The sequence below is a fragment of the uncultured Roseobacter sp. genome, assembly GCF_947493125.1.
GTDB lineage: Bacteria > Pseudomonadota > Alphaproteobacteria > Rhodobacterales > Rhodobacteraceae > Roseobacter.
The window spans coordinates 1-110,704 of the sequence record NZ_CANLQB010000009.1 but is presented as its reverse complement, the minus strand read 5'-3'; the positions used below and the strand labels follow the sequence as shown (position 1 = coordinate 110,704).

Here is a 110,704-nt window from a genome sequence, read left to right as displayed (position 1 = left end):
GGGTGAGGACGTAGATCGCCTGCCCTTCGTTCGGCAGGTCATAGACGAGGCGCTGCGGCTCTACCCTCCGGCCGGCGTGGTCTCGCGGACTGCGCAAAAGGCGGATGATCTGAATGGCGCCGACATCCGGCCCGGCGATACCGTGATGATCCCGATCTATGCGCTCGGGCGGCACGCGCTGCTCTGGGACGCGCCCGACAGCTTCCGGCCCGAGCGCTTTGCTGACCGCAAAGCGATTGACCGCTATGCCTACCTGCCGTTCGGAGACGGCCCGCGCATCTGCATTGGCGCATCCTTTGCCTTGCAGGAGGCGGTGATCATCCTGGCCACCCTTCTGTCCCGTTTCCGCTTTGTGCCGGTGCCCGGGCGCGATCCGAAACCCGTGATGATCCTGACCCTGCGGCCCGAAGGCGGCGTGTGGCTGATGGCCGAGCCAGTTTAGAGCAGCGATCAAAGTCATTGGACCAACCATGGCCGCTGGGCCGCCCGGCGGAACCCGCCGGGCAACGCCCGCCGCAGGGCTGGGTGCATGCACCCAGCCCTGCGGCGGGCGCCCCCTTATGGCAACCGTGGGCTCATCAGCGCCCTGCCCGCTCAGCTAGGTGAACCGGTTGTCGCGCGGGAAGCCGCGGGGCGCCATGCGCCCCGCGCTGGCGCGCTTACCGATCCATTCGGCGAGCGCGGTTTCGGTCCTGGTCCGGCCGGCCGGATCGAGCCAGCTCAGGCCCTCCGCCCGCGTGAAGGTCGTTGCATCCGACATCCCGCCATCTTTGTATCGCTGCAGCCGCACGCCCTTGCCGCGGCCCATCTCGGGCAACTCATCCAGACCGAAGACCAGAACCTTCCGGTTCTCGCCGACAACTGCCACGCTATCGCCGGTCACGGCTTTGCAGACGAGCGCGCGCGTGTCCCCGCGCACGTTCAACACCTGTTTGCCGCTGCGGGTCTGCGCCACGACGTCGTCCTCGGGCACCACAAACCCATCGCCCGCATCGGAGGCCACCAGCAATTTGCGCCCGGCCTGATGGCTGAAGATCGTCACGATCTCGGCCTCGTTGGGCAGATCGACCATCAGGCGCAGCGGCTCGCCCATACCGCGCCCGCCCGGCAGGTTCGAGGCCGAGACCGTGTAGAACCGCCCGTTCGATCCAAAGACCAGCAGCCGATCTGTCGTCTCTGCATGGAAGATGAAGCGTGGCCCGTCGCCATCCTTGAACTTGAGCTCGCGCGTGAGGTCGATATGCCCGGTCATGGCACGCACCCAGCCCATCTGCGAGCAGACGACCGTGATCGGCTCGCGGTCGATCATGGCCTCAATGGGCACCTCCTCGATCTCGGCGGCCTCTTCGATCAGGGTGCGCCGCGCGCCGCCCTCGTGATCCTTTCCGAACTGTTTCTTGGTCTCGCGCAGCTGGGTGGTGATTGTCTCCCACTGCAGGCCGGGGTTTTCGAGCAAGTCTTCCAGATGCGCCCGCTCCTCCATGAGATCCGATTGCTCGCGCAGAAGCTCCATCTCTTCGAGACGGCGCAGCGAGCGCAGGCGCATGTTGAGGATCGCTTCAGCCTGAACCTCGCTCAGCTCGCCTTCGCCGGGCGCTGGCGAGACATAGTCTTTCTCATCGGTGGCGCGCACATGTGTCTTGCCCCAATCCTCGCGCATCAGCGCCGCTTTGGGGTCGTCATCATAGCGGATGATGTCGATCACCCGGTCGAGGTTCAGGAAGGCGACGATGAAACCTTCGAGCACTTCGAGGCGGTGGTCGATCTTCTCCAGCCGGTGCCGCGCGCGGCGCAGCAGCACCTCCTGCCGGTGGTCGAGGAAGGCGCGCAGCACTTCCTTCATGGAGCAGACCTTGGGCGTAACCCCGTCGATCAGCACGTTCATGTTGAGCGAAAACCGCACCTCCAGATCGCAGGTGCGGAAGAGCATGCCCATCAGCACCTCGGCATCCACCGAGCGCGAGCGCGGCTCGATGATCATGCGCACATCCTCGGCGGATTCGTCACGCACATCGGCCAAAATCGGGATTTTTTTGGTCTGGATCAGTTCCGCGATCTTCTCGATCAGCTTGGATTTCTGCACCTGATAGGGGATCTCGGTGACGACGATCTGCCACTGCCCGCGGCCCAGATCCTCGACCTCCCACTTGCAGCGCAGCCGGAAGGAGCCGCGCCCGGTGCGATAGGCCGTCGCGATATTCTCAGGTGGTTCGACCAGCACGCCTCCGGTCGGAAAGTCCGGGCCCGGCACGTATTTCAGCAGCGTGTCGTCCCGCGCATCGGGGCTCTTGATCAGGTGAATGCAGGCGTCGCAGAGCTCGGCAATGTTGTGCGGCGGGATATTCGTCGCCATGCCCACGGCAATACCGCTGGAGCCATTGGCCAGCAGGTTGGGGAACTGCGCGGGCAGCACCACAGGTTCGGTCAGGGTGCCATCGTAGTTCTCGCGGAAATCGACGGCGTTTTCGTTGAGCCCCTCCAGCATCGCCTCGGCGACAGCGGTCATCCGCGCCTCGGTGTAGCGGCTGGCGGCGGGGTTATCGCCGTCGATGTTGCCGAAGTTTCCCTGCCCGTCCACGAGCGGGTAGCGCACGTTGAAATCCTGCGCGAGCCGGGCCATCGCATCGTAAATCGCCGCGTCCCCATGCGGATGATAGTTGCCCATCACATCGCCGGAGATCTTGGCGGACTTGCGGTAGCCTCCCGTGGAACTCAACCGCAGCTCACGCATCGCATAGAGGATGCGGCGGTGCACCGGTTTCAGACCGTCCCGCGCATCCGGCAACGCGCGGTGCATGATCGTGCTGAGCGCATAGGTCAGATAGCGCTCGCCCAGGGCCCGACGCAAAGGTTCGGACAGATCGGCGGGGGGCGTATCAGGAGTGTCGAGATCGTCGGCCATTGAGGCTGTGTAGCCTCCGGCGTGCAGCCGAACAAGCGCGATGTCGTGTCCGCCCGGCAACACGTAGCGATGACGCAGCCATAAGGAAATTCTCCCTGACGGAAACCAATTTCGATTGCTATGGACCCAAAAGGCGCCGAAATGTGTTAGACTGTTACCACGGGTAACGAGGGTATCGATATGAAGCGATTCATTGTGTTGAGTTTTGCATTTCTGGGGCTTGCCTTTTACGAGCTCAGCGGCGGGTCGGATTTCGACCCCATTGCGGCGCGCAATGAAGCGGTACTGGCGCGCAGCGGTGTCGATCTGAACGCCGGACCGTCAAATCCTGACGCAGGCGATACCATTGAATTTGTGCAAGCCGACGCACGGCCTGAGGTCACGCAGGTCTCGCTGAACCTGACATCACTTGGCGATGTGCTGGAGCGCCAGGACAGCACCACAGCGGAGCCGACGCCAACCATTGCGCCCCAACCCGAGGTCGCATCCGTAACGCCTGTCACCTTCACGCGCGACGAGGACGTGGTGCTGCCCAGCCTGATCTTCCCCGGAAGTACCGCGCGGGCCTCGTCCGATGCGGTCAACGCGGCAGCGGACCCCCGAGATCTCAGATCGGTGAGTGCGGACCGCGTGAACATGCGGGGTGGGCCCGGCACGCGGTTTGACGTGGTGACCCAGCTGCAACGCGACACCCGTGTCGAGGTTTTGCAGGACGATGGCTCCGGCTGGGTCAAGCTGCGCCCCGTCGATGGTGGCCCGGAAGGGTGGATCGCAGACTTCCTGCTGACCAGCGGATAGGCTTGCGCAGCGGGGTCTGCCTCGCCATTGCTGGTGCGGGCAGACGAGAGGCAGGCCATGGCAGACCGATCTATTCTTATTACCGGGTGCTCGTCGGGCATCGGGTACTGCGCGGCCGTGGGGATGCGCGCACGTGGGTGGCGGGTCTTTGCGGCCTGCCGCAAGCCCGACGACTGTGCGCGGTTGAAAGCCGAAGGGTTCGAGAGCCCGCTGATCGACTACACGGATGAGGCGACCATCAACGCCGGATTGGCCGAAGTTCTCGAGGCCACCGGAGGCACGCTGGACGCGCTATTCAACAACGGTGCGCATGGCACGCCCGGCGCTGTGGAGGATCTGCCCACCGACGCGCTGCGTGCGATCTTCGAGGCGAACTTCTTCGGCTGGCACCACCTGACACGCGCCGCGATCCCGGTGATGCGCCAGCAGGGGCACGGGCGGATCATCCAATGCTCCTCCGTTCTGGGGTTTATCACCCTGCCTTGGCGCGGTGCCTACAATGCGACAAAATACGCGCTTGAGGGGCTCACCGATACACTGCGGCTCGAGATGCGCGATACACCGATCCATGTCAGCCTGATCGAACCCGGCCCCGTCACCTCAAAGATCCGGCAAAACTCCATTCCGCATTTCGAGCGCTGGGTGGATTGGCGCGGCTCAGCGCGTCGTGCGGAGTATGAATCCGGCCTGAACACGCGCCTCTACGAAGACCGTGGACCGGACCGCTTCGAACTGCCTGCCACGGCCGTATTGGAAAAGCTGATCCACGCCTGTGAGGCGCCGCGCCCGCAACCGCGCTATTATGTGACGACACCGACCCACATCATGGGCGCGCTGCGCAGGGTGTTGCCGACCCGCGCGCTCGACTGGGTGTTGTCGCGCGGCTGAGTGCGCCGTGGTCTGGAAAACCGGTTCGCCTTTTGAGCGGACCCAGCTACATGTGCGGCTGACACAGAAAGGAATATTCCGTGGGTGACCCATTATTCGTGCTGATCATTCTGGCCTGTCTGGCCGTTGTCGTCGTTCTGATGCTGGGGCTGGGCGGCTTTGCCGGGGGCGGTGAGTTCAACAAGAAAAACTCCAACAAGCTGATGCGCTACCGGATCGCCGCGCAATTCGTCGCCGTCGTTCTCATCGTCCTGTATGTCTTCCTGCGTCAAAAGGGAGGCTGAGTACAATGGTCGTGCTGAACAAGATTTATACCAAGACCGGCGATGCGGGGGAGACCGCCCTTGGCAATGGTACGCGGGTCGCCAAACATGCGCTGCGCGTGTCGGCCTATGGCACATCCGATGAGTTGAATTCTTTCGTCGGTGTGGCGCGGCTGGAGGCGTCGGACGCAACCGATGAGGCGCTGAGCCGGATTCAGAATGACCTCTTTGACCTTGGCGCAGATCTCTGCCGCCCGGACATGGAGCAGGACGCGAACGCGGAGTATCCCCCGTTGCGGATGGTGAAGGAGCAGGTGGCGCGGCTGGAGGCGGAGATCGACGTCATGAATGCGGAGCTGGACCCGCTGCGCAGCTTCATTCTGCCTGGGGGTTCGGCGCTTGCCGCTCATCTGCACGTGTGCCGGACCGTCTCGCGCCGGGCAGAGCGGTTGTGCGTGGAACTGGCCACGATGGAAGCGATCAATCCGGCGGCGGTGAAATACCTCAACCGGTTGAGCGACTGGTTCTTCGTTGCCGCGCGCATGGCCAACAACAGCGGCAAAGACGACGTCTTGTGGGTTCCGGGCGCGAACCGCTGAAAGCGGCGGCATATACGGTAGGACCGTCGGCGACCTTACAGACGGCGACTACGGCCTGGCGAAGTCCTTATCACGGAACGAGTACGGCTCTGCGGGCATGCCGGACCGCCACCGGGACCGCCTCCCGGCATATGGATTACGACATAGCAGTCGTCGGCGGCATTGAGGTGGGATACGCCGCAGCCTATCGGAAATCTTTGCCCTGATCGGTGAAAATCGGCAAAAACGCGGCGTTCCTGCACGCAGGCGTGACGATTTTACACTGTTTCATGCGTGCCAGCTTGGGTAAACCACCGGTCAGAGAACGAAAGGCTCAACGGGAGTGTGAGTCGCATATCCAAGGAGAGAGACGCCAATGAAGGTTCTGGTACCTGTCAAACGCGTGATCGACTACAACGTGAAGGTGCGCGTGAAAGCGGACGGATCGGGGGTTGATCTCGCCAACGTGAAAATGTCGATGAACCCGTTTGACGAGATTTCCGTCGAACAGGCCATTCGGCTGAAGGAAGCGGGGCAGGCCGACGAGGTTGTCGTCGTCTCTATTGGCGTCAAGCAAAGCCAGGAAACCCTGCGCACTGCACTGGCGATGGGCGCCGACCGCGCCATTCTGGTTGTCGCTGCCGATGATGTGCATCAGGACATCGAACCGCTGACAGTGGCGAAAATCCTCAAGGCGATTGTCGACGAGGAGCAGCCGGGCCTCGTGCTCTGCGGCAAGCAGGCGATCGACAATGACATGAACGCCACCGGCCAGATGCTGTCGGCGCTGATGGGCTGGAGCCAGGCGACGTTCGCCTCCGAGATGGCCATTGAGGGCGATCACGCGGTGGTGAGCCGCGAAGTGGATGGCGGGATGCAAACCATCAAGGTCACGATGCCGACCGTCATCACGGTCGATTTGCGCCTGAATGAGCCGCGCTATGCCTCGCTGCCCAACATCATGAAGGCGAAGAAGAAGCCGCTCGACGAGAAAACAGCCGCCGACTACGGCGTTGACGTAACCCCGCGGCTGGAAATCGTGAAGACGGTGGAGCCGGAAGCCCGCGCCGCAGGGATCAAGGTGGGTTCTGTCGAGGAACTGGTTTCGAAACTCAAAGAAGCGGGGGCTGTGTAATGGCTGTTCTACTCCTTGCAGAAGTGACCGATGGCGAACTGTCCATGGACGCCACCTCGAAGGCGGTGACAGCCGCCAAGATGCTGGGCGATGTGACCGTGCTGGCGGCAGGCGGCTCTGCCGCAGCGGCGGGCGAAGCGGCCGCCAAGATCGACGGCGTGAGCAAAGTGCTGGTCGCCGAAGACGCGACCCTCGGCCACCGCCTTGCGGAATCCACGGCGGCACTGATCGTGTCGTTGTCAGGTGACTACGAGCACATCGTCGCCCCTGCGACCACGGACGCCAAGAACGTGATGCCGCGCGTTGCGGCCCTGCTTGACGTGATGGTGATCTCGGATGCCTCCGGCGTGGTCGATGGCAACACCTTCGAGCGCCCGATCTATGCGGGCAACGCGGTCCAGACCGTAAAGTCCGCCGATGCGAAAAAGGTCGTGACGTTCAGGACGTCGACGTTTGACGCCGCAGGCGAAGGCGGGGCGGCACCCGTTGAGACCATCTCGGCGGCCGACAACCCAGGCCTCAGCGAATGGGTCGAGGACAAGGTGGCCGAAAGCGACCGCCCCGAACTGACATCTGCGGGCGTGGTGGTCTCCGGTGGACGCGGCGTCGGCTCCGAAGACGATTTTGCGCTGATCGAGAAGCTGGCCGACAAGCTGGGTGCTGCTGTCGGCGCATCCCGTGCGGCGGTCGACTCAGGGTATGCGCCGAACGACTGGCAAGTGGGCCAGACCGGCAAGGTCGTTGCGCCCGATCTCTACGTCGCGGTGGGTATTTCCGGTGCGATCCAGCACCTGGCCGGCATGAAGGACAGCAAGATCATCGTCGCCATCAACAAGGATGAGGAAGCGCCGATCTTCCAGGTGGCGGACTACGGTCTGGTCGCGGATCTCTTCACCGCGGTGCCGGAGCTGATCGAGAAGCTCTGATCCCCGCTGCAGGATGAAACCGCCGGAAGGGCCGCGTGCTGCAACACGCGGCCCTTTCTCATACCAGGTCCTGTAAGATGGGGCCGAGTTTTTGCGACAGCTCCGCATGCGCCCTGGGCCCCAGCATCTCGGCCGCAGCCATGGCCTCCATCTGGCTGAACACCATGCCCTCCGTGCCCGCGGCCATTGCCTCGGGTGTCACGACAACCTCTGCATAGGCAGCGGCGTGGGAGACCAGATCATCGATCATCTCACGTGTGATGAACAGTGGCGACCGTGCGGTCGCTGGATCTATGCACTGCTTCTCCTCGGGCAAGGGCCCGTGATCGGCGAACCAGACCAGAACGACCTTGCCGGTGACTTTCTTCAGCAGCAGCTTCATCCGGGCAAGCCAGGCGGTCTGCACCTCATTGCGCACCGCCACAAAGCGCTCTTGCGACACATTGTAGAGCCGGCTCAACATATGCTTGTTGAAATGAAATTCGGCAAAGTCGACCTCCGGATAAATTGAGGTCAACAGGTTGGAGGCCGTCACGAAGCGATCATTCCGGCGTGGATGCACGGTGTAGAAGCGATTCGACAGGTTCTGCGCGCCGATGATCTGGACCACCGTGGCATCCGCCCGGCAACAGGCGTCGCAGAGAAAGCCGTCGTTCAGCAGGACATCCACACCCGCATTCGCGATGCCGAAGTTGATGCAGTTCACTCCCAGACCACTCTCAACAAGTGCGGGAAATGGATTTTTTATGAATTTTCCATAGGTTGCGGTGCCGCCCAAGAACGCCACATAGGGCGCATCGAGGCGCCGCTCCGGGCCACGGAACAGCAGTTTGGACCGGCCATATCGGCACGGCACATAGTCGAGAGCCCCCGCCCCCAGTACGTCATAGGTCATAAAACCCACCTTCAAAATCTCACCCGAAGACGAGTTTGCACGGGGTCCCCTTAGATTCCCTTAAACTGCCATTTTGAGCCGTATTTTAAACGACACCTGGCCTTGCAGCAGGCCCTCACTGCACCCTAAGGTGCCTCAAATCGAAAAGGGGTGACCGTTGGACATCAAGGCAATCGGGATTGTGGGCGCAGGGCAGATGGGCAACGGGATCGCGCATGTGATGTCGCTGGCCGGGTACGATGTGCTGCTCAATGACATCAGCGAGGACGCGCTCGACGCAGCGCTGCAGCTGATGGAAACGAACATGGCGCGGCAGGTCAGCCGCGGCAAGATCACGGAAGACGATCAGGCGGCGGCGCTGGGTCGGATCAAGACCACGCAAACGCTGACCGAGCTTGGCCAGGCCGATTTGATCATCGAAGCCGCAACCGAACGCGAAGCCGTCAAGCAGGCGATTTTCGAAGATCTCGTCCCGCATTTGCAGCCGCATACCATCCTGACCTCGAACACCTCGTCCATCTCCATCACCCGGTTGGCAAGCCGCACCGACCGGCCCGAAAAATTCATGGGGTTCCACTTCATGAACCCGGTGCCGGTGATGCAGTTGGTGGAACTGATCCGGGGGATTGCGACCGACGAGGCCACCTATACAGCCTGCAAGAACGTGGTGGATCGCCTTGGAAAGACAGCCGCATCCGCCGAGGATTTCCCCGCCTTCATCGTGAACCGGATCCTGATGCCGATGATCAATGAAGCGGTCTATACGCTCTATGAAGGGGTGGGCAGCGTGCAGTCCATCGACAGTTCCATGAAACTAGGGGCGAACCATCCGATGGGGCCGCTGGAGCTGGCAGACTTCATCGGGCTGGACACCTGCCTTGCGATCATGAACGTGCTGCACGACGGGCTGGCGGACACAAAATACCGGCCCTGCCCGCTGCTGACCAAGTATGTGGAAGCGGGCTGGCTGGGGCGCAAGACAGAGCGGGGGTTCTACGATTATCGCGGTGAAACGCCGGTGCCGACCCGCTAGTCCCTCAGTCTTTGAGCGCCAGGGTATGGTCGCGCAGCCACGCCATGAAACCCCGCGGATCGTCATCCCATTTGCGCACCTCGTCCATCTCCAGCGGATGTCCGACGATCGGGGCCTGGGATTTGTTCAGCGAATGCACGATCTCGTGCAGCAGCAACCCCTGTCGCAGGATCGGAGAGAGCTTGTTGGCGATCTGATAGGCGCGTGAATTCTGGCCCGGGAACTTGATCGGCACAACCGTCGCGCCGGAGCGGCGGATCAGTTTGGCGGTGAAGACATTCCACTCGCCCTCCACTGCGGGGCCGAAGAACGTCTCCGACGCCGCGACACCACCCGAGGGGAAGAGCGCGACCACGCCCCCGTCCTTCAGGTGCTGCATGGCCTTGGCGCGCATCTCGACACCCTTGCGCTGCGCATCGGGGTCATGCGGGAAAGGCACCGGGATCATGTAGGAGCCCGCCACCTCATCAATCACCGTGAGCAGCGAGCGCGTAAGGATGCGGTAGTCGGGCCGCACGCGACCGATCAGATCCGCGAAGATCATGCCATCGACCATTCCATGCGGATGGTTGGACACCACGATGACCGGGCCGGTCTTCGGGATGCGCGCGAGCTGGTGTTCGGGGGTCAGCAGGTCGATGCCCATCACATCCAGGGCCGCGCGCCAGAAGGCCTGCCCCTGCGGCGCACCGCGCCGTTCGAACTTGCGCACCAGCCGCAGGATCGTCAGCTTGCCGGTCAGCGCCTCGATGATACGGATGACGGTGGATTTCCAGGGGTCCTCGAAGGTCGAGGCGTAGGAGAGGCTGCGGCGGTCATATTTGGTGAAATTGACCGGTTCCGCCGCCCTCGTGGGCACGTCGATGTCTTGCGAGCTTTCTACCAAGACCTGTTATCCCGTTTTGCAGCTCTCTGACCGCGTCGTTTCTCTACTGGCCTTCGCCGAATTTGTTGGCCACCAGAGCCGTCAGCGCTTCCGCAAGCGCTTCAGCATCGGGTCCGGAGGTCCGAATGTCAATAAAGCTTCCCTTGGACGCTGCCAACATCAAAAGTCCCATAATACTGTCGCCCGAGGCGGACTGACCGTCTTTCGACACCTCCGCGCTGGCATCGAAACCTTCCACGACCTCGACGAGTTTGGCCGACGCGCGGGCGTGAAGCCCCTTCTCGTTCACGATCTCTAGGGTGCATTCAGTCATTGTGTTATCGGGTATCTTGCTCGGGACTTACGTTCTGGCTGTCGATGTACTTTTTTCCGGCTTCCAACGCCAGCCGCACCGCGTCCGGAACCGGCTTCTGCCGACTTTTCGCCAGTTTGATCAACATCGGCAGGTTCGCGCCATAGAGGATCCGGCGGTTGCCGGGGCGGCAGGCCAGCAGGCTGAGGTTGGAGGGCGATCCGCCATAGAGGTCGGTCACGACGACCACACCGCTGCCGGTATCGACCTCATTCGCGGCGTCGCAGATTTCACGCTCCTTGGCGGCACGGTCATGATCAGCGTCGATGGAGATGGCACGTATGCCGGGTTGCAGACCCACCACATGCTCGACTGCGGCCAAATACTCCCTGGCCAGCCCACCGTGGGCAACGATCACGATACCGATCACCGGCTCACGCCTCTTCCTTTTTACGCAGATCCAACTCCCGATGTCTTATTGACACCTGCCAGCCGTGCTCCGCAAGGCGCAAAGCATGCCTTTCAGCCATCACAACTGAGCGATGTTTGCCGCCCGTACACCCAAAGGCGATTGAGAGGTAAGACTTTCCCTCATCGCGATAAGCGGGCAGCAGCAGCACACAAAGATCGAGAACCTTGGTTTCGAAAGGCGCGAAGTTGGGATCTGCGGTGACGTGCTCGGCGACAGCCTCGGTCGTCCCGTCAAGTGCCCGCAGGTGGGGCACCCAGTAGGGATTGGCCAGGAACCGGCAGTCAAACACCATGTCGACACTGCGCGGCAGACCACGCTTGTAGGAAAAGGATTGAACCGAGACGGCCAGGCTCCGTTGACCGCCGAGCGCGAACCAATGTTCGACCTCCGCGCGCAATTGGTGCACGTTCAGATCGCTGGTGTCGATCAGGACATCCGCTCGGGACCGCAGAGGCTCGAGCATTTCAAGTTCGCGGATAATCCCATCGGAGGGCCGATCATCCGGTGCCAGCGGATGTCGGCGGCGGGTTTCGGAGAACCGGCGCAGCAGCACCTCGGTGCTGCAATCGAGATACAACAGCTCCGGCGCAAGTCCCGGAACTCCTGTGAGACGGCCCAGCACATCAATGATCGTATTGGTCGAGAAATCCCTGTTGCGGGGATCGATCCCAAGAGCAAGGGGGCGGTCCGCGCCCGGGTCCTCGAGCAGACCGGACAAGAGACGCAGCGGAAGGTTGTCCACCGCCTCGAACCCCGCGTCCTCCAGCACATTGAGCGCGCTGGACCGCCCTGCGCCGGACGGTCCGGTGACGAAAACAATCCTGCGCGCGGTCGGTTCGGGGTCGGTCATGACGGGTCTCTTCTTCCCGCCTTCAAGTATTGCAAAACCGCCGCAGGGAAACCGTTGCTGTCCACTTTGTGAAGACAGGGCAGGCTGACGCCTGCCACAATGCGGGTGTGACGCGTCGGGAGGCGGTCGGTTTCGAGGCGGTCCATGTCGATGACGAGGACGACCTGCGCGCGCGCGACCACGTCCGCATTCAAAAGACCGACGCCGCGCGCCTCGATGAGGCCGGAGATCGGGGCGGGCGCGCTGGCCCAGAGCGTGTCCCCATCCCGGGTCAGATGCGTGCGGTCATCAGAGACCAGCGCCGCTCCGAGAGCCATCATTTGCAAAGCCAGAGTCGATTTGCCCTGACCTGCCGCGCCGACAATCAAGGCCGCCTGCCCCTCCACCGCGACGGTTGTTGCGTGAAGGGTCGCCTCTGCTGGCGCCGATGCGCCGTCTGCCGGATTCCCCATCATGCTCTAGATCGGCAGGCCCACCACAAACCGCGCGCCGAGCGGGTCGGAGGTGATGTCCGCCTCGGTCGGTCGGATGTTCTCGGCCCAGATCACGCCGCCATGTGCCTCGACAATCTGCTTGGAGATCGCCAGCCCCAGGCCGGAGTTGTTTCCGAAGTGCTCGTCCGGGCGCTGGGAATAGAAGCGCCTGAAAATCTTGGCCAGGGCCTGATCCGGAATACCCGGGCCGGTGTCTTCCACAACGATCAAGACCCGGTTCTCCTTTTTGCGCGCCCAAAGGCGAATGGCATCACCCTCATCGCAGAAGGAGATCGCATTGGTGATCAGATTGACAAACACCTGCGCCAGACGGGCCTCGAGCCCATAGACGGTGATCGGCATGTTGGGCAGATCAGTGATAAAATCAATCCCCTTGGCACGTGCCTCTTCGCCCAGATACTGGCTGAGATTGGTCAGCGTGGCCAGCACATCGAACGGCTCTTCCTCTTCTTTCACCAGCTCGCTGTCGAGCCGCGAAGCATTCGAGATATCGCTGACCAGACGATCTAGCCGCCGGACATCGTGATCGATCACATCGAGCAGCTTGTTGCGCTGATCGTCGCGTTTGACCATGCGCAGCGTACCGACGGCAGAGCGCAGCGACGCCAGCGGGTTCTTGATCTCATGAGCGACATCAGCCGCAAATTGCTCGTTGCCGTCGATCCGGTTGTAGAGCGCCGAAATCATACCCCGCAGCGCGCCGCTCAACCGCCCGATCTCGTCCGGCCGCGCGGTCAGATCCGGGATCCGAATACGCCCCGAATTCATCTTGCGTGCGTTTTTGTCCCGACCGAGTTCCGCGGCGGCGGAGAGCTCTGCGAGCGGATTGGCGATGGTCGAGGCGAGCACGAGGCTCAAACCAACCGACACCAAGATGGCGATCACGAACATCTGCAAAACACGTTCGTGCCCAATGCGCACGAGGTGGTCGATCTCTCCGGCGGCAGTGGCCACCGCCACCACGCCGATCGCCTGACCGTTCTGCAGGATCGGCGTGATCACGGTGAAAAGCTTGCCGCCAACAATATCCAATTCGTTTCGGATCTGCGTGCCTTCGATGAGGCTGCTGTTGATCAACGGCTTCAGCTTTTCGCTCAACGGCGTCGTATCGGCGGGTCGTGGCTCGGCGAAGGGCGCGGAAATCGTCGTCCAAAGCCAGTTCAACCCGTCGGTCAGATAGGTCTTGTCGCCGAGGCCGCGGCCCTGTGGCCGGGTCGGCAGCTGACCCTCGATGTTTGCCACGAGCACTTCCGAACGGTCATAGACAAAGACATCGACACCGTTGCGAAGATCAAGCTCCGCCAGAGTGCTGGGCATGTCGATCCCATCGCCTGTTGCCAGGTTGACGGGGGCGCCGGTGGGCAGCTTCGCCTCGATCACGTCCGCGATCAGTTCCGCCTCGGACAGCAGCGAGGCCGCGCGCTGCAGGGCGAGACTGTCCCGCGACGAGTTGAGGTTGAGAATGCCTGTCACCAGCACACAGAGCGCGATGACATTGAACGTCACGATCTTTCTGGTGATCGGAGAGGCACGCAAGGACATGAGGCCCCGCCGCTCCCGAGGCGCGTGCTGGTCATCATCGGCCGTGTCGGGAGAGGCCGCGCGCTCGTCGCCCGCAGCGGTATCACCCTCCTGCGACGGCGGCGGGATCATATCCCGCACAAAGGTCCTCTCGGCCAGAGCCATCGCGTTACTCAATCTTCGTTGTATCGGTATCCTATGCCGTAGAGTGTCTCAATCGCCGAGAACTCTTCGTCAGCAGTCCGCATCTTCTTGCGCAACCGTTTGATATGGCTGTCGATTGTGCGGTCGTCCACGTAGACCTGATCGTCATAGGCAACGTCCATCAACTGATCGCGTGATTTGACGAAGCCCGGGCGCTGCGCCAGGGCCTGTAGCAACAGGAACTCGGTCACGGTCAACGAGACGTCCTTGCCTTTCCAGCTGACAGCGTGGCGCAGCGGATCCATGCGCAGATCGCCACGCTCCATCACCTTGGTCTCTTCGCTGTCGGCCACAACATCACCCGCCACTGCATCCTGACGGCGCAGGAGGGCCCTGATGCGCTCCACAAGAAGGCGCTGGGAGAAGGGTTTCTTGACGTAATCGTCCGCGCCCATGCGCAGCCCCAGAACTTCGTCGATCTCATCATCTTTCGACGTCAGGAAGATCACCGGCATGGCGGTTTTCTGACGCAGGCGCTGGAGCAGATCCATTCCGTCCATGCGGGGCATCTTGATGTCGAGGACCGCCATATCCGGCAGCTTCTTGTTGAAGGCGTCCAGTGCGGCTTGCCCGTCGTTATACGTTTCCACCTCGAAGCCCTCGGCTTCGAGCGTCATAGACACCGAGGTCAGGATGTTCCTGTCGTCATCCACCAATGCAATTTTAGACATGACCCGTTTCCTTGTACTGCCCTGCTCTGTGATTTTTCAGGTCCACGCCATTTGCGACCTTCCGAACCAATGCTCACGTGCGAATCAGCACAGCGCACCCGGACAGTTGGGTCACAATTTGATTACGAATGGCTAAATTGCTGCACGAAGTCGCCCTCATTTGGACAACAATGCTGTCCAACTCCGAGCGGTCGGCGGGCAGCCTAGACAAACTTTGCAATGGTGGCGCTAACTGCCGACAGGCGCCTGTTCAACAACAAAAACGTCATGCTATGTGGCGTCAGCGCCGAGATGCGCGGCGCCGAAACAGGAGACGACGGATGACACATGGACGGGTAAACCCGGACTTCACGCTCGAAGATCAAGGGATCAAGGGGGTGGGCACCGTCTACTACAACCTGATCGAGCCGGACCTCATCGAACAGGCGCTGACACGAGGCGAGGGCCGCCTCGGCAAGGGAGGTGCGTTCCTGGTATCGACCGGGAAATTCACCGGCCGCTCTCCCAAAGACAAGCATGTGGTCAAGACCGAGAGCGTGGCCGACACGATCTGGTGGGAGAACAATGCCGCGATGTCTCCCGAGGGCTTCGATGCGCTGCATGCGGATATGCTGGCGCATATGGAGGGCCGGGACTACTTCGTTCAGGATCTGACCGGCGGGGCTGACCCGAAGCACGCGATCAACGTCAGAATGGTGACCGAACTCGCCTGGCACGGGCTGTTCATCCGCCACATGCTCCGCCGTCCGGACCGCGAGGATCTGGACGATTTCATCGCCGATTTCACGGTAATCAATTGCCCGAGCTTTCAGGCGGACCCTGCCAAGCACAATTGCCGGTCGGAAACCGTGATCGCGATGAATTTCGACAAAAGACTGATCCTGATCGGTGGCACCGAGTACGCGGGCGAAAACAAGAAATCCGTCTTCACGCTGCTGAACTATCTGCTGCCCGAGAAGGGCGTGATGCCGATGCACTGCTCGGCCAATCACGCGACGGGCAATCCCGTCGATACAGCGGTGTTCTTCGGCTTGTCCGGGACCGGGAAGACGACCCTCTCAGCTGACCCGGCGCGCACGCTCATCGGCGATGACGAGCACGGCTGGTCCGACACCGGCACCTTCAATTTCGAGGGCGGCTGCTATGCCAAGACCATCAGCCTGAGCCCGGATGCCGAGCCGGAAATCTATGCCACGACAGAGAAATTCGGCACCGTCATCGAGAACATGATCTTTGATGACGAGACCCGAGAGCTGGATTTCGAGGATGACAGCCTGACCGCGAACATGCGCTGCGCCTACCCGCTGCACTATATCTCGAATGCCTCCACGTCGGCGCGCGGCGGGCATCCCAAGAACATCATCATGCTGACCTGTGACGCCTTTGGCGTGCTGCCGCCGATCTCGCGGCTGACACCGGCGCAGGCGATGTATCACTTCCTGTCGGGCTTTACCTCCAAGGTCGCTGGCACCGAGCGCGGCGTGACCGAGCCGGAGCCTACGTTCTCTACCTGCTTCGGCGCGCCCTTCATGCCGCGGCGGCCCGAAGTCTACGGCAACCTGTTGCGCGAGAAGATCGCGACCCATGGCGCGACCTGCTGGCTGGTGAACACAGGCTGGACTGGCGGCGCCTATGGCACCGGCTCGCGGATGCCGATCAAGGCCACCCGGGGGCTGCTCACCGCAGCACTGGACGGTTCGCTGGCCGATGCCACGTTCCGCAAGGATCCGAACTTCGGCTTTGACGTGCCGGTCGACGTGAAAGGCGTGCCGACCATCCTGCTCGACCCGCGACGCACCTGGGACGACGCCGAGGCCTACGACCGGCAGGCGGCGAAACTGGTGAAGATGTTCTCGGACAACTTCGAGCAGTATCTTCCGTTCATCGACGACGATGTGAAAGCAGCGGCGATCAGCTGATCGCCGCGTCGCGGGGCGTGATCAGGCGGCCTTCCGTTCGGGCTGTGGCACGTCGACGACGTCGATGATCGGCATCTCCAGCAGGTAACGGGTATCATCGTTGCTCAGATAGCTCAGGAAGCCCTCCAGCGGCCTGTCGGAGCCGTCGCGATACCAACGCAGCGCGCCCGGCTCGTTGTGCATGTACCCCATGCGCTCGGCAAAGCCCTTGAACGCGACGGTGCGCGCCATGAAGCCGAAGATGTAGTCGGGGTTCCACCGGCACATCGCCTCGTGGATGCCGTAGCGCGCGAGGACGGTCGACAGCCCCGTGCCGCGATATCGGCCGGTATCGCCCATCCAGACCTCGCCATGATAGACCACCTGCCCGGTGATGCGGTTCGCGCCGGGGCTCGCCCGAAACCGGGAGCGGCGCAGGTCGAGATCCGGTATCGCGGGCGGGAAGTCGCGGAACCGCTTGATCATGTACCCGCCCAGCGTCTTCTCCTGCAGGTCGATGAGCCGCGAGGCTTGCGTGTGCATCAGCATCCCCTCCGCATCGCGCGCGATGAGCCAGAAAGCGTTCGTCTCTGTGAGGTCGTGCACGTCGGGATCAAAGGGGGCACCAAGCACCTGCTGCGGACGCTCCTCCTTCAGCATCGTCCGGTACTTGAGGAAATTTGACCCAATCGTGACAGAAATGCGGTTTTGATGAAGAATATCGCGACTCGTCGCCACGAATTGTGTTCCCGCATTCAAACTTTGAAAAGACATGCCAAAACTCCTTTGCACGAGCATCCCCATGCAAAGGTTAGACTAAATATGCGCTTAACGCTCGAACTTTGCGTCAGCGGGGTCCAGTTTTACCATAATCTCGGCAGAAGGTTGCACAATCTTGCCATGATCGAGCCCAAATATCTCAATATCGGATGAAGGCTCGACAAGGGAATAGAGTGCCAGACTGCCGTCAGGGAATCGCCCTCCTAGCATTAGACGTTGATAGTTTACGGGTTTCAGGGTGCCGTCGGCCTCGGACGGGACCAGCGTGTACACATGGTCCAAGCGCAAACTTTGCGTCGTCTGGACCTCGTGAAAGGGCTCATCCAGCATCCGCGCGAAGTCGTCCCCACCCGGCATGCGCCCGAGCGACCGCCCCACGCTGCTGCGGGCCTTTGCCCATCCGAACCATTTCACAAAAAAGGAGTCCTCGCCGAACTCCACACAGATCCAACCGGCAATCGTGTGGCGGTAGACGATGAGATAGGGGCGCACGTGCTCCATGTGGGGCGATTCGATATCGCCGCCGGCCATCGCCCAGCTGCGCAAAGTCTCGCGTTGCAGACAGGAGGGCGAGTCCCAGACGCGCCCCAGCGAATGCTGTTGCTGCCAGAAGCACCACCCATCCGGCAGAACCGAACTGAAGAGCTGCAGGCCGTGGACATGGCCGACGTTGCTGTTGAGCCAGGCATTGCCACGGGCGAGGATTCCCAAGGCTTCGGGCAGCGCCCGCTCACCCGCTTCGGTGAGACGGTACTGCCGGTCCTCCACGGTAAAGAGCGCCTCGCCCTTCGCCTCTTCGAGCTGCGCGATATGGCGGCGCACGGTCTGCCGCGTACTTCCGAGTTCCTTGACCGCGTGGCTGAGATTGAGCGTCCGCGCCAGGGTCGTGAACGACCGGATCATCTCATGCAGCAGGCCATGAGAATCCGCGGACTTCTTGACCGCTTCGGAGGTATCGGACGGATCGACCATTCGGTTCATGCGACCGATGGTAAATTAATCACCCAGTAATGCAACATCTATCACCCATCACCTGAACATTTTTAGTCAAAAAAATGAAAAAGGTACTCAATTGAACGAGTCGGTGATTCCCGGAAAGAGTGTGAACAGTCACAACCAGAGGTGTTAAATAGTTATGTCCCATCCAGTTGATGTTCACGTTGGCCGCAAACTGAAGCAGATTCGCACGATGCGCCGCCTGTCCCAGACAGACGTCGCCCGTGAGTTGGATTTGTCGTTTCAGCAGATCCAGAAGTACGAAATCGGGTCGAATCGAATCGCCGCCAGCAGACTTTACGAGTTATCGCGCATCCTTGACGTTCCTACGTCTTACTTCTTCGAAGGTCTTGATACGGCGGCAGAAGCTTCTGACCGGCGGGATCCGAGCCTCGAGATCGTTACGGCGCTGGCTGCCATCCGAGACGATACCATCAAGACACGCATCGTGACCTTCATCGAAGATGTTTCGGGCGTGACAGTAGCACGTCAGGGCTGAGCCCCTGGTGACTGGCGCATCGGTAGGCAGCATAGCCTGCCTTCCGATGCGTCGCCGGTAATCCGAGAATCGTTAGTGAGTTTGTGACTGATCAGCGCCGCGCCAGCGGCGCTTTTTCTTGCTCAGGTTGCGGATTGGCCCGCATCAACAGAGTGTTTCCAAAGTCGCGCACAATCGAAGCCGCAAATGTGTGCGAAATTTTCGTCCAAATTGACGCATCCCTCCGCATTTATGTTGCGCTGCACCTGCGAAAGACTTACATCCTCCGGCAACCGATGAAGGATGCTATGATGCCGCATGATGGACAGACCCCGCCGCGCCAAACACCCGTGATCCTGGATGATCTGATCAGCCTGACAGCCGCCGCACTTGCCCCTGTGGACGCCCTGCTGCAAACCGCGGCCGCGCGGGTGAAATCGCTCGTGACCGAGGGCGATCGTGTCTCGGGCGCCCTGATTGAACAGCATCAAACCGCGGCCCATGGGCTCGCCTGGCTGGCGACCTATGCGCAAGCGCTTCGCCAGATGCAGGCCTGGGCCGAGAAGCTCTCCGCAGAAGGCAATTTCGGCGAGACGGAGCAATTGATCCAGCAGATCGCCTTCGGCGAATATCTCTGGCAAATGTACGGCGGGCTGCAGATGAACCAGGGCGAGATGCTGCGCCTCCAGGACCTCGGGCTCGACCAATCCGATATGCGCGCGATGATGGAACCGGCCATCATGACACTGACCCAGCAGAGCAACACGCAGGCGGCCCGCACACGCCTGGTAGAGCTGATGCAGGAACACTCCGCCAACATCATCACCGGCGCCTCGGGCCTCGATGACGAGTTGGAGATGATCCGCGAGCAGTTCCGCCGCTATGCGGTCGAAAAGGTCGAGCCCTTTGCGCACGACTGGCATCTCAACGACGAGCTGATCCCGCTGGAGGTGATCGAAGAGCTGGCTGAGATGGGCGTCTTCGGTCTGACCATCCCGGAGGAATACGGCGGCTTTGGTCTGTCGAAGGCCTCCATGTGCGTGGTCTCGGAAGAGCTGTCGCGCGGCTACATTGGTGTGGGCTCCTTGGGCACGCGGTCCGAGATTGCGGCTGAGCTCATCCTCGCGGGCGGCACGGATGCGCAGAAAGAGAAGTGGCTACCACAGTTGGCCAGCGCAGAAACGCTGCCCACCGCCGTCTTCACCGAGCCCAACACCGGGTCGGACCTCGGCTCCCTGCGCACCCGCGCTGTCAAGGAGGGTGAGGACTACAGGATTACCGGTAACAAGACCTGGATCACCCATGCCGCGCGCACCCATGTGATGACCTTGCTGGCGCGGACCGATCCGGAGACGACCGACTACAAAGGCCTGTCGATGTTCCTCGCGGAGAAAACACCCGGCACGGATGAGGCCCCCTTCCCCACCGAGGGCATGACCGGCGGCGAGATCGAGGTGCTGGGCTATCGCGGCATGAAGGAATACGAGCTCGCCTTCGACAACTTCCACGTCAAAGGCGAGAACCTGCTGGGCGGCGAAGAGGGCAAGGGGTTCAAGCAGCTCATGGAAACCTTCGAGAGCGCCCGCATCCAGACCGCCGCGCGCGCTGTTGGCGTCGGCCAGTCCGCCCTCGACATCTCGATGCAATACGCGCAGGACCGCAAGCAGTTCGGCAAACCGCTGATCGCTTTCCCGCGCGTGTCAGGCAAGCTGGCGATGATGGCGGTGGAGCTGACCATCGCGCGGCAGCTCACCTATTTCTCGGCCTTCGAAAAGGACGAGGGGCGCCGCTGTGACGTGGAAGCGGGCATGGCCAAGCTGCTGGGCGCGCGCGTCGCCTGGGCGGCAGCCGACAACGGGCTGCAAATCCACGGCGGTAACGGCTTTGCGCTGGAGTACAAGATCAGCCGCGTGCTCTGCGATGCGCGGATTCTCAACATCTTTGAAGGCGCTGCAGAAATCCAGGCCCAGGTGATCGCGCGGCGGCTGCTCGGCTGACCGCCTTTCAGGGTGCCGAACGGCGGGCATCCGCGCGATCCGGGGGCATTGATCAGAGGGCAAGCGCCGTTCAACGCCGTGTGGTCGCTTCGCACTTGCAGCATCACAACCACCTGCGTATGGCTGACCCATGGCGACACAGCGACTCACCCGGCAGAAGTGGATCGACGCAGGTCTGGATGCTCTCATTCTGAAGGGCCCGCCCGCCCTCGCGGCAGAGCCTCTTGCACGCGACCTGGGCGCCACCAAGGGCTCATTCTATTGGCATTTCAAGGATGTACCGGCGCTGCACGAGGCGGTGGTGAAGGACTGGCAATCGCGCGCCCTGTCGCAGATCGCAGAGGCGCTGGCCAAGGAGGGGAACTCCGAAAAACGGCTGCGCCGGTTCGGAGCCCAATTCGTTGCCGACAAGCAGGACCCGGCCTTCCGCGCCTGGGCGCACACGTCTCCGATGGTCGCGGACGCGCTGAGCGATGTGGATCAGGAGCGGCTGACCTATCTGGTCAACCTGCTCAATCACCTGGGCGTGCGCAATCCGGCCTTTGCGCAAAGCTGCCTCGGCGCGCTCATCGGCTTGCCGCAACTGCAGGGCCAGACCAAACCGACACAGGCCTTTGACACCATGGTGGACCTGGTGCTTGCCCTGAAATGATGCGCTACCGCGCCGCGGCGCTCGCCTTGCTGGTGCTCTGCGGAGCTCTGACAGCCTGCCGAGAGGACGAAACGCTGACCGCCTACGGCGCGGCGGAGAAGACCTGGCAGCTCACGGAACTGGATGGCGCCGCAATTTCCTACACCGCCAGCCTGCGCTTTCCCGAACCCGGTCGGATCGCGGGCACAGCGCCCTGCAACAGCTTCAATGGAGCCATGACCGTGCCCTACCCGTGGTTCGAGGCGCGTGACCTCGTCGTGACCCGGCGGGCCTGCCCGGCGCTCACCGAGGAGACCGCCTATCTCAGCGCGCTGACCGAGATGACCCTGTCCGAAGTGCTCGGCGATACGCTGATCCTGTCCACGCCGGAAGGCCGCAGCATGGTGTTCACAGCCGTCGAGTGAAGGCCGTGACAAACCGTGCCCGCGCCTCGGGCAGCGGCGCGTGGCCCAGATCCGTGGCCAGATGGGCCGTCAGGAAATGCCCTGTTGTCCGCAAGGCCTCGGCCACTTCGGCATCGCCGCCGGACCCGATACCGCGCAGCACATCCGGCAGCGGCAGCAGACGGTCCGCCCAATCGCCCGCTGCAGCCCGGGACACGGCCCGGCCTGACTTGGGCGAGACATAGGCCAGATCATCGCGCTGGCCGGTCACCGCACACACCTCCAGAGCGAGGCCATAGCCCATCTCTTCCAGCAGCAGAAGTTCCCAGCGCAGATAGGCCAAGGGCCATACCTCGGGCTGATCCAGAAGATCGAGCAGCTGCTCGGTCTGCAGATAGAGCCGGGGATGCGGCTCCCGATCCGGCAGGCAGAACCCCAGAAGTGCGGTGACGGCATTGAGCCCAGCCAGCGCCAAGCGATCTCCCAGGGCGGCGGCCGCGCGGCTGCGCACCGGCTCGACCACGAAGCTGCCGATGTGATCCTCCAACCGGGCCCGCCAGGTCAGATCAAGCTGGGCGCCGGGCTGCAGGATGGGGGCGATCTTGCGGCTGGTCCCGCCGCGCACCACTCCCGCGTGGCGCCCGTGATCAGGCGTGAAAACCTCAATAATTGCAGATGTTTCCCCGTGGCGGCGGCTGCTGAGCAAGATGCCTTCGTCGCGCCACTCCATCACGCAAGACCGGGCTGGTCCAACATGTGGCGGCCCGCACGGTCCTCCACCTCGACCACCCAGACATCGGGGTCATGACCGCGCTGGCGCGCGATCACGGCATCCACATCCGCTTCCTGCCCCTGTTCGAGGATCGCCCAGTTGCGGGTATCTTCCATCAGGTTATAGCTGCGCTGGTAGAGCGTCGCCTGCCCGTCCAGCCTGTTCAGCTTCACCAGCACGCTGCCCGCGTCGTCATCCCCATGCGCCACGATAAACGCAGGGATATCGAGCCCACGAAGCCGCATCAGATACGCATCAATCCAGAACCGCGCGGTCAGCCGGGTCATGCCGTGCTCTTCACCCGTCGCAAAATACCCAATCCCACCCCGCGGGGTCCCGCGCGCTCAACCGTTGCCATCCTTGAACTCCAGACCCATCTCCGAATAGCGCTCCGCCTCGTCCAGCCAGTTCGGACGCACCTTAACCTGCAGAAACAAATGAACTTTCCGGCCAAGAAAGGTCTCCAGCTCTTCCCGGGAGGCTCTCGAGACCGCCTTGATCGTCTCGCCCTTGTGGCCAAGCACGATGCCCTTGTGTCCGTCGCGCACCACATAGATCAGCTGGTCGATCTTGGCCGAGCCATCCTTGCGCTCCTCCCAGTTCTCCGTTTCGACGGTCAGCTGGTAGGGCAGTTCCTGATGCAGGCGCAGCGTCAGCTTCTCGCGGGTCATCTCGGCGGCGATCATGCGCATCGGCAGATCCGCGATCTGATCTTCGGGGTAGAGCCAGGGCCCCTCGGGCAGGTCCGCCGCAAGCCAGCCGCGCAGCGCATCGACACCATGGCCCTTCTCGGCCGAGATCATGAAGGTCTGTGCGAAGGGGTAGCGCTCGTTCAAGTCCTTGGTCAGGCTCAACAAAACCTCGGACTGCACGCGGTCGATCTTGTTGATGGCCAGCGCGACCCTGCGCCCCTCACCGACATCGGCGAGCCCTTCGAGGATCCGTTCCACACCTTCGGTGACGCCGCGCTGCGCTTCGATAAGCAGCACGATGATGTCCGCATCCGCCGCACCGCCCCAGGCGGCGGCGACCATGGCGCGGTCGAGCCGACGGCGCGGGCGGAACAGGCCGGGCGTGTCCACGAAGACGATCTGCGCCTGACCTTCCATCGCCACACCGCGAATGCGGGCGCGTGTGGTCTGCACCTTGTGGGTCACGATGGAGACCTTGGCGCCCACCATACGGTTGAGCAGGGTGGACTTGCCCGCGTTGGGCTCGCCAATGAGGGCGACGAAACCGGCGCGCGTGCTCATTCCGTTTTCTCCAGCTCTGACAGGAGGTTACCAGCTGCCGCCTGCTCGGCCTGGCGTTTGGACCCGGCCGTCGCCTGGGCCCGTGCGCCGGTTTCCAGCTCGGCGGCAATGGTGAAGACCGGCGCATGGTCGGGGCCCTCGCGCGCCACCTCCACATAGGAGGGCGGCGGCAGCCCTCGTGCCTGCGCCCATTCCTGCAGGGCAGTCTTGGCGTCGCGCGCGTCCTCTTCGACGTTGTGCAGCCGGTCGCCCCAGAGCCGCAGGATAAGCGCCTTGGCGGCATCGAAGCCCGCATCGAGATAGACCGCGGCGAGGACCGCCTCAATGGCATCGCCGAGCAACGCCTGCTTGCGCCGCCCGCCTGACAGCATCTCCGACCGGCCAAGCCGCAGAACGGCGCCGAGGTCGATCTGGCGGGCCACGTCAGCGCAGGTCTCCTTGCGGACCAAGGCATTGAAACGCGGGGCCAATTGCCCTTCGGTGGCGCCCTTGTCGAGGCTGAGCAGCGCTTCGGACATCACCAGGCCCAGCACCCGGTCACCGAGGAACTCCAGCCGCTGGTTGTCATCCCTGTTGGCCGAGGACATCGAGGCATGGGTGACGGCCTGCGCGAGCAATTCGGGACGCGTGAAGCTGTGCCCGAGCCGGTCCTGAAAGGACTTGAGTTCCGCCGAGAGCTTCACTCGACCGCCTTGAAGAACCTGTCACCGCGCCAGGTCCAGAAGAACAGCATCGACCGGCCCGCGGAGGAGAACATGATGCGATCCGCGCGCCCGATCAGGTTTTCGTAAGGCACAAAGCCCACGCCCCGCACCTGTTGGGCCAGGCGGCTGTCGGCGGAGTTGTCGCGGTTGTCGCCCATGAAGAAGTAGTGCCCCTCGGGCACCTGATAGACGCCGGTGCGGTCCGAGGCCTGGGGGTTGATGTCGAGGATCACGTGCTGGACCCCGCCGGGCAGCGTTTCGATCAGGCGGGTCTTCTGGCACACACCGCCGTCGCCCACGGGGCCGTTGCCGCAGCGCGGCCGCCGGCCTTCCGGACCCTGCGGCTCCATGATTTCTTCAAAGATTCCAGCAGGTTCCTGCGGCGCTGCCTGGCCGTTGATATAGACCACGCTGTTGCGCATCTGGACACTGTCGCCGGGCATGCCGATCAGCCGCTTGATGTAGTCGCGCCCCGAGACCGGGTGGCGGAAGACCACCACGTCGCCCCGCTCCGGCTCGCCGCCGAAGAGCCGCGTGTTGTCACCATCGAAGACACCGCAGATGTCCTTGGCGTCGATGTTGATGCCGAAGCGCGGCAGGATCAGGCTGGGACAGGAGGCGTAGGAATAGCCGTAGGCCATCTTGTTCACGAAGAGGAAGTCGCCGACCAGCAGGGTCTCCTTCATGGAGCCGGAGGGAATCCAGAAGGGCTGGAAAAAGATGGTGCGGAAGACACCGGCGATGAGCAGCGCGTAGACGATGGTCTTGATCGTCTCGACCATGGCATTCTGCTGCTTTTCTTCCTTGGCGGCCATCGGGCGCTCCCATGTCTTTGGTTTGCGCCTAAATGCGGGCCGGAGGGGGGCAAGTCAAGGCGGGCCCGCGCAACGTTCGGTGACCCCTTTGCGGCGATTTGCCCGAATCGGCTGTTAATCCCTGATTTGCAGGCAAAACCGACGTCGGTATTGCGTCGGTATCACGTCGGTATTGCGTCGGTGTCCTGTCGGTGCCGCGCCCGGTTAACAGGGCGCGCGGCGGGGTTCGTGACCAAAGCGTTAACGGCGGATCGGCAGCGCCTCAATGACCACGAAGGCCTGCGCCCAGGGGTGATCATCGGTCAGGGTGACGTGGATCACCGCCTCGTGGCCCTCGGGCGTCATTGCGTCGAGGCGGTCCTTGGCCCAGCCCGTCACATGCATCACCGGCTGGCCGGTCTTGAGGTTGCTCACGGACATGTCCTTCCAGGCGATGCCCATGGCCAGGCCGGTGCCGAGCGCCTTGGAACAGGCCTCCTTCGCGGCCCAGCGTTTGGCATAAGTGCCCGCCACGTCGCGGCGGCGTTCCGCCTTGCGCTGCTCCACCTCCGTGAAGACGCGGTTGCGGAAGCGGTCGCCGAAGCGGTCGAGCGTGCCTGCGATGCGCTCGATATTCGCAAGATCGGTGCCGATGCCGAGGATCATGGGATGCTGCCTTTCTATCCGCCCGCCGCGAAGAGCGGAAAACTGACGCCGAGGGCCCAGGCCAGAAGCAGGCCGAGACCGAGGCCTGCGCTCGTGGCGCCGCTGCGCTGTGCGACCCAGCGGCCCATCAGGCCAAAGACGATATAGAACAAAACGATCACCGGCGCGATCAGGATCAGGAAGAAGAGCCCGCTGAAATCGAGCGTCACCGCAAGGGCGAGCGAGCCCAGAAACGCGGCGCGGGCGGTCATCCGCTGCCAGAGCGGGCCGTGGCCCGCGCCCGAGAGCAGCGCGTCCGCCAGCATGAAGGGTACGGTGCCCACGCAGAGCGCCGCGATGATCCAGAGCCGGCCGCCGTTGGGCACGAAGTTCGCACCATAGCGGTCAAGCGCGAGGCCAAAGGCGCCGAGGCCCCAGACAAGGATCAACAGCAGCGCCGCCAGCGACAGCCCGCCCGGGCGCAGGCCGAACCGCCAGAGCAGCAGCAGTTGCAGCGCCCCCAGCAGGGCGAGGTGCAGCGCGAGGTAGTCGGCGACCAGCACGGGCAGCACGGCGATGTCCAGCGGCACGGCGATAAGCGGTGCTGCGATGGCGGGAAGCAGCGCCACCGCGAGGAACCGCACAGGGCGCAGCGGTGCTGCGGGCACGGCGTGGTGCGGCAGCGCGCGGGCCAGCGTCGGCGTCAGGGCGACGATGCCCGCCAGCAGGCCGATCAGCCCCCAGCCGGTCGCCGGGATCTGGGTGGGCGCCGCGCGGCCATAGCTGTCGTTCAGCCAGTCGACCGCCGCCTGCCGCGCCACGACGCTTTGCAGAATGCTGACGTGGTCGCTGCGCGGGGCGATGACGGCGGCGCGGCGGGTGTCGGACGCGGTGTCCGCCACCGTGCGGCGGGCGAAATCGGTGAGGCCCGGCTCCCAGGCGCCGGTGATCAGGATCAGATCGGGCGGCGCCTGCGGCGTGATCTCGCGCGAGAAGGCGGAGAGCAGGACAAGCGGGCCGGTGCCCTCGGTCTCGGCGGCGACGCGCACCAGCACATCGGTGGCCATGGAGTGCCCCAGCAGGGCCGTGGGCGTGTCGGTGCGGGTGGCCTCGATCACCGCCTTGGTCTGATCGACGAGGCGCCGGGTGGTGCCGTCCTCGGCGGTGACATCGCCGGACATCGGCCGGGTATGGGCGCCATGGCCGAGGAAGTCGAAGGTATAGGCGGTGTAGCCGGCGCGGGCGAGGTCGAGGGCATAGCCCTGCATCATCTCGCGCGACCCCGCAAAGCCGTGGGCGATGACGACAACGGGGCCGGGCGCAGCGCCGCTGTAGCGGGTCACCGGCGTGTCGCCGATCGCGAGGTGGGTCACGTCGATGCCGCGGCGCGCGCCCTCCAGCTGCCACAGGCTGAGCAGGATCAGCGCCAGGGCGGCGAGTGCGGTCAGCCTATGGCGCAGGGTGTCAGTCAGCCCGGGCCTCATCCATCAGGCGGCGCATCTCGTGGATCGCCGGCTCCAGCCCGAGGAAGATGCTTTCGCCAATGAGGAAGTGGCCGATGTTGAGCTCGCGCACCTCCGGGAAGGCGGCGATGGGCATGACGGTGTCATAGGTCAGCCCGTGGCCCGCGTGCACCTCGAGACCCAGCGAGTGGGCGAAGGCGGACATCTCGCGCAGCGCTTCGAGCTCTTCGTGGTGGGTGTCCAGTTCGCCATCGGCATAGGCGTCGCAATACGCGCCCGTATGCAGCTCGATCACCTCGGCGCCGATGCGGTGCGCCGCTTCGATCTGGCGTTTGTCGGCGGCGATGAAGATCGACACGCGGCAGCCCGCATCGCGCAGGGGGGCGATGAAATGCGCCAGGCGGTTTTCATCGCGGGCGACGTCGAGCCCGCCTTCGGTGGTTCGCTCCTCGCGCTTTTCGGGCACGATGCAGACCGCGTGCGGCTTGTGGCGCAGGGCGATCTGCTGCATCTCGTCGGTGGCGGCCATCTCGAAATTGAGCGGCACGCTGAGCACCTCCATCAGCCCTTCGATATCGGCATCCGAGATATGGCGGCGGTCCTCGCGCAGATGCGCGGTGATGCCGTCGGCGCCCGCCTTCTCCGCCAGCCGTGCGGCGCGCAGCGGGTCCGGGTAGGCGCCGCCGCGGGCGTTGCGCACGGTGGCGACGTGATCAATGTTGACGCCGAGGCGCAGGTGTTCGTGATTGGCCATGGCTGACCCCCCATTTGTCCGTGCTGCCGGCCGCAGCACCCATTAGTCCCCGGTTGGATGTTCCGCTTTGCGTTTTGCGTCTGCTTTTGCAGCAGCCTTGGCCTTGAGGGCGTCGAATTTGTTTTTGATCATACCCTTACGGCGCGTCTGGTAAACCCGAATGACGGGCACCGAGAGGTAATAGCACAAAGTCGCAAAGAAGATACCGGGCAGAATGCCGCCCACGAGATAGGGGAAGAAGATCTCGTCATAGAACACCGCAAGGCGCGTCCAGTCGGCGCGGGCGTCGGTGAAGATGGCGATGAAGTTGTCCTTCAGATCCGCCGCCGCATCGGCGAATTTGCCGACGAAGGAGCGGTGCATCCGCTCGTCCACGTGATCACCCAGCAGCCAGTGCCCGGTGGAGAGCGCGGCCACGCCGATGGGCACATATGTCAAAGGGTTGCCGAAGAAGGTGCCCATGAGCGAGGCGATCACGTTGCCGCGCAGCACGAAGGCGAGGCCCGCGGCGATGAAGAAGTGAAACCCGTAGAACGGCGTGAAGGCGGCGAAGACCCCGGCCCAGATGCCGCGCGCAATGCGTTCGGGGCTGTCTGGCAGCCGGCGCATGCGGTGCTTGACGTAGTGGAACGCACGCGCCCAGCCCCCGCGCGGCCAGAGAAACTCTGCCAGGGTGCGGGGCCAGCTTTTCGGATCGCGGCGTTTGAAGACCAACGGGCGGGGTTCCTTTTCCAGCGTAACGTCGGGGGTCCGCTCCCGCGCAGACCACCTCGAAAATGTGACCAATCAATGACCGGGACGCGGCGTCAGGCGGGTGTTTCCACGGACCCCTGCGCCAAGTTGCGGGCGCGCGTGATCGCGGCCACATCGCTTTCGGCTTCGAGGGTCAGCATCAACGAGTGCAAATGCGCGACGTCCCTGAGTTCGACATAGATCAGAAGACGGTAAAAGTCAGGTTTCCTATCAATAAATTGCAAGTCTGAAATATTTGCCCGGGTCTCCCCGATCAAGGTGCAAATGCGGCCCAGGGTGCCCGCGTCATTGTTGAGCGTGACATCCAGCGTGGTGCCGTAGACCGCTGAATGCGGCCCCTCGTGCCAGCGCAGGTCGAGCCAGCGGTCGGGCTGGTCTTCATAGGCGCTCATCCGGTCGCAGTCGATGGCGTGCACCACCACGCCGCGGCCCCGATGGGTGATGCCGACGATGCGTTCGCCCGGCAGCGGCTGGCAGCAGAAGGCGCGCTCGAAGGATTGCCCGGGGGTGAGGCCGATCACGGCGCGGCCCGCATCAACCTTGTCGCCGGATTTGGGTGTGAGGTCGGGGTAGACCGCCTGCACCACTTCGCGGCCGGTGATCTCGGCGCTGCCGAGGCGGGCGAGCAGGTCGTCGCGGTTCTTGAACCGCATGTGGCGCGCGGCGGTGCTGAGCGCCTTGTCGGTGGCCTTGCGGCCCATCTGTTCGAAGGCGGAGCGGGCGAGTTCGCGGCCCAGTTTCACAAAGCGCGCGCGGTCCTCGTCGCGCAGGGCGCGGCGGATGGCGGAGCGCGCCTTGCCGGTGGTGGCGATGTCGAGCCAGGTGGCCTGCGGGCTCTGCCCTTCGGCGGTGATGATCTCGACGTTCTGGCCGTTCTTCAGCCGCGTCCAGAGCGGCACGCGCATGTGATCGACCTTGGCGCCCACGCAGGCGGTGCCGATCCGGGTGTGGATGGCGAAGGCGAAATCAATAGGTGTGGCGCCCCGGGGCAGTTTGACCACCTCGCCCTTGGGCGTGAAGCAGAAGACCTGGTCGGAGTACATCTCGAGCTTGACCGCCTCGAGGAAATCCTCGTGGTCCTCTTCGGCATCGAATTGCTCGGAGAGTTGCGTGATCCACTTGGCAGGATCGACCGCAAAGGGGTTCTGGCTGCGCACCCCGTCGCGGTAGGACCAATGTGCCGCCACGCCGGTCTCGGCCACATCGTGCATCTGGGTGGTGCGGATCTGCACTTCGACGCGCTTGCCGTCGCGCCCCGACACGGTGGTGTGGATCGAGCGGTAGCCGTTGGACTTGGGCTGGCTGATGTAGTCCTTGAACCGGCCCGGCACCGCGCGCCAGCGCTGGTGGATCGCGCCCAGCGCGCGGTAGCAGTCTTCCTCGGTGTGGGTGATGATGCGAAACCCGTAGATGTCGGAGAGGCGCGAGAAGGTCTGCTCCTTCTCCTGCATCTTGCGCCAGATCGAATAGGGTTTCTTGGCGCGGCCAAAGACCTCCGCATCCACCCCGCCCTTGTCGAGCTCCAGCCGCATGTCACCGGTGATGCGCTGGATCACATCCCCGGTCTCGCGCTGCAGATTGATGAAGCGGCGGATGATGCTGGCGCGGCCTTCGGGGTTGAGCACGCGGAAGGCGAGGTCTTCCAGTTCCTCACGCATCCACTGCATCCCCATGCGGCCCGCGAGCGGTGCGAAGATTTCCATCGTCTCGCGCGCCTTCTGGGCCTGTTTCTCGGGGCGCATCGCCTTGATCGTGCGCATGTTGTGCAGCCGGTCGGAAAGCTTGACCAGGATCACGCGCAGATCCTTGGACATCGCCATGAAGAGCTTGCGGAAATTCTCGGCCTGTTTCGTCTCGGTCGAATTGAGCTGCAGGTTGGTGAGCTTGGTCACCCCGTCGACCAGTTCGGCCACCTCGACTCCGAAGCGGGTGGCGACCTCCTGATAGGAGGCCTTGGTGTCCTCGATGGTGTCATGCAGCAGGGCGGTGATGATCGTCGCATCGTCGAGCTGCTGCTCGGTCAGGATCGCGGCGACGGCGACGGGATGGCTGAAATAGGGCTCGCCCGAATGGCGGGTCTGGCCCTCGTGCATCGCGCGGCCATAGTCGTAGGCCGCGCGGATCAGGGCTTCGTTCGTCTTGGGGTTGTACTTGGTGACGAGGGTGACCAGATCGTCGGCGGTGATTTCGATCTGGTCCAGGGTGGTCGTCATTCCTCAGCCTCTCGGGCCGGGGCGAGCTGTGCTCAGCTCTGCCCTTGCGCTGCCATCAACTGCCGCAGGAGCATCTCTTCGGACATGCTGTCCTCTTCGGGCTTGTCCTGCTCGGCGCCCATGAGGAGGGCCATGGCGTCCTCTTCCGGCTCGTCGACCTCGATCTGGTTCTGGTTGCTCTCGATCAGACGCTCGCGCAGCTCATCCGCGCTCTGGGTCTCATCCGCGATTTCGCGCAGCGAGACGACCGGGTTCTTGTCGTTGTCGCGGTTCACGGTGATCGCAGCGCCCGAGGAGATTTCGCGCGCCCGATGCGCAGCGAGCATCACCAGTTCGAACCGGTTGGGAACTTTATCGACGCAATCTTCGACGGTGACGCGGGCCATGGAACACTCCATTGATCTGGGAATAGGTCAGAAGTGCCTTCATTAGGCCCCTTTGGCCTGATTTACAAGCGTCTATTGCGGGGTATCGGCTTTGCCGCGAGGGCCGGCAGATATCGCCCTGTGCCCCGCACGCCGGCGCCGGGCCGGAGGTGCGATCTGAACCCGACCTGCGAAATGCTGCGCCACCTGCGAATGTCCCCAAGTGCCATGAAAGCGGACAGGAGGCGGACTGGGGCGCCTCGAAGAACGTCACGGCACAAAACAACGGCTCGAAGGACGCAGCTGGGGGCGCGTTCCCTGTTTCAGAAGCCTTAGCAGGGTCAGGGTTGCCCGGTGAAGTTGGCATGAGCCATCTAGAGAATGCCAATTCCTTGATCCGAGAGGAGGACCGTTGAGGGATGCGGCACAGGGGAGCACCCACCTCTCTTCCGAGGGGCTCGGTTTGCAACGGGTGTTTGACAAAAGCGCTGCGTCAGCCCGGGATCCCCTTTGCAAGAGAGTTTATCGTTGGCGAGATCATGGTCCGTTCGAAATCTGTGGCCCTTGTCAGCTGGCTGTCGCCCACATCCTTCAAACCTGCGGCTTTTGATGTGCGCATCTATTCGCGCAGCAATTCCCTTTGCAAATGATGATCCGCCGCCTGAAGCAGCTCAAATGCGTCAAAGCGTGTTTGGTGCATTTTTGCGGTCCTCCCCCCGGTCGGCGTGAAACGCGCCTCGATCGAAGACATTTGTCCCATTGCTTCTGTGAGAGTGGCAAACTGCCGTGACGCGACAGCGCCGAGGATCGCTGCGCCAAGCAGCACGGGCTCAGCCGAGGTTGTGGACAGAATTGGAACGCCGCTGGCATCGGCGAGCATCTGTTTTATCGCCGCGCTGCGCCCCGCGCCGCCGCTGATCACGATGGCCTGAGGCCGGACGCCCTGGCCGGCCTGCGCCTGCATGATCTGGCGGAGGCCGTAGCCAATGCCCGTCACCCCGGCGACATAGGTGGCGATCAGATCGTCGACATCGGTGCGCAATGTGAGCCCCGCGATCACCGCGGTCGCCTCGGGGTTCGCAAATGGTGCGCGGTTGCCGAGGAAATCCGGGACGATCAGTTTGCGCCCGGCGAGTTTGACGGCGTCGCTCATGCGCGGGCTGCGGCGGGTCACCTCTTCCAACAGGTAGTCCTGCAAGGAGAGGCCCGCCTTGCTGGCCTGCGCCTGCGCAACGCCCTTGGCCGGGTGGGTGGAAATCAGATGTGCGATTGCCTCACCCGCCGCAGACTGTCCGCCCTCGGACAGCCACAGCCCCGGCACCATCGCCGAGTAATAGGGACCCCACACGCCCGGCACCTTGTGCGGTTCCTTGGAGCTTGCCATCGTGCAGGCCGAGGTGCCGAAGACGTAGGCCATGGTCGCCTCCGGCCCGGCCTCCGAATCAGCGCCGACCGTGCCGATCCCGCCTGCATGGGCGTCTATCAGGGCGGCGGCCACCGGAGTGCCGGGGATCAAGCCCATTTCGGTCGCGGCCCTGGCCGTCAGCCCGTTGTCCACTGCTGTCCCCGGCGGCACGATGTGTCGGCCGACGCGGGCAAACCCCTCTGCCGCGATGTCGCCCAGCCCGATCCGGCTGAAGTAGCTGTCATCCCACCGATCTTCATGCGCGAGGTAGGTCCATTTGCAGGTCACTGTGCAGGCCGAGCGGGTCAGCGAGCCGGTCGCCGCCCATGTCAGAAAGTCCGGCAGGTCGAAAAACTGCCCTGCCGCGTCGAAACTGTCGGGCAGATTCTCCTTGATCCATAGCAGTTTGGGCGTTTGCATCTCGGGCGAGATACGCCCGCCCACATAATCGAGCACGGGATGGCCCGTGGCGTTTATGCGCTCGGCCTGGCCCTTGGCGCGGTGATCCATCCAGACGATGACATTGCGTTCGGCCGCACCGGTGTCACTGATGCTCAGAGGGCGCATGTCACGGTCCACGACGACCATGGAACAGGCGGCATCAAAGCCAAGGCCCTTGATCTCCTCAGGCGCCAGACCCGCTTGGGCGACCGCCTCTTTTACGCACGTGCAAACAGCCGACCAGATATCATCGGAGGATTGTTCGGCGATCTCCCCGTCGCGCCACATCCGGATGTCCTGGGCGTGGCTGGCGAGCAGCGCACCGCTTGCATCAAACACACCGGCGCGCGCGCTGCCGGTGCCCACATCGACCCCAACGAAGGCCGTCATAGGTCCACTGCGTTCGGCAGGAGAACAAGGTCACGGATTGTGACATTGGAGGGTCGTGTGAGCATGAAGACGACGCAATCGGCGACCTCCTGGGGTTGCATCAGGCTGCCCTCAGCCAGGGCTTGTTCCATCTTTGCCTTGGGCCAGTCGTCCAGAAGCGCCGTCACCACAGGCCCGGGCAGAATTGCGCCAACCCGGACGCCGTGTGCCGACATCTGGCGCCGCACCGTGTGCGTAAACGCCTGCACCGCATGTTTCGAGGCGGTGTAGATCGGCTCCCAGACGACAGGTATCACACCCGCGATGGAACTGGTCAGGATCACGTCGCCCGAACCTTGTTTGGCCATGTGCGGCAGGACCGACTGGACCGAGCGAAAGGCGGCGTTGATGTTGAGGTTCAACATCTGGTCCCAGACGTCGGGGTCCGCCTCGAGCACATCACCGCCGACATATGCGCCCGCATTGGCGTGAAACACGTCGAGCCGCCCGGCCTTGTCGAGAATCGTGGGCAGCATCTGTGCGACGCTGTCTTTGTCCATCACATCGGTGACGATCGGCAGGGCTGCGTCGCCCAGATCAGCGCAGACCTGGTCAAGCGCCTCTTTGTCCCGGTCCACGAGAGCCACCCGTGCCTTTGCGTCGATGCAAGCGCGCGCACAGGCCAGTCCGATGCCCGATGCCGCGCCGGTGATGGCCACGACCTTGCCCGCCAAATCCGCCATACCTGGTCCCCCCTAGATCAAACCGTATTGCTCTGCCTTGCCGCGCAAAAAGGGCAGGCCCTCGCCCACAACCTGCTCGGCACTTTTCGCCACGGGGCGCCAGACCGAGAGGCCATGGGCGATCTCGGGTGGCATGTTGATGAAGCTTTCCATCGCCAGCCCCCCTTGGAACCCAATGGCGGCGAGTGCCACGAAGATCTCATCCCAATCGCAGGTGCCCGCGCCCGGCGTGCCGCGGTCGGACTCCGACAGGTGGATGTAGCGCAGGTGGTCGCGGCCTGCCAGGATCCCGTTGCCTGCGCCTTTCTCCTCGATATTCATGTGGTAGGTGTCGAGATGCAGAAACATGTTTTCCGCTCCGATCCGCTCGATCATCGCGACGCCTTGGGCGGCTGTGTTGATGAGATGGGTCTCGTAGCGGTTGACCGGCTCGATCCCGAAGGCGAGGCCCGCATCTGCTGCAATCCGTGCGGTCTGCTCAAGCGCCCGGGTCACGTTATCAAGCTCCGCGTCCGTCGGCGGCAGCCCGCTGCGCTCCCCTATGCCGCCATAGGTGACGCCCGTCAGTGCGGTCGCACCAAGACCGGCGGTTTTTTCGACCGCGAGCCGCAGGAACTCAACGGCACCGTCGGGGTTGCGGGAGGCCCAGACCGCCTCGGGCAGGCCAAGCGAGCAGACCGCGGGCAATTCCGCCTCTTCGAGCAGCCGCCGCCCAAGCGTGGCATCTGTCGAGGCGGGGTCGAGCAGTGCAATCTCGATGAAATCCATCCCTGAGGCCCTGGCAGCGGCAATCGCGCGCGCGGCGCCCTGCGCGTCCCACGACATGGTCCACATGCTGGTATGAACGCCGAACCCCTTCATATGCTGGAATATCCCCCCTCGATCATCATCACGGCCCCGTTGACAAGGTCAGAGGCCGGAGACGCAAGATAGAGCGCCATGTCCGCGATCTCGACCGGGTCGCCGAAGCGTCCCAAGGGGGTTTTTGCAATCATCGGATCACGTTTTTCGGGAGCGGACCAAAGCGCCTTGCCCATGTCGGTCAGCACCACCGTGGGGCAAATGGCGTTGACCTGCACGTTGTGCGGCGCGGCTTCGGTCATCAGGGATTTGGTCAGGGCGTTCAGCCCGCCCTTTGACGTTGCATAGGCTGCGTGATCTTCCAGCGCGATCACACCTGTCTGGGACGAAATGTTGATGATCTTGCCCGACCGCCGCGCCATCATGCCCGGAAGCAGGGCTTTGGACAGGACAAAGGGGGCTGTCAGGTTGACGGCCATGGTGCGCTGCCAATCGGCCAGGTCGTAGTCGACAACCGGACCGGTCAGCGCGATGCCCGCGGAGTTCACAAGGATGTCGATTTGTCCGAAGTCAGCCAGCGACCGTGCCGCCACGGCCTCCGTCTCGCCCGGATCCGCCAGATCACCGGTGATCGCCGCAAAGCGACGCCCGGATGCCTGCACCGTTTGACCAAGCGCCGCGAGCCGGCCCTTGTCGCGGCCATGCGCGGCAATATCCGCGCCCGCGTCGGCGAAGACCTCTGCGATGGCCGTGCCTATCCCCGACGACGCCCCGGTGATCAGCGCGGTCTTGCCCGCGAGACTGAACCGTTTTTCCCAGCCCATAGCTTACTCCAGATTGGTGTGTTTGGCGCGCATGACCTCGGGTGCGACCCCGAGATGGTCGCGCAGGTCGAGGACCAATACTTCGAAGAACAAGAACATGAGCGCTTCGTAAAGCGAGCCCATGGGCAAGATGGATGTGGCCTGCGCGTCCGAGGCCATGGTTTGCGCGGGCAGATGCACCGCAAGGTCCGCCAGCCTTGGGACCGCGCCATCTGGCTCCGCGGTGACGCAAATCACCCGTGCGCCAGCGCTCCGCGCCACGCCAGCAAGTGCTGCGATGGTCGAAAAATGACCCGGTCCGGCGCTCAGCAGGAGGACGTCGCCGGACCCGACGGCCGGTGTGGTCATATCGCCCACCACATGCGCATCACAACCGAGGTGATAGAGCCGCATGGCAAGCGCCTTCATCATCAGCCCTTCGCGCCCGACACCGTGGCAGACAATGCGTCCCGCTCCGGCGAGCGCCTCGATCAGCGCCGGTATCTGCGCCAGCACGTCCTCTGACAGGCCAGGCCGCAACTCTGACAGGATCTGATCCGCGCGGCTCATGTCAGCTTGATCTGGATTTTGACGTCCGTGGGGCGGGCTTCCACCGCACGGTCGAACGCTTCGATACTGTCCTCAAACGCAAAGGTCTCCGAGATCAGGGGTTTCAGATCCACCTTGCCCGAGGCCAGAAGCGCTATCGCGCGGTCATACATATTGGCGTAGCGAAAGACAGTCTCCATGCGGATTTCCTTGGATTGGGCCAGCACGATGTCGACGGGGACAGGGTCCACGGGCATCCCGACCCAGACGACGCAGCCCGCCGGTGCCACGACCTCGAGGGCCGTCTGGATCGACGCTGCGGCACCGGCGCATTCGAACACCACATCGGCCCCCCAGCCCTCGGTCGCCTCCCGCACAAGCGCCGCCGGGTCATCGCGCGAGATCAACACCGGTTCGATGTTGTCATAGCCGGCGGCGATGGCAAGCTTGGCCTCGACGAGGTCCGCGATGAACACCTTGGCACAGCCGCCCGCGAGGGCTGCCAACGCAACCATGATGCCGATGGGGCCGGCACCGGTGACAAAGGCCACATCACCGGGCCTGATCCCGGCGCGCGCCGCCGCTTGCATGCCTATGGCAAAGGGTTCGACCATCGCCCCTTCGGCAAAGCTGACGTGATCGGGGATTGCATAGGTGAAGGCTGCGGGGTGCACCACGGACGGCGTGAGGCAGCCGTGAACAGGCGGAGTGGCCCAGAACCGCACGTCCGGGTCCACGTTGTAGACCCCAAGCTTGGCGGCCTTTGAGGCGGCGTTGGGGATGCCCGGCTCCATACACACCCGATCCCCGACCTTCAGGTGGCGTACATCCGCACCGATCTCGGCCACGACGCCCGCGGCCTCATGCCCCAGAACCATGGGTTCGTTCACGACAAAGGGCCCGATCTTGCCATGGGTGTAATAGTGCACGTCGCTGCCACAGACCCCGACCGTGTCGACGGTTATTCTCACATCGCCCGGACCCATGTCTTCGGACAGGTCGATGTCGCGCAACGCCAGTTTGCGCGCCTCTTCAAGAACCAGTGCTTTTGCCATCGTGTCCTCCCAAACTAAACCGCCGGCTCGACCAGGGCGCGTGCGGTGTTTTCATCCGTCACCAAAGTGTTCACGAATCCGCGCTTTAGCGCCGCGCGGATGATCGGCACCTTGTGCAAGCCGCCCGCGGCGAGGATGACGTTTTTGATCTGCGCCATTTCTTCCAGCGTCAGGCCAATCACCTGCTCGTTGATCGGGTGGTCGATCAGGGCGCCGTCGGCATTCAGAACATGCCCGGTGATGTCGCCAACGCCGCCACGCGCGATCAACTCTGCCGGGTCCACGTCACGCGGCAGCGCATCCCGCACCAAAAGCGAGCTTTCAAGGTTGCCCGTTGCCAGCGCAATTGCATCGCAGGACGAGATCTTCCGAAGCATCTCGCGAATGACGTCTTGCTGCATGAACATCGCCTGACTGTCTCGGCTGCCTGCATAGAGCGGCGCGGGGAAGAGGCTGTGCTGGGCGTTGCAGAGGTCTGCAAGACGGGTGGTGATTTCGTACCCGTTCACGTCGGAGCCGCGCGAGATACCGCCCATAATCGAAACGATCTCGAGATCCGGGCGATCCAGCGACTGCATGTGGCGGGTCGCGAGATTGAGCGTATTGCCCCAAGACATGCCAAAGCGCATGATCTGCGGGTCCTGCAACAGCTCACCCAGATGCGCCCCAAGCCCCGCCGCCACAAGCGCCGTGACGGAGCTGTCCTTTTCCGGCGAGGGCACAACGACGGCGCGCGCCAGGCCGAACGCGGATTGCACCTCCCACTCAAGCTGGGCGGCGGCGGCGTAGACGGAATCAACGCTGACGCGAATGATCCCCCGCCGGCGGGCTTCGTTAAGGCCTTTGTTGACCCGAAGCCGAGTGATCCCAAACCGCTCCGCCGCATCCGCCTGGGTCATCCCCTCGACCTCGCACGCCCATGCCAATCGGACCAGCAACTGTTCCTCCGGGTCGATTTGTTCAAGTTTGACATAGCGCGACATCGGCAGGCCCTTCAGCGGTTCCAACCGTGGCGGGTAGGCCGTGAAAGACGCATCGGGCAAGCGTTCATTTCACGGCCCCCATGGTCAGCCCCCGGACCAATTGCTTCGATGCAATCAGCGCGAAAATCAGCACGGGGATCACTATCAGCGTCGAGGTGGCCATGATCTTGCCGTAGGGCAGATTGTAGCCCTCCATGAATGATACGGCCATCGCGGGGGCGGTCTTGGCCTCCGTGCGCGTCAGGATCAGCCCGAACATCAGCTCGTTCCATGAAAAAATGAAGGAAAAGATCGCCGAGACCGCGACGCCGGGCATCGCCAACGGCAGGCAGATCTTTCGCATGATCGTGAACTGCGACGCCCCTTCCAGACGGGCGGCCTCGTCCAGATCGTAGGGAATGCCGCGGAACTGATCTGTGACGATCCAGATCACGATGGGCAGGTTGAAGGTGAGGTAAATCAGGATCAGCGTGATGTGCTTGTCGAGCATCCCGAGATTGCGCGCGATCAGGAAGAACGGCAGGGCCAGCACGATGGGTGACACCATCCGGTTGGTGATGAACCAGAACCACAGGTCCTTCTTGCCCCGAAACTCGAACCGGGCCAGCGCGAAGGCGGCAGGCACGCCAAGGATCAGCGCGAGCAGTGTCGTACTGACCGCGACCACCAGCGAGTTGATCAGGGTGCGCAGCACGCCATCCTCGAACAACGCCTCGCGATAATTGTCGAGGGTCGGCTCAAACAGCCAGACCGGCGGGGCTTCGAGAGCCACGATCTGGGTTTTCAGCGATGTCGTGACCATCCAGTAGAACGGAAAGACACAGACGGTGATGATCACCCCAAGCAAGGCGATCTGCGTCCACATTGACCGGGTCGATGTCATGGCTCAGACCTCCTTGTAGAAGACGCGGATATAGATCTGCGCGAGGATGATGGTGATGATCAGCAGGATGATCGCCTGGGCCGAGGCGAGGCCCTGGTCAAAGCCGCGGAAACCGACCCGCTGGATCATCAGGGAGATAAATTCCGTTGAGGACCCCGGCCCGCCGCGTGTCAGCGTGAAGACCATGTCAAAGAGCTTCAACGTGTCGGCGGTGCGCAGGATCAGGACCGCCACGAGGCCCGGCAGCAGGAAGGGCAGCTGCACATAGCGCAGCACCGTCCACTTGGATTTTGTCTCCAGCCGCGCGGCCTCTTCGACTTCTCCGGGCACCATCGTGAGGCCTGCCAGCAGGACCAGCGCCACGAAGGGTGTCCATTGCCAGACGTCCCAGAAGATGATCATCGCAAAGGCGTTCTCGGGATCACCGATCCAGTTGATATCGGCGCCGCCCAGCAACTGGTTCACAACGCCGAATTTCTGGTTGAACATCACCTGCCCGAGCAGGCCCACAACGGCGTAGGTCGTGGCCATGGGCAGCACGAGTGACAGGCGGCACAGCGTCTTGATCAGCGTCAGGCCGGGCTGATGCAGCACAAGCGCAATGATCAGTCCAAGTGCGAGCTGCAACGGCAATGCGGTGCCAAGCAGAAAGAACGTGCGCCCCATCGCCTGCCAGAACACCTCATCCGTCAGAACGGTCCAGTAATTCTCAAGCCCGATGAATTCGACGCGCTTCAGTTTTGTCAGATTGTAGAAGTGCAGAGAGGTCCAAACCGCATAGAGCAATGGCGCGATGCCAACCAGCGCAAGGCCGATGACCGCAGGCCCAATAAACGCAAAAATGGTTTTGCGGGATACCTGTCCGCGCATGTCATGTCCTCCCTGCTCCCCAGGTTCGGGGTCCGGAGGCGGCGTTGCCCGCCCCCGGTGATCTTGGTGCTTTTATTGGGCGAGTGGTTTGTCGCCGGAGTAGTAGCCTGCGTCCTCCAGCACCTCTTCCATGCGGCTGCCGATTTCCTGCGCACCTTCCTCGGTGGTGACCTCACCCAACATCATCTTGGTGCCCCACTCCTGCACGATCTCGGTGATCTCGGGCCATTCGGCAAAGCGGGGGCGGAATTCCGGCACACCGTCCTGCCAGCTTTCGACCAAGGCGGGCACGAATTTGAAGTCTTCCAAACCATCCTGCTGGTAGACCGACTGACGGGCGGGAACGCCACCGCGCTCAAGATACTCGCGCGCGTTTGCCTTGGAGGTCGCCCATTGGATGAACAGATAGGCGGCTGCTTGTTCCGCATCGTCAGCCTGTGACGCCACAGCAAGGGAGAACCCGCCGAGCGCCGGCTTACGACCCGCCGGGCCCATCGGCTCGGGCGCGATCTCAACGCAATCGGCCACTTTCGAGGTCTCGGGCGAGACGACCGACGAGTAGAAGGCGGACCATTCGGTGATGATTGCCACGTCGCCCTGGCTGAAGGCGTTTACAGTTTCGGCATGGTCATACGCCACGATGCCATCGGGCATGTACTGCATGAGGTCCTGACGGAACTGAAGGCCCGCCTGGCTTTCGTCGCTCAACAGGTTCGATCGGAAGTTCTCATCCAGGAACGAACCGCCGAAGGGCCACAGGACGCGGGCGAAGCTGTCCGCAGACTGCGTTTCATTCCGCTTGGACTGCAGCGCGAAGGCGTATTTGCCGTCTTTGGTCAGGGCCGGTCCGTACACATCCTTGAGCTCCTCCCACGTGGATGGCGGGCCGTCAAAACCGGCGTCTTCCAGCATGCACCTGTTGTAGAACATCAGGCCGGAGTAATTGTCGAACGGCAGACCATAGATCGTGTCGTTCCAGCCGCCAAAGGCGTTCAGCACCAGCGGGAAGAAGTCGTCGATATCCAGATCGGGGTCGACGATATCAGGGAACTTTGCCTGCACGTCCGCCAAGGGCAGGATCCAGTCGTTTTCGGCAAAGTTGCCGATCCAGACGAGGTCGATCAGCGCCACATCAAGGTCGCCGCCCGCAACAAAGTCGCGGACCTGCTCGCCCAGCGCGTTTTCGTAAGGGTGCTTGATGATGTTGATCTTGATGCCCGTCTCTTCCTCAAAGGCAGGCAGCATCGCTTCGATCGCTTCGTAACCGGGACGCAGCAGGAAGACGACATCGACAGTTGTGCCTGCGTAAGGCTTCGCTGCCTCCGCAAGGCTCCAGCCATGGCCGTCCGCAAGGGCCCCGGTGGCCATCGCGCTCGTGATGGCGGTGGCGCCAAGTAGGTTCCGTAGAGTTTTCATAGGTGTCGTTCCTCCCAGTAGTGGATTGCGAGCTATTACCTTTGCATCGCTCATCATACAAAAGTAACTTTTGAACTTGAAAGTCAATACATTTGTTCGTACGAAGTTACAAACGTATCGAAGCCGTTGTTTTAGGCGGATTTGGGGAGGACGCCACGATGGCAGGAATAAAGATTGAAAATCTGAATAAATTTTATGGAAATGTGCAGGCCCTGTTCGACGTCGACCTGGAGATCGAGGATGGCGAATTCGTCGTCTTTGTTGGCCCGTCGGGCTGCGGGAAATCAACACTTCTGCGCACGCTCGCGGGCTTGGAAGGTGTCGATTCGGGTCAGATCATGATCGACGGTCGCGATGTCACCACCGCCGAACCGGCGGACCGGGACCTTGCGATGGTGTTCCAGTCCTATGCGCTCTATCCCCACATGTCGGTCCGCGAGAACATGGACTTTGGCATGAAGGTCAACGGCTTCGATCCGAAAAAACGCGATGACCGCATTGCGGAGGCGGCCCGGATCCTGCAGCTTGAAGATTACCTCGACCGCAAGCCGGGCCAGCTGTCCGGTGGCCAGCGACAGCGCGTCGCCATCGGACGCGCAATCGTGAAGAACCCGAAAGTGTTCCTCTTTGACGAACCCCTGTCCAATCTCGATGCAAAGCTGCGTGTGCAGATGCGAGTGGAGCTTGAGGGGCTGCACAAACAGCTTGCGGCGACCATGATCTACGTGACCCACGATCAAGTGGAAGCGATGACCATGGCCGATAAAATCGTCGTTTTGAATGCGGGTCGGGTCGAGCAGGTCGGCACGCCCATGGAGCTCTATCACAAACCGAACTCGCGGTTTGTTGCGGAGTTCATAGGATCACCCGCAATGAATGTGTTCGCGCCGGGCGCGGAGATGGCCACTCTCCCTCTGACCCGCGACGCGGCCTACGTGGGATGTCGACCCGAACATCTGGAGCTCCGCGCCAGCGGACAGGGGCACACGGACGCGACCGTGAAGGTCAAAGAGCAGCTTGGCGGCGAGAGTCTCCTGTACTTGGAGACAAGCAGCGGGCAGGAGATCATTGCGCGTGTACCCGGAGAGGATGAGACATCTGTCGGTGAGGCGGTGGGGTTGCACATCCCCGACAACCGTCTTCACCAGTTCGACGCCGCCGGTCACGCGATTTAAATGGTCAGTCCCGTGCATCCGCGTCGGGCCAACCTCTCGTCTGAGGATGCTGCGACGTTTGCCGGCATCGTCAGCGCAGCCAAACTCGTTATTTTCGACTTTGACGGCGTGATTGCGGATAGCGAGGTGATCTCTCTCTCGACGCTCAAAAGCGCACTTCATCAATTTGGAGTGAAATTGTCGCTTGAAGAGACGCGCAAGACCTTTCTGGGCACGTCACTGAAAACCATTACGAGCCATGTCGCCGAACATGGAACAGGGAATTCGGAGAATTTCCCTGACATATGGGAGAGCGAGCTTTTTGCACGGTTTGCCGGTGAGTTGCAGCCGGTCCCGCATGTTTTCGATCTGATCAGCCGGTTGGAGCAAAATCAGATGCCGTTCTGCATTGCCTCAAGCAGCACATTCAAGCGATTGAATGCTGCCTTGAAGGCCATGGACGTGGCCGACCGGTTTCACCACGTGTTCAGCGCAGAGCAGGTGTCCCGCGGCAAGCCGGCGCCTGACCTGTTCGAGTTCGCCGCGTCGAAAATGCAAGTCGATCCGGAAGATTGTCTTGTCATCGAGGACTCGCCTCATGGTATCCGAGCGGCAAGGTCCGCCAGGATGCGCGCCGTGGGATTTACCGGCGGCTGCCACCTGGACACCTTGCAAAACGAGCACGGCGATGTGCTGTGCAATGCGGGTGCCGAAATGGTTTTGCGCTCCTTCGGGGACTTTGCGAAGCTGGATATGATCGGGTGGCGGGCTGTATCGAATACGGCCGCCGGCAGTTAGGACGCACGGACGATGAGTTACCTCGGGATTGACCTCGGCACATCGGGCCTGCGGGCATTGCTCCTGTCTGAAGACGGCGCCGTCATCGGCGTGGCCGAGCAATCCTACACATCGCAACACGCCCGGCCCGGCTGGAGCGAACAGGACCCGGCGCAATGGACAGATGCGCTGGATGCAGCGGCGTCTGACCTGCGGTCGCGGTTTCCGGCCTTTGCAGACCTGAAGGGCGTCGGCGTCGCGGGCCACATGCATGGCGCAACGCTTATTGACCCTGCAGGCACGGTGATCCGCCCCTGTATTCTTTGGAACGACACACGGTCGCATGCCGAGGCAAAGTACTTGGACCAGTGCGACCACGTGCGCGCGATGTCATGCAATATCGTTTTTCCGGGCTTCACAGCCCCAAAACTTCTCTGGGTCAAACATCATGAACCCGAGAACTTTGCGCGGGTCGCCAAAGTCTTGCTGCCTGCCGCGTTTCTCGGCTTTTATCTCACGGGGGATTTTGTCGCCGATATGTCCGACAGCGCGGGAACGTCCTGGCTTGATGTACGGGCGCGCGACTGGTCGCCAGAGCTTCTCGCGGCAGGCGACATGCGCGCAGACCAGATGCCCAGACTGGTTGAGGGTTCGCACGCCGCTGGGACCCTGCGCCCTGAGATTGCTAAACGCTGGGGCGTCGGCGAGGACGCGATCGTTGCAGCGGGCGCAGGCGACAACGCGGCCGCCGCCTGCGGCATCGGCGCACTTAATGACGGCGAGGCGTTTCTGTCTCTCGGCACGTCGGGCGTGCTGCTGGCAGCGCGCGACACCTGCCGTCCGGCACCTGCTTCGGCGCTCCACACGTTTTGCCACGCCGTGCCGGATCGCTGGTACCAGATGGGGGTCATGCTATCGGCCACGGACAGCTTGAACTGGCTGGCCTCTATCACAGGATCATCGGCCCCCGCGTTGACGCAGGCGTTGGGAGACGACCTGCGCCCGCCAGGAGGCACGATGTTCCTGCCCTACCTTTCAGGTGAACGCACACCGCACAACGACGCCGACATCCGCGGGAGCTTCACGGGTCTGGCCGTTGGAACCGACGTCGCAGACTTGACCCGGGCGGTGCTTGAAGGCGTGGCCTTTGGCCTGCGCGACTCCTTGGAAGCATTCGAGGCAACAGGCACAGAGCTGACACGGCTGATTGCAATCGGCGGCGGAGCGCAATCAACCTATTGGCTGAAGCTGATCGCGACAGTCCTGAACGTGACCCTGGAGCGCCCCAGGGACGGAGAGTTCGGCGCAGCAATGGGGGCCGCGCGCCTTGCGGTCATGGCACGTACGGGAGCCGCATCGGAGGATGTGCTCGTCAAACCCGAAATCTCCGAGGCGATTGCGCCGGTTCAGGATGTGAAAGACCAATTCGACGCGGCCTACGAGACGTTCAAAGCCGCGTATCCAAAGATCAAATCAGCACAGAGCGCCAATCGCGGCACGACATAGCGGTGTCTTACACTTTTGTTCGCTGTTGCCAGCGGCTCCCGCCCTCTTCAGCTTGCTCCGCTCTGAGCCATCACGGTTTTCCACAGCTGCGCCTTCTCCGTCGTGCGAACGTTCCTACACGGGCAATAATTGGCTGCGGTCGCGAAACACGCAACGCCCACTTCCACGTCAGCCGTCTCAATGACCGCTTTCGTCCGGGGCGTGGGCGTGGCTGGAAGAGACATCTGCACGACCGCTCACGTGACGCGATTCCGGCTGTTGAGCGACCGCGCGGCGTTGACTGCCACTGGCTGCGCGATCAATCGGCGAGCGCGCGCACCTGAGCGACGCTCTCGCGGGGCAGCGCCGCCAGCATCTCTGTCACGCTCTGTCCCAGCGCGGGGTGCACCCAATCGGGCGCCACATCGGCCAGCGGGACAAGCACGAAGGCGCGCTCCTGCACGCGTGGATGCGGCAGGATGAGCTGGTCCGGAGCCGTCTCGATCTGCGCTTTGAGCGGCAACGCGCGCCATCTGGCATGGGTGTCCGGGTCCGGCAGCAGCAAATCGCCCATGCCGATCAGGTCGAGATCGAGGCTGCGGTCCGCCCACCTCTTGACACGGGTCCGGCCCATCTGCGCCTCGACCCGGTGCAGGGCCGCAATGACGTCGCCGGGCGGCAGATCGGTCTCCACGCTGATCGCCGCATTTACGTAGTCTGCACCATTTCCCGGCGGGAAGGCCGGGGTCCGGTACAAACGGCTGCGGGCGCGAATCACCCCGAGGCATTTTGCGGCCGCCTCAATGCCCTTTTGCACCACCACAGATGGGCTTCCCTGTTCCGTTGAGCGATTTGACCCTAGGGCAACCAGCGCAATTGTTCGGATTTGTGGCAGTTTTTTGCCTGTTTGGGGCGGGAGTGTCTCTTGCGGCAAGATCAAAAAACCCTATTTTTGAACTGATCGGTTCGCTCAATAAGTAATCAAATTGTTTCATGAGCACCAGCGACCGGCCCCATCGGAAGGACCCAAAATGTTTTACAAGGACGAACGGCTCGCGCTGTTCATCGACGGCTCGAATCTCTACGCCGCGGCGAAGTCTCTGGGATTTGACATAGACTACAAGCTGCTGCGTCAGGAGTTCATGCGTCGGGGCAAGCTGCTGCGTGCGTTCTACTACACGGCCCTTCTGGAGAACGACGAGTATTCGCCCATTCGCCCTCTGGTTGATTGGCTGAACTACAACGGCTTCACCATGGTGACCAAGCCCGCGAAGGAATACACCGACAGCATGGGCCGCCGGAAGGTCAAGGGAAACATGGATATCGAGCTTGCGGTGGACGCCATGGAATTGGCGCCGCGGGTCGATCACATTGTGCTGTTCTCGGGTGACGGCGATTTCCGCCCGCTGGTGGAGAGCCTGCAGCGACAAGGTGTTCGCGTCTCGGTTGTCTCGACGATCCGCAGTCAGCCGCCGATGATCTCCGACGATCTGCGCCGGCAGGCGGACAATTTCATCGAGTTGGACGAGCTGAAGGACGTGATCGGGCGCCCGCCCCGCGACGTGCCGGACGCGGCCAACGGCTGACCTGCTGCGACGTCGCTCTGGACGCTCGCCGCCCAAGGGCGTACCTCTGGTGACATGACCGGAGCGTGCAGATGACGAAACCCCCTTTGACCCTCTATCTCGCGGCCCCGCGCGGCTTTTGCGCGGGCGTGGACCGCGCCATCAAGATCGTGGAAATGGCGCTGGAAAAATGGGGCGCGCCGGTCTACGTGCGCCACGAAATCGTTCATAATAAATTTGTGGTTGACGGGCTGCGCGAAATGGGTGCGGTGTTTGTCGAGGAGCTGGATGAGTGCCCCGATGACCGGCCGGTGATCTTCTCCGCCCATGGGGTGCCGAAGGCAGTGCCCGCCGCCGCCGCCGCGCGCGAGATGATCTATGTGGATGCCACCTGCCCGCTGGTCAGCAAGGTGCATATCGAGGCGCAGCGGCATTCCGACAATGGATTGCAGATGATCATGATCGGCCACGCGGGCCATCCCGAGACCGTGGGCACCATGGGGCAGCTGCCGGAGGGCGAGGTTCTGCTGGTCGAGACGGTGGAGGATGTGGCCACCGTCTCGGTGCGCGACCCGGAGCGGCTGGCCTATGTGACCCAGACGACGCTGAGCGTGGATGACACCGCCGATATCGTTGCGGCACTGCAAGCACGCTTCCCGGCCATAGTGGGTCCACACAAGGAAGACATCTGTTACGCCACCACCAACCGGCAGGAAGCGGTGAAGGCGATGGCGCCGCATTGCGATGCGATGCTGGTGGTGGGCGCGCCGAATTCGTCGAACTCCAAGCGGCTGGTCGAGGTCGGCGCGCGCGCGGGCTGTGACTATGCCCAGCTGGTGCAGCGGGCGAGTGACATCGACTGGCGCGCTTTGGAGGGCATCCGCAGCATCGGGATCACCGCCGGGGCCTCGGCGCCCGAGGTTCTGATCAACGAGGTGATGGACGCCTTTTCCGAACATTATGACGTGACCCGCGAGGTGGTGGAGACCGCCGTTGAAAACGTCGAATTCAAGGTTCCACGTGTGCTGAGGGTGCCCGCATGATTTCGCTGCAATTTCTTCTGACCGCCATTGTTGTCGTGCTGGCCCCCGGGACGGGCGTGATCTACACGCTGGCGCTGGGGTTGGGCCAAGGCCGCGTGGCGGCGCTCTGGGCGGCTCTGGGCTGCACCTTCGGGATCGTGCCGCACCTTGCGGCGGCAACCTTGGGGCTGGCGGCGGTGCTGCATACCTCCGCCGTCCTGTTTACGGTCGTGAAGGTCGCGGGCGTGGCCTACCTGCTCTATCTTGCGTGGCAATCGCTGCGCTCGGGCGGGGCGCTGGCGATCTCGGCGGATCGCAAGGTCGAGAACGGCTGGCGCATCGCCCGGCGCGGTGCGCTGATCAACATCCTGAACCCGAAGCTGTCGATCTTCTTTTTGGCGCTCCTGCCCCCGTTCCTCTCCGGCAACCCGGCCACGGCCACGCTGGAAATGACCGTCCTGGGGGCGATCTTCATGGCGCTGACCTTCGCAGTCTTCGTGCTCTATGGCCTCTTTGCGGCGCAGGCACGCAGGTGGCTGCTGGGCTCGGAGGCGGTGATGCGCTGGCTCAACCGCTCCTTCGCGGCGATCTTTGCAGCGCTTGCGGGTCGTCTGGCGCTGGAGCGGGCGTGAGCGACTGGATCAGTTTTGACGCCGTGATCACTCCGATGGAATGGGGCAAGAACACCTACACCGTGTTGCGCCTGCCCGATGACGTGGCAGCGGCGCTGCAAGCGCGGGGCGCGCGCCGGGTGGAAGGCGAGTTGAACGATCACCCGGTGAACCTCGCGCTGACCAAATCGCCCGCCATCGACGGCGTGTTCCTCTACACCGGCAAGGCGCTGCTGCGCGAGACCGGCCTGGAACCCGGTGAGGTCTTTGAGGCGCGGTTGCGGCCCGCATCGCCCGATGAGGTCGAGGTGCCGGAGGATGTGATGGCTGCCCTGCGCGGTGCAGGGCGTGCCGCCGAGTGGGCCGCCCTGACGCCCGGCAAACAACGCGGGATGCTGCATCATGTGACGGCCGCGAAACGCCCCGAGACGCGGGCCAAGCGGATCGCCGGACTGGTGGACGGGTTATGAGCCGCATTCCCACCGCACCGCTGATCCTTGGGCTTGCCGGGCTCGTCCCCTTTGTCTGGGGCGCGGCGACCTACGTGAACGGCCCGCTCGCGGCCTGGGGCGCCGAGGCGCTGGGGCCGCGGTTCGTGGGGCCTTACGTACAGCTCTTCTACGGCTCGGTGATCCTGTCGTTCATGTCGGGCGTGCTCTGGGGCTTTGCCACCAAGACCTCCGGCGCGCGGGCGGCGACGGGCTATGCGCTCTCGGTCATCCCGGCGCTCTGGGCGTTCTTCATGACCGGCGGCGGGCCGACAACGGCGGCGATGAACCTGATCTTCGGGTTTCTGGGCCTGCTGGTGCTGGATTTCGCCTTCTCGCAATGGGGGCTGACGCCGCGCTGGTGGATGGCGCTGCGGGTTTTGCTGACCACCGTGGTGGTCGCGTGCCTCGTGGTCACGGTGATCTGATGAGTGATGCGGAAACCCTGAAGGTCTATGCGGAACGGGCGCAGGACTATGCGCGGCGGTTTTCGGGTGGCAGCGCACAGACCCCCCATTTGAGGGCCTTCATTGAGGCCCTGCCAGAGGGTGGCCATGCGCTGGATCTGGGCTGTGGACCGGGCAATTCTGCCGCTCAGATGGCTGCGGCGGGGTTGCAGGTGACAGCCTTCGATCCGGTGCCGGAGATGGTGGCGCTGGCCAACGCGCATTCGGGCGTGGACGCGCGGGTGGCGGGGTTTGACGATGTCATCGGCACCGATCTTTATGACGGCATCTGGGCGAATTTCTCGCTGCTGCATGCCCCGCGTGGCGACATGCCCCGGCATCTGACGGCGATTGCCGAAGCCTTGAGACCCGGGGGGCGTTTTCACATCGGCATGAAGACCGGGACAGGCGAAAAGCGCGATCCCATCGGGCGGCTTTACACCTATTACACCGATGCGGAGCTGACCGGGCTGCTGGCGGACGTGGGGCTGACAGTGACCGACCGGACAACGGGGCGCGAAAAGGGCCTTGACGGTGTCGAAGCCGACTGGATATGCCTCGCCGCTCATGGCTGAGCTTTTTGCATATACCGACGGCGCCTGTTCGGGCAATCCGGGCCCCGGCGGCTGGGGCGTGCTGCTGCGCGCCATGGAGGGCGAGGCTGTGGTGAAGGAGCGTGAGCTCAAGGGTGGCGAGCCAGAGACCACGAACAACCGCATGGAGCTGCTGGCGGCAATCCACGCGCTGGAGAGCCTGAGCCGCCGCAGCACGATCACCATCGTGACCGACAGCAACTACGTGAAGAATGGCATCACGGGCTGGATCTTTGGCTGGAAGAAGAACGGCTGGAAGAATGCCGCAAAGAAGCCTGTGGCCAATGCCGAGTTGTGGCAGCGGCTGGATGCGGCGAACGCGGCCCATGACGTGACCTGGAAATGGGTCAAGGGCCATGCGGGCCACCCGGAGAACGAGCGCGCGGACGAGCTGGCGCGCGCCGGCATGGCGCCCTTCAAGAAGGCTGCCGGTGCGTGAGGTCGCCTGCCCGGTCGCGCTGCATCTCGACGGGGTGCCGCGACGGATCGCGGCGTTTGAACACCCTCTCGCCGGGTTGCAGCTGGTGAAAGGCGGGATCGAACCGGGGGAACGGCCCGAGCGGGCCGCGGCGCGCGAGCTGTTCGAGGAAAGCGGGCTGGAGACGCGGGCGGCGATTTATCTCGGCGAGAGTACGGAGATCGACACGGGCGCGCGCTGGCATTTCAGCCTCTGCCGGTTGGCGGGGCCTCTGCGAGAGCGCTGGCAGCACCATTGCGCCGACGATGGCGGGCATCTCTTCCGCTTCTTCTGGCTGGAGCTGGACGCGCCCCTGCCGGAGCGGTTTGCGCCGCCCTTTCGGCGTGCCGCCCTTTGGATCAGGAGGGCGCTGTGAGCCTGATTGGGTTTCTGGATTACGCCTCGGTCTTTATCTTTGCGCTCACGGGCGCGCTGGTGGCGTCGCGCCAGCAGCTCGACATCGTGGGCTTCGCCTTTGTGGCCTGCCTGACGGCGGTGGGCGGCGGTACCGTGCGGGACGTGCTGCTCGACCGCAATCCGATCTTCTGGATCGCGCAGCCCGCCTATATCGGCGTGGCCTGTGCTGCGGCGTTGCTGGTCTTTCTGACCGCGCATCTCTTTGAGAGCCGGCTGAAGACGCTGATCTGGTTGGACAGCTTTGCATTGGCCGTGGCGGTGCCTGCGGGCACCGGCGTGGCGCTGGCGCTGGGGCAGCCGGTGCTGGTGGTGGTGCTGATGGGCACGATCACCGGCTGCATGGGCGGGCTGTTGAGGGACGTCGTGCTCGACGATGTGCCGCTGGTGCTGAAACAGGGGGAGCTTTACGTGACCGCGGCCTTTGCGGGTGCTGCGGTGGCGGCCTTTGCGCGGCCCTATTTCCCGGATGCGCTGGTGCCGCTGATGCTCTGCGCGGGGGTGACATGGGCGCTGCGGGCGGGCTCTCTGGCCTTCGGATGGCGCCTGCCGGTCTACAAGAGCCGTCCGCCGCGCAGCTAGGCAATGCCGGACGAGAGCGCCGGGCGCAGTGGTCGTGCGGTCAACCCGATCGCCTTGCATCAAATGAGATGTGAGGCAGAGGACCCCGAGACCACTGCGCTCCTGCCCGAGCATGCGGCGGGTCCGACGCGGGATGGAGCGCCGACGGATATCAGCGCAGGCGCGAGGACATGGGCGCGAACGCGTGCCGCAATCGCGCCGGTGAGGAGATAGGCCGCCCTGCGCTCGCCCGCTGACGGCGGCCCCCCTGTTCGAGGGCCGGCGGCCTGCGCACCTGCGAGAGTGCAGCCCGCTGTCAGAGCGCTTCGGCCTTGGCGAGAGAGTGCACGTCATCGACACGGGCGGCGTCGAGATCCGCCTCGGAGATGCCGAATTCCGTCTCCAGCAGATCTTCGACACCGCGCACCAGCGCCAGCGCGTCGAGCCCGTAGTACCGCATGAGATACGCGCGGGAGCCGCCATGCGCATAGGTGTCCTTGAGCCCCAGCCGGATCAGCCGCTTGCCGACGCCGGCATCGGCCATGGTCTCGGCCACGAGGCTGCCGATGCCGCCCTCGGTCACGTGGTTTTCCAGCGTGATCACGCCAGAGCGGACCGAGGCGATATGGTCGAGCAATGCCGCGTGATCGAAGGGTTTGATCGTGTGCAGATGCAGGTGCCGGATGCTGAGCCCCGCCTTGGTCAGCGCCGAGCGGGCGCGCAGGGCCTCTTCGGTGGTGATGCCGGAGGTCACGACGAGGATGTCGTCGCCCGGGGACAGCTCGCGCATCTCGCCCACGCGGATCGGGGTGTCGAAGAGCCGGGGCACGGTGCCGCGCAGAATGCGGCACCAGACCGGCCCGTCGATGCTGTCGGCGGCGGCGCAGATGCTTTCGACCTCGGTGGCATCGCCGGTCTCCAGGATGGTCATATTGGGGATCGAGCGCATGACGGCAATGTCCTCAATGGACTGATGCGTCATGCCGCCGGGCGTGGTGACACCGGGCAGGAACCCCATCAGCCGGACCTTGCGCCGGGGGTACGCGATGGAGGCCATCAGCTGATCGTAGGGTCGGCGGTACATGAAGACGCCGAAGGTGTGCACGAAGGGCCGGAACCCGGCGAGGCCTAGCCCGCCGGCGAAGCTCATCATGTTCTGTTCGGCCATGCCGAGGGAGAGGAACTGGTCCGGGTGGCGGTCGCGGAAGCCGTCGATTTCGCAGGAGGAGGTCAGATCCGCCGAGAGGCAGAGGATGTCCGGGTTGCCGGCGGCGAATGTCTCGAAGGCCCTGGCATAGGGGCGGTTGACCATCTCTACCATGATGCGGGACCTCTCACTGTGCGTAGTCGATGGGATCGACGCCGAGATCGGCAGCAATCGACACATTGAAGCGGGCGCGTTCCTCGTCGGATTTGAAGCGCACGTAGTGCAGGCGCGGAAAGCGTTCCTCCAGGATCGGCATACTGTGGAACGGGTTGGTGCGCGCGAGGATGATCAGCGGCTTGCCCGCGTGCGGTTCACGGACCGCATCGCGCATGGCGCCGAGGTCGTGGCCGTCGATCTCGATGCAGGCGGCGCCGAAGGTCTCGAACTTGGTGCGGATGTCGCCGACCTCCATCACCGAGGACATCGCGCCGTCGCATTGCTGGTCGTTCACATCCATGATCGCCTTGACCTCGATGCCGTGGAAGGCGCAGGCCTGCACCGCCTCCCAGGTCTGGCCCTCCTGCACTTCGCCGTCGGACATGAAGACCCAGGTGCGCCCCGGCTCACCGCGGCGTTTGCGGCCCCATGCGAGCCCTGCGGCGGTGGAGAGCCCGATCCCGAGCGTGCCGTTGTGCACCTCCATGCCGGGGCTGTGTTCGGCGCCGATCATCTCCACCGAGGAGCCGTCCTGATTGAACATCTCCAGCCCCTCGGGCGCCATCCGCCCGACCTCGATCAGCGTGGCGTAGGCGACGAGCGCGTAATGCGCCGGGGCGATGAACAGGCGGTCGAACTCGGGTGCTGCGGGCCCGTTGTAGCCCGCGCCGGTGTGATAGCCCGCGTTCTCCGCCGACGGCACGCCGCCGAAGGGTTCGGGGATCAGGGGCAGCGTGGGCGCGCCGAGCGTCAGCTCTTCATTGTAAAGCCAGGCCAGCTGTTCGGCCGCCGAACAGGCCTGGCTGAGATAGCCGCCATTGTTCCGGATCGAATGCTCAAATACTCTGCGCCGGATCCCGAGAGCGACGTCTTCGGTGGTTTTTTCATTCCGCATGGCGTCCTCGCGAATACTTTACAAAAGTCAGTATTTCTATCATATGTAAAAGTCAAGGACTCACGATGGCTGAGAAACGGTTTATGGCATACACCGCGTCCCACTGGGGCACCTATCGACTGGACGGCGCGGGGGGCCTCATACCGCTTGAGGACGATCCCAACCCCTCGCGCATCGGGCGCGGCTGGGTCTCGGCGGCGCGCGATCCCGGCAGCCGTGTGCAGGCGCCGGTGGTGCGGCGCGGCTGGCTGGAGGGCGACAGCGGTGAGGCGCGCGGCGCGGATGAGTTCATCACGCTGGACTGGGCGGAGGCCAGCCGCCTGGTGGCGCGGGAGATCACGCGGGTGCGTGACACCCACGGGAACGGCGCGATCTTCGGCGGCTCCTATGGCTGGGCGAGCACGGGGCGGTTTCACCACGCGCAAAGCCAGATGCGGCGCTTTCTCAACCTTGCGGGCGGGTATGTCAGCTCGCGCGAGACCTATTCGCACGCGGCGGCGGAGGTGCTCTTTCCGCATATCATCGGGCTGAGCAACCGCGCCTTTCAGGACGAGATGACTAGCCTGCGCCTGGTGGGGGACCACTGCGATCTGCTGCTGGCCTTCGGCGGGATCTCCGAGCGCACCGCGCAGATCTCCTCCTCCGGCGTGGCGCGGCACGACATCGGCCTGCCCCTGGCGCGGCTGCGGGAGCGCGGGGCGCGGGTGATCAATATCTCGCCGCGCGGGTCCGACATGCCGGGTGCCGAATGGCAGTCGATCCGGCCCGGCACGGACACGGCGCTGCTGCTGGCGCTGACCTATGAGGTGGTCGCGGCGGGTCAGGCGGATGAGGCATTCCTGCAGCGCTGCACCAGCGGCTGGCCGATCTGGCGCGCCTATCTGTTGGGGGAGGCGGATGGCGTGGCGAAATCAGCCGACTGGGCCGCGCCGCTCTGCGATATCCCGGCGGCGCGGATCCGGGAGATCGCCGCCGCGCTGGCCGAAAGCCGCAGCATGATTGCGGTGAACTGGGGCCTGCAGAGGGCCGATCACGGCGAACAGGTGCTCTGGGCGGCTCTTGGGCTGGTCTGCGTCCTGGGGCAGATCGGCCAGCCGGGCACGGGCTTTGCCTTCGGCTACGGCTCGACCACCCATGTGGGGCGGGCCGCGCGGCTGATCGACTGGCCGTCGCTGCCGCAGGGCCGGAACCCGGTGGATGAGTTCATTCCGGTCGCGCGCGTTGCCGATATGCTGCTCACCCCCGGCGGCGCCTACCGCTACAACGGGGCGACGCGGCGTTATCCGGACATCCGGCTGATCTACTGGTGCGGTGGCAATCCGTTCCACCACCATCAGGATCTGAACCGTCTGGAGACCGCGTGGCGGCGGCCCGAGACCATCGTTATCCAGGATCACAGCTGGACCGCCACGGCGCGGCGCGCGGACATCGTGCTGCCTGCCACGAGCCCGCTGGAGCGGCGCGATCTGATGATGAACCGGCGCGATCCGTCGCTGTTCTTCATGTCACCGGCCTTCGCACCGATGGGCGCGGCGTGGGATGACTATGATATTTTCCGCGGGATTGCCCGCGAGATGGGGCTGGAGGCGGCCTTCACCGAAGGGCGCGACAGCGACGGCTGGCTGCGCCATCTCTGGGGCGCGGCCCAGTGCGTGGCGCAGCAGGAGGGCATCGCGCTCCCCGGGTTCGACGGGTTTGCCGAGGCCGGGCGTTTCGATGTGCCGGACGCGGAGGAGGACCGGATCGCCTTTGCCGGGTTTGTCGCCGATCCGGAGGGCGCGCCGCTGGCCACGGAGAGCGGCAGGATCACCCTGCATAACGCGACGATTGACGGCTTCGCGCTGTCCGGCTGCCCCGGGCACCCAACCTGGATACCGCCGGTGGAGTCGCTTCTGGCCGCACAGAGCGACGAGCTGCATCTGATCTCCGGCCAGCCCGACACAAGGCTGCACGGGCAGAACGATCGCGGCAGCGAGGCGCTGGCGGATAAGATCGCGGGGCGGGAGCCTGCCTATCTGCACCCCGAGACCGCAGCAGCGCGGGGAGTGCAGGAAGGGGATATCCTGCGGCTCTGGACGGCGCGCGGAGCCTGTCTGGCTGGGCTGCGGCTGGACCCGCTGCTGCGCCGGGATTGCATCGCGCTAGCGACGGGGGCGTGGTTCGACCCGCAGATCATCGACGGCGCGCCGCTGGAGGTGCATGGGAACCCGAATGTGCTGACCATCGACCGCGGGTGTTCGGAGCTCAGCCAGGGCAACATGGCCCATACGGCGCTGGTGCGGGTGGAGAAGTGGACGCGCCCGCTGCCGCCGCTCACCATTGATCGGCCGCCGACGATCCGGCCGGCCGAGGGCGCGCCCGCGGAGGGCCGCATATGACGGCGCTGTGGGTGGGGCTGGATGTGGGCACCACGGCGGTGAAGGCCGCCGCCTATACGCCGGACGGCGCGCAGATCGCCCAGGCGGAGGCCCCCAATGCGGTGATCCAGCGCGCCGGGGGCGAGAGCGAGCAGGACATGGCGCAGGTCTGGCAGACGGTCTGCGCCGTGCTCTCCGATCTGGCCGGGAAAAGCGCCGGGGCGCAGTTCGCCGCGCTGGGGGTGGCGGCGCAGGGCGATGGGCTCTGGTGCGTGACCAAAGACGGCGCGCCCGTGGGCCCCGCGATGCTGTGGAACGACACGCGCACCGCGGAGGATCTGGCCGCGCTGACCGAGCGCGGTGCGACGGCGGCGATTGGCCGGGGCTGCCACACGTCGCTGTGGTCGGGCACCTCGGGCATGCTCTGGCGCTGGCTGCGCGACCAGCGCCCGGAGGTGGCCGCGCGGACCGCGCATGCGGTGACCTGTGCCGATTGGATCGGGCTTTGCCTGACCGGGCAGATCGCGACCGATGTCTCGGATGCGTCGATCCCCTTTCTCGACTTCGCCGCCCGCGGCTATTCCGAGGCGCAGATGGCGGCGCTGGACTGCGCGGACATCGCGCCGCGGCTGGTGGCGCCGCGCCGGGCGGATGAGACGCTGGGCGGGCTGACACCGGAGGCGGCGCGCGCGACCGGGTTACCGGAGGGGGTGCCGGTGGCCGTCGGCACGCTCGATCTGTCGGCGATGATCGTCGGCATGGGCATGGACCAGCCCGGCCAGACGATGATGATCCTGGGAACGACGGCGGTGGTGAACATCCTCACCGACCGGGTGACACCGGCAGATGCGCCGGTGGGCGCCAGTGTCCTGCACCCCACATCGGACGTGGTGATCCGGGTGCTGGCCCCCACCACCGGAGCGGCAGCCTTTGACTGGTTCGCGGGGCTGCATCCCAAGAGCCTGGGCGGCGCCTCGGTGGGCGACGTTGCCGCGCGGATGAATGCGCTGGTCGAGGCGGTGCCGCCCGGATCGAACGGGGTCACCTTCCTGCCCTATCTGAACGGTGAGCGCGCGCCCTTTGTCGCCCCGGACATGCGCGGCGCCTTTCATGGGCTGTCGGCGACCACCACGACGGGGGACATGGGCCGCGCGGTGATGGAGGGCGCCGCCCTCAGCCTGCGCCATTGCTTCGAGGCGGAAGGCGGGCTGCCGACGGCGCCCGTACAATTGACGGGGGGTGGCGCGCGCAACCCGGTCTGGAGCCAGATCATCGCCGATGTCATGGGCCAGCCGGTTCTGGTGAGTGCCGCTTCCGATCACGGGCTCTGGGGCGCGGCGGCGCTGGGGGCCGCGGCCGCCGGCCATGGCGAAGCCGTGGCGCTGGCCGCCCGACGCGCCGAGGCGCAGGAGACCTATACGCCGCGCGACCACGACCGCTATGGCCCGGTCTTCGCCCGCTATCACACCATCGCCCAGCATCATCGGATGCTGCAGGCGGAGCTTTCATCTCTGCGCAAGGAACAGCCATGACCCGAACCATGCAGGCCGCCGTCCAATACGCCATCGACGATATCCGGTTGGAAGAGCGCCCGGTGCCACAGATCGGACCGGGCGAGATGCTGATGAAGACGCTGGCCTGCGGGCTCTGCGGCGGCGAGACCATGGCCTGGTACAAGTCCGAGCCCAAGGTGCTGGGCCATGAGCCGGTGGGCGAGGTGGTCGAGGTGGGTGCCGGGGTCACGGAGTTCGCCGTGGGCGACCGGGTCTTCGTGAATCACCATGTGGGGCGGATCAATTCGCATCTGTCACGGCGCGGGCATTTCACCCGAGACCCCTTCTACAAGTCCATGACGCTCGACCCAGGCGGTGTCTGTGAATTCTACCGGGTGACGGCGCAGCATCTGGCGATGGATGCGCACAAGATCCCCGAGAGCCTCTCGACCGAGGCGGCGGTCACCATCGAGCCGTGGTCCTGCGTGCTCTCGGGGCTCAAGGTCTGCCACATCCAGCCGGGTGACACGGTGGCGGTCGTCGGCGCGGGGTTCATGGGGCAGGGTTTCGTGCATCTGGCGCCGCTCTTCGGGGCGGGTAAGGTCGTGGCGCTGGACTTCTCGGACTGGCGGCTGGCGCGCGCGCAAGAGTTCGGCGCGACCCACACGATCAACCCCAGGACCGAGGACGCGGCGGCGGCGCTGCGCGCGCTCAACGGCGGGCGGCTGGCCGATACGGTGATCGTGATAGCGCCTTTTGCGGAGGCCTGGGCGCAGGCGCTGGCGCTGGTGGAGGTGGGGGGCTGCCTGCATCTCGGCGCGCCGCTGCCGCCCGAGACCGACTGGGTGCGGGACGGCAATGCCGCCTATTTCGACCAGATCACCGTAACCTCGCGCTACTCCTCCGATCACACCGATACCTACAGCTATCTGCGGCTGCTGGAGGCGGGGCGGATCAAGGCCGATCAGGCGATCTCGCACCGCTTCGACATCGCACAGTCGGCGGAGGCCTTCCGCCTGCTGGTGGAGGCGGAGACCTCGCTGAAGATCGTCGTTTATCCGCATGGGGTGCCCCGAAACCAAAGGGAGGTGGCGTGATGCTGGAGGCGCTGAAGGAAGAGGTCTGCGAGCAGAACCACGAGCTGCCGCGCAACAGGCTGGTGGTGGGATCAGGCGGCAATGTCTCGGGCCGCGATCCCGAGACCGGGCTGGTGGTGATCAAGCCCTCGGGGGTGAAGTTCTCCAAGCTGACGCCGGAGACGATGGTGGTGGTCGATCTCGACGGGCGCATCGTGGAGGGGGAGATGAAGCCGTCGGTGGACACCGGCATTCACCTCTACATCTACCGGCACCGTGCGGATGTTCGCGGCATGTGCCACACCCATTCGCCCTATGCCACGAGCTTCGCCGCACGCGGCGCGCGCATTCCCGCGGTGCTGACGCCGATCACCCATATTCTGGGGCGCGACGTGCCCTGTTCACGCTATGCCACGCCGGGCGAGGTCGACACCGGTCAGGCGATTCTGGAGGCGGCGGACGGCGGCATGGCGGTGCTGGTCAAGGCGCATGGCGTCTTCACGATGGGCGCCTCGGCGACCGAGGCAACCTCGGTGGCGATGTATCTGGAAGAGGCCGCCATGACGACCCATCTGGCGATGCTGCACGGCACGGTGGAGGAGCTGCCGCAAAAGGAGATCGACCGATGCGCGGCCTGGTTCCGGCAGAACTATGGCCAGTCCGGGGAAAAGGACGTAAATTCCTGAGGATGGACAGGCCCGTATCCTCGCACCGCCCGAGCGGAGACAAAGAAGCACTGCTGTCGAATGTGGCGTTGCTCTACTATGGCGAGGGGCTGACCCAGGGCGAGATCGCCAAGCGGATGAAGGTCAGCCGGGCGACCATCGTGAACATGCTGCGCGACAGCCGCGATCTGGGCATCGTCGACATCCGCGTCGACGGGCGGCACCTCTCGGGCTCCAGCCTCGCGCGGGATCTGCGCGAGGCCTACGGGCTGGAGGATGTCTATATCGCCCATGCGGAGGCGGATCAGACGTTGAGCCGGGCCGAGACGCTGGCGCAGCTGGGCCGGGTCGCCTGCAGCGCGCTGCTGGACGTGGCGAGCCCCGGCGACCGGATCGGCGTGGCCTGGGGCGAGACCGTGATGGCGGTGGCCGATGCGATGCCGCTGAACCCGGTGGCGGATGTGGAAGTCTGCCAACTGATCGGGTCGATGATCTCCGAGCGGGTTCCAGCCTCGGAGAATTGCACCATCCAGATCGCCACCAAACTGGGAGCACAGTGCTTTACCCTGCATGCGCCGGGGCTGATTTCGAACGCGGATCTGGCCGAGCGGATGCGGGCGGAGCCCACGATCAAGGCGCAGCTGGAGCGGCTCGGCGCGCTGGATCTGGCGGTCTACTCGATCGGCAACGTGCAACCCGATACGCATCTGGTGGCGGCGGGCATGGCCAGCGGTGCCGAGCTGACCGCCGCGCGGGAGGCCGGCGCGGTTGGCATCGTGTGCTGCCGTTATCTGGACGCGCAGGGCGCCGAGATCGACCTGCCGCCGCGGGCGCGGCTGATCGCGGCCCAGATCGCCGATCTGCGCGCCGCGCGCAAACGCCTGCTGATCGTCTGTGGTGCCGACCGCAGTGCCGCGGCGCTGGCGGCGATCCGCGGCGGGCTGGTCACGCATCTCTGCGTCGACTCAGCGCTTGGCACCGCCCTGCTTAATGGCTGAGCCGCCCTGCTGTGCGCCCGCCGCGCGGCGCGGCGCCGGCAGATACAGCTGTCCGGACTATGCCCCGCGCCGGAGCGTTGCGGATTATCCCACCGTGGAGATCCCGGGCGGTCCGGCGCTGCTGGGCACGGCCCGCCCGCTCATCGCCGAGGACGCCGAAGGGCCCGTGAGCAGCAGGCGGCTGAAGCCCTTCCGGATCGGCGAGACCGCCGTGACCAACGCCGACTTCGCGGCGTTCATCGAGGACACGGGCCATATCACCGAAGCGGAGCACCACGGGTGGTCCTATGTGTTCTGGGCGCAGCTTGCGGATGATGTCGGGCTGACGCAGGGGGCAGCCCAGGTCGAATGGTGGCGCGGGATCGCGGGGGCCAATTGGCGCGAGATCAACGGGCCGGGCACCGCGCGAGCAGCCTGGCACCCCGACCATCCGGTGGTGCATGTCTCCTGGCGCGACGCCCGGGCCTTTGCGCAATGGGCCGGGGGGCGACTGCCCAGCGAGCGGGAGTGGGAGCACGCCGCCCGGGGCGGGTTGGCCGATGCGCGCTATCCCTGGGGCGACCGGGACCCGGATGATCAGAGCTTTTTTCCCTGCAACGTCTGGCAGGGGCGGTTTCCGCAGCAGAACCGGGCCCTCGACGGCTATGAGACCACGGCGCCGGCGCGCTCCTTCGCGGCCAATGGATACGGTCTTTACAACATGGTCGGCAATGTCTGGGAATGGACCGCCGAGCCCTTCCGCATCCGCTCCCAGCGCAAGGCGGCGCGGCAGCGGCAGGCCAGCATGGCGGGGTTCCGGCTGACCAAGGGCGGGTCGTTTCTCTGCCATGCGAGCTATTGCTGGCGCTACCGGATCGCGGCGCGCACCGGCAATGCGCCGGACAGCACCACCACCCACACCGGGTTTCGGGTGGTCTGGGACCTCTAGGCCGCGACCGTTTCCTCCAGCCCCAGCCGGGCGAGTTGTTCGGGTGGAAAGCCTTCGTCGTCCATCAGCTCCCGCATCAGGCGCAGCATCCGGGCCCGCGCGTCGGGGGCGCGCTCCCAGAGGTTCTCCGACTGGTCGGGGTCGTCCGCCCGGTGGAAGAGGAAGTTCTCATCCGTGCGCGGATCGACCTTGATGGGGATCTTCCACATGGGCAGATCGACGCTGGGATCGAAGTAGCCCTGATCGACCGGTTTGTTCGGAGGCTTCGCCAGCCGGCCATCCACCGGGTTGTCGACGATCAGGGGCCGGAAGATCGCCGTCGAATAGAGATAGAGCGGCGCGTCGGGCACCGGAGACTTCAGCAGCGTCCACGCCCCGTCGGTGACGCAGACGCCCTGCCCGAAGGTTCCGTACAGCACCGCCTGGCGCGGCGACGGTGTGCCTTGGGTGATCATGGGCAGCAGTGAGCGGCTGTGGCGGTTGGCGGGGGTCAGTTCCACCCCGGCCGCGTCGATGATGGTGGCGAAGAGATCGACCGTCTGGGTCAGACCGCTAAGCCGTGTGCCGTTGCCCGGGTATTTGGGGTGCCAGATCATCAGCGGGATGTTGGCATGGCTGTCGAAATGCGGGTGCTGCTTGCCGAAGGCACGCCGCTCGCCCATGTCGTGGCCATGGTCGGTGGTCAGGATCACCATCGTGTCTTCCCACAGCGCCATCTCGTCGAGCTTGTCGAAGAGCGTGCCGAGCCACTTGTCCATCATCGTGACCTTGCCCATGAACTGCGATTTCAGGAAGGCCAGCTCCTCCGGCGTGGTCTGATCCATGAAGGCGTTGAGGTCGTCATAGACCTGATAGGGCGGCCAGATGTTGAACTCGTTCTTGGTGGCACCGTCGGCGTACATGCTCTCGTAAGGCTCCGGGATATCGAAGGGTTCGTGCACGTCGAAGGTTTCCACATGCAGGAAGAACTTGCCCTTGCGGGCATGCCTGTCGAGCCAGTCACAGGCGCTCCCGAATGTCTTGGCCGAGAAGTAGTCCTCCTCACCCGCGAAATCCTTCACGTTGGCATAATACTGCCCGATGTGCTCGGGCGCGCGGAACTCCTCGACCTTGCGCACCCAGACGGGTTTTTCCTCGTGCGGGTCCTGGCGCTGCCAGTGATCCACCTCATAACCGCGGATCATCTCGGTGGTGTCATAGCTCTGGATGTAGCCGTTCGCCTCTTCTTCCCAGTAGTGGTAATGATCGGTCACGATATGGGTGTGATAGCCGCCCGTCTTCACCTCAGACGGCAGGCGCGGGTCGAAGACTTCGAGCGACCCCCAGGGGCGCCACATGAACTCCTTGCGTCCGGCGATCAACTCACGGCGCGCGGGCATGCAGGGCAGACTGCCCACGAAGTGATTGTCAAAGACATGCGCCCGGGCGGCCAGCCGGTCGATATTCGGGGTCCGGCAGGGGCTGTCGGGCGCGTAGGCCTGCAGGCAATTGCGGGTCAGGCTGTCGACAAGCACAAGAACGATGTTCATGCGAAGGCTCCGCAAGGATCGGGTTCGCAAAAGCTTAGATTGCCTCCACAAGATTGACAAGTGTCAAAAATTATGACAATTGATATATTGGAGCCAGGGCGGAAGAGAGGCATCTCAACGCTCGGGGTGGGAGAAGACCGGGAGGACAGGCTATGCCGAATTCAAAGACCAGTTACGTGACACGCCGTGCGGTGATGGGAGGGGGCCTTGCCGCCAGTGCCGCGCTCGCGGCGCCGGGGTTCTTCGTCGGCAAGGCGCATGCGGCGACCGAGACGCTGCGCGTGGGCATCATTCCGGCCTATTCCTTCGGGCTTTACTGGCTGATCCAGGACCAGGGATTTGCACCGGGCGTCGAGATGGAGTTTTCGGTCTTTCCCTCCGGGCCTCCGGCGATCGAGGCGATGGTCGGCGGATCGGTCGATACGATCACCGTGGGCTCCGTGCCGCCGCTGGCCGCCATGTTCCGCAAGGTGGCCGATTTCCGGGAGATTTCGATCTGCGGCGATGCCTCGGGCCTCTTCCAGATCGTAGGCCAGCCCGGCATGAGTTCGCTGGCCGATCTGGAAGGCAAGAAGATCGCCGTGACCTCCGGATCCAATTTCGATTTCTTCCTCGGTGTCGCACTCGAAAACGAGGGGCTGGGCGACATGCGTTTGACCCGGGTGAACATGGAACCCATCGACGGGCAATCGGCCTTCATCGCCGGTGCGGTCGACGCGACGGTGCCGCTGGCGACCTCGCGCAAGCTGATCTATGACGCGCTGCCGGAGGCGTCGCTTCTGGTCGAAGGCGCGCAGATGCCAATCGAAAAGCGGCCGTCGATCATGGATGTGTTCATGACCACGCAGCAAAGCCTCGATGAGAAAGAGGCCGCCTATGTCGAAGTGGTGCGCGCCTTCCACGATCAGGCGGTGAAGATGCTGCGCGAGGACAATGCCGGCACCGTAGAGCGGATGATCGCCTGGCAGACCGGCATGGGCCGCGCCGGGGTCACGGCGGCGGATGTTGAGCCGCTCCTGAACGGGTATTTCTATTTCGACACCACCGAGATCAAGGACGTCTACGCGCAAGGTCTGCTGACCAACGCGCTGCGCGTGCAATCCGAGTTCCTCGTCGCGAACGAGCGCATCGGTGGCATGCCCGATCTCGACGCGCTCGTCTCGGACCAGATCGTCAAGCAACTCTAGGCCATGGATTGGCTCAGAAGACTTTTGTCGGGGCGTCTGGTTCTGGGCGCCCTGTCGATTGGTCTGGTGCTGCTGGCCTATGCGCTGGTCACCAGCCGGGCCGACAACAACCCCGCCCTGTTGCCGCCGATCCCCGATATCATCGGCTCGTTCTTCACCAACCTCGGCGCGGGCACGCTGCTCGATGCGCTTGGCGCCAGTCTCTATCGCATCTTCCTTGGCTTTTTCATCGGCACCACCTGCGCGGTGATCATCGGCTGTCTGGTGGGGTGGTACAAGACCGTTGAATATCTCGTCGATCCGCTGATCGAAGCGATCCGCCCGATCCCGCCACTGGCCTATATTCCGATCATCATCATCTGGTTCGGGATCGAGGAATTCAGCCGGGTGCTGCTGATCACCATCGCCTGCTTCATGGTCTGCGTGGTCAATGTGATTGCCGGCATGAAGAATGTGCCGCAGGTCTATGTGGATGCCGCCTCGACCATGGGGGCGACGCGATTCCAGGTGTTTCGAACCGTGGCCGTCCCCGCGGCCACCCCCTTCATCATCACCGGCTACCGCATCGCCCTGGCCGCCGCCTGGACCACGCTGGTGGCCGCGGAACTCATCGCAGCGCCCAGCGGGCTTGGTTTCATGCTGCAGGAGGGGCGGCGCTATTTCCTCACCGATCAGGTGATGATGATCATCGTGATCATCGGCGCTTGCGCCTTCATCATGGACCGCAGCTTCCGCGCCATTCAGAAGCGGCTGATGGTCTGGTCGGAGACCCGCGACTGATGCCCGAGATCGTTGTCGATAAGCTGACCCATACGTTCGGCGAAGGCACGGCGGAGGCGCTGACCGTTCTGGAGAACATCGAACTGACCTTCGAGAGCGGCAGCTTCACCTCGATTGTCGGGACGTCGGGTTGCGGGAAATCCACGCTGCTGAAGATGATGGCGGGGCTGTTCGATCCCTCCGACGGGCGGATGACGCTGGATGGCGAGGTGATCCGGGGCACGGACCGGCGGCGCGGCATGGTCTTTCAGCAGGACGCGGTGTTTCCCTGGATGACGGTCGCGCGCAACATCTCCTATGGGCCGCGGCTGCGGGGCGCGGGTGCCGCCGAGCAGCGCGAGATCGAGGCCAAGTGGACCGAGATGGTCGGCTTGAAGGGCTTTGAGGACCGCTGGCCGCGCGAGTTGTCGGGCGGCATGCGCAAGCGGGTCGATATTGGCCGGGTCTATGCCAATGACCCGGATGTCCTGCTGATGGACGAGCCGTTCGGCGCGCTGGACGCCCAGACGAAGGAGCGGATGCAGTCCGATCTGCTGGACGCCTGGCGCCAGTCGCAGAAGACGGTGATCTTCGTGACCCACGATCTGGAGGAGGCGATCTTTCTGTCGGACAAGATCGTGGTGATGTCCGCGCGCCCTGGCCGCATCCAGCATGTGGAGGAGGTCGCCCTGCCCCGTCCGCGCGCCGACGAGATGCGGCTCACCGACGACTTCATCCAGATCAAGCGGCGTCTCTGGGCAATGCTGGACCACTGAGGCCGGACCGGCGGTGCGCGCCTCAATTCTGCTCGATCGAACTGACCCAGCTGCGCAGAAAGGTGTCGCGGCGCAGCCGGTCGAGGAACACCAGCAATCCGGGGCCAAGGCGGATCGGGCGGATCACGCTCTCATCCGCGCCCGCGCCGTTCACCACCGGTGGCAGGCCGGTGGCAGCGACCAGATCGGGGCGGTTCCGCATGCTGGCGAGAAAGTCGATCATCAGCCCGGCGGCCTGCGGTGCCTGTGCCGTCTGCGGGATCAGCGCCGTGCGCAGCATGACCGAGACGAAATCATCCATCTCGACAATCACGATGCCGGGCGTGTCCGCCAGCCGCGCCTGCGCGTAGGAGCCGAGCACGTTGTAGGCCAGCGCCAGCTCGCCGCGCGCCACCGCATCGATCATCTCGCCCGAACAGCAGTAGAGCCGCGTGTTGAGCCGCCCCATGACCTCCGTCAGTCGCCAAAAGCTTTCGGTGTTGCGCGAATCCTGCGTGGCGAAAAGATAGCCCAAGCCCGAGACCCGCACGTCATAGGTGCCGATGCGCCCATCAAAGACCTGCGGATGGTCGCGCAGCAGGGCAATCAACCCCGCACGGTTTTTCGGCAACGGCAGGTCTTTGAACGCGTCGGCGTTGAGGACCAGTACCGCGGGCTCCTGCGTGAAGGCAAAGATCTGGTCGCGCCACTTCGCCCAGGGCGGCAGGGCGGTGGTGGCGTCGGAGCTGTAGCGCTGCGCGAGCCCGTCATTGGCCAGCTTGGTCTGCAGATCCATCGCCGAGGAGATTGCCAGATCGTAGCCCGCCTCCTCGTCGTAGAGGGCCTGCATGACCTGCGCGGAGCTTGCCACGTCATAGGTGATGGAGATCGGGTGAAGCGCCTGGAAGGCCTTGATGATCGGCTCGAAGACATCCGCGTCGGCTGTCGAAAGGATGCGCAGTTCTGGGCTGCCGGGGGCTGGATAGCTGCGGCTTTCCTCGATCTCGAAGGCGCTGGCCAGTGCGGCCCAAAAGGTCAGGAGCAGGGCAAGACAAGCGTGACGCATGCGCCGGGGCCTCCTGTGTTGGGCGTGATGTCGAGCGCACCGCCATGGGCCTCGGCCACGTCGCGCACGATGGTGAGGCCGAGGCCGGAGCCCACCACGTCCTCCACGTTCGAGCCGCGCGAGAAGCGCTCGGGCATGCGGGCCACGTCTTCCACGACGAACCCGCGCCCCTGATCGCAGACCTCCAGGCGGCAGGTCGCGCCGGGAACCAGCCGCACGGTGATTTGGGTGTCGGCGGGCGAGTATTTGATCGCATTGTCCAGGATGTTGCGCACCGCGTTCTGCAGCAGGATCGCGTCGCCCCGCACTCTGAGCGTTGCGTCGGGAAGGTCGAGGGCGATGGCGATGTCCTTGAGGTCCGCAGTGGGCGAGAGCCGGTCCACCGCGTCGCGGAGCAGGTCGGCAGGGTCGATCTCCTCGGTCTCCAGTTGGTCGGAGCGCAGGGTGACCATGGCGTGGTCGAGCAGCTGCCCGGCAGAGCGGGAGCTTTCATCCACCGCGCGGATCATCTGGCGCAGGGCCGCGCGATTCTCCGGCTTCTCCATCTGCAGATGCACCATCTCGGCCTGCGTGCGCACGGTGGCCAGCGGCGTGCGCACCCGGTGCGCGGCCTCGACGATCAGGTCTTCGGAGCGGGTGAGGGCCGCGCGCAGCCGGGCGATGAAGCCGTTGAGCCCGCCGACAAGCGGGGTCAGTTCAGTGGGCGTCTCGGCGGTCACGGGGCGCAGGTCGCGCGGGCCTCTGCGGCGCACGGCCTCGGCCAGACGGCTCAGCGGCGCGAGCGCGTTCTGGGCGGCGAAGGTGCTGAGCGCGGTGGCGGCGAGGAAGAACACCACGCCGATGGCCGTGGCCGTGGTGGTGATACGCGAGGAGATCGCGGCGAGGCCCAGCCGGGTCTGCGCCACCACCACCTCGACCCGGTGGATACGATCGGCGTTCAGCGTGCGGCGCACCACCACCGCGCGCACCGTGTCGCCGCGATAGAGAGTGGTGGCAAAGCGCGGATCGCGCCCGGCCCCACGGGTTTCGGGCACCGGCAGATCCTCATAGCCCGTGAGCGTCTCGCCATCGAGGATCACGTGGTAGAACACGCGGTCCTCGCTGACCGTGCCGAGCATCGACAGCGCGGAATACGGGATCTCCACCCGCACCACGCCCGCATCTGTATAGACCGCGTCTGCGATGGAGGTGGCGGAGGCGGCGAGGATGTTGTCCTGCGTGGCCTCGGTGGCGCGCTCGGCCACGACCCGCAGCGCGAGGAAGAAGACCACCGACAGCAACGCCGCCACCAGCGCCAGCTGCACCACCAGACGCCGCCGTATGGAGCTGGGCGCGCGCGCAGCGGTCATTCCCGGCGCACCATACGATAGCCAAGGCCCCGCACCGTCTCGATGGTCGCCTGTGTCTCGCTGAGTTTGCGGCGCAACCGGCCCACGTAGACCTCAATGGCGTTCTCCGAGACGTCATCGGCGAAGGAAAACAGCCGGTCCATCAGGTGCGACTTGGAAAAGATCTGCCCCGGCGCCGCGAAAAAGACCTCCAACAGGCGCATCTCACGATTGCGCAGCTGTTCGGAGCGCCCCCCGGCGGAGATGGTGCCCGCATTCGAATCGAATATGAGCCCCGCGAATTCCTTTTTGTTGTCCGCCGCCCCGCCGAGGCGGCGCATCACCGCGCGGGTGCGCGCCTCGAGCTCGGCAAAATCGAAGGGTTTGGTGATGTAATCGTCGGCTCCCAGATCGAGCAAACCCACGCGATCAGACACCTCCGAGCGCGCCGTGAGAACGATTACGGGCGTCGGATCATCCTGCGCGCGGTGGCGGCGCAGGAACTCGCGGCCATCCCCGTCAGGCAACATAATATCGAGCAAAATCAGATCGTAAGCCACGGTGCGCGTGGCGAGCTCCGCATCCGCAAGCGTGCTCGCATGGTCCACCACATGCCCATCCACCGCAAAGCGGCCGGTCAGCGCGCGGGCCAGATCGGCGTTGTCCTCGACCAGCAAAAATCTCATTTGGTGCTGCTCATTCTTCCAGCGTGACAGGTTCGTGTCAGGTTCCTACAGTCATCTGACCACATGAAACGAGTGCAAACTCGTCAAGTCAAATGGGAGGAACCAATGACGAAACGCTTTTTCAAGGCGCTCATGACGGGTGCCGTGTTGTCCGTCGGCGTGGCAAGTGGCGCCACGGCAGCGGAGTGCATCGCACCCGCAAACCCCGGGGGCGGCTGGGATTTCACCTGCCGTCAGATCGGCAAGATCATGTATGACATCGGCGCGGTCGACCAGCCTGTGCAGGTCACCAATATGCCCGGGGCGGGCGGCGGCCTGGCTTATAACCACGTCGTCAGCGAGCGCTCGGATGATGGCGATGTGATCATCGCCGCGTCTTCTGCGACCACCACACGTCTGGCGCAGAACGCCTATGCGGGCATGACGGCGGATCAGGTGCGGTTTGTGGGCGCCATCGGGGCAGACCCGGGCGTGATCGCCGTGGCCGCGGACAGTGAATATCAGTCGCTGAATGATCTTGTGGAGGCGATCAAGGCCGATCCGGGCTCCGTCGCCTTTGCGGGGGGGTCGGCCGTTGGTGGCTTCGACCACATGAAACCCTTGATGATCCTGAAAGAGGCCGGTTTCACCGACATCACGAAGGTGAAATACATCGGTGTCGATGGTGGCGCGGATGCGATCACCCAGACCGTGGGGGGGTTCACCCAGGCCATGACGGGCGATATGTCCGAGATCATCTCCTTCCTGAACAATGGCGATATCCGCGTGATCGCGGTGCTGACCGAAGAGCGCGTGCCGGGCTTTGAGGATATCCCGACGGCAAAGGAGCAGGGCTATGACGTGGTCGCGGTGAACTGGCGCGGTCTCTACGTGCCCAAGGATATCTCGGATGAGAAGTTCGACGAATGGGCCGGCAAGCTGCAGCAGGTGGCTGACAGCGATGAGTGGGCCCAGGCCATGGTCGACAATGGCCTTGCGCCTTTCACCAAGGTGGGCGGCGACTTCCAGTCTTACGTTGATGGTCTCGTGGCCGAGATCAACGCGATGTCCAAGGAACTGGGGGTCCTTCAGTAATGGCCTCGGACCGGATTTTTGGTCTGGTCTGTCTGATCACGGCGGTCGCGTATATCGCGGCCGCCACCCAGATCCAGACGAACCTCTTCTCGGGTGAATTCCTGCCCAAGCTCTTTCCCCTGATGATTGGCGGGGTGGCGGCGCTCTGCTCTCTCACGATCATGTTCCGCCCCGACCCCGACCCGGATTGGCCCGTGGGCCGCACCTGGGCCGCCATGGGGGTCGCAGTGTTGGTGCTCTGTGTCTATGCGGTGATGATCACGCCTTTGGGCTTCATCCTGCCGACGGCCTTTGCGGCTGGCATTCTGAGCTACCAGATTTCGCCCAATGTGAAGCCCGCGATCTTCGCTGGCATAGGGCTGTCTCTAGGGCTGTTCGTTCTGTTCAAATTCGCCTTGGGCCTCGGCAATATCGTCGCCTACAAGGTACCGACGGCCGCCAAGCTCTGGGACGCGCTGACAATTCTCATTCCATTCGTGGGGCACTGACATGGATATCCTTGCCAATCTGGCGCTCGGGTTTTCCGTGGCGCTGTCGCCCTTCACCCTGTTTCTGGCGGTCTGCGGCTGCTTTCTGGGCACGATCATCGGCGCCTTGCCGGGCCTCGGCCCATCGAACGGCGTGGCGATCCTGATCCCCATTGCCTTTACACTGGGGCTCGATGCGACCTCCGCACTGGTTCTGATGACCTCCGTTTACTACGGCGCGATGTACGGCGGGCGGATTTCGTCGATCCTGCTGAACATCCCAGGCGACGAGCCCGCGCTGATGACCACGCTCGACGGCTACCCGATGGCCAAGCAGGGCCGCGCCGGCGATGCGCTGGTGCTCTCCGGTGTGGCGTCCTTTGTCGGTGCGCTGCTGGCGACCGTTGGGCTGATGCTGCTGGCGCCGACACTGGCGCGGGTCGCCTTTTTCTTTGGCCCAGCGGAGTATTTCGCGCTGTATCTTCTGGCCTTCTGCACGCTCGGAGGCATGGCGTCCAACAACCAGGCAAAGGCGGCGCTGGCGGCCTGCATGGGCCTCGGGATTGCGATGATCGGGGTGGACAGCTCCTCTGGTTTGCCCCGCCTTACGGGGGGCAACCTGCACCTGTTTGACGGCATCGATTTTCTTGTCGCCATCGTCGGGCTGTTTGCGATCGCCGAGGTGTTCTTCTTCATCGAAAGCCACGGCAAGGGCTCCTCCATCGGCGTGAAGCTCGACAAGGTGCGCATTCCTTGGAAGGATATCATGGCCACCAAATGGACCATGTTGCGCGCATCCTTCGTGGGCTTCATTGCAGGTATCCTGCCGGGTGCGGGCGCGTCGCTGGGCTCCTTCCTGGCCTATATGTCCGAGAAATCCATCGCGGGGGAAAAGGGCGGCTTTGGCACGGGCGTGCCGAAAGGTGTGGCGGCGCCTGAGGCGGGGAACAACTCTGCCGCCGGAGGCGCGCTGGTCCCGATGCTGACGCTGGGCGTGCCGGGGTCGGGCACCACGGCAGTGCTGCTGGCGTTGCTGATGACGCTGAACATCACCCCCGGTCCAACGCTTTTTACCGAAAAGGCGGATGTGGTCTGGGGGCTCATCGCCTCGCTGCTCATCGCCAATGTGGTGCTCCTGCTGATGAACGTGCCGATGGTGAAGATCTTCGTGAAGATCCTCTCGGTGCCTGCTTGGGTGCTTCTGCCGGGCGTGACGATGATCTCCTTCGTGGGCATCTACTCGCTCTCGGGCAGCTACTTCGATCTGCTGCTCATGGTGGGCTTCGGCGTGCTGGGCTACATTCTGCGCAAGCTGGATGTTCCCACAGTGCCCGTGATCCTTGGCATCCTGCTGGGCGGCAAGATGGAAGACGCGCTGCGCCGCGCCATGACGCTGTCGGATGGCGATCCGATCTACCTTTTCTCCAGCCCCATCGCCATTGGCCTCTGGGTGGCCGCCATCGCCGGTTTCGTGGCACCGATGTTCCTGCGCAACATCCTGAAGAAACCGCAAGCGGTGACCGACTGATGGACGGCAAAGCCGTCCTGCCCGGCGCAGCCGGGCATGGCCGGTGCGCAAGCGGGCGCGGGCCTTGGCCCGCGCCCGCTTGCGCACCGGCCTCCCGCGCTTCGCTCAACGGTTCGTCCTCATGACCCGGGTTCTGATCCCCTCCGGCGCTCTGGGCTTGAACTATGACGCGGATGCCCTTGCCCGGGGCATTGCAGCCAATCCTGATATCATCGCGATCGATGGCGGCTCCACCGACAGCGGGCCTTCTTATCTTGGGCGTGGTGTGTCGAAATACGCGCGCGCCTCAACCAAACTCGAGTGGGCGGGACTGATGAAAGCCCGCGCCGAGGCCGGTGTGCCCCTGGTCATTGGCACCGCCGGGACCTGTGGGACGGACAGCGCCGCAGACTGGATGCTCGACATCACCCGCGAGATCGCCACCGAACAGGGCACACCGCTGAAAGTGGCGGTGCTCCGGTCCTCGCAGGATCCCGGCAGCATTGCACGAGCTTACGAGGCGGGCGAGATCGTCCCTCTGTCTGGCGCACCCGAGGTGACCGGGCAGGACATCCGCGCCTGCTCCAACATCGTGGCGCTGGCCGGGGCCGAGCAGATCGCAGCGGCCCTCCAGACCCGCGCGGACATCATCATCGCCGGGCGCACCACCGACACGGCGATCATCGCCGCCTTGCCGCTGATGCGCGGGGATCACGCGGGTGGCGCCTGGCACGGGGCCAAGATCGGCGAATGTGGTGCGCTCTGTGCCACCAACCCGCAATCCGGTGTCATCATGATCGACTTCGACGACACCGGATTCACCGTGACGCCGCTGGCCGATGGGGCCCATGCCAGCCCGCACACGGTCTCGGCGCATATGCTCTATGAGAATTCCGACCCCTTCATCCTGCATGAACCCGGCGGGCATCTGGACGTGACCGGCGCGCGCTATACCGCGCTCGACAAGACCTCGGTGCGCGTCGAAGGCTCAAAATGGGTGCCCGCCGACCGCTACACCGTCAAGCTCGAAGGCGCGCGGCCCGCGGGCTGCCGCACGGTGCTGATGGCGCTGCTGCGCGATCCGCACTACGTGGCCAATGCGGCCCAATGGGCCGAGGACATCGTGGCCAGATGCAGCGCCAAGATCCTCGACCGCATGGACATCGCAGCCGAGGACTTCACGCTGGAGATCCGCCTGATCGGCCACTCCGCCAGCTTCGGCGCGCTGGAGACACGGTCCGGCGACCCGGTGGAGATCGGTGTGATCGGGATCATCACCGCGCCCACCGAAGAGCAGGCCGCCGAGATCGGCAAGCTGCTGAACCCCTACCTGCTGCACCATCCGCTGACGCAGGAGGAGGAGCAGCCCACCTTCGCCTTCCTCTTCTCGCCGCCCGACATGCACCAGGGCGTGGTCTATGAGTTCGTGCTGCACCATGTGCTGTATCTGAGCGACCCGATGGACGCCTTCCGGCTGGAGGTCATCGACATTGGCTGAGCTCCGCACCCTCGTCACCAAGGTCCGCAGCAAGAACGCGGGACCCTTCTGGCTGACCATCGACATCTTCTGCGGCAGCCCCGAAGCCTATGCCCGCGTGGTCCGGGACCTGGAGACCGCAAGGATCGCCGCCGTCTTTGAAGCCGACAGCCAGACGATCAAGCGCTTCGATATGCCGGATCTCAATGTGGTGAAATTCTCCCTGCCACGCCCTGCCGTGCAAGGCGCCGTCGATGACCGCGACATGCACGGTGCATCCTGGGCCGCGCTGGTCGGAGATCTTGATATCTAAAGATTTTTCGCCCCACGATGCGCAATTCTGAAAACGCTATGTTTCCGATTGGTGCACAATCTCGGCGCGCCTCTTCCGCAGTTTGGTGCGGAAATTGCCTTATTCCGACCGCATTGCAGAGCTAGCCTCGACTGCACTGAGGAAGCTGCGGGGCCGCACCATGTATCTGTCCATCGTCGTTCCGTGCATGAACGAAGAAGACGTCATCCCGACGCTGGTGGCCCGGCTGTCGGCGGCGATCACGCCGTGGTGCGACAGCTCCGAGATCATCCTCGTCGATGACGGGTCGACCGATGGCACCTGGGAGGCCATCCAAGACGCGCGGTTGCTCTGCCCCGATGTCGTCGGCGTGCGGCTTTCGGCGAACCGGGGCCATCAGATCGCGCTCACCGCCGGGCTCGAAGCCGCCACCGGTGAGCGGATCATGATGCTCGACGCCGATCTGCAGGACCCGCCCGAGCTGCTCGGCGACATGATGTCGATGATGGATCAGGGCTATGACGTGGTCTATGGCCGCCGGATCGAACGGCAAGGCGAGAGCCTCTTCAAACGCGCCACCGCCTATGCCTTCTACCGCCTGCTGAACGCGCTGTCGGACGTGCCGATCCCGCGCGACACCGGCGATTTCCGGCTGGTGAACCGCACCACACTGGATGCCGTGCTGGCCATGCCCGAGCGGGCGCGCTTTATCCGCGGCATGTTCGCCTGGGTCGGGTTCCGGCAGATCGGCATCGAATACACCCGCGCCCCGCGCGAGGTGGGCGAGACGAAGTACCCGTTCCGCGCGATGCTGCGCTTTGCCGTCGACGCGATGACGTCCTTCTCGACCAAACCGCTGAAACTCGCCACCCGGCTGTCCTTTGCCAGCCTCGGCATCACGGCGCTGATGGCGGTCTATGTGGCCTATTCGCTGATTCTCTACCAGACCGCGCCCGGCTGGGCCTCGGTGGTGCTGGCGATCAGCTTCTTCTCGGGCGTGCAACTGCTCACACTGGGGATCATGGGTGAATACATCGGGCGCCTCTATGTTGAGGCGAAGAACCGTCCGCTCTATTTCGTCAGCGAAGAGCTGCGGGACACGCCATCCGCCGCCCTGCGGAAGTCGGCCTGATGCGGTTGGCGCGCTTTGCCCTGATCGGCAGCCTCGCTGCGGCGAGCTATCTGCTGCTCTATCTCGGCTTCCTCGGCCTCGATCTGCCGCGCATCTGGGCCAACGCCCTGGCCTTCGGGCTCGCGGTGTGCCTGCAGTACGTCGGGCAGGCCGGGTTCACCTTCCGCAAGCGACTGATGAACCCGACACAGATTGGACGGTTCGGCGCGATGGTGGCGCTCGGGTTTCTGACCTCGATGCTGATCACCGGCGGGCTTGGCCCCGCCCTCGCGCTGGCCGACTGGGCCGCCGCCGCGCTGGTGACCGTGGTCCTGCCGGTTCAGAACTACATCATCATGAGCACCTGGGTCTTTGCAACCGGGCAGACCGGAAGGACAGCCTCGTGAGCCACATCTACAGCGACACCTTCTTTGACTACATCGACGCCAGCGCACGCGCATCGGCGCAACGTGTGACGCGCCTGCTCTTCCCGCTGCTGCGCCCCGCAAGCGTCATCGACCTTGGCTGCGGGCGCGGCGTCTGGCTCGACGAATGGCGGCGCGCAGGCACCGCGCAGGTGCTGGGCGCCGATGGCGACTACGTGGACCCGGAGACGCTGGAGATCGACCGGGATGCGTTTCTGCCCGTTGATCTGACCCGGCCGCTGGACACCGGGCGCCGGTTCGATCTGGCCCAGAGCCTGGAGGTGGGCGAACACCTGCCCGCCACTGCCGCCGAGACGCTGGTGGAGAGCCTGACCACCGCCTCTGACCGGGTGCTGTTTTCAGCCGCCGTCGTGGGCCAGGGGGGCGAGTTTCATGTCAACGAGCGCCCGCTGTCCTACTGGCAGGGGCTCTTCGAGGCGCGGGGGTATCGCGCCTATGACTGTCTGCGCCCGCATCTGAAAGATGACCGCACGGTCGCGCCCTGGTATCGCTATAACGCCGTTCTCTATATGAATGACGCGGGGCGCGCCGGGGTGTCCGACGATATCCTGCGCCATGAGGTGCCGCGTGGCACCAAGGTGCAAAATAGCGGTGATGCGCTGTGGCGGCTGCGCTGCGCACTGCTCGGCCATTTGCCGCAACCCGCGGTGACCCGCATGGCCCAACTGCGCGCGGCGGTGCTGAGCCTGCGGGCGCGCAAGGCGGCGCAGCGGGCACATGTATCGGCCTGATCTCATGGCGGTTACGGAGATGACAGAGGCGCGGGCAGCCTCACGCCTGCGGATCAACCCGGTGTTCTGGATCTCCCTCGCGGTGATCTTCCTCGTCTCTCTGCCCAACCTGCTGGACCCGATGATCCGACATGACGACTTCCCCGCCCTTCTGGGGGAGCCGGAGATGTTCTGGAACAAGACATTGCACGAGGGGCGCTGGCTCAACTACCTCTGGCACCTGCGCGAGGTGATCACACCGGCCTGGCTGAACTTCGCGCTCTACCAGATCTGTTGGGCGGTCTATGCGACCGCCCTGGCCGTTGTCGCCACGCGGGAGGACCGGTCGCTGCCGGTCGCGGCCCTGATGGCCGTGCTGATCCTCGTGGCCCCCCCGGCCACGCTGATCTCCGGCTGGTTCAACACTCTGCTGCCGGGTCTCGCGCTGGTGGCACTCTATGGGGTCGTGGTCTGTTGCACCCCGCAGCGCACGGCACGGCTGCTGTTGCCGCTCTTTGTGGTGCCCACGTTCATGGCCTATACGACCTACCCGCTGCTGCTGCTGGCCCTTTGCCTGGCGGGGACCGAGCGGCGGTCCCCGCGCGATCTCATCGGCCTTCTGATGCTGTTCGGCGCGAGCTTTGTCGGCGCGGTGCTGATCACCTACGCGCTGAACTGGCACGTGCACGGTGTCTTCGGTGTGCCGCTGGCCGATTGGCGCCAGGCGGAGCCTGCCCAGGGTCTTGCAGGGCTCTGGGGCAATCTCGACTGGGTGTGGCGCAGCTTCGCAGAGTTTCTTAACAAAATCACCCTTGGCGCGCCCCAGCTGCTGGCCGTGCATGCCGCTGTGCTGGTCGGGGCCGGTGTCATCATGACCCGCCGGGCTCCGATGGAGCTGGCCTATCTCGGTGCCGGGCTTCTGACAGGTCTTGCTCTGATCACGCTGCAGGCCGCCAAGCTCGGCATTCTGGTGCCGTCACGCGCGATGATCTTTGCATGGGTGATATACGCGGTGATCGTGATCCGCGCCGCCCAGCTGCTCAACCAGGGGCAGCGGCCCTTGTTGCGGCTCGGTCTGATCACGGGCCTGATGCTCGCGCTGGCTTACGGTATCGTGGCGCACCAACGCTATGTCGGCTTTCAGACGTGGCAATCGCAGACCCGGGCGGTCGGTGCCGAGCTGGCGCGATTGCCGGGGCCGGTCCATGTATTCGGACGCGCGATGCAGAGCGACGCGGGACGCAGTGCCACGATCCAATCCGAATTCGCGCTCCACTATCGCATCAAGCAGCTCAGCGGGCATACGCCAATCCTCTGTGACCTGCCGGCCGCCGACTGTAGCGCGGTGCCGCGCCCCATGGAAACCGGCGCCACCTGGCAAGTGCTGCCGATGGACGGGGTGACAGTTCTGATCGTCCCGGAACGTGATCTGTCGCCGATGGACCCTTCCGCCATCTCGGGCTACCAATCGGGAACCATATCGGACTCATCTGGTTGATATGTGAGTGCGCTCTCGGCGCGCCGGAGACGACAAAAGGGCATTCCACATATGGCGTTCGGCCTCTCCCTTATTTTCTGGCTGCTCGTGGCCGCTGTACTATTCACCACGGCGGCGCCCCTGACACACAGCGTCCAGTGGTGGGTGCGGGGCTGGGACTTCCCGCGGGTCCATATCGCAGGGGTCGCCCTTCTCGCCGCGGCGCTGGGGATCTGGCTCGGGGGCCATGCAGCCCAGCTTGCCGCGGTGGTGCTCGTCGGCTGTGCGCTCTACCAGACGTACCGCATCCTGCCCTACACGCCACTCGTCCAGCCCGAACTGACGCTGGTACCGGGCACGCCGGACGCGCAGCAGGCGTCGATCCTCTCCGTGAACGTGTTGATGGAGAACACGGATCACCACCGGCTGCGCGCGCTGATTGATCGGGAGGCACCGGATGTGCTCTTCCTGATGGAGACGGATCAGGCCTGGGTCGATGCGGTGGAGGAGCAACTGGCGCGCTACGAGACGGTGCTGCGTCATCCGCTGCCGAACTACTATGGCGCGGTCTTTGCCACCAACCTGCCGGTGACCCGCGCCGAGATGGTGTTTCTCAGCGACGACGACACGCCCGCCGTGCTGGCCCAGCTGACCGCGCCGACCGGGGATTTCTTCTTTGTCGGGCTGCATCCGAAACCGCCTGTGCCAGGCACCGACACCGAAGAGCGTGATGCCCAGATCAAACGCGCCGCACAACTTGCCGACCGGACCCTGCTGCCTGTCGTCGCCATGGGTGATTTCAACGACGTCGCCTGGTCGCGCACCTCCGAACGGTTCAAGGACTATGGCGATTTTCGCGACCCGCGCATCGGCCGCGGTTTGCTGCCCAGCTTTGATGCCAACTCCTGGATCATGCGCTTTCCCATCGACCAGCTCTACCTGACAAAAGGGGTGGAGCTGGTGTCCTTCGGGCGTCTGGAGCACGTCGGCTCGGATCATTTTCCGATGAAAGCCGTCATCACCGTGACCGGGCTGGATCCGTAAGCCCAGAGGCATGTTGGAACACTTGTGCTGGCAACGACGATCCTGAGGTTCCAGCCAGCTGTGCGCTCAGCCAGTTTTCGTGATGCTCAAAAGCTGGCCTCGCCCTCGCCTGTCGGCCCCGGCACGTCTACCTACCGGATCGGGATCACAAAACTCGCCGGGTAGGTGCGCCCTTTCTCCGTAATGGCGTCGGTTATGCCAAAGTCGATGAAAACAACGCTGGCAGCGACCTTGCCACCTTCGATCGCGCTCGGAATGATGCCTTTGGCAGTCTTGCCGCTCGACGTCGTGCAATCATAGCTGAGCGGACTGCGCGCGCGCCGCACCATCTGGGTGGCGGGCATATCGACGGTGTAGGTGGCTCGGGTGTTGGACAGCGAACAGGTCCCCCGGCTTCCGTCGCTAAACGACAACGCCACCGGGACGTTTTCGTCGTTTGTGATGGTCGCACAGCCGGCAATCGTTAAGGACGCTGCGAGCAGCGACATAGGCAATTTCATGGTTTTTCCTCACCAAATCGACTGGTTACGGCGCCGGGACATACGCCAGACGGTGCTGGATATCAAACCGAGCCCCGGAGTTTTGCAATTTTTGGTTAAGTTTATGAACCTGAGGTAGAGCCAATGCCAAACGCTTGGGGGTGTATCGCAGCCTGAACATGGCTTGGCTCAACGCGCTCTCTGGCGCGGCGAGAAAGACTCCGCTGCACATCATGAACCATTAGGCAGATGGCGATCCCTGAAGGACTCGAACCCTCAACCTGCTGATTAGAAGTCAGCTGCTCTATCCAGTTGAGCTAAGGGACCGCTGCTGCGTTCATGCCGCAGCGGAGCGGTCCACGCAAGCCTCAGATGGCGCGCGTCATGAAATGGCTGAGCGGATCATGAGTATAACTGCCGAAAGGCGGGCAGTCGACAAAGCCCGCCCGCGCGTAAAGCGTCCGTGCCGCCGCATGCTCCGGGCCGGACCCGGTTTCAAGGCTCAGGTGTTGCAGGCCCTTCGCGCGCGCCTCGGCGATCAGAACGTCCAACAGGGCACGTGCCACGCCCCGCCCGCGCGCCGCCTCCGCCGTGTGCATGGATTTCACCTCGCCCCATGTGCCGAACTCCCGCAGCGCGCCAATGGCCAACAAGGCCCCGTCCTCACGCAGCGCAAAGAGGGCGATATCAGGCTGTGCCAAATCATCCACCGGCAACACATGGCAGCTCTCGGGTGGGGATTGCGCGCGCATCAGATCGAAGTGTCGCGCCAGCAGGGCCGCGACATCCGGCTCGCTGACCTCGGCCCGGGTGACATCAAAACTCATCGCAGTCCAGCACCTCTCATCGTCCCGGGAGCATCCCGGCGCGGCCCCCTCCAGACCGGGCACAGGATCCCGCAAATCCGGACCGAAGACAACATTGGCTGTTCGGGCAAACCGGTGGTGGCGCGCCAATGCGGAGAGACGACTCTGCCGCTCCCCCTCGCCCGATCCCGGCTACGCGGCGAGATACGCATCCCTGATGTCCGGATTTGCAGTCAGCTCGGCCAGGGTTCCGTGGTAAACCCGCGCGCCGCTTTCGATGATCACGGCGCGATCTGCCACCGCCTGGGCAAAATGCAGGTTCTGCTCGGACAGAAGAACCGTCAGCCCCTCCGATTTGAGTTGGGTGATCACCTGCACCATCTGCTCGACGATCACGGGCGCAACGCCTTCGCTGGGCTCGTCCAGCAACACCAGGGAGGGGTTGCCCATCAGCGTCCGCGCGATGGTCAGCATCTGCTGCTCGCCGCCCGACAGCGCCTTGCCGCGGTTGTTGCGCCGCTCTGCCAGGTTCGGGAACAGGTCGAACAGCATATCCCGGGTCCAGGTGACGGAGCCCTCCCGCGGCGGCTGGTAGCCGACGATCAGGTTCTCGACCACGGTCAGGTCGGAAAAAACCCGGCGGTCTTCGGGCACATACCCGACGCCGAGTTTGGCGATCTTGTGCGGCGGCAGTCTGGAAATCTCCTGCCCTTCGAAGCGGACCGAGCCGGAGGCGGTCCGCACGATCTGCATCACCGATTTCATCGTCGTCGACTTACCGGCACCATTGCGGCCCAGAAGTGCGACCACCTCACCCTTGGGCACGTCAAGGCTGAGATCGCGCAGAACATGGGCCTTGCCGTAGAAGCTGTTGATGCGGTCGACCTCAAGCATGGGCCGCACCCCCCTCATCGGCAAAGACGGTGCCGCCGCCGAGATAGACCTCCTGAACCGTCGTATTGGTGCGGATCTCCTCGGCCGTGCCTTCGGCGATCAACGCGCCGCGGTTCAGCACCATGATCCGGTGGGAATGGGCAAAGACCACGTCCATGTCATGCTCCGTGAAGAGGACGCTGACACCCTTCGAGCGCACGATATCCGCGGTCAGTTTCATCAGACCCACGCGCTCTTTCGGTGCCATGCCTGCCGTGGGTTCATCCATCAGCAAAACCTTGGGGTCATGCGCGAGGGCAATTGCCAGCTCCATGCGTTTGAGATCGCCATAGGCCAGCACAGCGCAATGACGATCCGCCTGATCCGCCATGCTGACCAGATCCAGCAGCGCCAGCGCCTCCTCCCGGTACTGCCGCGTGGCGAAGGGCAGAAACCGCAGGATCTCGCCGTGATGGGACAGCAGCGCCATCTGCACGTTTTCCACCACCGTCATCGACGCATAGGTCGCGGTGATCTGAAAGGTGCGGCCCACCCCCTTGCGCCAGACCTGTCGCGGCAGCAGTCCGGTGATCTCCTCCCCGTCGAGCAGCACCTGGCCTTCGGTCGGTTTCAGCTGCCCCATCAGCATGTTGAAACACGTGCTCTTGCCCGCGCCATTCGGGCCGATCAGGGCCAGCAGCTCGCCCCTGTGCAACTGGAAGGAGACATCGTCAACCGCAACAATCGCGCCGAAGTGCCGTGTCAGCCCCCTGGTCTCAAGAACCGCGCTCATCACTGATCCTCCACCTTGCGCAGCCCGACGCGCTCCAGCCCCTTGCGCAGGGAGCCGACCACGCCATCCGGCGCCGCGATCACGACGAAGATGATCAACAGACCCATCAGCAGGCGCCAGTATTCAAAACGGATCAGCACCTCTTCTATCCCTTTGAAGAAGCCCGCACCCACGACCCCGCCCGCGAGCGTTTTGACACCGCCGAGGAAGACCACGATCAGCGCGTCGAAGCTGCGGGCGATCTCCAGCTCATTGGGAAACACGCTGCCCTTGGAAAAGACGAAAAGGGCGCCCGCCAAGCCGCCCATGAACCCGGCGAACCCAAAGGCCAGAAGGCGGACTTTGCGGGTGTCGATGCCGGTTGCTTCGGCCTGCCGCTCACTGTCACGCGCCGCGCGCAGGGCGTAACCGAAGGGCGAATGCGCCACATGGCGCAGGATCAGGATCCCCGACACGGCAATCACGAGCGTGAAATAGAAATAGACCGTCGTGGCCTTGAGCCACTCCGCAGGCCAGATGTTGACCAGACCGTCATCGCCGCCGGTGACATCGCCCCACTGGAACACAAGGCTCCAGATCAGCTGGGCAAAGGCGAGGGTCAGCATGGCGAAATAGACGCCGGTCAGGCGCAGGCAGACCCAGCCAATGGCCAGCGCGACCAGCCCGGCGCCGACGGGGGCCAAGAGGAAGGCCAGCTCCATCGGGCTGTTCACATGGGTCACGAGCAGGGCCGCCACATAGGCCCCACCGCCATAGTAGGCCGCATGGCCAAAGCTGACCAGCCCGCCCGTGCCGAGCAGGAAGTGCAGGGAGGCGGCGAAGAGGCAGAAGATGAGCACATCGGTGATCAGCACCAGTGAGAAGTGCGAGCCATAGAGCGGCAACAGTGCCAGCAGCACCAAGCCTGCCGCGACCACCATTCGCACGGTGTTGGAGGCGGGTTTGATGGGTCGTTCCGGCTCGCCGACCTGCCCATGCTCTCCGGCGACTTCCTCGCGGCCAAAGAGCCCATAGGGGCGGATCATCAGCACCACGATCATCACGACGAACATCAGCACCAGCGTCGATTCCGGCAGGTAGGACACGCCGAAGACGTTCAGCACCGAGATGATGATCGCCGCCAGATAGGCCCCGGGCAACGAGCCCATGCCGCCAATCACCACGACTACGAAAACAGGCGCGAGGATGTTGAAATCCATCAGCAGATCGGCCCCGCCCTTGGGCAGTTGCAGCGCGCCGCCCAGCCCCGCGAGCGCCGAGCCAAGCGCGAACACGCCGGTAAAGAGCCAGGACTGATTGACGCCAAGCGCACCGACCATCTCCCGGTCCTGTGTGGCGGCCCGAACCAGCACGCCCAGACGGGTCTTGGTGATCAGATACCAGAGCGCCACGGCGACAAAAGGCGTGATGATCAGCAGCGCAATGTCGTACTTCGGGATCGGCTCGCCCATGATGCGCACGACACCGCGCAGGCCCGGCGCGCGCGGACCCAGCAGGTCTTCCGGCCCCCAGATCAGCAGCGCCAGATCCTGGATCACCAGGATCACCCCGAAGGTCGCCACCAGCTGAAAAAGCTCCGGCGCGCGATAGACGGGCCGCAGCACCAGGATCTCGATGAGCAGCCCCACGAGGCCCACCACAAGCCCCGCAATCAGGATCGAGCCCCAGAACCCCACCGCCCCCGGCAGCACCTGCATGAGGCTGTAACCGGTGTAGGCTCCGATCATGTAGAGGCTGCCATGCGCGAAGTTCACGATCCGCGTGACGCCAAAGATCAACGACAATCCGCAGGCCACAAGAAACAGGGAGCTGGCATTGGCCAGACCTGTCAGAACCTGCGCGACAAAAAACTCCATCAGGCCTACCTGCGTTCGATTTCAGATCGTGAGAGGATGCGTCCGGCCGCGCGCCACCGCCTGGCGCGACCGGAGGCGCCGAGACCTATTCGGCAGGCCGCAGCGCCTGCACCTCTTCATCCGACGGCAGGTAGTCCGCGCCGTCCTTGTACTCCCAGTCGACCATCACGCCGCGCCCGTCGCGCACCGTCGTCGTGCCGACATAGGCACCCGCGGTCGATTGATTGTCGATGGAGCGGTAGGTGATCTCACCCATGGGTGTCGCCAGCTGCAGATCCTCAAAGGCCGCACGGATCGCCTCCGTCTCGGTCGATCCGGCTTTTTCCAGGGCTGCGACGATGGACTGCACGGTCATGTATCCGACCAGAGACCCAAGGCGGGGGTGATCATCGTATTCGGCCTGATAGGCCGCCACGAATTCGCCTTCGGGCCCGCTGTCAAGATCATACCAGGGATAGCCCGTCACGGTCCAACCTTCGGGGGCCTCCTCGCCAAGCGGGTCGATGTACTCCGGCTCGCCAGACAGCAGACCATAGACGTTGCGCCCGTCAAAAAGCCCGCGATCAGTGCCTTCGCGGACGAATTTCGCAAGATCCGGGCCGAAGGTCACGTTGTAGATGGCGTCGGGCTTGGCGCGCTCCAGCGCCTGAACCTCGGCGCCCGCGTCGATCTTGAAGACCGCCGGCCATTGCTCTGCGACGAACTCCACGTCCGGGCGCAGCTTGGTCAGCGCCGATTTGAAGGCCGCCACGGCATCTTTGCCATAGGCGTAGTTCGGCGCGATGGTGGCGTATTTCACGGCATCGGTCTTGGCCGCGGCCTCGGCCAGCATCGAGGCCTGCATGTACGTCGAGGCGCGCAGGCGGAAGGTATAGGGGTTGCCCGCACTCCAGACCAGCGCATCGGCCAGCGGCTCGGAGGCGAGATAGACATAACCCTTCTCCGCCGCGTAGGAGGAGATGGCGAGGCCCACGTTCGACAGGATCGTCCCGGTCAGCATCACAGCGCCTTCACTGGTCATCAGCTCTTCGGCGATCTTGATCGCCTCACCGGGCTTGCCCTGGTCGTCCCGGAAGACGAATTCAATCGGGCGGCCCAGAACGCCCCCGGCGGCATTCACCTCCTTGAGCCGCAGCTCGATCCCTTTCTTGTAGGGCTCGGCAAAGGCCGCGAGGCGCTTGTAGTGGTTGATCTCGCCGATGATGATCGGGTCTTCGGCATGCGCCACCTTGGCCAGCGGCAGCGCGGCCAGAGTGGCCACGCCCAGCAGGGTTTTCAAAAAGGTCTTGCGCTTCATAGAGTTCTCTCCGTGTTGGCGATGACGTCAGTCATGTTGGACGAAGACAGGGGCGACGGGCTCGCCCAGATCTTCGACAGCTTCCGCTTCGATCAGCTCTCTGATTCTCTTGCGGTAGACATTGGGGCCCTTGTCGATGGCGATCCGCACGGGTCTGCGGGTCTGGGGCCGTTGCTCTGCAATATGGATCGCTTCGAGGATGTCCTTGTCTTCCTGAAAGGCCGCCGCCAGCAAGGCGTCCATCCGAGCCGAGGCAGCCTCATCCCCCACGGCGGTGTTGCGCAGGTGCATCCAGTGGTCGATGGTCTCGTTCTCATTCACCGGCGTGACGAAGTGCAGGGCAAAGACGCGGACGCCCCGATGGCGCTCGTCCTCGGGGCAGTTCTCCGATGTGTCGATGCTGCCAAAATCGATCACCGCCGTCGAGGGCAGATGCAAATCGTAATAGTGCCAGCGGTCGACATTGCCGTCGAAGCCGCCAAAGGCCTGGAAGAACCCGACGGGGGGCGCATCGCGGATCCAGCGCCAGGCCCGGATGATCGAGCCGGAGGTGGAGACATGCACCGGGATGTCCTCCGAGGAGGCATTGCCCAGCGTCGTGGGATGCACAAAGCTCACATGCGCCGGGTCCACCAGGTTTTCAGCCACATTCAGATAATGCGCCTCGATATGCAGGTGCCCGCCGTGATGCAGGTGCCAGCCGTCCTGCGACAGCTCGGGAATATCGAAAATGGCGGCCGGGTCGGCGGCGGCGGGGTCGCCCATCCAGACCCAGACAACACCGTGCCGCTCTTCCACCGGGAAGGACGGGACATTCGCACTCTTTGGGGTGTTGTCCTGCCCGGGCACCCGGACGCAGGTGCCGAAGCCATCGAAGGTCATGCCGTGATAGCCGCATTGGATCGCATCGCCGACCAGCTTGCCCTTGGACAGCGGCAACAGCCGGTGCGGGCAGCGGTCTTCCAGCGCGTGCAAGGCGCCACGGCTGTCCCGAAACATCACGAGGGGGATGCCGACAATTTCCACCGGCTGTACCGAATGGGCGAACTCCGTCGACCATCCCGCTACGTACCAGCTGTTTCGCACGAACCCCATTGCGTCTTCCGCTCCCTGATGCTTTTTCAGAACATTGAGGGACATTAATCATTTTCTGTCAAACAAAAATTGTTAGCGTACGAATGTTATTGGTGCTGTGCTGCGGTGTGGTTATCCCTTGGGCGTTGATCTCAAAACCATATCGACAGCGGGCCAGAACCCGCTCGACCGTCACACCAGACGGGCTCTGATCCTAGTCAACGAACGCGCGCTCGACGACAAAAGTGTCGGGCCGGTTGTTCGACCCTTCGACCAGTCCAAATCCCTCCAGGGCGGCTTTGGTGTCCTTCAGCATTTCCATTGATCCGCAGATCATCCCGCGGTCTCTCTCGGGCGTGATCGGGTCAACGCCCAGATCGTTGAAGAGCTGGCCCGACGCCATCAGATCGGTGATCCGGCCCCGCACCGGAAAGTCCTCGCGGGTGACCGTGCAATAGTGGCGCAGCCGCTGCGCCATCTCGCCCACAAGCGGGTCCTCCTTCACCGCCGCCGCCAGATCCTGCCCATAGCGCAGCTCGGCCACCGTTCGGCAGGTCTGCGTCAGGATCACCTCGTCGAATTTCTCATAGGTCTCGGGGTCGCGGATCAGGCTCGCAAAGGGTGCGATGCCCGTTCCGGTCGAGAACATCCAGAGCCGCTTGCCCGGCAACAGCGCATCAAGGACCAGGGTACCCGTCGGTTTCTTCCGCATCAGCACGGTGTCGCCCTCCCTGATCTTCTGCAGGTGCTCGGTCAGCGGCCCGCCCGGCACCTTGATCGAATAGAACTCCAACGCGTCGTCCCAGCTGGGCGAGGCCACGGAATAGGCGCGAAACACCGGCTTTTCCGCATTGGGCAGCCCGATCATCAAGAACTCACCGGACCGGAACCGAAAGGACGCAGGCCGCGTGATGCGGAACCTGAAGAGCCGGTCGGTGTAATGCGCGACCTCCGTGACCGTCTGGGCGAAGACCCCGGCGGGGATCGGGAACCCGTCCGATGTCTGCGTGGAATCCAGGGCCATGATCTCTCCTTTCGCTTTATCGATATTTCATTCGTATACAAACGACTTTATACCAGTCTTAGCGAGCCCGTCCCACCGCTGTCAAGCTTGGATGCGCCGCGCTATTTGGCTTGACGCGCAGTCGCGGAGTATGTTGGCATACAAACAAATATGCGGAGGGCGCGATGGACAAGCTGGTCATACGGAATATCGGTCAGATCCTGTCGGGGAAGTTCGAAGACCCGATCTTCGACGGGGATTGCCTCGTGGCCGTGGATGGCAGGATCGAAGCCTGGGGTGCAGAGACCGACCTAGACTGCGACGGCGCCACAAGCGAGGTCGACGCCAAGGGGGTCACCCTGGCGCCCGGTCTCATCGACAGCCATGTCCACCCGGTTGTGGGCGACTACACCCCGCGCCAGCAGCAGTTGCACTGGATCGACAGCACGCTGCACGGCGGCGTGACCACGATGATCTCGGCCGGTGAAGTGCATATGCCGGGGCGCCCCAAGGATATCGTCGGCCTGAAGGCGATGTCGATCGCCGCACAGCGCTGGTACGAGAACTTCCGCCCCTCCGGCGTCAAGGTTCACGCGGGCGCCCCTGTGATCGAAGAAGGCATGGTCGAGGAGGATTTTGCCGAGATGGCCAAGGCGGGCGTCAAGTATCTGGGCGAGGTTGGCCTCGGCACCGTCAAGGACGGCAAGACCGCCCAGCAGATGGTCAGCTGGGCCCGCAAATACGGGATGCAGTCCACGATCCACACCGGCGGCCCGTCGATCCCCGGATCGGGCCTGATTGATGCGGATATGGTGATCGAAACCGGCACCGACGTGATCGGTCACATCAACGGCGGGCATTCCGCCCTGCCAGACGATCAGATCATCTGCCTCTGCGAGACCTGCAGCTCCGCCTTCGAGATCGTGCACAACGGAAACGAGCGCGCTGGCGTGCTGACCGTGAACACCGCGCGCGAACTCGACAAGCTGGATCAGGTGATCCTGGGCACCGACGGGCCTGCCGGGTCCGGCGTGCAGCCCCTGGGGATCTTGCGGATGATCGCCATGCTCTCGGCCTTCGGCAACGTGCCCGCGGCGCAGGCCTTCTGCTTTGGCACCGGCAACACGGCCCGGCAGCGCAATCTGGATGTGGGGCTGATCGAAAAGGGCTATGCGGCGGATTTCGTCTTGCTCGATCAGGCCCAGCATTCGCCGGGCAAGACGATGCTGGAAAGCGTGGAGCAGGGCAATTTGCCCGGGGTCGGCATGACGATCATCGATGGCATCGTGCGCACCACCCGGTCGCGCAACACGCCCCCGGCGAACCGCTTCCCCGAGGCGGTCAGGTAACCGCTAGCAGATCTTGCGCAAGAGACGCGCAAGGGTCTTGCGCTCACCGGCTGAGAGCGGGGCCAGCGTCTCTTCGGTGATCCGCAGCCCATCCGCCTTGAGGTCCGCAATCAGCGCAGCCCCCGTCTCTGTCAGGCAGATGTTCGATCGCCGCTTGTCGCCGGGGTCGGGCTTGGCGGCCACAAGACCTTTGGCCTTGAGCCGGTCCACCACCCCCTTGATCGTCGCCACATCCATTGCCGCCAGGCGGCCCAGGTGGTTTTGCGATACCTGCTCGTGTTCGGAAATCCGGATCAGGGTCGAAAACTGCGTCGGCGTCAGCCCGTCCGAGATCTGCGCCTGAAAGATCGCCGCATGGCGCTGGCCTGCCAGCCGCAGCAGATACCCGATCTGCTCGTCCAGCACATAGTCCGGGTCAAGCGTCACAGTCTCCGCGTGTTTGCTCATGGCCTATCGCAATCCGTCTTTGCCCTCGGCCTCTTCATGCGTCAGGCCCCCCACCCGTGGCAAGGGGCGCCCGCTGTCGGTGACCGCGACAGCCACGAGGATCTCATTGGCCCGCGGCGCATCATTGAGCCGGACCTCGATCCCGTCGAAATGGCTGCGCACATAGGCCGCGTCCTTGTGGCCCAGTGGGACGTCCAGAACCTGACCGGGGCTGCCCATCTTCTTGGATGAGGGCACAAGGGCAGCACCCTTCTCAACCTCCTTGCGCAGCGGCGCGCCGAGCTTGGGGTGCAGCAGCGCGGCGGCATGCTCCAGCTCACCATTCTCGCCGACCATCGCGGCTTTGCCATAGCTCTCCGCCTGTTCCGGCGTGATCCCCAGCGCCTCCACGCATCTCCGGCCCAGAAGTGCGCCCAGCTCCGCACCGATCTCCATCAGCGGGCTCAGGTCCTCTTCATAGTGCCCTGCAAAAGGGTTTTCGATCACCGCCGCCGCGACGGCCTTGCGGGTCGCCGGAGAGATGGCACGACCAATCTCGATGTGCGTTTCTTCCACAGTGACGGCGATTTTTCGGATCTTCGCACTCATCTGAGACCATCCTTTCCTTCGATATCAGCGACGGCCAGACCACCCACCCGCGCGTGGATCCGCGGCCCCGTGGTCATGACCAGCACCAGCGCCATCTCACCCGCTTTGGGCGCATCGCTCAAACCCACCTCCATCGCGTCAAAATGGCTGCGCACGTAGGAGGCGTTGATATGGGTGATCGGCACATCCAGCCGCCCGCCCACGCCCACGACCTTCTTGGTGGACGGCACGATGGCGTTGGAATTGTCCAGCAGTTCCCGCATCGCATAGCCGCCCGGCACATGCCAGAGCGCGCCGTGCTCAAGCTCGCCCGCCTCGCCGACCAGCGCGCCCTTGCCATAACCCTCGACCTGTGCAGCCCCGCCCAAAAGGTCCACCAGCCGCTGCGCCATCGACAGCCCCAGCGGTTTGAGGTCATCCATGAACCACTGGATATCGGGCTCATACCTGCCGGCGAAGGGGTTCTCGATCACGGCGATGCCCGCCGCCCGTTTCAGCACGCGGTCGGGCGCCGGGCCACCCTCGTGAAAGATCTCTTCGACCGAAAAGGCCGTCTTGCGGAGGAGAATGTCAGGCATGGGCGGGCTCCTTGTCGGCCACGGAAAGCCGCGGCCCGTCTGTCAGATCGGCATGGGCATGCAGGAACAGGGCGGCGTCGGTGATCAGACCCGCCGCGGTGAAGGCATCCGCGACGCGGCGGCCCGCGCCCAAGGCTCGGGCGCACTCGGCGTCGGTCAGGGGTCCGCAGCCCGCCACCACAGGCCGCGCGCCCAGGTCGCTGTCCTCCATCAGCGCGTTCGCCGGACGGCGGCGTATGGCCGGGTGGCCCGGCAGATCAACCGAGTTGGCAATCAGGGTGGCCGCCACATCCGCCTGCGCGGCGCAGGGCGCGAGTACCGTGACGCTGTCGGCGATCCCGAGGCTGTGGCTGCGCCCGTGCCGCCCACTGGTGGCGATGCCGCCGACACCTTCCCCCGCGCGCAGGACAATTCGGCCCAAGCCGCGCCCGGTATGGTCCGACATCATCAGCCGAAACTGCGCATCCCCCTCGAGATGCAGCGCGATGTCGCCGCCGTTGTTCACAAAGGCCCGCGCCAGCTCGGCCTGCGACACCATTGCCGCCAGAACCTCATCCGCCACCGCACCCGCAACGGCGGCCATGCGGGTGAAGAAGACATCCCCCGGCACGCCCAGCGCCGCCCTGTGCATCCGCCGGGCAACAGCCCCCGTCGGCATCGCCAGGGCCTGAGACATCTCGGCCCGCAGGGCCGGCAACTCGGCGACCAATGCGTCCAGAATGGTCTCAAAACGGGCCACCGCCGCCTCGAACGCCACCCGCCGCTGCCCCTCCGCGCCGATGATCAGATCAATAGGCCCGTGCTGCAGATGCAGGCGCTGCCCGTCGGGCAGAAGATGCGCGGTCAGCCCCACGCCGCTCACCCCTTCCCGGACCAGCGAAAGTTGCGCCGCGCCATCGGGTCATGCGCGCTGTCGTTCTGTGCGACGTGACGGGCCGCGTCGCGGTTCACGTCATCCGCAGCCCTCATGTGATCCACATGACCGCCCAGAGCGGCATAGTCGCTGACGCGCAGGGTGAACTCGATCGGCGCCACCAGCGCCGGGGTCGGAACATATCCGAACGACTGTGTCGGCATGTCCAGCACATCCACCATAACCGTGATCCCGCCACCCGGCCAGACATAGGCATCGGCCCCGCCGCAGGACACATGGGTCAGGCTCTCCTTGACCGAGCGGGTCAGCCGCACCGGGTTTTCCGTCACCCCCGCCCGCAGGCTGCCACCCGCGCCACCCATGAAGAGCACCGAACAGACCGACGGCTCGCAGTTCTCCGCGATCAGATCCGCCGAGGCCTTCAGCTGTGCGGGCGCAGGCCTGGGCCGGGGCGCCAGATCGGCGTCCAGCTCGAAATAGGCGTATTGCTCCCCGGTGGTCGACACCATCAACAGCCGCAACCCCTCCCAGGCGATCTTGGGATTGAACGGCCCAAGGATGGTCAGCGGATCCTCGATATCCGTGCCACCCCAGCCGGTGCCGGGCTCGGCCACCTGAAAGTAGCGCCCGGGCGTCGACCGGCGGCCCTTGATCTTGATCCCCGTGGCCGGCACATCCAGCTGCTTGCCGGTCTCATGCTCGGACAGCACACCGGTGATATGGTCATCGACGACAACCACCTCATCCACATGGCCGATCCACTGCTTGGGGAACATCCCGATGGTGGCCGAGCCGCAGCCCACGCGCATCAGGTTCTCGGTCACGCCATTGATGATCGGCGGTTTGCCCGCCTCCACCACCAGCTCGGTCTCATGCCCCGGCTCACCGATGACCATGGTCACCGCCTCGCGGTTGCAAAGCCGCATCAGCGCATCGCAGGTCACGCGCCCTTCCTTCTTGGACCCGCCGGTGAGGTGTTCGACGCCGCCAAGCGACAGCATCTTGGAGCCGTACTCCGAGGTCGTCACATGCCCGATCGGCTCGCCCTCGACCCGCACGACATCGCATTCGTGGCCGATATGACGGTCGGTGTCGATCTTCACCTTCACACCGCAATAGCTGAAAATGCCTTCGGTCACGACCGTAACCATGTCGACCCCCTCGACATCCTGGCTCACGATAAAGGGGGCGGGCTTGTAATCAGGGTACGTGGTGCCCGCGCCCACCGCCGTCACGAAGGGGCGACCGCCCTTGATGATGTCGCCATCCCACGGATCCTCCGTCCCGCTCGGCATGAAGGGCACCAGCTTCTGATCCGCATTCTGGATGATCGTCAGCGGGTCCAGGCGCACCAGCGTCCCGCCGTGGTTGGCATAGCGGTCACAGGCGCCGGATTTGCCGTCAGCGATGTAGCACATCACCGGGCAGGCATCGCAGCGGATCTTCTCGGGCTTCAGATCGTCTTTCATGACGCGCCTTTCAGAATGGCCGCGCGCACCCGCCCAGGCGTGGCGGGCACCTGCGTTAGCCGCACACCCGTCGCCGCCTCGATCGCATTGAGCAGTGCGGGCGCCGTTGGGATCAGCACATGCTCGCCCAACCCCTTCGCCCCATGGGGGCCATGCGGGTCGGGTTCTTCGATGATCAGCGTCTCGATGGGCGGCACATCCCCGATGGTCGGGATCAGATAGTCGTGCAGGTTCTCGGTGCGTCCGGGGATGTATTCTTCCATCAGCGCCATGCCGAGCCCCTGCGCAATTCCGCCGTGCACCTGGCCCTCCACCAGCATCGGGTTGATGGCCCGGCCCACATCATGCGCCGCGACAAAGCGGACCGGTCTGACCGTGCCCATCTCGGTGTCGACCTCGACCACCGCCAGATGGGCCGCATAGCCAAACTGCGCGTAAGGCGCGCCCTGGCCATTGGCATCCAGCGGTTCCGTCGGCGGATCATAGGTTTCCTCGGCACAGAACACATAGCCATGAGCATCCAAGGGCATCTCCGAGAGATCCAGCGCGTGCACCCCTTCCGCATCTTCGGCCAGCACCGCACCGGGCGCGAGGCTCAGGGCAGCATCCGGGCCCACGTTGATCTTCTCCAGAATCTGCGCCCGCAACGCCGCGCCGGACCGCTCAGCCGCGTTGCCCGACACATAGGTCTGGCGCGAGGCCGAGGTCTTGCCGGCATCCGGCGTGATATCCGTATCGGCCCCGACCCGCGCGACCTGCGCCACCGGCACGCCAAGCGCCTGCGCAAAGATCTGGGTGATCACGGTGTTCGAGCCCTGCCCGATGTCCACGGCGCCCTGATGCAGCACGACGCGACCATCGGGCGTGATCCCTGACTTGATCGTCGACGGGTTCGGCAAGGACGTATTCCCGCAGCCGTACCAGCCCCCCGCAACGCCGACCCCACGCTTCAGCGTCGCGTTGCGGCTGTTGAAGGCCGCCGCCTCGGCACGCTCCCGCGCCCAGGCAGGCCGCAGGGCCGTCAGGCAGGCCTTGATCCCCACGCCCTGCTCGAACACCTGCCCGCAAACCGTCGGCACGCCGTTCTCCAGCGCATTGGCTATCCGGAACTCCAGAGGATCGAGGCCCAGTTTCTCCGCCAGCTCGTCAAACAGGCTCTCCTGGGCGATGGCGGACTGCGGCACGCCAAAGCCCCGAAAGGCCCCGGCAGGCGGGTTGTTGGTATGGATGCCCTTGGATTCTGCGCGGTAATCCGTCACCGCATATGGCCCGGAGGCATGCACCGGCACACGATTGGCCACGGTCGGCCCCCAGCTGGCATAGGCACCGGTGTCGAACTCTCCATAGAAGCTGACACCGCGGATCGTGCCATCCCGGTCTGCGCCGATCCGCAGCGTGATGTCCGACGGATGGCGCTTGGTCGAGCTTTGCATCGACTCCACGCGCGCATACCGCATCCGCACCGGCTGCCCGGTCTTGAGTGCCGCGATGGCCAGAAACGGCTGCACCGTCAGATCCAGTTTGGAGCCAAAGCCCCCTCCGATGCCCGTGGGCACGATCCGGATCCGGGAGGCGTCCATCCCCAGAATGACCTCCAGCGCCTCGCGGTCCATGATCGGCGCCTGCGTGCAGGCGTGCACTTCAAGGCGGCCCTCGACCACCTGGGCAAAACCGGCCTCGGGCTCGATATAGGCATGTTCGACAAATCCGCTGCGGAACCGCCCCTCGACCACCACATCGGCCTGTGCCAGCGCAGCCTCGGCATCCCCGCGCGCGACAAACCCGCCGCACATCACATTCTGCGCGCGGCCCGCGTGAAGCTCTGCCGCCTCGGGCGCCTGCGCGGATTGTATGTCGTTCACAGCCGGGAGAGCGTGCCAGGTCACAGGGAAGCTCTCAAGGTCGAGCCCTGCGAGGATCTCCGGCGCGGCGACGATGGCCGCCACCGCCTCGCCGCGAAACCGCGTCGTCCCTTCTGCAAAGACAGGCTGGTCGACGAATTGCGGGATCACGCCGAAGAGGTTCCGCCCCGGCACATCCGCCGCCGTCAGGATCGCCACGAGGCCATGCGCCGCCGCAAAGCCGTCCAGATCGCCGAAGTCGAACCTCGCATGGTGATATGGCGCGCGGATCACAACGATCTCCGGGCAGCCTGCGTGGGCCACGTCGTCGCCATAGGCCAGCGCGCCCGACATCTTCGCCTCCGCATCCACATGCGGGATCGGCGCCCCGACCCGGTCGCTCTCTTCCGTTGTCATCGCAGGCACGCCCATCACGGCGTCAATGATCTTGCGATACCCGGTACAGCGGCACAGCACGCCACCCAGAGCCTCCTGCACCTCCTCTTCCGATGGCGCGGTCCGCGCGCGCAGAAGCGCCGTCGCCGAGATCATCATCCCTGGCGTACAGATCCCGCATTGCGCCGCCCCGTGGCCCCTGAAGCTCTGCACCAGAGCTTTGGCCGTCGGATCGCTTTCATAAAGCCCGGCCCAGGTGTCGACCTCGCGGCCCTGCACCTGATGCGCCGGCGTCAGGCAGGCACAGACGGGCTGGCCATCGAGCAGGACAGTGCAGGCCCCGCAATCGCCGGCATCGCAGCCGACCTTCACATCCCGGGCTCCTAGCTCCTCGCGCAACACTTCGGACAGGCGCTGGCCGGGCGCCGGCGCGGCCATCACATCCGCCTGATTGAGCCGGAAGGCCAGCGTCGGATGGATGAAATCCTTGCTCATCGGGTGCCCGCCGCCCGGATCGCCCGGACAATCTGGGCGCCCACCGCATCCAACCTGTAGGACGCCGCGCCGCGAACGTCGTCAATCGGGGAGAGCGGCGCGAGGTGGGTCTCGGTCACAGTGACCGCGTCGGGCGACAGGCCGATCACCTCCTGCTCCAATGAGCGCAAGCGCTGCGCGACGGCGGAACAGGCACCAACCGCAATCCGGGCGTCGGAAATCCGGCCCTGCGCATCAACCGCGACCGCCGCGGCGGTCATGCAGATGGAAATCACCAGATACCGGCGCGCGCCAAGCTTCTCAAAGGCGCCGCGCATGCCGTCCGGCTGTGCAGGGATCCAGATGGCCGTGACCAACTCATCCGCCTCCAGAGCCGTCCGGCGCACACCGGTCAGGAACGCCTCGAGCGGCACCCGCCGCACTCCTCTTGCAGCGCTGGCGATCTCGACCTGCGCGTCGAGCGTCATCAGCGCGGGCACCCCGTCGGCGGCAGGTGACGCATTGCAGATATTCCCGGCCAGCGTGCCCGCGTTCTGGATCTGAATGCTGCCGACCTCTTTCGCCGCGGCCTTGAGCCCGTCAAACACCGGCGGCAGATCCGCTCTGACGATATCGCTCCAGGTGACCGCGGCACCAAATCGGCTGCCCTCCGGCCCGTGCGACACCTCCGTAAACCCGGCAATCCGCGTGACATCCAGATAGCGCTCGGCCGCCGGTCTCCGGCCCCGGGCGGGATAGACATCCGTGCCCCCCGCCACAATCTGCCCCGGCTCACCGGCCAGGTGGCTCAAGGCGTCCGTCAGACTGTCCGGAGCGAAATAGCTCACGCGAGACCTCACGCATAAATTTGTTCGTATGCAAATGATAGGATCGGCACGTGCCAGCTGTCAACGCCGTTTAGGATCAACCCACAGCCGCGCGATCCGTCGATGCTTTGCAAAACAGAAGGCCTGCGCCGCCTGTGCCGCCTCACCCCGGCCTTTCGGTGCGGTCACATGGTGGGGATGCTTCCACGACAGTGAGGCAGGAAGCACGGCTCACTGGCCGGGCACGAAGCCCTGACCGCCGATGGACCCATCGCCAACCAAGACCGCGCGGACCTCCGACGGGCCGCGCGCGGATCCGGACTTTTTCAATGCGTCCAGGCGCCGCGCCGTCCGGTGGCGAAGTTCTCGCCATAGCCGCCGGGGCGGATATTGGGGCGGCGCTTCTTCGGCTCCTGCACCACCGCGTCAATGCCGTTGTCCCGCGCGTATTCGACAGCCGCCTCCTTGGTCTTGAAGCGCAGCCGCACCTGGCTCTGCGTGTCATCCGAGGAGGTCCAGCCCATCAGCGGATCGACCTCGCGGGCCGAAGCCGGCGCAAAGTCCAACACCCAGTTGTGGGTCTTGGCGGTGCCCGACTGCATCGCGGTTTTGGCTGGCTGATAGATGCGCGCGCGCATGGCAAAACTCCTCGGATCGCTGCTCTCTATATCGGCATTTTGAGCCCGCAGGGCAAGACGCCAAATACCGCAAACCCTCGCTACTTTGGCGGGATAGACAGGCCCCCGCGCATTTGCGAGACTTTCCGCAGGAGGACCCCATGACGGCCAAACGATCTTTCGGCGTGATGTTGGCGACGACGGCGATGCTGGCCGCCGGGCCGCTCATCGCCTCGCAAAGTTGCACCGACGATGCGATGCTCGTCTTCGACGGCTCGGGCTCGATGTCCGAGATGGGGTTCAACCTGCTGGATGAGCCACGCATTTTCGAAGCGCGCCGCGCGGTCCAGGACAGCATGCCGCAGATCGCCGCCGTGCGCCGGGTGGGCCTGGTGATTTACGGACCGGGTCAACCCGAGGCCTGCGGCAATATCCAGCTGCGCTTTGCACCCCGTCCGAACGCCGCAGGCCCGATCATCGACGCCGTGGACCGCCTGCAGCCCGCGGGCGAGACACCGCTGACCAAGGCGGTGGAACGCGCCGCCGAAGTGCTGAACTATCGGGCGGACCCGGGCGTGATCGTGCTGCTGACCGACGGCAAGGAGACGTGCAACGGCCAGCCCTGCACCTTGGCCTCTGAACTCGCGGCGGACGCGCATGACCTCACCGTGCATGTGATCGGCTTCAAGGTGCGGGACGATCATTTCGGCTGGGACGACCCGCAGGACGAAGGTTACGAGCGCCGCGTGACCGTCGCCCGTTGCCTCGCCGACCGGACGGGCGGCACCTATGCCTCCGCCGAGACGCTGGACGAGCTGACCGAGGCGCTGACCCGCACGCTGGGCTGCCAGTTGATCGGGCAGCGCGCCGGGGGACTGGGCCACCGACCCAGCTGACAATTTTTGTCATGAGCGACCCGTGCGCCCCTTGAACCCCTGACAATTCGTGGCACCTTTGAAGGGACCTCCGAAGGAAGCTCCATGCCCTACGCCCAGACCGATTCGTCCGACGCTCCCGTGATCATGGCCAACCCGGCCCCCGACGTGCGCAGCCGCCCCAAGCTGGAGGGCGGCAGGCAGTTCGTCATGGCCACGGACTTCGAGCCCGCCGGCGACCAGCCCACCGCCATCGCCGAGCTCAGCGCCGGTGTGGTGCAGGGCGAGCGCGACCAGGTGCTGTTGGGCGCCACCGGCACCGGCAAGACCTTCACCATGGCCAAGGTGATCGAGGAAACCCAGCGCCCGGCGATCATTCTGGCCCCCAACAAGACGCTCGCAGCCCAGCTCTACGGCGAGTTCAAGGGCTTCTTTCCGGACAACGCGGTGGAATATTTCGTCAGCTATTACGACTACTACCAGCCCGAAGCTTACGTGCCGCGCAGCGACACCTACATCGAGAAAGAGAGCCAGATCAACGAACAGATCGACCGGATGCGTCACTCGGCCACCCGCGCGCTCTTGGAGCGGGACGATGTGATCATCGTGGCTTCGGTTTCCTGCATCTACGGCATCGGCTCGGTCGAGACCTACGGCGCGATGACGCAGGATTTGAAGGTGGGCTCGACCTATGATCAGCGGCAGGTGATGGCGGACCTCGTCGCCCAGCAATACCGCCGCAACGATCAGGCCTTCCAGCGCGGCAGCTTCCGCGTGCGCGGCGACAGCCTGGAAATCTTCCCCGCCCACCTCGAAGACCGCGCGTGGAAGTTGTCTTTTTTCGGCGAAGAACTGGAATCTATCACCGAGTTTGACCCGCTGACCGGTGAAAAAACCGACAATTTCGACCAGATCCGCGTCTATGCCAACAGCCACTACGTCACGCCCAAGCCGACGATGCAGCAGGCGATCATCGGCATCAAGAAAGAGCTGAAGATCAGGCTCGATCAGCTTGTAAACGATGGCAAACTGCTCGAAGCCCAGCGGCTGGAGCAGCGCACCAACTTCGATCTGGAGATGCTCGAGGCGACGGGCGTCTGCAACGGCATCGAGAACTACTCGCGTTACCTCACCGGCCGAGCCCCGGGTGAGCCGCCGCCTACGCTCTTCGAGTTCATCCCCGATCACGCCATCGTCTTCGCGGATGAAAGCCACGTCTCCGTGCCCCAGATCGGCGGCATGTACAAGGGCGACTACCGGCGCAAGTTCACGCTGGCCGAACACGGCTTCCGCCTGCCGTCGTGCATGGACAACCGCCCCCTCAAGTTCGAGGAGTGGGACGCGATGCGCCCGCAATCCGTCTTTGTCTCGGCCACACCCGCCAGTTGGGAAATCGAACAAACGGGCGGTGTCTTCACCGAACAGGTGATCCGCCCCACCGGCCTTCTGGACCCGGAGGTGGAGATCCGCCCCGTCGAGATGCAAGTGGACGATCTGCTCGACGAGGTGCGCAAGGTCGCCGCCGACGGCTACCGCACGCTCTGCACCACACTCACAAAACGCATGGCCGAGGACCTGACCGAATACATGCACGAACAGGGCATCCGCGTGCGCTACATGCACTCCGATATCGACACCATCGAGCGCATCGAGATCCTGCGTGATTTGCGCCTCGGCGCTTTCGACGTGCTGATCGGCATCAACCTGCTGCGTGAAGGCCTCGACATCCCCGAATGCGGGCTGGTGGCGATCCTCGATGCGGATAAGGAAGGCTTCCTGCGCTCCGAGACCTCGCTGATCCAGACCATCGGCCGGGCTGCCCGCAACGCCGACGGACGCGTAATCATGTATGCCGACCGCATCACCGGCTCGATGGAGCGCGCGCTGGCCGAAACCGACCGCCGCCGCGCCAAGCAGATCGCCTATAACGAAGAACACGGCATCACGCCCGAGACGGTGAAGAAGAACGTCGAGGACATCCTCGCCGGGCTTTACAAAGGCGACGTGGACATGAACCGCGTGACCGCCAAGGTCGACAAGAGCCTCGCCGGCGGCAATCTGCAGGCCGTGCTCGACGGGCTGCGCGCCGACATGCGCAAGGCCGCCGAAAACCTCGAATTTGAAGAGGCAGCACGGCTACGCGACGAGGTCAAACGGCTTGAGGCGGTCGACCTCGCCATCGCCGACGACCCCATGGCCCGGCAGTATGCTGTGGAGAAGGCCGTCGACGACGCCCAGAAAGCCTCAGGCCGCAGCACCATGGGCCGCGGCGGTATGCGGGGTGGGACGCGGCGGAAACGCATGGGGCGGTAGATTCTTATGCCAGGACTGAGTATTTCCAACCTAGGACTTGGGCTTTCCAGCTCACCTGTAACATCTCCTGTTAAGCCCAAAATCGATGAGTTTTCGCACGAGCTCGTCTTACCAACTGAAATTCTTGAGCTCTCTGAGAAGGTCGAGCAAGGCGACCTAATCAGATCGCTTTCTTTTCCTTGGTTGGAGATATTCAAACAGCTCGAACAGAATCCCGAACTGCTGCACGACTTTTCAAAATATCCTAGGCGCTTCGAAGAGTTTATCGCCGCAAGCTACGAGAAGGACGGCTTCTCTGTGACCCTTACCTCACATTCAGCGGACGGCGGAATGGATGTAATCGCCGAAAAATCCGGCTTTGGCGCGTTGCGCATTATCGATCAATGCAAGGCGTTCAAAAGAGGGCGCAGAGTAAGCCCAAATGATGTACGCGCGATGATGGGAACCCTTACGAGGGAAAGAAACGCCTCAAAAGCAGTAATAACCACAACTTCATTCTTTGCTCCTTCTGTAGCTTCTGAATGGGAACACTACATGCCGAACCGCTTAGAACTCAGAGACCGTGAAGGTCTTCTCGCATGGCTGCAGCAGCTGAAGAACTCACCAGACGAATGACGCGGAGAGCCCAACCCTAAGGGGAGGGTCAGGCGCTGCCGTGCGAAGTCGGCTGGTTTGGACGGCGGGCCAACCTCGAAAATGCGGCCAAAGCTGCACGGGGCGGGTTTTTGTGCTACACTCCCCACATTTCAAACCAAACCCTTTTCAAACCGCGAGTATTTATGACCCAATTTGCCTTCGGCTACGCCTTCGCCCTCTTCACCGCGCTCATCGTCATCATCGGCGATTTCGCCATAAAAACCGCCGCCGACGCGGGCCACACGATCACCTCGACTTACGTCGCAATCGGCGTGGCGCTCTACGGCGTCTCGGCGCTGTTCTGGTTCTACGCCATGCAGCACGTCACACTCGCGCAGGCGGGCGTGGCCTATTCTATGCTCACGCTCGTCGCGCTGGCCATCATCGGTGCGGTGTGGTTCGGCGAAGACCTGCACGCGCGCGAATACGCAGGGCTCGGCTGTGCGCTGCTGTCGATGGTGCTGATGAGCCGGCTGGCCTGACCCACCAGCCGCGCCACTTTAAAAGTCGAAAATGTCTTCGAGAAACCCGCCGCGCTTCTTCTTGCGGTACCCGCCCCGGTCGCCCCGGTCGTCATAGCCCCGCGATTGCGGCGGGGGTGGGGGCGGCGCTGAGGCGCTGCGGTCGATGATCTTGTCAAGTTCGCCCCGGTCCAGCCAGACCCCGCGGCACTCTGGGCAATAGTCGATCTCGACCCCGCTGCGGTCGGTGATCACCAGCGTTGTTCCATCCACGGGGCATTTCATAGGGCGGTCTCCTGTTTTCTGACGTATTCCCCAGCATATAGGAGCGCGGACGGCGATTTTCATCCGACAGACCCCAGAAACCGACCGTATTGGTCAACGAAGCGTAACGGCCTAGCTTTGCGCCATGAAAGCGGCCCTTCCTGCCCTGATGCTGGCCACCACGGCCCACGCCTGGGAGTTCACGCCCGGCTTGCCCTGCCGCCTCACCCATGAGACGGCGGAGGTGGCGGTGGAACTGACCCATGACCCGACCCAGCCGCTCTATTCCATCACGCTCACACGGCCCGCGCCGTGGGTCCCCGCGCCGGTGTTCTCCATGGACTTCGAAGGCGGTGCGGCGCTTGGCATCGCGACCGACCGGCATCAGCTGAACGGCGATGGCACGGCCCTCACCGTGACCGACCGCGGCTTTGGCAACGTGCTGCGCGGGCTCGCCTTCAACGAGACCGCCATCGCCACGCTGGGCGATCAGCGTGTCGCGATCCCGCTGCAAGGCGCGGCAGAACCCGTCGAGCAGTTCCGGCGTTGCGAGGCGCGCGCCGGTGTCTAGCGCCCCACGTCCGAAAACCAAGGCGCACCGTTGAAGCCTTTCGCCCGCGGCGACCGCCGCGCAGCGCACGATCCCCCTCGATGGGGGTGAGGGCGCTTTCCCCTAAGTCTCCGGCGCCGTCTTCGACGTAACGCGGGCGCATTGTGGACGGGATCCTCCAAGCTCATACGGGCATTTACCAATTGTTAAGGCCCGTTAACCATGATCCGCGCCGGGAGACTGGTATGATGCGGCACCTCGCGCTGGCCCTTGGACTGCTACTGGCGAGCGCGCAGACCGCGCCCGCGGGCCCGTGGCTGCGCGAAAAGGGCAAGGGCTTCGCAGCCGCCTCGAGCAGCGTGACGGCAGAGAAAGACATCTCAGGCTCCATCTATCTGGAATACGGGCTGCGCGAGACCATCACGCTGGGCGCCGACCTCTTCTATGGCATCGACCGCACGCTGCAACAGTCCGGTTCGGGCATCGTCTTCCTACGCTTCCCGCTGAGCAAACCGGAGGCAACCCACAAATGGGCCTGGCACATCGGCCTCGGTGCGCGCTCGCTCAACACGGTCATCACGCCCGCGGTCGAGGCCGGGCTCTCCTGGGGCCGCGGCATCAAGCTGGGCGAGCGCTATGGCTGGGCGGTGATCGACAGCAGCCTCAACATCCCCGGCTCCGACCTCGAGACCCGGATCAAGCTCGACGGCACCATCGGGCTCGGCTTCACCGATCATATCAAGGGCATGGCCCAGGTCTTCCTCACGCATCAGGGCGGCGAGGTCTTCGCCAAATTCGCCCCCTCGCTGCTGGTGATCCCCGGCAAGGGCGGCACCACGATCCAGCTGAGCGCCGAGATCCCCGTCTCGGGCGGCGGCGACACGCAGTTCAAGATCGGCCTCTGGCGCGAATTCTAGAGTCCGGGCCTCTCCTGTGCCGGGGAAAAGAGATTGCCGTCCGGCTGCACCGACTCCTGCTCCGCGCCGACGACCACGCTGCAGGCCTCGAAGTGATTGCCGCTCAGCAGACAGTTCGGGCCCCGTTCAAGCACCAGACCAGGGTGCAGCTGGCCCGTGGAATTCGACACATGGCAGCCCGACATCAGCATATGCGTGCCTGAAAAATGCCCGAAGGTATGCGGCCCGTCCGAGCGGCAATTCACGATCCGCAACCCGCTGGAGCTCGCATTGAAGCCCAGATGCGGCAGCGCCGTGCGCCGACGGCTGACAAAGCTGCTGCGGTCGAGCACAAGACAGCTGCAGCCGCTGCCGCAGGACGTCAGCCCGCGGTCCCGCATATCGCGGATGGTGCAATCCTGCAGGCGCATATTGGCGCCGCGCGGCGCCAGCATTATGCCGCTGGACAGCCTCTCACAGGCCAGATCCATCCCCGACAGCGTGACATCGCAAAGCGTCGGTATATCGCTGAAATCCAGCAGATAGCGGAACCGGGTGAAAGTCAGATCCCGCGTCCCCGCGCCGCCCCCCAGGGCCCCGTTCAGCGTCAGTATCCGCGCCTCGGGATCCACGTCAGAGACATAGGTCTCGGCCCGCACCCCCGCACCGCTCACATGCGCGCCCAGCGGGATCTCCCCGGCCAGCGTGACGTCGTTCAGAACCCGTGGCGCCTCCGCCGCCCAGCGCACCAGCGCCCGCCGCTCCTGCGGGATCCACTGCGGCCCGGCGGCGGCCACGATCCGCCCATTGCAGAGCGTCTTGCGCTGCGCGTTCCGGGACATCGTGCGCGGCGCGCGCACCCGCAAGGGCTCGACCAGCGTGACCGTCGCCCCCTTCATGTCCAACCGGCTCGGCGCATGGGGCAGCATCAGCGCCTGCAGCGCCTTGCGCAGCGCCAGCGCCGGATCGCCAAAGGCATCGCAATACTGCGGCAGATCGAAATGCCGCCGCAACAACAGCGCCGCCTCCTCCGGCATCACCACCTGCCCCTGAAACCGCACCGGCGCCGACAGACGCACGTCCCGGCCGAGGAAAAACCGCCCCTCGGGCACCAGCAGGACGCGCCCGCGCGCCGCCGCATCGGCGGCCTCGAAGGCATCGCTGTCGTCGGTCTCGCCGTCACCCGCCGCACCGAAATCGCGCACATCGACCTGCGCCAGCTGCTGGTGCAGGAACACCGACGTCACATCCTCGATCACGAGCGGGGCGATCCGCAGTACCGCCCCCTTGGGCCCCGTCACATCGACACCGAAATGCCCGTAGAGCGCATTCGCCCCCCAGACCATATCGACACCGAGCCGCGCGCCCGGTCCCACAATGGCCGACACCTCGCGCACCTCACCCAGCTCCCGCAGCCGCACGCTCGGCCCCTCCGTCTGCGCGTCAGCGACAGCCGCACCCTGCGGCCCGCCTGCATATCCGGCAATGCGCGCGGCGGGCAAGGGGCCCTCGACGGCCTTGATCCGGACCGAGACGCGCAGATAACAGCCCGGCAGAAGCGGCGTCTCCCCCCGATACCGCAGGCTCTGAATGCTGTCGGTCTTGTCCAGCTCCAGACAGGCGCCGAAGTCCGGATCATCCGCGATCAGCCGCGCGCCACGCCCCACGCCGGGCGCATTGGCCGTGCCATCGCCCGCCGCATAGGACTCCAATGCCTCCCCATAGGACGGCGGCATCAGCTCCGCGCCGTCGGTGATCGCCTTGTTCATGATCTGCCCTCACACGCGCCCATCGCGTCAGGCCAAGATCTATTGGGGAAGGGTTAAAGCCGCCCTTGAGCACCGTGACGGTGGGGCAAGGATCAGGCGTTCAGCTCCGCGCTTTCGAGGATCTGCACGCCGTTGATGCGCCAGCCCGCACCCGTCTCCAGCATCCGGTATTCCAGCACATGCACGCGGCCCTGCTGGTCGGTGATCCTCACCCGCTGCGCATAGGTGCCGCCCTGCTGCTCCAACTCCAGATAGCGCACCTCCGCAGGCCGCCAGACCATCGGATAGCCTTGGGTGACCATGCGCTGGAAATTCTCGGGGCTCTGGAACAGCCGCTGGATGTTGGGGCTCGCAAATTCAAACGCGCCGACAAAATCATCGGCCTGAAAGGCGTCGAGCTGGCGGGTGATCGTGGCCTGAATATCGGCTTCCTGCGCAGGCAGGCTCGTCGCCATCCCCAGCGCCAGTGTCAGCCCCAGTATCATATTGCGCATGGCGCGCCTCCCTCTTGTCATGCGAAAAGAGTAAGGCGCGCCGGGCGCAGGGCAAGCGGTCAGCTGTCGCGGACCAGGTCCCCGGCAAGTGCGGCATCAATCAACGCCACGGTCTCCTGCACCCCGTAAAGCGCGATGAACCCGCCAAACCGCGGCCCCTGGCTCGCGCCCAGCAGTACCTCGTAAAGCGCGGTGAACCACGCCCGCAGCGGCTCGAACCGCTCGCGCCCGCAGGCATAGACCAGGCTCTGCAGCGCCTCGTCCTCCACCGGTCCGTCATAGGCTGTGAGCTGATCCCGCAGATCACTCAGCGCCGCGCGCTCCAGATCGGAGGGCAGGCGATACACCTTCTTCGGCTTCACAAAATCGTTGTAGTACCGCACCGCAAAGCCCGCCGCCGCGTCCATATCCGGGTTGCTCGCGGCCGAGGTCTCAGGCGCATAGCGCTGGATAAAGCCCCAGAGCTGCGCCTTCTCTTCCGCCGCCGAGACGCTCGCGAGGTTCAGCAGCATCGAGAAGGGCACCACCATATTCGAGCGCGGAACATCGCCCGAATGGATGTGCCAGACCGGATTGTTCAACCGTTGAACTATATCCTGCGTCTCGAACGCGCGGAGCTGTTGGTGGTACTCATCCACCGCCTTCGGGATCACGTCGAAATACATGCGCTTGGCCGTTTTGGGCTTCTGATACATGAAATACGACAGGCTCTCGGTGCTGGCATAACTCAGCCACTGATCCATCGAAATCCCGTTTCCCGAGGACTTCGAGATCTTCTGCCCGTTCTCATCAAGGAACAACTCATAGCTGAAATGCTCCGGCTTACGTCCGCCCAGGATCTCGCAAATCCGGTCGTAGATCGCCGTATTGGTGGCGTGCTCCTTGCCGTACATCTCGAAATCGACACCCAACGCCGCCCAGCGCGCCCCGAAGTCCGGCTTCCACTGCAGCTTCACATTCCCGCCCGTCACCGGCAGCGTCCACTCGCGCCCGTCCTCGTCATCGAAGGTCACGGTATGGGCAGCCGCATCCACATGCTTCATCGGCACATAGAGCACGCGCCCCGTCTCCGGATGGATCGGCAAAAAGATGGAGTAGGTCTGCTGCCGCTCTTCCCGCAAGCTTTTCAGCATCACCTTCATCACGTCGTCATAGCGCTCGGCGGCACGGCGCAGCACCTCGTCAAACTGCCCCGACCGGTAAAACTCCCGCGCGGAATAGAACTCATAGTCGAACCCGAAGGTATCAAGGAACCGCCGCAACATGGCGTTGTTGTGATGCCCAAAGCTCTCGAACTCACCAAAAGGGTCCGGCACATCCGTCAGCGGTTTGTGCATATGCGCGGCCAGCATCTCCTGCTGCGGCACATTGCCCGGCACCTTGCGCATGCCATCGAGGTCATCCGAAAAACAGATCAGCTTCGTCGGAATGTCCGAGATCTGCTCAAACGCCCGGCGCACCATCGTCGTGCGCAGCACCTCGCCAAAGGTGCCGATATGCGGCAACCCGCTGGGGCCATAGCCGGTGGAGAACAGCACATAGCCCTTTTCGGGCGGCGCTTTTTCATAGCGTTTGAGGATCCGGCGCGCCTCTTCAAAGGGCCAGGCCTTGCTTGTCAGTGCAGCGTCGCGGATCTCGGACATGTCTCACCAGATGCTTGATCCCCGGCACCCCATGCGCCGGGTCCGCCCGTCCCTATTGCGTTGCAGCATTGGCGTCAATAATCTGGCCTGCAAACACCCTCATGAAAGACCGCTCCCCGTGCAAGATGACGCCCCTCACTCCTTTTCGCCACAAGACAGTCTTGTGGCCCTCATGATGGCGGTCTCCGCCTCGGATGAGGACATCCGCACCGCGGAGCTGATGAAAATCCAGACTGCCGTGCAGACGCTGCCGATCTTTTCGGATTATGACGACGACCGCCTGAAGGTCGTCAGCCAGACGGTCTTCGACCTCTTCGAGCAGGAGGACGGGCTGGATGCGCTGTTCGGTCTCATCCGCGAAGGCCTGCCCGAGCGGCTGTTCGAAACCGGCTACGCGCTGGCCTGCGACGTGGCTGCCGCCGACGGCACGCTGGACGAGGCCGAGCTGCGCCTGCTGGAAGAGATCCGCTACGAGCTCGACATCGACCGGCTGCACGCCGCCGCCATCGAACGCGGCGCCCGCGCGCGGCACCTGACCTGACGGCACACCGCCTCAGAGAAAGAACTGCAAGAGCGCGTCGAAGATCGGTTTCAGCCGCGTCGAGAGTGTCACCGCCGCCGTCGGCGATGTCAGCAGGTTGACCACGACCCCGGTGCCTATGGCGGTCATCAACCCGCCTGTCAGATAGGCCAGCCCCTTCACCGCTCGTCTGAACCGGTGCAGCTTGCGGTCCACGGGCACGTCCGACTGCCCCGCCTCCTCGACAGCCTCCACCGTCTGTTCCAGGCTCTGGCGGACATTGTCGTTCAGAACCGCCGCGCCCTCCTCCGAGGCGAAGGCCCCGCGCAGATCGGACGCCAGGCGCAGCACCTCAGCCACCTCGTCCGCCCGCACCGTGGGCTCCGGCGCGACAGGTTTCGGCTCCTCGGTCTGCGGGTCGATCTGCCGGGGCAGCAGCAACGGTTTGATCTCGTCGATCCGCGTCACCAGTCCCGCCACACCGGTATAGACCACCGCGTTCCAGGTCTCGGCGGCAAAGCTGTCCTGCAGGCAATTGCTGAGCAGGCATTTGGCGTCCTCCAGCGCATACCAGGTCACCGGATCGGTCGTGACCGCCAGGCGCACCGCCTCGAGGCAGTGGTCCAGCGTCCCCGGCAGCTGAAAGCTGTTCCGGTCCGAGCACATGCCGATCATGGTGCAGACCGACTGATGCAGCCCCTCGATCCGCGCCGCCAGATCGGCCGGGTCCACCAGAGGCGGCGGCACATGCACGGGCGCGTCCTTCAGGGTCAGCCTGCCGTCATCCGCGACCATCTCGATCGGGCTCGACTGCGCGACCCGGCGGCTGGCGAATTCCAGCGTCGGGCGGGCCAGCTTGTCGCGCAGCGCGGAGATCAGGCGCTGATAGTCGGGGTGGCTCGCCATCCCGTCCCAGTCGCGCAGATCGACGTATTGGGTCTCGCCAAAGCCGTAAGGCACCGGCGCATCGTCAAGCCGCACATGCACCAGCTTGCGCGCCGCCTGCGCCCGCGCCGCCTCCTCGGTCACCGCCTTCGATGCGGTGCTGTGCTGCGTCCAGAAGGTGAGGATAACGGTTGCCTGCTCCAGATGATCCGCGATGCGGTCGCGCCAGCTGTCGCCAGGCTGAATGTCCTGATCCCACCAGAGGTCCAGCGCCTGCTCCCGCAACAACCCATAGTGCGCCGCAATAGCCTCCCGATCCTGATGCGCATAGGACAGAAACACGAAAGACACCTCAGGGTCCGCCGTTGCAACGCGTATTGCAGCGGTTGGGGCGTTGCCACTAGGCACCGGGCCGGGCGCCGCATCGTCGCGGGCGCCAGCGTCGCCGCCACACGCCGGCTCTGCCGCACGCGCCGCCTCCTCCCGCGCCCGCCACTCCGCCTCCGTCAGACGCTCCTCTTGCGGTTCTGATTCAGGATCCAGCTCATTGTACGCGGGGTCTTTCGCGACCCCGTGTGCGATAAAATTCACCGCATCATAGCGTGTTATGTCCTGCTCCTGCAGGAAGTAGGCTGCATTGCTCTCACGCTCAGCGAAGATCGCCACCAGCACCTCCGATCCCGTCACCTCAGTGCGCCCAGTGGATTGGACGCGAATAGCAGCCCGCTGAATGACACGCTGAAAGGCGGCAGTCGGTGCGGCCTCGTTGTTGGGAAGATCAGAGATCAAGCTAACGAGGTCGATGTCTACGAACTCAAGCAGTACGTCGCGAAGGTCTTCAATATCCACGGCGCAGGCCCGCATAACCTTTTGCGCATCAGGCTCATCCAGCAACGTCAACAACAAATGCTCTAGGGTCGCCAACTTGTGCTTGCGCGTGTTCGCTTCGGCCAGCGCTTGATGGATCGCCGCCTCAAGAGTTTCTGAAAATGACGGCAAATCCGCGCCCCACTGGCCTGACAATTCACTTCATGACAATGCCTTGAGTGTGCACGGATTTCAGCGCCGTTCAAGCCGCGCGTACGGCCTCGACGGCTCGCCAACCCCGCCTGGCGCATCAGTTCTTCAGCGCAGCGGCCTCCGGCAGCAAAACCGTGCCCCAGCGCGTGAGCAACCGCCGCTGCAACCGACGCGCGCGGCTGGCCCAGGGTCGCGCGCCCTGCGGGCGCTCGCGGTTGGCGCGGGTGATGGTCGCGCGGATGTCCTCGTCGGCGCTGAAGATCGCAAAGACCATCTCGCGCCCGCCAGGTGCCGTGATGTAGCCCGCCAGCCCCGAGACAAAATTCAGCGTGCCCGTCTTGGCCTGCACCTTGACGGCATGATCCTTCACCGGGCGCCCCTGATCGTCGCGCATCGTCACCGGCTTGAGAAGCGGGCGCAGCCGCGCGTCCCCATGCGCCGCCGCAAGCGCGCGCACCATGTCCTGCGGGCTGACCCGGCTGGCACTGCCGAGGCCCGAATGATCGACGAAAGCCGGGCTCTCCATGCCCAGCGTCTCCATCGCCCAAAGGTTCATCTGCCGGGCCGAGGCCGCCAGCGTATGCGGGCGCCCGGCCCGCACGCGCGTGGCCGCCTGCCCGACCATCTCGGCGGTCAGATTGTTGGAATACTTCAGCATCCCGTGCAGGATCTCGCGCAGCGCCGGGCTTTCGACCGCGCCGAGCCGCGCACCCTCCGGCAGCGCCTCGATCAGCGCAGGCGTCTTCAGCACAATCCCATGCGCCCGCGTCAGCGTGGCAAAGACCTCACCCGCATAGAGCCCCGGCCGCCGCACCGGCAGCCAGCGGGCACCTTCCGCGCCCAGCGCGCCGCGCGCCACGGTCCATTGGTCATGGGTGCCGCCGTCTTCATAGGTATAGACCGGCAGCGACCGGTCCACGACCGTCATGCGCGCGACCGTCACCTCCGGGCGGTACCCGGCGGTGCGCGCATCCATCGTCACCTTGTAGGTCCTGGCCTCCGCGCGCTTCCACTCGAAATGCACCCGGTTGTAGTTCAGCGCCAGACCCGAGACCGCCGGGCTGTACCCCACATGGTCCGGCTGACCCGGATCGATCGAGCGCAGCGGGCGCAGCGCGTTCTCATAGACCAGAAACCGCCCGCGCACCTCGCGCAGCCCGGCCTCTTTCAGCTGCGCCGCCAATGCCGCCAGCGCCCGGGTGTCGAGCGTCGGATCGCACCCCCCGACCAGGACCAGATCGCCCTCAAGGACGCCATCCGTCACCTCTCCCGCCGCCAGCACCTCGGTCACGAACCGATGCTGCGGCCCCAGCACGTCGAGCGCATAGAGCGCGGTGATCGCCTTGGTCACACTGGCCGGCGCCAGCGGCACCTGGGTGCGCCGGCCCTCCAGCACTTCACCGGTTTTGGCGTCAGCCACCGCAAAGACGACCTGCCCGCTCACCCCCGCCTCACGCAGCATCCGGTCGAGGCCGGAGGCCCGCGCCGTCTTCAGAGGCCGCAGCCGGGGCCGCAGCGAGACCGCGGGCGCCTCGGCCACGGCAGGCAGCGCGCTGCTGGCGAGCGCACCGGCCAGAAACGCGCGGCGGGACAGGGCGGGACGACGATGTTCGTTCATAGGCAGACTAAACCCCAGCACGCTGGCAGAGACAACCGCGAGGCTAGGCTGCAGAGCTTAAAAAACCGTGAGCCCGCGGCTCAGGCGCTCCAGCCACCCGCCGCCCGAATCGCGGAAGAGGATTGCGCGACCATGGGCACATTGACGAAACACCAGGCCGGCGCCTCCGCCCGGCCCAGCAGGTGCGAGGCCCGCCCGGCGAGGCGCGCGGCGGCAAAGACCCGCGCCGCCGGGCTCATCCGTGCGGAAATCCGGTCACCGGGGCGCGCCAGCACCCCCATCGGCACCCGCGCCATGATCCCGCGCCAATCCTGCCACCGGTGAAACTGCGCCAGATTGTCCGCCCCCATCAGCCAGACGAAGCGCACCCCCGGATAGACCGCCTCCAGCCGCTGCAGGGTCTCGGCGGTATAGCGCGTGCGCAGCCGCGCCTCGATGTCGGTGATCTCGACGCGCGGGTGCTGCATGATGGCGCCGGCCCGGGCGAGGCGGCTGGCCAGGGGAGCCGGGCCCCGCGCCTTGATCGGGTTGCCCGGGCTCACCAGCCACCAGACCCGCGTCAGCCCGAAGCGTTTGAGCGCTTCGCGGGTGATATGTACATGCCCACCGTGCGCCGGATCGAACGATCCGCCGAGAAGGCCGATGACCTCCCCCGCCCGTGCCATGGGAAACCCGTGGCGCATCACTGCCGGACCGCACGCAAATTCATCGCCCCCTTGAACGGGGCGCAGCCGCGCTTGTCAATGGCGGCCGTGATCAGCCGCACTTGAGTGGTCCAATTTGATTGTTAGTGCATGACCGGCCTTTGGTCCATCTGGACGATGGTTTCA

At 64.3% G+C, this 110,704-nt stretch carries 113 protein-coding genes, 1 tRNA gene and 1 pseudogene (1 of these 115 cut by a window edge); 52 read left to right on the top strand and 63 right to left on the bottom strand.

All coding sequences use genetic code 11. The features are described from left to right. Window positions 1-442, top strand: the final stretch of a protein-coding gene (locus tag Q1A71_RS19075) for a cytochrome P450 (RefSeq protein WP_299680244.1). Its footprint begins 935 nt before the window's first position; the window shows 442 of its 1,377 coding nt (coding positions 936-1,377); its start codon lies beyond the left edge, outside the window; the stop codon is at window positions 440-442. 156 nt (window positions 443-598) lie between these two features. On the opposite strand, the gene parC is transcribed toward Q1A71_RS19075, so the two are convergent. Further along, window positions 599-2,902, bottom strand: a complete 2,304-nt coding sequence (gene parC, locus Q1A71_RS19070; RefSeq protein ID WP_299680240.1) for a DNA topoisomerase IV subunit A — start codon at window positions 2,900-2,902, stop codon at window positions 599-601. 180 nt (window positions 2,903-3,082) lie between these two features. Between parC and Q1A71_RS19065 the strand changes: the two genes are divergently transcribed. From Q1A71_RS19065 to Q1A71_RS19040, 6 genes are all read left to right on the top strand, one after another. Further along, on the top strand, window positions 3,083-3,700 hold the full coding sequence (locus Q1A71_RS19065) for an SH3 domain-containing protein (protein WP_299680235.1): 618 nt from the start codon (window positions 3,083-3,085) through the stop codon (window positions 3,698-3,700). Between the two features lie 57 nt (window positions 3,701-3,757). Further along, the gene (locus Q1A71_RS19060) at window positions 3,758-4,588 is read left to right on the top strand and encodes an SDR family NAD(P)-dependent oxidoreductase (protein ID WP_299680231.1); all 831 of its coding nucleotides are present in this window, start codon (window positions 3,758-3,760) and stop codon (window positions 4,586-4,588) included. A gap of 80 nt (window positions 4,589-4,668) precedes the next feature. Then, complete coding sequence (locus Q1A71_RS19055) at window positions 4,669-4,872, top strand: twin transmembrane helix small protein (RefSeq protein ID WP_299680226.1); 204 nt, start codon at window positions 4,669-4,671, stop codon at window positions 4,870-4,872. A gap of 5 nt (window positions 4,873-4,877) precedes the next feature. Continuing rightward, a complete protein-coding gene (locus Q1A71_RS19050; protein WP_299680222.1) occupies window positions 4,878-5,450 on the top strand; it encodes a cob(I)yrinic acid a,c-diamide adenosyltransferase in 573 nt (190 codons plus the stop codon). Window positions 5,451-5,805: 355 nt separating this feature from the next. Continuing rightward, on the top strand, window positions 5,806-6,564 hold the full coding sequence (locus Q1A71_RS19045; protein ID WP_299680217.1) for an electron transfer flavoprotein subunit beta/FixA family protein: 759 nt from the start codon (window positions 5,806-5,808) through the stop codon (window positions 6,562-6,564). After that, entirely contained in the window at window positions 6,564-7,490 is a 927-nt protein-coding gene (locus tag Q1A71_RS19040) for an FAD-binding protein (protein WP_299680214.1), read from the top strand. The genes Q1A71_RS19045 and Q1A71_RS19040 overlap by 1 nt, the downstream gene beginning before the upstream one ends. Window positions 7,491-7,548: 58 nt before the next feature. Here Q1A71_RS19040 and Q1A71_RS19035 read toward each other — a convergent pair whose 3' ends face one another. Beyond that, window positions 7,549-8,385 carry a DUF6473 family protein gene (locus Q1A71_RS19035; protein WP_299680211.1) on the bottom strand — a complete coding sequence of 279 codons (837 nt, stop codon included), beginning with the start codon at window positions 8,383-8,385 and terminating at the stop codon, window positions 7,549-7,551. Between the two features lie 157 nt (window positions 8,386-8,542). On the opposite strand from Q1A71_RS19035, the gene Q1A71_RS19030 reads away from it, so the two are divergent. Further along, entirely contained in the window at window positions 8,543-9,418 is an 876-nt protein-coding gene (locus Q1A71_RS19030) for a 3-hydroxybutyryl-CoA dehydrogenase (RefSeq protein ID WP_299680207.1), read from the top strand. Between the two features lie 4 nt (window positions 9,419-9,422). Here the strand turns inward: Q1A71_RS19030 and Q1A71_RS19025 are convergent, their stop codons facing one another. From Q1A71_RS19025 to Q1A71_RS18995, 7 genes are all read right to left on the bottom strand, one after another. Beyond that, the gene (locus Q1A71_RS19025) at window positions 9,423-10,277 is read right to left on the bottom strand and encodes a lysophospholipid acyltransferase family protein (protein WP_299680204.1); all 855 of its coding nucleotides are present in this window, start codon (window positions 10,275-10,277) and stop codon (window positions 9,423-9,425) included. 70 nt (window positions 10,278-10,347) lie between these two features. Then, on the bottom strand, window positions 10,348-10,617 hold the full coding sequence (locus Q1A71_RS19020) for an HPr family phosphocarrier protein (protein WP_299680199.1): 270 nt from the start codon (window positions 10,615-10,617) through the stop codon (window positions 10,348-10,350). A gap of 4 nt (window positions 10,618-10,621) precedes the next feature. After that, complete coding sequence (locus Q1A71_RS19015; RefSeq protein ID WP_299680196.1) at window positions 10,622-11,026, bottom strand: PTS fructose transporter subunit IIA; 405 nt, start codon at window positions 11,024-11,026, stop codon at window positions 10,622-10,624. 4 nt (window positions 11,027-11,030) lie between these two features. Continuing rightward, window positions 11,031-11,918, bottom strand: coding sequence for an RNase adapter RapZ (gene rapZ / locus Q1A71_RS19010; protein WP_299680192.1), 888 nt, complete (start codon window positions 11,916-11,918; stop codon window positions 11,031-11,033). After that, window positions 11,915-12,373: an HPr kinase/phosphatase C-terminal domain-containing protein gene (locus Q1A71_RS19005; protein WP_299680189.1), complete on the bottom strand. Its 459-nt coding sequence runs from the start codon at window positions 12,371-12,373 to the stop codon at window positions 11,915-11,917. Before Q1A71_RS19005 ends, rapZ begins: the two co-directional genes overlap by 4 nt. Before the next feature lie 3 nt (window positions 12,374-12,376). Beyond that, window positions 12,377-14,098 carry a sensor histidine kinase gene (locus Q1A71_RS19000; RefSeq protein ID WP_299680186.1) on the bottom strand — a complete coding sequence of 574 codons (1,722 nt, stop codon included), beginning with the start codon at window positions 14,096-14,098 and terminating at the stop codon, window positions 12,377-12,379. An 8-nt stretch (window positions 14,099-14,106) separates the two neighbouring features. Beyond that, window positions 14,107-14,808 (bottom strand): response regulator transcription factor, encoded by a 702-nt coding sequence (locus Q1A71_RS18995; protein ID WP_299680183.1) that lies wholly within the window; start codon window positions 14,806-14,808, stop codon window positions 14,107-14,109. Window positions 14,809-15,128: 320 nt separating this feature from the next. Here Q1A71_RS18995 and Q1A71_RS18990 point away from each other — a divergent pair, with 320 nt between their 5' ends. Continuing rightward, entirely contained in the window at window positions 15,129-16,727 is a 1,599-nt protein-coding gene (locus Q1A71_RS18990) for a phosphoenolpyruvate carboxykinase (RefSeq protein ID WP_299680180.1), read from the top strand. Window positions 16,728-16,748: 21 nt separating this feature from the next. On the opposite strand, the gene Q1A71_RS18985 is transcribed toward Q1A71_RS18990, so the two are convergent. Next, window positions 16,749-17,480 carry a hypothetical protein gene (locus Q1A71_RS18985; protein ID WP_299680177.1) on the bottom strand — a complete coding sequence of 244 codons (732 nt, stop codon included), beginning with the start codon at window positions 17,478-17,480 and terminating at the stop codon, window positions 16,749-16,751. Between the two features lie 54 nt (window positions 17,481-17,534). Next, window positions 17,535-18,458, bottom strand: coding sequence for a LysR family transcriptional regulator (locus tag Q1A71_RS18980; protein WP_299680174.1), 924 nt, complete (start codon window positions 18,456-18,458; stop codon window positions 17,535-17,537). 163 nt (window positions 18,459-18,621) lie between these two features. On the opposite strand from Q1A71_RS18980, the gene Q1A71_RS18975 reads away from it, so the two are divergent. From Q1A71_RS18975 to Q1A71_RS18960, 4 genes are all read left to right on the top strand, one after another. Next, window positions 18,622-18,981: a helix-turn-helix transcriptional regulator gene (locus tag Q1A71_RS18975; RefSeq protein ID WP_299680171.1), complete on the top strand. Its 360-nt coding sequence runs from the start codon at window positions 18,622-18,624 to the stop codon at window positions 18,979-18,981. A 290-nt stretch (window positions 18,982-19,271) separates the two neighbouring features. Continuing rightward, entirely contained in the window at window positions 19,272-20,957 is a 1,686-nt protein-coding gene (locus Q1A71_RS18970; protein WP_299680167.1) for an acyl-CoA dehydrogenase family protein, read from the top strand. Window positions 20,958-21,087: 130 nt separating this feature from the next. Then, window positions 21,088-21,609: a TetR/AcrR family transcriptional regulator gene (locus Q1A71_RS18965; protein ID WP_299680165.1), complete on the top strand. Its 522-nt coding sequence runs from the start codon at window positions 21,088-21,090 to the stop codon at window positions 21,607-21,609. Continuing rightward, the gene (locus tag Q1A71_RS18960) at window positions 21,606-22,013 is read left to right on the top strand and encodes an META domain-containing protein (protein ID WP_366140313.1); all 408 of its coding nucleotides are present in this window, start codon (window positions 21,606-21,608) and stop codon (window positions 22,011-22,013) included. Before Q1A71_RS18965 ends, Q1A71_RS18960 begins: the two co-directional genes overlap by 4 nt. Here Q1A71_RS18960 and recO read toward each other — a convergent pair. The 21 genes from recO to Q1A71_RS18855 form a co-directional block, all read right to left on the bottom strand. Next, window positions 21,997-22,722 (bottom strand): DNA repair protein RecO, encoded by a 726-nt coding sequence (recO, locus tag Q1A71_RS18955; protein ID WP_299680163.1) that lies wholly within the window; start codon window positions 22,720-22,722, stop codon window positions 21,997-21,999. The genes Q1A71_RS18960 and recO overlap by 17 nt on opposite strands. After that, window positions 22,722-23,051: a DUF1491 family protein gene (locus tag Q1A71_RS18950; RefSeq protein ID WP_299680160.1), complete on the bottom strand. Its 330-nt coding sequence runs from the start codon at window positions 23,049-23,051 to the stop codon at window positions 22,722-22,724. The genes recO and Q1A71_RS18950 overlap by 1 nt, the downstream gene beginning before the upstream one ends. 57 nt (window positions 23,052-23,108) lie before the next feature. Continuing rightward, on the bottom strand, window positions 23,109-24,017 hold the full coding sequence (gene era / locus Q1A71_RS18945; protein ID WP_299680157.1) for a GTPase Era: 909 nt from the start codon (window positions 24,015-24,017) through the stop codon (window positions 23,109-23,111). After that, window positions 24,014-24,700, bottom strand: a complete 687-nt coding sequence (gene rnc / locus Q1A71_RS18940) for a ribonuclease III (protein ID WP_299680154.1) — start codon at window positions 24,698-24,700, stop codon at window positions 24,014-24,016. Before rnc ends, era begins: the two co-directional genes overlap by 4 nt. Further along, window positions 24,697-25,536 (bottom strand): signal peptidase I, encoded by an 840-nt coding sequence (gene lepB, locus Q1A71_RS18935; protein WP_299680151.1) that lies wholly within the window; start codon window positions 25,534-25,536, stop codon window positions 24,697-24,699. Before lepB ends, rnc begins: the two co-directional genes overlap by 4 nt. A gap of 240 nt (window positions 25,537-25,776) precedes the next feature. Continuing rightward, window positions 25,777-26,181 carry a holo-ACP synthase gene (acpS, locus tag Q1A71_RS18930; RefSeq protein WP_299680148.1) on the bottom strand — a complete coding sequence of 135 codons (405 nt, stop codon included), beginning with the start codon at window positions 26,179-26,181 and terminating at the stop codon, window positions 25,777-25,779. 14 nt (window positions 26,182-26,195) lie between these two features. Beyond that, window positions 26,196-27,644, bottom strand: a complete 1,449-nt coding sequence (locus tag Q1A71_RS18925; RefSeq protein WP_299680145.1) for an alpha/beta fold hydrolase — start codon at window positions 27,642-27,644, stop codon at window positions 26,196-26,198. Further along, window positions 27,625-28,377, bottom strand: a complete 753-nt coding sequence (locus Q1A71_RS18920) for a pyridoxine 5'-phosphate synthase (RefSeq protein ID WP_299680142.1) — start codon at window positions 28,375-28,377, stop codon at window positions 27,625-27,627. The genes Q1A71_RS18925 and Q1A71_RS18920 overlap by 20 nt, the downstream gene beginning before the upstream one ends. A gap of 42 nt (window positions 28,378-28,419) precedes the next feature. Beyond that, a complete protein-coding gene (locus tag Q1A71_RS18915; RefSeq protein ID WP_299680139.1) occupies window positions 28,420-29,091 on the bottom strand; it encodes a DUF2062 domain-containing protein in 672 nt (223 codons plus the stop codon). A 92-nt stretch (window positions 29,092-29,183) separates the two neighbouring features. Next, window positions 29,184-31,343 carry a bifunctional (p)ppGpp synthetase/guanosine-3',5'-bis(diphosphate) 3'-pyrophosphohydrolase gene (locus tag Q1A71_RS18910; protein WP_299680136.1) on the bottom strand — a complete coding sequence of 720 codons (2,160 nt, stop codon included), beginning with the start codon at window positions 31,341-31,343 and terminating at the stop codon, window positions 29,184-29,186. 32 nt (window positions 31,344-31,375) lie between these two features. Next, window positions 31,376-31,729 (bottom strand): DNA-directed RNA polymerase subunit omega, encoded by a 354-nt coding sequence (gene rpoZ, locus Q1A71_RS18905; RefSeq protein WP_195819676.1) that lies wholly within the window; start codon window positions 31,727-31,729, stop codon window positions 31,376-31,378. Window positions 31,730-32,327: 598 nt separating this feature from the next. Next, the gene (locus Q1A71_RS18900; RefSeq protein WP_299680128.1) at window positions 32,328-33,944 is read right to left on the bottom strand and encodes an FGGY-family carbohydrate kinase; all 1,617 of its coding nucleotides are present in this window, start codon (window positions 33,942-33,944) and stop codon (window positions 32,328-32,330) included. Next, window positions 33,941-34,666 carry an SDR family oxidoreductase gene (locus Q1A71_RS18895; RefSeq protein ID WP_299680125.1) on the bottom strand — a complete coding sequence of 242 codons (726 nt, stop codon included), beginning with the start codon at window positions 34,664-34,666 and terminating at the stop codon, window positions 33,941-33,943. Before Q1A71_RS18895 ends, Q1A71_RS18900 begins: the two co-directional genes overlap by 4 nt. A 12-nt stretch (window positions 34,667-34,678) precedes the next feature. Next, window positions 34,679-35,527 (bottom strand): sugar phosphate isomerase/epimerase family protein, encoded by an 849-nt coding sequence (locus Q1A71_RS18890; protein ID WP_299680122.1) that lies wholly within the window; start codon window positions 35,525-35,527, stop codon window positions 34,679-34,681. Beyond that, complete coding sequence (locus Q1A71_RS18885) at window positions 35,524-36,291, bottom strand: glucose 1-dehydrogenase (protein ID WP_299680119.1); 768 nt, start codon at window positions 36,289-36,291, stop codon at window positions 35,524-35,526. The genes Q1A71_RS18890 and Q1A71_RS18885 overlap by 4 nt, the downstream gene beginning before the upstream one ends. A gap of 3 nt (window positions 36,292-36,294) precedes the next feature. Then, the gene (locus Q1A71_RS18880) at window positions 36,295-36,840 is read right to left on the bottom strand and encodes an SIS domain-containing protein (protein WP_299680117.1); all 546 of its coding nucleotides are present in this window, start codon (window positions 36,838-36,840) and stop codon (window positions 36,295-36,297) included. Beyond that, a complete protein-coding gene (locus tag Q1A71_RS18875; RefSeq protein WP_299680114.1) occupies window positions 36,837-37,874 on the bottom strand; it encodes an NAD(P)-dependent alcohol dehydrogenase in 1,038 nt (345 codons plus the stop codon). The genes Q1A71_RS18880 and Q1A71_RS18875 overlap by 4 nt, the downstream gene beginning before the upstream one ends. A 14-nt stretch (window positions 37,875-37,888) precedes the next feature. Next, window positions 37,889-38,857, bottom strand: a complete 969-nt coding sequence (locus Q1A71_RS18870) for a sugar-binding domain-containing protein (RefSeq protein ID WP_299680110.1) — start codon at window positions 38,855-38,857, stop codon at window positions 37,889-37,891. A gap of 64 nt (window positions 38,858-38,921) precedes the next feature. After that, window positions 38,922-39,740 (bottom strand): carbohydrate ABC transporter permease, encoded by an 819-nt coding sequence (locus Q1A71_RS18865; protein ID WP_299680107.1) that lies wholly within the window; start codon window positions 39,738-39,740, stop codon window positions 38,922-38,924. Window positions 39,741-39,743: 3 nt separating this feature from the next. Then, window positions 39,744-40,610 (bottom strand): sugar ABC transporter permease, encoded by an 867-nt coding sequence (locus Q1A71_RS18860; RefSeq protein ID WP_299680104.1) that lies wholly within the window; start codon window positions 40,608-40,610, stop codon window positions 39,744-39,746. A 72-nt stretch (window positions 40,611-40,682) separates the two neighbouring features. Further along, window positions 40,683-42,026, bottom strand: coding sequence for a sugar ABC transporter substrate-binding protein (locus Q1A71_RS18855; protein ID WP_299680101.1), 1,344 nt, complete (start codon window positions 42,024-42,026; stop codon window positions 40,683-40,685). Window positions 42,027-42,184: 158 nt separating this feature from the next. Here Q1A71_RS18855 and ugpC point away from each other — a divergent pair, with 158 nt between their 5' ends. Genes ugpC through xylB form a run of 3 tightly spaced genes read left to right on the top strand, consistent with a single transcriptional unit; the run spans window position 42,185 to window position 45,463 of the window. Beyond that, complete coding sequence (ugpC, locus tag Q1A71_RS18850) at window positions 42,185-43,201, top strand: sn-glycerol-3-phosphate ABC transporter ATP-binding protein UgpC (protein ID WP_299680098.1); 1,017 nt, start codon at window positions 42,185-42,187, stop codon at window positions 43,199-43,201. Continuing rightward, the gene (locus Q1A71_RS18845) at window positions 43,202-43,978 is read left to right on the top strand and encodes an HAD family phosphatase (protein ID WP_299680095.1); all 777 of its coding nucleotides are present in this window, start codon (window positions 43,202-43,204) and stop codon (window positions 43,976-43,978) included. Between the two features lie 12 nt (window positions 43,979-43,990). Then, window positions 43,991-45,463 (top strand): xylulokinase, encoded by a 1,473-nt coding sequence (gene xylB / locus Q1A71_RS18840; RefSeq protein ID WP_299680093.1) that lies wholly within the window; start codon window positions 43,991-43,993, stop codon window positions 45,461-45,463. Window positions 45,464-45,761: 298 nt separating this feature from the next. On the opposite strand, the gene folK is transcribed toward xylB, so the two are convergent. After that, window positions 45,762-46,376, bottom strand: a complete 615-nt coding sequence (gene folK / locus Q1A71_RS18835) for a 2-amino-4-hydroxy-6-hydroxymethyldihydropteridine diphosphokinase (RefSeq protein ID WP_366140310.1) — start codon at window positions 46,374-46,376, stop codon at window positions 45,762-45,764. Window positions 46,377-46,473: 97 nt separating this feature from the next. On the opposite strand from folK, the gene Q1A71_RS18830 reads away from it, so the two are divergent. The 9 genes from Q1A71_RS18830 (at window position 46,474) to Q1A71_RS18790 (ending at window position 51,620) form a co-directional block, all read left to right on the top strand. Further along, the gene (locus Q1A71_RS18830) at window positions 46,474-47,028 is read left to right on the top strand and encodes an NYN domain-containing protein (RefSeq protein ID WP_299680090.1); all 555 of its coding nucleotides are present in this window, start codon (window positions 46,474-46,476) and stop codon (window positions 47,026-47,028) included. Window positions 47,029-47,099: 71 nt separating this feature from the next. After that, the gene (gene ispH / locus Q1A71_RS18825) at window positions 47,100-48,050 is read left to right on the top strand and encodes a 4-hydroxy-3-methylbut-2-enyl diphosphate reductase (protein ID WP_299680087.1); all 951 of its coding nucleotides are present in this window, start codon (window positions 47,100-47,102) and stop codon (window positions 48,048-48,050) included. After that, entirely contained in the window at window positions 48,047-48,661 is a 615-nt protein-coding gene (locus Q1A71_RS18820; RefSeq protein WP_299680084.1) for a LysE family translocator, read from the top strand. Before ispH ends, Q1A71_RS18820 begins: the two co-directional genes overlap by 4 nt. After that, window positions 48,658-49,110, top strand: coding sequence for a YdeI/OmpD-associated family protein (locus tag Q1A71_RS18815; RefSeq protein WP_299680081.1), 453 nt, complete (start codon window positions 48,658-48,660; stop codon window positions 49,108-49,110). The genes Q1A71_RS18820 and Q1A71_RS18815 overlap by 4 nt, the downstream gene beginning before the upstream one ends. Then, window positions 49,107-49,556 carry a DUF3429 domain-containing protein gene (locus Q1A71_RS18810; RefSeq protein ID WP_299680078.1) on the top strand — a complete coding sequence of 150 codons (450 nt, stop codon included), beginning with the start codon at window positions 49,107-49,109 and terminating at the stop codon, window positions 49,554-49,556. Before Q1A71_RS18815 ends, Q1A71_RS18810 begins: the two co-directional genes overlap by 4 nt. Further along, window positions 49,556-50,149 carry a class I SAM-dependent methyltransferase gene (locus Q1A71_RS18805; RefSeq protein ID WP_299680075.1) on the top strand — a complete coding sequence of 198 codons (594 nt, stop codon included), beginning with the start codon at window positions 49,556-49,558 and terminating at the stop codon, window positions 50,147-50,149. The genes Q1A71_RS18810 and Q1A71_RS18805 overlap by 1 nt, the downstream gene beginning before the upstream one ends. Next, entirely contained in the window at window positions 50,142-50,606 is a 465-nt protein-coding gene (rnhA, locus tag Q1A71_RS18800) for a ribonuclease HI (protein WP_299680606.1), read from the top strand. Before Q1A71_RS18805 ends, rnhA begins: the two co-directional genes overlap by 8 nt. Next, entirely contained in the window at window positions 50,599-51,000 is a 402-nt protein-coding gene (locus tag Q1A71_RS18795; RefSeq protein WP_299680072.1) for an NUDIX domain-containing protein, read from the top strand. The genes rnhA and Q1A71_RS18795 overlap by 8 nt, the downstream gene beginning before the upstream one ends. Beyond that, complete coding sequence (locus Q1A71_RS18790; protein ID WP_299680069.1) at window positions 50,997-51,620, top strand: trimeric intracellular cation channel family protein; 624 nt, start codon at window positions 50,997-50,999, stop codon at window positions 51,618-51,620. Before Q1A71_RS18795 ends, Q1A71_RS18790 begins: the two co-directional genes overlap by 4 nt. Before the next feature lie 295 nt (window positions 51,621-51,915). Here Q1A71_RS18790 and Q1A71_RS18785 read toward each other — a convergent pair whose 3' ends face one another. Both Q1A71_RS18785 and Q1A71_RS18780 read right to left on the bottom strand, forming a co-directional pair. Further along, a complete protein-coding gene (locus tag Q1A71_RS18785; RefSeq protein ID WP_299680065.1) occupies window positions 51,916-52,920 on the bottom strand; it encodes a transketolase C-terminal domain-containing protein in 1,005 nt (334 codons plus the stop codon). 13 nt (window positions 52,921-52,933) lie between these two features. Next, window positions 52,934-53,857, bottom strand: a complete 924-nt coding sequence (locus Q1A71_RS18780; protein ID WP_299680062.1) for a thiamine pyrophosphate-dependent enzyme — start codon at window positions 53,855-53,857, stop codon at window positions 52,934-52,936. Window positions 53,858-53,922: 65 nt separating this feature from the next. Between Q1A71_RS18780 and Q1A71_RS18775 the strand changes: the two genes are divergently transcribed. The 6 genes from Q1A71_RS18775 to Q1A71_RS18750 are packed head-to-tail and all read left to right on the top strand — an operon-like array spanning window position 53,923 to window position 61,374. Further along, the gene (locus Q1A71_RS18775; RefSeq protein WP_299680059.1) at window positions 53,923-56,235 is read left to right on the top strand and encodes a molybdopterin-dependent oxidoreductase; all 2,313 of its coding nucleotides are present in this window, start codon (window positions 53,923-53,925) and stop codon (window positions 56,233-56,235) included. Beyond that, on the top strand, window positions 56,232-57,746 hold the full coding sequence (locus tag Q1A71_RS18770) for an FGGY family carbohydrate kinase (RefSeq protein ID WP_299680056.1): 1,515 nt from the start codon (window positions 56,232-56,234) through the stop codon (window positions 57,744-57,746). The genes Q1A71_RS18775 and Q1A71_RS18770 overlap by 4 nt, the downstream gene beginning before the upstream one ends. Then, a complete protein-coding gene (locus Q1A71_RS18765; RefSeq protein ID WP_299680053.1) occupies window positions 57,743-58,804 on the top strand; it encodes a zinc-binding dehydrogenase in 1,062 nt (353 codons plus the stop codon). Before Q1A71_RS18770 ends, Q1A71_RS18765 begins: the two co-directional genes overlap by 4 nt. Beyond that, window positions 58,804-59,469 (top strand): class II aldolase/adducin family protein, encoded by a 666-nt coding sequence (locus Q1A71_RS18760; protein WP_299680050.1) that lies wholly within the window; start codon window positions 58,804-58,806, stop codon window positions 59,467-59,469. The genes Q1A71_RS18765 and Q1A71_RS18760 overlap by 1 nt, the downstream gene beginning before the upstream one ends. Before the next feature lie 2 nt (window positions 59,470-59,471). Then, the gene (locus Q1A71_RS18755) at window positions 59,472-60,446 is read left to right on the top strand and encodes a sugar-binding domain-containing protein (RefSeq protein WP_299680047.1); all 975 of its coding nucleotides are present in this window, start codon (window positions 59,472-59,474) and stop codon (window positions 60,444-60,446) included. After that, window positions 60,439-61,374, top strand: a complete 936-nt coding sequence (locus Q1A71_RS18750; RefSeq protein WP_299680044.1) for a formylglycine-generating enzyme family protein — start codon at window positions 60,439-60,441, stop codon at window positions 61,372-61,374. Before Q1A71_RS18755 ends, Q1A71_RS18750 begins: the two co-directional genes overlap by 8 nt. Here Q1A71_RS18750 and Q1A71_RS18745 read toward each other — a convergent pair. Beyond that, on the bottom strand, window positions 61,371-62,903 hold the full coding sequence (locus tag Q1A71_RS18745) for a sulfatase (protein ID WP_299680041.1): 1,533 nt from the start codon (window positions 62,901-62,903) through the stop codon (window positions 61,371-61,373). The genes Q1A71_RS18750 and Q1A71_RS18745 overlap by 4 nt on opposite strands. 152 nt (window positions 62,904-63,055) lie before the next feature. Here Q1A71_RS18745 and Q1A71_RS18740 point away from each other — a divergent pair, with 152 nt between their 5' ends. Genes Q1A71_RS18740 through Q1A71_RS18730 form a run of 3 tightly spaced genes read left to right on the top strand, consistent with a single transcriptional unit; the run spans window position 63,056 to window position 65,625 of the window. Beyond that, the gene (locus tag Q1A71_RS18740) at window positions 63,056-64,090 is read left to right on the top strand and encodes an ABC transporter substrate-binding protein (RefSeq protein ID WP_299680037.1); all 1,035 of its coding nucleotides are present in this window, start codon (window positions 63,056-63,058) and stop codon (window positions 64,088-64,090) included. Between the two features lie 3 nt (window positions 64,091-64,093). Beyond that, window positions 64,094-64,870 (top strand): ABC transporter permease, encoded by a 777-nt coding sequence (locus Q1A71_RS18735; protein ID WP_299680034.1) that lies wholly within the window; start codon window positions 64,094-64,096, stop codon window positions 64,868-64,870. Further along, entirely contained in the window at window positions 64,870-65,625 is a 756-nt protein-coding gene (locus Q1A71_RS18730; RefSeq protein ID WP_299680032.1) for an ABC transporter ATP-binding protein, read from the top strand. Before Q1A71_RS18735 ends, Q1A71_RS18730 begins: the two co-directional genes overlap by 1 nt. A gap of 22 nt (window positions 65,626-65,647) precedes the next feature. On the opposite strand, the gene Q1A71_RS18725 is transcribed toward Q1A71_RS18730, so the two are convergent. From Q1A71_RS18725 to Q1A71_RS18715, 3 genes are all read right to left on the bottom strand, one after another. After that, complete coding sequence (locus Q1A71_RS18725; protein WP_299680029.1) at window positions 65,648-66,670, bottom strand: ABC transporter substrate-binding protein; 1,023 nt, start codon at window positions 66,668-66,670, stop codon at window positions 65,648-65,650. Then, a complete protein-coding gene (locus Q1A71_RS18720) occupies window positions 66,640-67,941 on the bottom strand; it encodes a sensor histidine kinase N-terminal domain-containing protein (RefSeq protein WP_366140305.1) in 1,302 nt (433 codons plus the stop codon). Before Q1A71_RS18720 ends, Q1A71_RS18725 begins: the two co-directional genes overlap by 31 nt. A gap of 74 nt (window positions 67,942-68,015) precedes the next feature. Beyond that, entirely contained in the window at window positions 68,016-68,684 is a 669-nt protein-coding gene (locus tag Q1A71_RS18715; RefSeq protein ID WP_299680023.1) for a response regulator transcription factor, read from the bottom strand. Window positions 68,685-68,789: 105 nt separating this feature from the next. Here Q1A71_RS18715 and Q1A71_RS18710 point away from each other — a divergent pair, with 105 nt between their 5' ends. The 10 genes from Q1A71_RS18710 to Q1A71_RS18665 all read left to right on the top strand — a co-directional run bounded on the left by Q1A71_RS18710 (window position 68,790) and on the right by Q1A71_RS18665 (window position 78,289). Continuing rightward, on the top strand, window positions 68,790-69,758 hold the full coding sequence (locus Q1A71_RS18710) for a tripartite tricarboxylate transporter substrate-binding protein (protein ID WP_299680020.1): 969 nt from the start codon (window positions 68,790-68,792) through the stop codon (window positions 69,756-69,758). Beyond that, window positions 69,758-70,246, top strand: coding sequence for a tripartite tricarboxylate transporter TctB family protein (locus Q1A71_RS18705; RefSeq protein WP_299680017.1), 489 nt, complete (start codon window positions 69,758-69,760; stop codon window positions 70,244-70,246). The genes Q1A71_RS18710 and Q1A71_RS18705 overlap by 1 nt, the downstream gene beginning before the upstream one ends. A 1-nt stretch (window position 70,247) precedes the next feature. Next, window positions 70,248-71,753 (top strand): tripartite tricarboxylate transporter permease, encoded by a 1,506-nt coding sequence (locus tag Q1A71_RS18700; RefSeq protein ID WP_299680014.1) that lies wholly within the window; start codon window positions 70,248-70,250, stop codon window positions 71,751-71,753. Window positions 71,754-71,874: 121 nt separating this feature from the next. Next, window positions 71,875-73,230 carry an acyclic terpene utilization AtuA family protein gene (locus Q1A71_RS18695; protein WP_299680011.1) on the top strand — a complete coding sequence of 452 codons (1,356 nt, stop codon included), beginning with the start codon at window positions 71,875-71,877 and terminating at the stop codon, window positions 73,228-73,230. Beyond that, window positions 73,223-73,522, top strand: coding sequence for a DUF4387 family protein (locus tag Q1A71_RS18690; protein WP_299680008.1), 300 nt, complete (start codon window positions 73,223-73,225; stop codon window positions 73,520-73,522). The genes Q1A71_RS18695 and Q1A71_RS18690 overlap by 8 nt, the downstream gene beginning before the upstream one ends. 160 nt (window positions 73,523-73,682) lie before the next feature. Then, window positions 73,683-74,633, top strand: a complete 951-nt coding sequence (locus Q1A71_RS18685) for a glycosyltransferase family 2 protein (protein ID WP_299680005.1) — start codon at window positions 73,683-73,685, stop codon at window positions 74,631-74,633. After that, the gene (locus Q1A71_RS18680) at window positions 74,633-75,019 is read left to right on the top strand and encodes a GtrA family protein (RefSeq protein ID WP_299680002.1); all 387 of its coding nucleotides are present in this window, start codon (window positions 74,633-74,635) and stop codon (window positions 75,017-75,019) included. The genes Q1A71_RS18685 and Q1A71_RS18680 overlap by 1 nt, the downstream gene beginning before the upstream one ends. Continuing rightward, window positions 75,016-75,789 (top strand): methyltransferase domain-containing protein, encoded by a 774-nt coding sequence (locus Q1A71_RS18675; RefSeq protein ID WP_299679999.1) that lies wholly within the window; start codon window positions 75,016-75,018, stop codon window positions 75,787-75,789. The genes Q1A71_RS18680 and Q1A71_RS18675 overlap by 4 nt, the downstream gene beginning before the upstream one ends. Then, entirely contained in the window at window positions 75,776-77,266 is a 1,491-nt protein-coding gene (locus Q1A71_RS18670; RefSeq protein WP_299679996.1) for a hypothetical protein, read from the top strand. Before Q1A71_RS18675 ends, Q1A71_RS18670 begins: the two co-directional genes overlap by 14 nt. Before the next feature lie 51 nt (window positions 77,267-77,317). Next, a complete protein-coding gene (locus tag Q1A71_RS18665) occupies window positions 77,318-78,289 on the top strand; it encodes an endonuclease/exonuclease/phosphatase family protein (RefSeq protein ID WP_299679993.1) in 972 nt (323 codons plus the stop codon). A 131-nt stretch (window positions 78,290-78,420) separates the two neighbouring features. On the opposite strand, the gene Q1A71_RS18660 is transcribed toward Q1A71_RS18665, so the two are convergent. The 9 genes from Q1A71_RS18660 to Q1A71_RS18620 all read right to left on the bottom strand — a co-directional run bounded on the left by Q1A71_RS18660 (window position 78,421) and on the right by Q1A71_RS18620 (window position 86,491). Continuing rightward, the gene (locus Q1A71_RS18660) at window positions 78,421-78,789 is read right to left on the bottom strand and encodes a hypothetical protein (protein WP_299679990.1); all 369 of its coding nucleotides are present in this window, start codon (window positions 78,787-78,789) and stop codon (window positions 78,421-78,423) included. Window positions 78,790-79,018: 229 nt separating this feature from the next. Next, window positions 79,019-79,095, bottom strand: a tRNA-Arg gene (locus Q1A71_RS18655). A 41-nt stretch (window positions 79,096-79,136) separates the two neighbouring features. After that, on the bottom strand, window positions 79,137-79,595 hold the full coding sequence (locus Q1A71_RS18650; RefSeq protein ID WP_299679987.1) for a GNAT family N-acetyltransferase: 459 nt from the start codon (window positions 79,593-79,595) through the stop codon (window positions 79,137-79,139). Window positions 79,596-79,766: 171 nt separating this feature from the next. Beyond that, window positions 79,767-80,468 (bottom strand): ABC transporter ATP-binding protein, encoded by a 702-nt coding sequence (locus tag Q1A71_RS18645; RefSeq protein WP_299679984.1) that lies wholly within the window; start codon window positions 80,466-80,468, stop codon window positions 79,767-79,769. Next, on the bottom strand, window positions 80,461-81,240 hold the full coding sequence (locus tag Q1A71_RS18640; RefSeq protein ID WP_299679981.1) for an ABC transporter ATP-binding protein: 780 nt from the start codon (window positions 81,238-81,240) through the stop codon (window positions 80,461-80,463). Before Q1A71_RS18640 ends, Q1A71_RS18645 begins: the two co-directional genes overlap by 8 nt. After that, window positions 81,240-83,096 carry an ABC transporter permease gene (locus Q1A71_RS18635; protein ID WP_299679978.1) on the bottom strand — a complete coding sequence of 619 codons (1,857 nt, stop codon included), beginning with the start codon at window positions 83,094-83,096 and terminating at the stop codon, window positions 81,240-81,242. Before Q1A71_RS18635 ends, Q1A71_RS18640 begins: the two co-directional genes overlap by 1 nt. Before the next feature lie 85 nt (window positions 83,097-83,181). Further along, on the bottom strand, window positions 83,182-84,393 hold the full coding sequence (locus Q1A71_RS18630) for an ABC transporter substrate-binding protein (protein ID WP_299679975.1): 1,212 nt from the start codon (window positions 84,391-84,393) through the stop codon (window positions 83,182-83,184). Window positions 84,394-84,420: 27 nt separating this feature from the next. Continuing rightward, entirely contained in the window at window positions 84,421-85,488 is a 1,068-nt protein-coding gene (locus Q1A71_RS18625) for an aromatic ring-hydroxylating dioxygenase subunit alpha (RefSeq protein ID WP_299680602.1), read from the bottom strand. Window positions 85,489-85,681: 193 nt separating this feature from the next. Beyond that, window positions 85,682-86,491 carry a ferredoxin--NADP reductase gene (locus tag Q1A71_RS18620; protein WP_299679972.1) on the bottom strand — a complete coding sequence of 270 codons (810 nt, stop codon included), beginning with the start codon at window positions 86,489-86,491 and terminating at the stop codon, window positions 85,682-85,684. Window positions 86,492-86,655: 164 nt separating this feature from the next. Here Q1A71_RS18620 and Q1A71_RS18615 point away from each other — a divergent pair, with 164 nt between their 5' ends. Further along, the gene (locus Q1A71_RS18615) at window positions 86,656-87,819 is read left to right on the top strand and encodes an amidohydrolase family protein (RefSeq protein ID WP_299679969.1); all 1,164 of its coding nucleotides are present in this window, start codon (window positions 86,656-86,658) and stop codon (window positions 87,817-87,819) included. 3 nt (window positions 87,820-87,822) lie between these two features. Here the strand turns inward: Q1A71_RS18615 and Q1A71_RS18610 are convergent, their stop codons facing one another. The 8 genes from Q1A71_RS18610 to Q1A71_RS18575 form a co-directional block, all read right to left on the bottom strand. Continuing rightward, window positions 87,823-88,266 (bottom strand): MarR family transcriptional regulator, encoded by a 444-nt coding sequence (locus Q1A71_RS18610; protein WP_299679966.1) that lies wholly within the window; start codon window positions 88,264-88,266, stop codon window positions 87,823-87,825. 3 nt (window positions 88,267-88,269) lie between these two features. Continuing rightward, entirely contained in the window at window positions 88,270-88,854 is a 585-nt protein-coding gene (locus tag Q1A71_RS18605; RefSeq protein WP_299679963.1) for an amino acid synthesis family protein, read from the bottom strand. Next, window positions 88,851-89,432 carry an amino acid synthesis family protein gene (locus tag Q1A71_RS18600; RefSeq protein WP_299679960.1) on the bottom strand — a complete coding sequence of 194 codons (582 nt, stop codon included), beginning with the start codon at window positions 89,430-89,432 and terminating at the stop codon, window positions 88,851-88,853. The genes Q1A71_RS18605 and Q1A71_RS18600 overlap by 4 nt, the downstream gene beginning before the upstream one ends. Further along, window positions 89,425-90,285, bottom strand: coding sequence for a UPF0280 family protein (locus Q1A71_RS18595; protein WP_299679957.1), 861 nt, complete (start codon window positions 90,283-90,285; stop codon window positions 89,425-89,427). The genes Q1A71_RS18600 and Q1A71_RS18595 overlap by 8 nt, the downstream gene beginning before the upstream one ends. A 5-nt stretch (window positions 90,286-90,290) precedes the next feature. Next, the gene (locus tag Q1A71_RS18590; protein ID WP_299679954.1) at window positions 90,291-91,775 is read right to left on the bottom strand and encodes a 6-hydroxynicotinate reductase; all 1,485 of its coding nucleotides are present in this window, start codon (window positions 91,773-91,775) and stop codon (window positions 90,291-90,293) included. Beyond that, entirely contained in the window at window positions 91,772-94,450 is a 2,679-nt protein-coding gene (locus Q1A71_RS18585; RefSeq protein ID WP_299680600.1) for a molybdopterin cofactor-binding domain-containing protein, read from the bottom strand. Before Q1A71_RS18585 ends, Q1A71_RS18590 begins: the two co-directional genes overlap by 4 nt. A gap of 53 nt (window positions 94,451-94,503) precedes the next feature. After that, complete coding sequence (locus tag Q1A71_RS18580; RefSeq protein ID WP_299679951.1) at window positions 94,504-95,334, bottom strand: FAD binding domain-containing protein; 831 nt, start codon at window positions 95,332-95,334, stop codon at window positions 94,504-94,506. Window positions 95,335-95,639: 305 nt separating this feature from the next. Then, entirely contained in the window at window positions 95,640-95,951 is a 312-nt protein-coding gene (locus Q1A71_RS18575; RefSeq protein WP_299679948.1) for an ETC complex I subunit, read from the bottom strand. 140 nt (window positions 95,952-96,091) lie between these two features. Here Q1A71_RS18575 and Q1A71_RS18570 point away from each other — a divergent pair, with 140 nt between their 5' ends. From Q1A71_RS18570 to Q1A71_RS18555, 4 genes are all read left to right on the top strand, one after another. Further along, window positions 96,092-96,826 (top strand): vWA domain-containing protein, encoded by a 735-nt coding sequence (locus Q1A71_RS18570; RefSeq protein WP_299679945.1) that lies wholly within the window; start codon window positions 96,092-96,094, stop codon window positions 96,824-96,826. Between the two features lie 84 nt (window positions 96,827-96,910). Further along, window positions 96,911-99,118 (top strand): excinuclease ABC subunit UvrB, encoded by a 2,208-nt coding sequence (gene uvrB, locus Q1A71_RS18565; RefSeq protein WP_299679942.1) that lies wholly within the window; start codon window positions 96,911-96,913, stop codon window positions 99,116-99,118. Between the two features lie 6 nt (window positions 99,119-99,124). After that, complete coding sequence (locus Q1A71_RS18560; RefSeq protein WP_299679939.1) at window positions 99,125-99,733, top strand: restriction endonuclease; 609 nt, start codon at window positions 99,125-99,127, stop codon at window positions 99,731-99,733. 164 nt (window positions 99,734-99,897) lie between these two features. After that, complete coding sequence (locus tag Q1A71_RS18555; protein ID WP_299679936.1) at window positions 99,898-100,236, top strand: EamA family transporter; 339 nt, start codon at window positions 99,898-99,900, stop codon at window positions 100,234-100,236. 18 nt (window positions 100,237-100,254) lie between these two features. On the opposite strand, the gene Q1A71_RS18550 is transcribed toward Q1A71_RS18555, so the two are convergent. Next, window positions 100,255-100,500 (bottom strand): zf-TFIIB domain-containing protein, encoded by a 246-nt coding sequence (locus tag Q1A71_RS18550; protein WP_299679933.1) that lies wholly within the window; start codon window positions 100,498-100,500, stop codon window positions 100,255-100,257. A 124-nt stretch (window positions 100,501-100,624) separates the two neighbouring features. On the opposite strand from Q1A71_RS18550, the gene Q1A71_RS18545 reads away from it, so the two are divergent. Beyond that, window positions 100,625-101,050, top strand: a complete 426-nt coding sequence (locus Q1A71_RS18545) for a hypothetical protein (RefSeq protein WP_299679930.1) — start codon at window positions 100,625-100,627, stop codon at window positions 101,048-101,050. Window positions 101,051-101,274: 224 nt separating this feature from the next. Then, complete coding sequence (locus Q1A71_RS18540; RefSeq protein ID WP_299679927.1) at window positions 101,275-101,946, top strand: hypothetical protein; 672 nt, start codon at window positions 101,275-101,277, stop codon at window positions 101,944-101,946. Here Q1A71_RS18540 and Q1A71_RS18535 read toward each other — a convergent pair. From Q1A71_RS18535 to Q1A71_RS18525, 3 genes are all read right to left on the bottom strand, one after another. Beyond that, on the bottom strand, window positions 101,943-103,694 hold the full coding sequence (locus Q1A71_RS18535; RefSeq protein ID WP_299679924.1) for a glycosyl hydrolase family 28-related protein: 1,752 nt from the start codon (window positions 103,692-103,694) through the stop codon (window positions 101,943-101,945). The two genes, Q1A71_RS18540 and Q1A71_RS18535, sit on opposite strands and share 4 nt — an antisense overlap. A gap of 92 nt (window positions 103,695-103,786) precedes the next feature. Then, entirely contained in the window at window positions 103,787-104,188 is a 402-nt protein-coding gene (locus tag Q1A71_RS18530) for a DUF4864 domain-containing protein (RefSeq protein ID WP_299679921.1), read from the bottom strand. Window positions 104,189-104,247: 59 nt separating this feature from the next. Further along, window positions 104,248-105,831, bottom strand: a complete 1,584-nt coding sequence (locus Q1A71_RS18525; RefSeq protein WP_299679918.1) for a lysine--tRNA ligase — start codon at window positions 105,829-105,831, stop codon at window positions 104,248-104,250. A gap of 118 nt (window positions 105,832-105,949) precedes the next feature. On the opposite strand from Q1A71_RS18525, the gene Q1A71_RS18520 reads away from it, so the two are divergent. Next, window positions 105,950-106,372 carry a tellurite resistance TerB family protein gene (locus Q1A71_RS18520; protein ID WP_299679915.1) on the top strand — a complete coding sequence of 141 codons (423 nt, stop codon included), beginning with the start codon at window positions 105,950-105,952 and terminating at the stop codon, window positions 106,370-106,372. 897 nt (window positions 106,373-107,269) lie between these two features. On the opposite strand, the pseudogene Q1A71_RS18515 reads toward Q1A71_RS18520, so the two are convergent. From Q1A71_RS18515 to Q1A71_RS18505, 3 genes and pseudogenes are all read right to left on the bottom strand, one after another. Continuing rightward, a pseudogene (locus Q1A71_RS18515) lies at window positions 107,270-108,235 on the bottom strand (TIR domain-containing protein); the annotation flags it as partial. A gap of 118 nt (window positions 108,236-108,353) precedes the next feature. Continuing rightward, window positions 108,354-109,874, bottom strand: coding sequence for a D-alanyl-D-alanine carboxypeptidase/D-alanyl-D-alanine-endopeptidase (dacB, locus tag Q1A71_RS18510; protein ID WP_299679912.1), 1,521 nt, complete (start codon window positions 109,872-109,874; stop codon window positions 108,354-108,356). A gap of 80 nt (window positions 109,875-109,954) precedes the next feature. After that, entirely contained in the window at window positions 109,955-110,557 is a 603-nt protein-coding gene (locus tag Q1A71_RS18505; RefSeq protein WP_299679909.1) for a nicotinate-nucleotide adenylyltransferase, read from the bottom strand. Window positions 110,558-110,704 lie beyond the last annotated feature (147 nt).

Excerpts from the sequence above, each read along its gene's own strand:
- Q1A71_RS18555 (WP_299679936.1), top strand. The coding sequence starts at position 99,898 with ATGACCCAATTTGCCTTCGGCTACGCCTTCGCCCTCTTCACCGCGCTC.
- ispH (WP_299680087.1), top strand. The coding sequence starts at position 47,100 with ATGACGAAACCCCCTTTGACCCTCTATCTCGCGGCCCCGCGCGGCTTT.
- Q1A71_RS18530 (WP_299679921.1), bottom strand. The coding sequence starts at position 104,188 with ATGCGCAATATGATACTGGGGCTGACACTGGCGCTGGGGATGGCGACG.
- rpoZ (WP_195819676.1), bottom strand. The coding sequence starts at position 31,729 with ATGGCCCGCGTCACCGTCGAAGATTGCGTCGATAAAGTTCCCAACCGG.
- Q1A71_RS18775 (WP_299680059.1), top strand. The coding sequence starts at position 53,923 with ATGGCTGAGAAACGGTTTATGGCATACACCGCGTCCCACTGGGGCACC.
- dacB (WP_299679912.1), bottom strand. The coding sequence starts at position 109,874 with ATGAACGAACATCGTCGTCCCGCCCTGTCCCGCCGCGCGTTTCTGGCC.
- Q1A71_RS19050 (WP_299680222.1), top strand. The coding sequence starts at position 4,878 with ATGGTCGTGCTGAACAAGATTTATACCAAGACCGGCGATGCGGGGGAG.
- lepB (WP_299680151.1), bottom strand. The coding sequence starts at position 25,536 with ATGGCCGCCAAGGAAGAAAAGCAGCAGAATGCCATGGTCGAGACGATC.
- Q1A71_RS18535 (WP_299679924.1), bottom strand. The coding sequence starts at position 103,694 with ATGAACAAGGCGATCACCGACGGCGCGGAGCTGATGCCGCCGTCCTAT.
- Q1A71_RS18910 (WP_299680136.1), bottom strand. The coding sequence starts at position 31,343 with ATGACGACCACCCTGGACCAGATCGAAATCACCGCCGACGATCTGGTC.
- Q1A71_RS19060 (WP_299680231.1), top strand. The coding sequence starts at position 3,758 with ATGGCAGACCGATCTATTCTTATTACCGGGTGCTCGTCGGGCATCGGG.
- acpS (WP_299680148.1), bottom strand. The coding sequence starts at position 26,181 with ATGATCCTCGGCATCGGCACCGATCTTGCGAATATCGAGCGCATCGCA.
- Q1A71_RS18785 (WP_299680065.1), bottom strand. The coding sequence starts at position 52,920 with ATGGTAGAGATGGTCAACCGCCCCTATGCCAGGGCCTTCGAGACATTC.
- Q1A71_RS18920 (WP_299680142.1), bottom strand. The coding sequence starts at position 28,377 with ATGGCCAATCACGAACACCTGCGCCTCGGCGTCAACATTGATCACGTC.
- Q1A71_RS18640 (WP_299679981.1), bottom strand. The coding sequence starts at position 81,240 with ATGAGCGCGGTTCTTGAGACCAGGGGGCTGACACGGCACTTCGGCGCG.
- era (WP_299680157.1), bottom strand. The coding sequence starts at position 24,017 with ATGAGCACGCGCGCCGGTTTCGTCGCCCTCATTGGCGAGCCCAACGCG.
- Q1A71_RS18735 (WP_299680034.1), top strand. The coding sequence starts at position 64,094 with ATGGATTGGCTCAGAAGACTTTTGTCGGGGCGTCTGGTTCTGGGCGCC.
- Q1A71_RS18965 (WP_299680165.1), top strand. The coding sequence starts at position 21,088 with ATGGCGACACAGCGACTCACCCGGCAGAAGTGGATCGACGCAGGTCTG.
- Q1A71_RS19065 (WP_299680235.1), top strand. The coding sequence starts at position 3,083 with ATGAAGCGATTCATTGTGTTGAGTTTTGCATTTCTGGGGCTTGCCTTT.
- Q1A71_RS18660 (WP_299679990.1), bottom strand. The coding sequence starts at position 78,789 with ATGAAATTGCCTATGTCGCTGCTCGCAGCGTCCTTAACGATTGCCGGC.
- Q1A71_RS18780 (WP_299680062.1), bottom strand. The coding sequence starts at position 53,857 with ATGCGGAATGAAAAAACCACCGAAGACGTCGCTCTCGGGATCCGGCGC.
- Q1A71_RS18750 (WP_299680044.1), top strand. The coding sequence starts at position 60,439 with ATGGCTGAGCCGCCCTGCTGTGCGCCCGCCGCGCGGCGCGGCGCCGGC.
- Q1A71_RS19045 (WP_299680217.1), top strand. The coding sequence starts at position 5,806 with ATGAAGGTTCTGGTACCTGTCAAACGCGTGATCGACTACAACGTGAAG.
- Q1A71_RS18865 (WP_299680107.1), bottom strand. The coding sequence starts at position 39,740 with ATGACATCGACCCGGTCAATGTGGACGCAGATCGCCTTGCTTGGGGTG.
- Q1A71_RS18730 (WP_299680032.1), top strand. The coding sequence starts at position 64,870 with ATGCCCGAGATCGTTGTCGATAAGCTGACCCATACGTTCGGCGAAGGC.
- Q1A71_RS18645 (WP_299679984.1), bottom strand. The coding sequence starts at position 80,468 with ATGCTTGAGGTCGACCGCATCAACAGCTTCTACGGCAAGGCCCATGTT.
- Q1A71_RS19035 (WP_299680211.1), bottom strand. The coding sequence starts at position 8,385 with ATGACCTATGACGTACTGGGGGCGGGGGCTCTCGACTATGTGCCGTGC.
- Q1A71_RS18570 (WP_299679945.1), top strand. The coding sequence starts at position 96,092 with ATGACGGCCAAACGATCTTTCGGCGTGATGTTGGCGACGACGGCGATG.
- Q1A71_RS18765 (WP_299680053.1), top strand. The coding sequence starts at position 57,743 with ATGACCCGAACCATGCAGGCCGCCGTCCAATACGCCATCGACGATATC.
- Q1A71_RS18550 (WP_299679933.1), bottom strand. The coding sequence starts at position 100,500 with ATGAAATGCCCCGTGGATGGAACAACGCTGGTGATCACCGACCGCAGC.
- Q1A71_RS18705 (WP_299680017.1), top strand. The coding sequence starts at position 69,758 with ATGGCCTCGGACCGGATTTTTGGTCTGGTCTGTCTGATCACGGCGGTC.
- Q1A71_RS18650 (WP_299679987.1), bottom strand. The coding sequence starts at position 79,595 with ATGAGTTTTGATGTCACCCGGGCCGAGGTCAGCGAGCCGGATGTCGCG.
- Q1A71_RS18665 (WP_299679993.1), top strand. The coding sequence starts at position 77,318 with ATGGCGTTCGGCCTCTCCCTTATTTTCTGGCTGCTCGTGGCCGCTGTA.
- Q1A71_RS18885 (WP_299680119.1), bottom strand. The coding sequence starts at position 36,291 with ATGGGCTGGGAAAAACGGTTCAGTCTCGCGGGCAAGACCGCGCTGATC.
- Q1A71_RS18505 (WP_299679909.1), bottom strand. The coding sequence starts at position 110,557 with ATGCGCCACGGGTTTCCCATGGCACGGGCGGGGGAGGTCATCGGCCTT.
- Q1A71_RS18990 (WP_299680180.1), top strand. The coding sequence starts at position 15,129 with ATGACACATGGACGGGTAAACCCGGACTTCACGCTCGAAGATCAAGGG.
- Q1A71_RS18985 (WP_299680177.1), bottom strand. The coding sequence starts at position 17,480 with ATGTCTTTTCAAAGTTTGAATGCGGGAACACAATTCGTGGCGACGAGT.
- Q1A71_RS18830 (WP_299680090.1), top strand. The coding sequence starts at position 46,474 with ATGTTTTACAAGGACGAACGGCTCGCGCTGTTCATCGACGGCTCGAAT.
- Q1A71_RS18585 (WP_299680600.1), bottom strand. The coding sequence starts at position 94,450 with ATGGCCGCGCCGGCGCCCGGCCAGCGCCTGTCCGAAGTGTTGCGCGAG.
- Q1A71_RS18600 (WP_299679960.1), bottom strand. The coding sequence starts at position 89,432 with ATGCCTGACATTCTCCTCCGCAAGACGGCCTTTTCGGTCGAAGAGATC.
- Q1A71_RS18695 (WP_299680011.1), top strand. The coding sequence starts at position 71,875 with ATGACCCGGGTTCTGATCCCCTCCGGCGCTCTGGGCTTGAACTATGAC.
- Q1A71_RS18810 (WP_299680078.1), top strand. The coding sequence starts at position 49,107 with ATGAGCCGCATTCCCACCGCACCGCTGATCCTTGGGCTTGCCGGGCTC.
- Q1A71_RS18545 (WP_299679930.1), top strand. The coding sequence starts at position 100,625 with ATGAAAGCGGCCCTTCCTGCCCTGATGCTGGCCACCACGGCCCACGCC.
- Q1A71_RS18590 (WP_299679954.1), bottom strand. The coding sequence starts at position 91,775 with ATGAAAGACGATCTGAAGCCCGAGAAGATCCGCTGCGATGCCTGCCCG.
- Q1A71_RS18725 (WP_299680029.1), bottom strand. The coding sequence starts at position 66,670 with ATGCGTCACGCTTGTCTTGCCCTGCTCCTGACCTTTTGGGCCGCACTG.
- Q1A71_RS18970 (WP_299680167.1), top strand. The coding sequence starts at position 19,272 with ATGCCGCATGATGGACAGACCCCGCCGCGCCAAACACCCGTGATCCTG.
- Q1A71_RS18560 (WP_299679939.1), top strand. The coding sequence starts at position 99,125 with ATGCCAGGACTGAGTATTTCCAACCTAGGACTTGGGCTTTCCAGCTCA.
- Q1A71_RS18960 (WP_366140313.1), top strand. The coding sequence starts at position 21,606 with ATGATGCGCTACCGCGCCGCGGCGCTCGCCTTGCTGGTGCTCTGCGGA.
- Q1A71_RS18895 (WP_299680125.1), bottom strand. The coding sequence starts at position 34,666 with ATGGCGGATTTGGCGGGCAAGGTCGTGGCCATCACCGGCGCGGCATCG.
- Q1A71_RS19020 (WP_299680199.1), bottom strand. The coding sequence starts at position 10,617 with ATGACTGAATGCACCCTAGAGATCGTGAACGAGAAGGGGCTTCACGCC.
- Q1A71_RS18630 (WP_299679975.1), bottom strand. The coding sequence starts at position 84,393 with ATGAAGCGCAAGACCTTTTTGAAAACCCTGCTGGGCGTGGCCACTCTG.
- Q1A71_RS18615 (WP_299679969.1), top strand. The coding sequence starts at position 86,656 with ATGGACAAGCTGGTCATACGGAATATCGGTCAGATCCTGTCGGGGAAG.
- rapZ (WP_299680192.1), bottom strand. The coding sequence starts at position 11,918 with ATGACCGACCCCGAACCGACCGCGCGCAGGATTGTTTTCGTCACCGGA.
- Q1A71_RS18980 (WP_299680174.1), bottom strand. The coding sequence starts at position 18,458 with ATGGTCGATCCGTCCGATACCTCCGAAGCGGTCAAGAAGTCCGCGGAT.
- Q1A71_RS18740 (WP_299680037.1), top strand. The coding sequence starts at position 63,056 with ATGCCGAATTCAAAGACCAGTTACGTGACACGCCGTGCGGTGATGGGA.
- Q1A71_RS18900 (WP_299680128.1), bottom strand. The coding sequence starts at position 33,944 with ATGACGGCCTTCGTTGGGGTCGATGTGGGCACCGGCAGCGCGCGCGCC.
- Q1A71_RS19040 (WP_299680214.1), top strand. The coding sequence starts at position 6,564 with ATGGCTGTTCTACTCCTTGCAGAAGTGACCGATGGCGAACTGTCCATG.
- Q1A71_RS18700 (WP_299680014.1), top strand. The coding sequence starts at position 70,248 with ATGGATATCCTTGCCAATCTGGCGCTCGGGTTTTCCGTGGCGCTGTCG.
- parC (WP_299680240.1), bottom strand. The coding sequence starts at position 2,902 with ATGGCCGACGATCTCGACACTCCTGATACGCCCCCCGCCGATCTGTCC.
- Q1A71_RS18605 (WP_299679963.1), bottom strand. The coding sequence starts at position 88,854 with ATGAGTGCGAAGATCCGAAAAATCGCCGTCACTGTGGAAGAAACGCAC.
- Q1A71_RS18925 (WP_299680145.1), bottom strand. The coding sequence starts at position 27,644 with ATGAGGCCCGGGCTGACTGACACCCTGCGCCATAGGCTGACCGCACTC.
- Q1A71_RS18845 (WP_299680095.1), top strand. The coding sequence starts at position 43,202 with ATGGTCAGTCCCGTGCATCCGCGTCGGGCCAACCTCTCGTCTGAGGAT.
- Q1A71_RS18950 (WP_299680160.1), bottom strand. The coding sequence starts at position 23,051 with ATGACCCGGCTGACCGCGCGGTTCTGGATTGATGCGTATCTGATGCGG.
- Q1A71_RS18860 (WP_299680104.1), bottom strand. The coding sequence starts at position 40,610 with ATGCGCGGACAGGTATCCCGCAAAACCATTTTTGCGTTTATTGGGCCT.
- Q1A71_RS18855 (WP_299680101.1), bottom strand. The coding sequence starts at position 42,026 with ATGAAAACTCTACGGAACCTACTTGGCGCCACCGCCATCACGAGCGCG.
- Q1A71_RS18975 (WP_299680171.1), top strand. The coding sequence starts at position 18,622 with ATGTCCCATCCAGTTGATGTTCACGTTGGCCGCAAACTGAAGCAGATT.
- Q1A71_RS18760 (WP_299680050.1), top strand. The coding sequence starts at position 58,804 with ATGCTGGAGGCGCTGAAGGAAGAGGTCTGCGAGCAGAACCACGAGCTG.
- Q1A71_RS18875 (WP_299680114.1), bottom strand. The coding sequence starts at position 37,874 with ATGGCAAAAGCACTGGTTCTTGAAGAGGCGCGCAAACTGGCGTTGCGC.
- Q1A71_RS18670 (WP_299679996.1), top strand. The coding sequence starts at position 75,776 with ATGTATCGGCCTGATCTCATGGCGGTTACGGAGATGACAGAGGCGCGG.
- Q1A71_RS18820 (WP_299680084.1), top strand. The coding sequence starts at position 48,047 with ATGATTTCGCTGCAATTTCTTCTGACCGCCATTGTTGTCGTGCTGGCC.
- Q1A71_RS18715 (WP_299680023.1), bottom strand. The coding sequence starts at position 68,684 with ATGAGATTTTTGCTGGTCGAGGACAACGCCGATCTGGCCCGCGCGCTG.
- Q1A71_RS18805 (WP_299680075.1), top strand. The coding sequence starts at position 49,556 with ATGAGTGATGCGGAAACCCTGAAGGTCTATGCGGAACGGGCGCAGGAC.
- Q1A71_RS18710 (WP_299680020.1), top strand. The coding sequence starts at position 68,790 with ATGACGAAACGCTTTTTCAAGGCGCTCATGACGGGTGCCGTGTTGTCC.
- Q1A71_RS18680 (WP_299680002.1), top strand. The coding sequence starts at position 74,633 with ATGCGGTTGGCGCGCTTTGCCCTGATCGGCAGCCTCGCTGCGGCGAGC.
- Q1A71_RS18610 (WP_299679966.1), bottom strand. The coding sequence starts at position 88,266 with ATGAGCAAACACGCGGAGACTGTGACGCTTGACCCGGACTATGTGCTG.
- Q1A71_RS18635 (WP_299679978.1), bottom strand. The coding sequence starts at position 83,096 with ATGGAGTTTTTTGTCGCGCAGGTTCTGACAGGTCTGGCCAATGCCAGC.
- rnhA (WP_299680606.1), top strand. The coding sequence starts at position 50,142 with ATGGCTGAGCTTTTTGCATATACCGACGGCGCCTGTTCGGGCAATCCG.
- Q1A71_RS18770 (WP_299680056.1), top strand. The coding sequence starts at position 56,232 with ATGACGGCGCTGTGGGTGGGGCTGGATGTGGGCACCACGGCGGTGAAG.
- Q1A71_RS18685 (WP_299680005.1), top strand. The coding sequence starts at position 73,683 with ATGTATCTGTCCATCGTCGTTCCGTGCATGAACGAAGAAGACGTCATC.
- Q1A71_RS18620 (WP_299679972.1), bottom strand. The coding sequence starts at position 86,491 with ATGGCCCTGGATTCCACGCAGACATCGGACGGGTTCCCGATCCCCGCC.
- Q1A71_RS18625 (WP_299680602.1), bottom strand. The coding sequence starts at position 85,488 with ATGGGGTTCGTGCGAAACAGCTGGTACGTAGCGGGATGGTCGACGGAG.
- Q1A71_RS18755 (WP_299680047.1), top strand. The coding sequence starts at position 59,472 with ATGGACAGGCCCGTATCCTCGCACCGCCCGAGCGGAGACAAAGAAGCA.
- Q1A71_RS18575 (WP_299679948.1), bottom strand. The coding sequence starts at position 95,951 with ATGCGCGCGCGCATCTATCAGCCAGCCAAAACCGCGATGCAGTCGGGC.
- recO (WP_299680163.1), bottom strand. The coding sequence starts at position 22,722 with ATGGAGTGGCGCGACGAAGGCATCTTGCTCAGCAGCCGCCGCCACGGG.
- Q1A71_RS18870 (WP_299680110.1), bottom strand. The coding sequence starts at position 38,857 with ATGTCGCGCTATGTCAAACTTGAACAAATCGACCCGGAGGAACAGTTG.
- Q1A71_RS18880 (WP_299680117.1), bottom strand. The coding sequence starts at position 36,840 with ATGAGCCGCGCGGATCAGATCCTGTCAGAGTTGCGGCCTGGCCTGTCA.
- Q1A71_RS19000 (WP_299680186.1), bottom strand. The coding sequence starts at position 14,098 with ATGGCTCTGGCCGAGAGGACCTTTGTGCGGGATATGATCCCGCCGCCG.
- Q1A71_RS18540 (WP_299679927.1), top strand. The coding sequence starts at position 101,275 with ATGATGCGGCACCTCGCGCTGGCCCTTGGACTGCTACTGGCGAGCGCG.
- uvrB (WP_299679942.1), top strand. The coding sequence starts at position 96,911 with ATGCCCTACGCCCAGACCGATTCGTCCGACGCTCCCGTGATCATGGCC.
- Q1A71_RS18745 (WP_299680041.1), bottom strand. The coding sequence starts at position 62,903 with ATGAACATCGTTCTTGTGCTTGTCGACAGCCTGACCCGCAATTGCCTG.
- ugpC (WP_299680098.1), top strand. The coding sequence starts at position 42,185 with ATGGCAGGAATAAAGATTGAAAATCTGAATAAATTTTATGGAAATGTG.
- Q1A71_RS19005 (WP_299680189.1), bottom strand. The coding sequence starts at position 12,373 with ATGATGGGGAATCCGGCAGACGGCGCATCGGCGCCAGCAGAGGCGACC.
- xylB (WP_299680093.1), top strand. The coding sequence starts at position 43,991 with ATGAGTTACCTCGGGATTGACCTCGGCACATCGGGCCTGCGGGCATTG.
- Q1A71_RS18995 (WP_299680183.1), bottom strand. The coding sequence starts at position 14,808 with ATGTCTAAAATTGCATTGGTGGATGACGACAGGAACATCCTGACCTCG.
- Q1A71_RS18890 (WP_299680122.1), bottom strand. The coding sequence starts at position 35,527 with ATGAAGGGGTTCGGCGTTCATACCAGCATGTGGACCATGTCGTGGGAC.
- Q1A71_RS18525 (WP_299679918.1), bottom strand. The coding sequence starts at position 105,831 with ATGTCCGAGATCCGCGACGCTGCACTGACAAGCAAGGCCTGGCCCTTT.